Raw genomic sequence first — 114,186 nt, 5'->3', positions numbered from 1 at the left:
TGATCGGCCTGTCAGCTTGGCCGCGGCTCGGCGCGGGCGGGGTGCTGGCCGCTCTGGGCCGGGCCACCATGGCGATCTACCTGCTCCATGTCCTGTTCGTGGCCGGGGTGCGGATCGTGCTGGTGCGCGCCGGGCTGGCGGATCCGTTGCTGATCCTGCCGGTGCTGGTGGTGGCCGGGCTGGCCGGGCCGCTGCTGGTCCGCCACCTCGCGCGCGCCCTGGGCCTGGCCGGCCCGCTCGGCCTCGGGTGAACGGGATGGGCGCGCATTTCCAGCTCAACGGCAAGTTCCTTGCCGCGCCCCCCACCGGGGTTCACCGCGTCGCCGGCGAACTGGCCAATGCCCTGGCCGGTCTCATCGCCGCCGGCCATCCCGCCGCGCGCGGTCTTTCGCTCGAAGCGCTTGTCCCGCGCGATGGCCTGGCCCGCGCGAAGGCTCTGCGCCTGCCGGTGCGCGAACTCGCCCCGCTGGCCGGCATCCCCTGGGAGCAGTTGACCCTGCCGCTCGCCCACCGGGGCGAAGGGCGGGGCACCCTGCTCAACCTGTGCAACATCGGCCCGGTCCTCGCCCGCGATGCGGTGACCATGATCCACGATGTCCAGGTCCTGCTCTCGCCCGGCTCCTACACCGCCGCCTTTCGCGCCTGGTACCGGCTGGTCCAGCCCGCGCTCGCCCGCCGCCATCGCCTGCTGTTGACCGTGTCGGCCTATTCCCGGGCGCAGATCGTCGCCGCGGGCCTTGCCCCGCCCGAACGGATCGCCGTGGTCCCCAACGGGGTGGACCATGTGCTGGCCACCCCCGCCGATCCGGCGATCCTGGCGCGGCTTGACCTGAATTCGGGAACGGGCCTGGCTTCGGGAATGGGCCTGAATGCGGGCGGCTATGTCCTCGCCCTGGCCAATACCCAGGCCCACAAGAACGTGGGCCTGCTGCTTCGCGCCTTCGCCCGGCCCGAACTGGCGGACCTGAAGCTGGTCCTGTTCGGCGCTCAGGACCGTGCGGCCTTCGTCCGCGCCGGCCATCCGGTGCCCGCCAATGCCGTGTTCGCCGGCCGGACGAGCGATGGGGAACTGCGCGCGCTGATGGAACAGGCGCTGTGCCTGGCCTTCCCGTCGACCACGGAGGGCTTCGGCCTGCCGCCGCTGGAGGCCATGCTGCTGGGCTGCCCAGCGATCGTCGCGCCCTGCGGCGCCCTGCCGGAAGTCTGCGGCGGCGCCGCGCTCACCGCCCCGGAGGATGATCCGGCGGCCTGGGCCGGGCTGATCGCCGCCCTCGCGCGGGACAGCGCCCTGCGCGCGGCGCTGGCCCGGGCCGGCCGGCAGCGCGCCGCCGGGTTCACCTGGCAGCGTTCGGCGATCGTCCTTGCCGAAGTCCTTGGCTCGCTTCACTTGCGGGGCTGATCGCTGCCCTCGGGCATCGCGCGCGAATAGCATCCGAAGCGGAGCGGCTTGGCGCCGATCAAGGCGAGCTTCGGGTTAAATACGCAGGTCCGCAGGGCCAGTCCGGCCCGCCGGTTGAGGGAACCTGTCTCATATGCTGCGCCATTTCGCTCCCAAGCCCGCCCTGCTCGCGCGCCTTGCCGCCCCGCTACTTGCGGTCCCGCTTCTGGTTCCCGCGTTTGTGGCCATTTCCGGCTGCGCGCCCTCGGCCCTGGCCGAACGCCCGCCCGTCGGCACCTTCGCCTATCGCATCGGCCCGGGCGATCGCCTGCGGATCGCCACCTATGGGGAAGATCGGCTCACCGGTGAATTCACCGTCACCGCCCAGGGCGCCGTGGCTTTCCCCCTGCTGGGTGAAGTGGCCGCCGGCGGGCAAACCGTCCCGGAATTCACCGCCCTGCTCCAGCGCCGCCTTGCCAGCGAATATATGCGGAACCCGCAGGTTTCGGTGGAAATGGTCAACTTCCGTCCGGTCTACATCCTCGGCGAAGTCTCCCGCCCGGGCGAATTCCCCTATGGCGAACGGCTCAGTATCTATGCCCTGGTCGCCAAGGCCGGCGGCTTCACCTACCGCGCCAACCAGGGCTATGCCCTAATCCGCAGCGAGAACGAAACGGTCGAGCGCCCGGTGCGCCTGTCCAGCGCCACAGCGGTGCAGCCGGGCGATACCATCCGCATTCCCGAACGCACCTTCTGATCTGCGCGCCGGTCCACCTGCGTGGGGAGGCAGGGCGCGGGTTTCGGGCGCGGTCTGGGGCCAGTCCGGGCCAGTCCGGGCCAGTCCAGGCCAGTCCGGGGCGGTCCGGGGCGGTCCGGGGCCAGTCCGGGGCGGGGCCGGGGTCGGTCTGAGGTCGGTCCGGTGTCAATTCAGGGCCAGTCCGGGTTTGGGCAAGCCTGCCCGCCAGCGTGAGGCCCGGGTTGAAACGATCGCCAGCGCGACAGCGGGACTCGGGGCCACGATCCCACCGGCGCTTCGGTCGGGCGCCCGGGGATCCGCCCTGGCCGCCGGTTCAGGTCGGGGCGGGACAGACCCGAGGTCCCGGGTGCGTGAGGTCCAGTTCCGGGGGGGCAGGGCCGGGCTTGGGCGGCAAGTTCGGCGCCGGGGCGCGAGGCTGCGACCGAGGCTCGGGTCCGGCTGCGCGAGGCCGAGGGCCGGGGCGCGAGGGTCCGGCCCAGGCCCGATCCTGCCGCCCGCCAGCCTCGACCGACCTGGCCCTCTGATCGAGTTCGCCCCAGGCCTGGTCCGGGCCAGCCTGAAGTCTGATCCGAACCCGATCCGAACCTGATCGCGGCGCGACCCCGGTCCGGCCCGAACCCGGCTCCGGCTCGCTCCGGGGCGTGACCCCAGTCCGCCCCCGCCGCACAGCTCACTCCCCGCCCATGCCTGCCAGTCCTTCACTCCGGCGGTGGCCCGGCGGGGCGTGGTTTGCGCCACGGCGCCCTGCCGGGCGCGGCGCTGGCGTGGGCAGAAGTTCGGTCCGATTCGGCGCAGTGCCTGCGTAGCTATGTAGATGTCCGGGTTCATCATGCAGTGCAGCATTTGTTAGGGTTAACCGTGACTCCCGGCCCAGGCCCGGGATTGCCGAAAGGGAGGGGAGGGCCATGTTCCAAGCGAGCCAGCTTGATTATCGTGATGTGCCCGCCGCCTTCGCTGGCGCTTCTCGCCTTGCCAGCGCTCTTGTCGGGCCAATCATCGGCCCCGCCATCGGCCCCGCCATCGGCCCGTCTGCCAGCCCGTTTGTCGGCTGTGCCGGCGGCTCCGTTCCCGGCCCGTTCGGCGATCCGGCGCAGCCGCTGCCCGATGCCGTGCCGGGCACCTTTGCCACCCCGCGCGAGATCGCCCTGCCGCCGCTTGCCGCCAGCCGGACCGGCCAGGCCCGTCGCCCGGTCCTGGCCATGGCCGCGCCGATCCCGATCCGGCGCGGCTTCATCGGGTGGGAAGCCGCGCTCAAGCGCCTGTTCGATCTGGCCGCGGCCACGATCCTGCTCGCCCTGGTCCTGCCGCTGCTGGTGGCCGTGGCCGCCGCGCTGTGGGTCGATAGCCCGGGGCCGGTTCTGTTCGTCCAGCGCCGCTTGGGGCGCGATGGACGGCTGTTCGGCTGCATCAAGCTGCGGACCATGCGGGTCGATGCCGAGTCCCAGCTTGCCCGGGTCCTGGCCGCCTGCCCCCGCGCGCGCCGCGAATGGGAGATGGATCGCAAGCTGCGGAACGATCCGCGCGTGTCGCGGCTGGGGCGGCTGGTCCGCAAGCTCAGCCTCGATGAACTGCCCCAGCTGGCCAACGTGCTGGCCGGCGAGATGAGCATGGTTGGCCCGCGCCCGATCGTCCAGGCCGAGATTCCGCGCTACGGCGCCTTCCTGGCCGATTATTGCGCGGTCAAGCCGGGGATCACCGGGCTGTGGCAGGTCTCGGGCCGCAACGATGTCTCCTATGGCGAACGCGTCCAGCTCGATCGCCACTATTCGCGCCACGCCTCGGTCCTGCTCGATCTGCGAATTGTCCTGCGAACCATTCCCGCGGTGCTGCTGGCGCAGGGTTCCTACTGAGCGCTGGCGCCTGCGGGCAAGCGGCTCGGTTGGGCCGGCTCCAATCGCCGGCCCCACCTCGCCAGCCCCACCTCGCCGGCCATGCCCGAGGCCGCGCGCGGGCAATTGCCTCGCGGCCGCGCCCCGGGCATGATCATGGGTAAGCCGGCCGACCAGCCTCCAGCCCGCTTGCACACGAGGGATGCCGCCTGATGCACGTGGCCGTCTGTTCGATGAACAACCTGCACAACAGCCGCCCGGACGATCTGGCCCGGGCCGTGGAGGAACGCGGATTCGAATCGCTATGGATGGGCGAACATTCCCACCTTCCGGCCAGCGGCCGCGTTCGCCACTTCTCGGCCGACGGGGCCATCCCCGAAACCTACCGCTACATGGCTGATCTGATCGTTTCGGCCACGGCTGCCGCCATGGCCACGCGCACGCTCAAGGTCGGCTTCGGCGTCAGCCTCCCGCTGGAGCGCGATGTCTTCCACATGGCCAAGGCCGTAGCCACGCTGGACCGGTTGTCGGGCGGGCGGTTGCTGGTGGGGATAGGCCTGGGCTGGAACTGGGAAGAATTCGGCAACGTGGCGCTGATGCCGTGGAGCAAGCGCTATTCCGGCCTGCGCGAATGCGTGGCCGCGCTGCGGACCTTGTGGCGCGACGAGGTCAGCAGCTTCCAGGGCGAATGGTACAGGTTCGACGCGGTGTGGAGCTATCCCAAGCCGCTCCAGCAGCCCTGGCCGCCGCTCCATGTCGGGATGACCGGGCCGACCGGGATCGCCCATGCCGCCGAATGGGGCGATGCCTGGCTCCCGCTCGATTCCGGCGACGAGGATTTCGGTCTCAAGTTGGCCCGCTTTCACGCCGCCCTGCGCGAACGCGGGCGTGACCCGGCCAGGGTGCCGGTTTCCGTGGTGTCGCCCTGGGGCGCCAGGCTCGATCAGTTCAAGCGCTACCGCGACCTCGGGATTACCCGCGCCATGCTGACGGGCATTCCCCCCGGAGGGCTGGAGCCGGCGCTGCGCTTCCTCGATCAGCACGCCGATTGGGCGGCGCAACTGGCCTAGAACGAGGGGCAGGGCGGCCGCCCGGCCGTTCACCCCGCCCGGCGGTATTCGTCAGCAATCCCGGCCACGATGGCGCTTGCCGGGGCCACCGCGCGCACCCCCGAAACCGAATGGCCGGCCGACCAGATGTCGCGCCAGCGGCGCGCGCCGCTGGCCTCGGCGCCGAAGATCTTGCGCGTGTCGCCCGTGGTCACCGTTTCGTCGAGATGGTCGGGGTCGAGGCCCGCCGCCACGATCGAGGGGCGCAGCATATTGCTGGCAAGGCCGGTGAAGGCGCGCGTGGTCATCACGTCGTCCAGCTCGCAGTCCACCAGCATCTGGCGGTATTCCGGCCCTGACAGACTTTCCTCTGCCGCGATGAAGCGGGTACCCATGTAGCCAAGGTCGGCGCCCAGCACTTCGGCGGCGCGCAGGCTGGCGCCATCGCTGAGGCCGCCGGCGACCACGATCGGCCCGTCCCAGAAGCCGCGAACCGCGCGCACGAAGGCGAAGGGATTGGCCCAGCCGGTCTGTCCGCCGGCCCCGGCCGTCAGCAGCACCAGCCCATCGGCGCCCGCGGCGATGGCCTTGCGGGCATGGGCCAGGCTGGCCACGTCGGCAAAGACCTTGCAGCCGATCGCATGGAGCGGCGCGATCACCGGCGCCGGCGAGCCGACCGAGGTGATGACCAGTTCCACCCGGTGGCGCACCAGCATGGCGAGATCGCCTTCCAGCCGGGCCTGGCGGATGATCAGGTTGGGGCAGACCGGGCCGCCCCGCGCCATGCCATCCGGCCCGCGCGTGGCCGCCATCATCTGGGCCAGCCAGGCGTCGAGTTCGTCCAGCGTGCGGCAGTTGGAGGTGGGAAAGGCGCCGATGATCCCGGCGCGGCTGGCCGCGATCACCAGGTCCGGGCCGGACACGCGGAACATCGGGGCCGCAACCAGCGGCAGGGCCAGCCGTTCGCCCAGGGCACCCAAGCGGATGGAGGCGATGGTCATGCCTGTTCGTCCTTCAGAATCTGGCGCAATTGCGCCTTGGCCACCTTGGCATCAAGGATGCGCGGCAGTTCATCGACCAGCCGGATCGCGCGCGGCCGCTTGAAATCGGCCAGGCGCTGGGTGCAGTCGGCCATGATCCGCTCGGCGAGGTCGGCCCCGGCCGTGGCGGCGGGAATGACGAAGGCCACCGGCACCTCGCCGCGCATCGGATCCGGCCCGCCAACCACGGCGACATCGGCCACCCCGGCCACGGCGCGGATCACCGCTTCGACTTCGGAGGCCGAAACATTCTCGCCGCCCACCTTGAGCATATCCTTGAGGCGATCGGCAAAGACCATCGCGCCATCCTCGCGCAGGCGCAGGTTGTCGCCGGTCCTGAAGAAGCCATCGGCTGTGAAGGCATCGCGGGTAGCCTGCGGATCTCCAAGGTAGCAGGCGAACAGCGACAGGCCGCGAATGCCCTTCACCTGCAATTCGCCGCTTTCGCCTGGTCCGGCCAGTTGCCCGTCGGCCCTGACCAGGCGCACTTCGTATTCCGGCGCCGGCCGGCCGATCGAGCCTTCGTCCAGCACCGACAGCGGATCGTTGAGCACCGGATGGGTGATCAGCTCGGTCATCCCGTGGGCGCCGAACGAGGGGATGTTGAACAGGTGATCGGGGTTGCTCATGCTCATGCCGCCGGCATTGAAGCGAAAATGGTGCCTGGTCGGAGGCGGCTGGGTGGCGAGCGCGCGGGCCATGAACAGGCCAAGCTGCCCCCAGGTGCAGCGGTTGCGTTCAACCACCGCCCAGAACCGCGAGGCCGAGAACTTCGGCTGCACCACCACCGAGGCGCCCACCCAGATCGAGCCCAGCACCTGCCAGGCCAGCGCGACCGTGTGGAACAGCGGATTGGTGATGCTGGACACGTCATCGGGCCGAAGCTGCATATGCCGCGCATTCACCATCGCGCCCCACAGGCCATTGGCATGGGTCCACAGCACGGCCTTGGGGCGCGAGGTCGTGCCCGAGGTGAACTGTACCGCGAAGGGATGGGCCGGGCCAAAATGGCCCTGAGGCGCCTCGCTCCCGGCCAGCAGGCTGTCATCGCCCGGCGAGGTGACCGCGATCCAGCCCACCTGCGGCGCATGGCCGCGCGCCATCTCGGCGAACCAGGGCTGGGTGATGATCCCCACCGCCTGGCACTTTTGGGCATAGAAGGCGAATTCCTCGCCCACGCAGCGGGTGTTGGTCGATACCGCGACCGCCCCGATCTCGGCACAGGCCAGCCAGGCGAGCACCGATTCGGGTGAATTGTCGAGATGGAGGATCACCGCCTCCCCCGCCTTCACCCCGCGCAAGAGCAACCCCTGGGCCATGCGCCGCACGTCGTGGTGAGCCTCGGCATAGGTCCAGGTGCGGCGCTCGCCCTCGAAAGGTTCCCAGGTCAGGAACGGGCGATCGGCGTGCTTGGCGACCACCCCGCGCATCAGCCCGGGAACGTCCATGGCAATGAAGGGGTGAAACGGCGGCAGGACGCAGCCATGGTCGATCGTCATGCAATCCTCCCCCGGGGCCGGGAATGCACCGCCCGGTTGGCCCGGCGGCGTTCACCGGCCGACCATGGCCGGGATCGGGCCGACAATTCAACCTTCATCGCAACCCGCGCCGCCCGGCAGCCCTGCCTGTCGTGGCGGGGATGGCCGGGGCCGGCGCCCGCCACCTTGCCTCTGGCTAGCGGAAGGCGCGGGCGAACTGGTCGGACAGGGGCTTGAACAGGTAGCTCATCAGGGTCCGCGAGCCGGTCTGGATGAAGGCTTCGGCCGGCATCCCCGGGCGCAGCTTGAGATCGCCCAGCTTGCGAAGCTCGCCCGGGAGGACTTCAACTTCCACCGTGTAGAAGGCGAAGCCGCGCTGCTGGTCCACCGTGCGGTCGGCGCCGATCTTGGTGAGGCGGCCTTCCAGTTCGGGCGTGGTGCGCGAATTGAAAGCCGAGAAGCGGATCATCACCTGCTGGCCGGCAGTGAGCTGGTCAACGTCGGCCGGAGTGACCCGCGCGGTGACGACATAGGGATCGCGGTCGGGCACGATCTCCATGATCGTCTCGCCGGCCGGCACCACGCCGCCGATCGTGGTGAAGGCCAGCTTGTCGACCACGCCGGCATAGGGGGCGCGGATCAGGTTGCGCTCGTTGGCATCCTGGGCGACGACATTGTTCTGCTTCAGCTCGATCAGCTTGGTCTGGACCTGGGCCAGTTCGGCCCCGGCCTGGGCGCGGGCGTTTTCGGCGATCACGAACATCTGCTGGCGCAGTTCGGCCACCTTGGAGCCAAGCTGCGAGGCCTGGGCCTCGGCCGAGGCGACCGAGCCGCCCAGGCCGACGGCGGCGCGGGCCAGCTCGTTGCGGCGCTGGAGGGTGGTGTAGCGCTTCTCCCAGAGCTCGTCGTTGGCTTTCCGCTCTTCCGCGATGAGGGCGGCCTGTTCGCGGTAGACGTCGGCCTGGACACGGTAATTGCCCGCAGCCTTGCCGGCCTGGGCGATCTGGGCCTGGATCGCGGCGGTCTGCCCGGCCACGGTTTGCCGGTCTAGCGTGAAGATGCGGCGCTCCTCCAAGATGGCGCGGGCCACCAGCGGCTCGGCCTGGCGGGCGACGAGATCGGCCGGAAAGTCGATTCCGCCAAGGGAATCGCGTTCGGCCCTGAGGCGCGCCTCGCGGGCGCGCAACTGGTCGATCGATTCCACCGTCATCGCCGCGCTGGCGGCCGAGACATTGGTATCGAGCCGCATCAGGAGCTGGCCGGCCTGGACCCGCGCGCCGTTGCTCACCGGGATTTCCGCGATCACCCCGCCGCGCGGGTGGGCGATCTTCTTGACGTGGCTGGCCACCGCAACCTCGCCGCTGGCGATCACCGCGCCCGAGATCGGGATCAGCGCCAGAGGCGCGCCCAGCCCCAGGACCAGGGCGGCGAGGATGATCCGCGACCGGCGCATCGTGCGGTAGAGCACGATCTCCTGGCGGGGGCGGGAATAGTCCGGAAGGGCGAGGATCTTGCTCATGCGGTCGCTTCGTTGGCAGCGCGGACGGGACTGGCCGGCGCGGTGGGGACGCGGACGTTGATCGTGCCAGACGGCGGGCCGGCGGGAGCGGTGCCGGCGGCTCCGGCAGGAGGCGCGCCGGCCGGCTGGGGCTGACCCGGGGCCGGGGCCGGGGCCGGGGCGCCGGTCAGGCGGGGCAGGACCTCGGCCTTGGGACCGAAGGCGCGCACCACCCCGTTGTCGAGCCACAGCAGCTTGTCGATCTCGGCCAATGCGCTGGGCCGGTGGGCGACGATGATCACGATCGCCCCGCGCGCCCGCGCCCGGGCAATGGCCTGGTTGAGCGCGAGGTCGCCATTGGCGTCGAGGTTGGAATTCGGCTCGTCGAGCACGACCAGGAAGGGATCGCGGAACAATGCGCGGGCAAGCGCGATGCGCTGGCGCTGCCCGGCCGAAAGGTTGCGCCCGCCCGGGCCAAGCACGGTATCGTAGCCCTGCGGCATATGGACGATGAGATCGTGGACCCCGGCCTGCTCGGCCGCGGCGACCACTTCCTCGCTGGTGGCCTCGGGATCGAAGCGGGCGATGTTCTGGGCCACGCTGCCATCGAACAGTTCGACGTCCTGCGGCAGGTAGCCGATGAACTGGCCGGCAAGATCCGGGTCCCACTGGTCAAGCGCGGCGCCATCGAGGCGGACCGCGCCGCGGATCGGATCGAGCACGCCGACCAGCGCGCGCACCAGCGAGCTCTTGCCCGAGCCGCTCGCCCCGACCACCGCCAGGGTTTCCCCGGTGGCCAGGCCGAACGAAACATCGCGGAACAGCAGGGTCTGCGTGCCGGGAACCACGGCCGACAGGGCTTCCACCACGAAGCCGTGCTGCGGGCGCGGCAGTTCGGTGCGGGCCACGGCCTCGGGGCTGGCGGCCAGCCGTTGGGCCAGCCGGTTCCAGGCCTGCCGCGCCGCGATCAGGGTGCGCCAATGGGCGATCGCGCTGTCGATCGGGCCGAGCGCGCGCGAGGACAGGATCGAGCTGGCGATGATCACCCCGCCCGATGCCTGGCCATCGATCACCAGCCAGGCGCCGGTGGCCAGGATCAACGACTGGAGCAACTGGCGGAAGGTGCGGCTGAAGGTTCGCATGGCGGAAAGCCGCTCGCCGGCGGCGTCGTTCACTTCGGAATGGTTTTCGCTCAGCCGCTGCCACCCGCCCTCGATCGCTTCGCGCATCCCCAGGGCGCGGACCACTTCGGCATTGCGGCGGCAGGCCTCGAGGAAGCCCGAGCGTTCGGCGCCGCTGCGGGTTCCGGCCTCGACCTGCGAGGTCGTCATCCGGTCGGTCCACATGGTGAGCGCGATGACCAGCGCGGCACCGATCACGCAGACCAGACCGAGGATCCAGTGGAAGGCGAACAGGACGCCCATGAACAACAGCATCCACGGCAGGTCGAGCACGGCCATCGGCGCGGGGCTGGCGAGGAAATTGCGAAGGAGATCGAGATCGCGCACCGGCTGGGCGGCATCGCGCCCGCCGCGGGTCAGCTCAGCTTCGAGCACGAGGCCGAACACCCGATCCGAAAGACTGCGCTCCAGCATATTGCCGGCAGCGCCGGAAATGCGGTGGCGCAGGTGATCGAGCGCGGCCTGGAAGCCGAAGGCGATGACCAGGAGGACCACCAGCCCGACCAGGCTGGGCACCGAATGGCTCGGCAGGACCTGGTCATAGACCATCAGCATGAAGATCGAGCCGGACAGCAGCAGCACGTTGAGCGCCGCGCTCATGCCCATGATCATGCCCAGAACCTGCCGTCCACCGGGCAGCGCGCTCAGCAGTTCGCCCGAGCGAGCCAGGCCGAACCAGCCGCGCCGGCCTGAATCCTGCCCAAGATACTGGTTCATCACTCCGGTTCCCCACTGCACCGTCAGAATGTGTCCGGTCCCTTGCGGGAGTGCCTCCGGATGCCTGCCCCTTAGCAAAGTAACCATGCCGTCGGGAGGGTCTTAGTATCCCTTGCGGACCTAAACGCCACGAACTTATTTTTTCCGGCCGGGCGAATTTTGCAAAATATGGCGTGGCGTGGCGAAGATCGGCGCGCGGTTTGTCGGTGCGCGTGGCGCCTGTGATCTGGCGGGCGGCGGGGCAACGGCGCGCCAATTGGGGCGCCCGTGCCGCGATTGGGCCACGGCCTGTGCGATCAATGCCAGGATCGCGAAAATCACGCAAGTAATTGCAATCCGGCGCTATTTTGGAAAACTTCAGCCCGGGGAACCGGGCGCCGGTTGTTCCAGGCTGCGGAGGGCAGGGCGCTGATCCGGGCGTGCAGCCGCTCCAGCCGCTCCAGCCGCTCCAGCCGCTCCAGTCGCTCCAGTTGCGCCAGGCGCGCCGGGGCCAGGGCCAGCGGGGGGGCAGGCGCTGTTCATCTCGGCGGCGCCCGCCGGGCCGAGCCCACCGGGTGGGCCGGCCGGCGGCAGGTGGCCCAGGCTGCCGATCGCCGCCAGCATCCGGTGGCGCACGGCGAACAGGGCGAGGCCGAAGGCGCCCGCCGCCGCTACCAGCCGCAGCAGGATGGCTCCGCTGCCGTGGTGCTGCGGGACCGCCCAGGCGAGCAGGGCCAGCACCCCGGCCACGGCGCCCACCGGCGGCGCCGCGGTGCGGACGAGGCCAAGCAAGGCCTCGCCATCGGCGCGCGACAGGCGCACGACCATGACCCAGTAGGTCAGGCTCATCGCGGTCGTCGCCAGGCCGACGGCCACGGCCACGGCGGTGGCGCCCAGCGGCGCAGTGGCGAGCGCAAGGGCGATCACGGCCACCGCGGTCAATCCCTGGACCTTGAGCATGGCCCGCTGCCGATCATGGCAGACCAGCACCGCGGTGGTCACCGCGTCAAGCAGGGAAAAGCCCCTGGCCACGCAGAACACCACCACCACCGGCACGGCCGCCACCCACTTTTCGCCCAGTGCGAAGGGCACCAGGTCGCGCGCGGTGAAGGCCAGGGTGACCAGCCCGGCCCAGGCCAGCGCGCCCACGCCCGAAAGCATGGTCAGCCAGCGGGTGCCGGTATCCTGGCCCCGGGCGTGGGCGGCGGAAAGGTTGGTCTGTGCGATCTTCTGGAGCGGCTGGCTGAACAGGTCGGTCAGCGCGGTGACGATCCGGCTGGCCGCGCGAAACAGCCCGGTCGCCGCCGGGGACAGCGAGATCCCCAGCACGAAATCGCCGCCATAGGTCGAGGTGAAGGTGAGGGCGATGGCGAGATAGCGCGCCCGCGACCAGCGCAGCACCGCCCCGGTCTCGCCCCGGCCCGAAAGGGTGGGGCGCTGGGCGGTCGCCGCGGCATAGAGCACGATCAGCACCAGGTGGCGGACATAGGCCTGGGCCACCAGGGCCGCCACGCTCCAGCCGCGCAGCAGCAGGATCACCGCCACCAGCGCCCCGGCGGTATCGCCGGCCAGCGTCGTGGCGTAATAGCGCCGCACCCGCACCGTGCGAAGCAGGATCGCCTCGTACCAGGCGGCGAGCGCCACGGGGAACAGGCTGGGGATCAGCAGGCCGAGGATCGTGCCGACCATCGGTTCGGCCAGGAACAGCCGGGCAGCCAGCCACACCGGCACCAGCGCCGCCGCCAGCACTACCGACTGGACGAGGTTGGCGGCCAGGCAGGCGCCCGCCAGTCCCGCGCGGGCCGGCATCTTCAGCAGGTATTCGTAAGGCCCCACGTAGAACAGCTGGCGGGCCACCACCAGCAGCAGCGAGCCCAGCGCATAGGCGCCGAATTCCGCCACCGAGAGCACCCGCGTGGCCACGATGGTCACGCCGAACAGCATGACCTGGACCAGCCCGCGGCTGGCGAAGCCCGCGGCTCCGCTCAATACGCCGGCGCGATGCGAAGGGTTGCCCACGCCTCAGAGCTCTAGGATGCGTTCGGGGTGGAGCGAGCCGCAGGCAAGGTCGGCCAGGGCCGAAAGGTTGCCGCGCAGCCGGCCGATCCGGTCCACATAGGGTTCCGGCCAGGCCGAACGCACCACGTTGGCCACCAGGTTGCGCGCCATCAGCCGCCAGGCCAGCCGGCGCGGGATGGTTTTCTTGCGGAGCAGGTAGACCGGGTTGGCGATCTGCGAATAGCCCAGCCGCAGCCCCGAGGTGCGCCCGCCCTTGGCGCCCAGGTGCACGCCGGCAAGCTGGTTGGTATGGATCAGCAGCCCCTTGGCGCCAAGGCGGTAGGAGAAATCGACATCCTCCTGCCAACCATAGAGCGGGAGCGCTTCGTCGAACCGGATATCCTCGGCCGCGGCCAGCCGCACGCTGAGGTTGCAGCCATAGAGCGCGGGCAGCCGCCGTTCGGCCACGGTTTCGCAGCGGCGGTGGCCTTCCACCAGGGCCACGGCGGCATCGAACGAGATCCCCGGGCTCTTGATGCCATCGGCCAGCAGCCGCGCGGTGGCCCCGACCAGTTCGGGCCGGGCGGAAAATTCGCGTTCGAGCACTTCGAGGTAATCGTTGGCCGGCACGAAATCATCGTCGAAGAAGGTCACCAGGTCTGCCCCGCCGGCCAGATGGGCCAGCCCGGCATTGCGCTGGCGCGGCAGCCCGCGCTCGGCCAGGATCAGTTCCACCGGCGCGCGCGCGGCCCCGGCACAGGCCGGGCCATCGGCGCCGGCAAGGTCCGACGAGGTGACCCCGACCAGGATCACCCGGTCCGCCCGGCGGCTCTGGCTGGCCAGCCGCGCCACGGTGCGGCGCAGAAGGTCGGCCCGGCCGGTCGTGGCGATGATGACGGCTATGTGCACGCGAAGTCCTGTTCCTTGATCGCCGGGCGCCAGCCGCCCCGGCCAGGCGCGCTCAGCCCGCATCACCGAGGATGAGCGTCGGCGCCTCTGCGCTTCCCTGATAGCCCCGGCGGCCCTGCGGCGCCCGCCGGGAAAGCGCCGAAACGGACCCGATCGCGCCCCGGCCAGCCTGCGGCGCGCGCGCCTGGCGAACCAGCGCGGCGGCGCGGCGCAGGCCCAGCGCGGTGCCCGCGATCAGCCCCCACAGCAGCCCCGGATCGGGCGAGGGCGCCGAAACCGCCGCCGGGACCAGCATGACCAGCGCGGCCCAGGAAGCGGCCTTGGCGACATCGGTCATCGGTTCGCCGCTGGCCCGCCAGGTGGCGCGTTCGAACGGGTGGAAGATGCGGCCAAGGTGGAGGAGGAAGGCCAGCATGGCGATCGCCCCGCCCGAGCCGAGGATCGCGGTGAACAGGCTGGACGAGCGGAACGAGCCGACCCCGATCCCCAGCCCCCACGAGGCGAGGAAGGCCTCAACCCCCTGCCGCGCCCAGAACATCCGGGCGAGGCCCGAGGCGGAATCGAGCTTGTCGGTGGTGGTCAACCGCAGCGTCCGGCCAAGCCAGGCGGCGAAGCTCTCGCTCTGCGCGACCAGGGCCAGGCCGCCAGCCAGGAAAACGAGGGCCACCCCGGCCAGCACCAGCGCCTTGCGCGCGGGCACGGCCCCGGCAAAATAGACCAGCCGCACGATCACCAGCAGCCCGTAACCGGCGAGGCCGACATAGGCGGTCGACGAGGTCGAGGCGACCAGCGTCACCAGCATGGCCAGGCTGGCGGGGCCGGACCAGCGCCGGTCCACGTTGCGGAGCCACAGCTCGGCCACGAACACGAACCAGGCAAAGCCGAACGAGACATAGAGCGAGGTTTCGGGCGAAATCCCGGTGATCCGCGCGAAGCCGCCGAACGATTGATCGAGCTGCATATAGATGCCGTTGCGAAGGAAGCCGGTCACCATGACCAGCGGCGTGTCGCGCACGGCCATGGCGAACCAGCCGATCGCGGCATGGGCCAGGGTGACGCCGCTCGCCAGCCGGGCCACCCGCACGGTCGCCCCGGCCTCGCTGGCGGCAACATGGGCGCAGACCGCCGCCGCAAGGGTCGCCAGTAGGTAGAACGAGGTGGTCACGTTCTGCGGGGAGAAATGCAGGGGGTGGGTTTCAAGGCCGGTGGGCGATCCGGTCGGCCGCAGGGGAACCACCTGCAACTCGCCGCTGAACAGGAACGGCAGGCTATAGGCTCCGGCGAAGCACCAGCCCACGAACAGCAGCAGCCAGCCATTGGCCGAAAGGCTTGCCGCGAACAGCCCGGTCCCGCGCCGGTCGGGCAGGACGCAGCGCAGGGCCAGCAGCCCGGTCGCCACCACGGCCGGCTGGACCGAGGTATTGCCCAGCGCGGTCAGCACCAGGCTGGCCGAACCGTTGAACAGCGAACAGCCCAGCACATAGGCCAGCATATCTTGCCGCGAACCCGAAAGGAGGATGATCAGCCCCAGGGCGAAGAAGACGAGGCCAAGCAGGGTCGGGGTCATGCGGCGTTGTCCTTGGCGATGGGAGGCAGGGCAGGGGAGGAAGGGGGCCGGCTGAAGCCACTTCGTCGTCCCGGACCTGATCCGGGACCGCTGGCCGATGGGCTATGGCGCCAGTTGGCGCGCGCGCCCGGTCCGCGCCGGAAGCCGCGTGGTTCCAGCGCCGCCTCGCCAGCAGGCCCGCCGCCCGCCCCGATCAACACGGCGCCGGCTCCGCTGTCGCGCCGCGCGCAATCCGCAGGCGATAGCGAAACCGCGCCGCCGGTCCGCCGGCCAGCGGCGAGAGCACCAGGTCGAGCCGTTCGCCCGCCACCAGCGCAGTCGTCAACGTGGCCTGCACCGGCCCGCGCGGCCCGACCGGCGCCCGCCACAAGGCCTGCCCACCGCGCACCAGCATGGCCTCGGCGCGCATTCCGGGGATGGTGGGGGCCAGGCACAGGCTTGCCGTGACCGGGGCCGGCCCGGAGCCTGTAGCTCCCGCCGGCGCGACATAGCGCACCACGGTGGCCAACCCCGGCGCCGTGCCGATCCCGCCGGGATTGGCGGCAAAGCCGGGCAGGGCGGGGTGGCCGAGATAGCTGGTCCAGTCCCAGTCCACCGGGGCAAGGGGGAGCAGGGTGCCATCGGCCCGCCGCGCGAACCAGGCCAGGCTCCCGCGCGCGCCGCCGATGGCCTCGCCGAAATCATGCAGGCTGTCGGCCAGCACTTCGGCCGGCCCGAAGCCGAGGGCGGGGGCTGAGCGGATCACCACCGGCACCTCGCTGATCCGCGCGGGCACAGGAACCGGGCTGCCGTCGGCGGCGAAGGCCCGCGCGCCGGGAGGCGCGAAAAGCGCGCGCGGCGCGCCCCACACGACATGAGCATCGCCGCTGTAACGCAGGTGCACCAGCATTGCATCGCCATGACCCACCCGCTGCGCCGGCCCCAGCGGGGCAAGCGCGCGCGCGGCGAAGGCAAAGGCCCGGCCCGCCGGCTTGCGCGTGCCGTCCAGCCGCTCCAGCCCCATGGTCGGGAAGCCCGGCTGGTCGGCCAGGGCATACCAGAAATGGTCCGCTACCCCGGCGCTTTCCATCAGCGCGGCGGATTTGAGATAGAAGGCCGGGGCGAGGGCGGGATCGGGGAAATCGCGGCTGAACTCGGTCGCCCAGATCGGCCGCACCCGTCCGGCCCGGCGCATGGCCTGGATCACCCGCCCAAGTTCGGCATCGAGGCCTTCCGGCTCGGCCCGGTAGGGGTGGACCGCGATCGCGTCGGCCCAGTCCAGCAGGCCGCCGGCGAACAGGCGGGCGAGGAAGCCGGTGGCAATGGTGTTGGTCGATCCGCCCAGCAGCACCAGCCCGGGATGGGCGGGCTTCACCGCCAGGTGCACGGCCTTGACCAGGCCCACGTGGGCGCGGGCGCGCAGGGCGGCGGCCGGCCCGGTCATCCCCTTGGCGCCATTGATCTCGTTGCCCACCTCGACCGCCACCACGCAGCGCGGCCAGCGATCGGCCAGCGCCCGGACATAGCGCGCGAAGGCGGCCTGCCCGGTGGGTGACCAGATGGTCTGCCCGCCATCGTAGAGCGGATTGCGCGGCTCCAGCCCGAGCAGCACGGTCATCCCCGCGGCGCAGGCCCGGCCCACATGGCCCGAATTCGCCTCGGTGAAGACCAGCTGCCCCGGCGCCAGCTCGACCTTGGCCCAATGGACCGAATCGCGGACCGTCACCGCGCCCATGGCCGCCGCATCGTCCATCAGCCGCGCCGGCCAACCCTGGCTGAAATGGGTGGTGACCCCGCTGCGGACCGCCGCCGGCGCAGTTCCGGCCCCGGCGGGCGGGTCGGCGAGGGACGGCGCGCCCGCCAGCCCCAGGGCCAGCCCCGCCGTCAGGCCAGGCCACGCCCGCCCGCGCCTCACAGCGCCCGCTCCACCACGGCGCGGAACGCGGTGTCGAACCGTTCGGGCGCGAAGTGGGCGGCCTGGGCCAGGGCATCGGCCGGATCGAAGGATGGCAGCCAGCGCTCAAGCGCCGCAACGCCCTCGATCACGGCCTGGGCGGTCTGTTCGGGGAAGAACAGGCCGGTGACGCCGGGGATGATCGAATCGGTCACGCCCCCCCGGCCGAAGGCCAGCACCGGCCGCCCGCTGGCATTGGCCTCCACCGGCACGATCCCGAAATCCTCGTGCGCGCTGAACACCAGCGCGCGGGCCGTGGCATAGGCCTGCTTCAGCCCGGCGAAGTCGAGCCGGCGGATGACCTGCACGCTGGGGCCGGCGCGGCCGGCCATTTCGACGTGGAGCGGCCCATCGCCCACCATCAGCAGCGGTAGGCCCAGCCGGTTGAAGGCTTCGAGCACGATCTCGGGCCGCTTGTAGGCGATCATCTGGCCAACCCACAGATAGCGCCCGGAAATCTCGGCGGCGGGGCGGAACTGGTCCACCGCGACGGGCGGGTGGACCACTTCGGCCTCGCGCCCCCAGGCCCGGGCCACGCGGCGACGGATGAAGCTGGAATTGGCCACCAGCCGGTCCACCCGCGCGGCCGAGGCGGCGTCCCAGGTCCGCAGGTAATGGAACGCCCAGGGCATCAGCCAGCGGGTGAGGCCGCCGGCCGAGGCGCGATAATCGTGATAATGGTCCCACAGGTAGCGCATCGGCGAATGGACATAGGCCACGTGGGCCGCATCGGGCCGGGCGATCACCCCCTTGGCCGGCCCGCTCTCGCTGCTGAGCACGAGATCGTAGGCCGAAAGGTCGAACTGTTCGAGCGCCAGTGGCATCAGCGGCAGGTACTTCTGGTAGTGCCGCCGCGCCCCCGGCAGTCGGCCGACGAAGCTGGTCTGCACCGGCCGGGCGCGGATCGCGGCGGAAACAGCCTCGGGCGCATAGACATGGGTGAAGATATCGGCCCCGGGGTAGAGGTGGAGCATCCGTTCCAGCACCCGCTCGCCCCCGCGCATCCCCACCAGCCAGTAATGGACCAGCGCGGTGCGCGGGGCGCTGAAGGCGCTTCGATCGCGGATCACCGCCGGAGCGCCCACCCGGCAACGATCCGCGCGCCCGGCTGGTGCCCCGGCATCCCCGGCGGCCCCGGCTACCAGATAGTCCCCCCAAGCCTGCGCCGCGCCGCGCGGAACCGCGCCGGTTTCCGCCATGCCGCAAGCGGGGGCGGCCGGATCGGCAGCTGCCGGATCGGAGTGGGAGGGCATGGTCATCGTCCGGGCCGGGCCAGCGCCGCCGCTCAGGCCGCGTAGTACTTCTTGTAGCTGTTGTAATAGGTGCTGGCGTCGCCCCCGCCGAACTTGGCCTGCTTTCTCATGTCCATGCGGTTGAGGGTGATCCCGATATCGCCGATCGCGTGGAGCGGCAGCAGGCGCAGCGCCGCCTTGACCGCGGCGTCCGAGGTCTTGCGCCACAGCGCGGTGACCACGACATTGTCGGCCAGGGCCAGCAGCTCGCGCGTTTCGGCGATCGGCAGGACCGGCGCGGTATCCAGCACGATCAGGCCGAAATGCTCGCGCAGGGCGCCGATCATGCGGTGGAAATTGCCGCGTTCGAGCAGGCGTTCGCCTTCGGGGAAATGGGTGGTGATCGGCAGGATCATCGCCTCGGTCAGCGGGTCCTTGACCATGGCATCGCCCAGCTTGATCCCGTCGCGCATCATCTCGCGCAGGCCCGGCCTACCCTCGTCCGCCGCCAGCAGGGCCGAAAGGCCGCGCTGGACCGTGTCGCAATCGATCAGGATCACCTGTTCGCCCGCCAGCGCCGCCGACCGGGCGAGGGAGAGGGCCAGCGAGGTCTTGCCTTCATCGGGCAGGGCCGAACTGACGGCGATGACCTGGTTGCGATCGCGGTTGCCCTGGCGGCTGGCGGCCAGGATGCCGCGGATTGCCTCGGCATAGGCCGAGCCGGGATGGGAGGCGAGGCTCTCGGCCGGGGTGGTGCCGTGGAGGCCCACCGAGCCGAGCAGCGGCACCCCGCCCAGATAGCGCAGGCCGATCCGGTTCTCCACGTCCTCGCCGGTGGTGAGGCCGGGAAAGGCGCTTTCCGCCGCGATCGCCCCGGCCCCGCCCAGCAGGACGCCGATGACCAGCCCCAGCGCGAGGTTGAGCGCCAGGTTCGGGCTGACCGGGCCGCGCGGGGCCTGGGCCTTGCCGAGCAGCCGGCTCTCCGCCCGTTCGATCCCGGTTTGCCCCAGCACTTCCTTGTAGCGGGCGAGGTAGCTTTCATAGAGCGCCTGCGAGGCCTGGGCCTTGCGGGTGAGATCATCGAGGCCAACCAGCGCCTTGTTGTCGGAGGCCAGCTTGCCGCGCGCGGCGGCCAGCCCCGCCTGGAGCGCGCCGACTTGGCTGCCGGTGGCCGCGGCATTGGCGACCAGCCCCGCGCTGGCCCCGGCCCGCGCCCGGCCGCTTTCGGCGGCGATCTGGCTGTCCAGCTCGGCCAGTTGCTGGCGCGCGGTGACCAGATCGGGGTGATTTTCCAGATAGCGCGAGGCCAGTTCCGCCACCCGCACGCCCAGCGTGGCGCGCTGGGCGCGCAAGGCCTGGACCAGCGGCGAATTGACCGCCGCGGCCTCGCCCGCGCTGCCCGCCGCGCCGGCCCGGCCCCGGTCCACCGCCGCGGCCGAGCGGGCCATGGCGAGCTGGGCGGCATAGGCGCCGGTTTCCTGTTCGGCGAGCGCGGTGGCCTGGGCGCTCAGCAGGTTGTGGCCGACGCGGAATTCCTGGACGGCCTGGAAATCGGCCTGCGCCTGGCGACGCAGTTCCTCGATCCGGGAGGACAGGACCTTGAGCGCCTTTTCGTTTTCCGCGCGCTTCGCATTGGCCCCGCTGGCGGTATAGGCCTCGGCGAAGGCATTGGCGATCCGCGCGGCCCGCCCCGCATCGGGATCGGTATAGGAAATGCGGATGGCATAGGCATTGTCGAGCCGGGCGGCATCGATGCGGGCGAGCAGGGCATCGATCACCATCCGCCGCCGCGCCGGGCCGCCGACAGGCTCCTGCGCCGGGGCCAGGCCGAGGCCCGCGCGCAGCCGCCCGCCCAGCCCGCCGCGGCCGATCGCGGCGAGGAAGGCCTGGTCCTGTTCAAGCCGCAGGGCATCGGCCACGCGCCCGGCCAGATCGCGCGAGCCGATCACCTTGGTTTCCGTGTCGATCTCCTCGGCCCGGGGCGGCGCGGTGAGCGAGGGATCGGCCGGGCGGCCATCGGGCACGATCTGCGTCCGGTCACGGTTCATCACCACGTCGGCGCTGGCCTGGTAGAGCCGGGGCATCAGCATGGTGACGTTGACCGCCACCAGCAGGCACAGCGCGATGACCATGACGAACAAGCTCAGCCGCCGCCGGAACAGAGCGACGAGATAGCGCAGGTCCACCCCGTCGCCATCGGGCTGGGGCAGGACGCTGGCCGGCAGGCGCGCGCCTTCGAGCACGGCCGGCAGGTTGGGGGCAAGGTAGCGATCGGGGAGGTTGGTGGTCGCCATGGCACTCACATCGAAAAGCGCAGCCACAAACCGCCTTCGACGGCGTGGCCCTGGCGCGGGAGGAACGAGGAAGCGGACCGGCGATCGCGGACCCGCGCGGAAAGACCGAGCATCAGGTGGCGGTTGGCGGCATATTGCGCCTCCAGCCCCACGGTGTCGGAGCGGATGGCCGGCGCGGATCCAGCGCCAACTCCGGCGCCACCCCCAACTCCGGCGGTGCCCAGATCGCGATAGCGTTCCACCGCGTGGCTGCCCGACAGGATGAGGTTGAGATTGCGGCGCGCTTCATACAACGCCTTGAAGCTGAGCTGGTCCACCTCCACCCCGGCGGCGGCGGGCAGGGGCGAGTTCACCACGTCGCGCCGGCTGGCGAGGACGAAGGTGACCAGCGGGGTGGCATACCATTCGGCCCGCGCCCGCCAGGCCAGCGCCCGATAATCGCGCAGGGCCGGGGAGCGATAGGCGCGCCACTGGTAGCCGGCGGCCAGTTCGACCATGATCAGGCGGCTGGCCTCGCCCTTCAGGCCAACCACAGCCTCGCCGGCGCGGGCCGTGCGATCAGGCGCGGGGGCAGGCGCGGCGGCGGGGTGAAGGCTGCGGATCGCGCGCCAGGTGCCTTGCGCGAACAGCACCCGCCCGCCGCCGAGCGAGCGATCCACCCGCAAGGTGGCGGTGATCGCCCGGTCGTCGCGGAAGGCCTGGGCGAGCGGCGCCGCGCCAGCCTGGACCACCGGGAGATAGTGCGCGCGCGCCAGATCTGCGGAGGCGGTCAGCCGGGTGCGGCCCAGTTCGGCCCGTGCCTCCACCCCGGCCTCCACCTGGTCGACCAGCACCACGCCGCCATTGGCCGCATTGGCCCCGGCCGCTTCATAGGGTGGCTCCAGCCTGCGGGCGGTGGCCGCGTTCAGCGCGACGAGCAGCCCCCGGCCCACCGGCATGGCGCCCCGCGCGGCCAAGGCCCAGGTATCGGCATCGTAGCCGGTAAGCCGGGCATAGCGCGACAGGACGGCCCGGGCATCGACCATCAGCCGCGCCGGCCCGACCGGGCCGGTGGCCAGCAGCGCCGGGGCAAGGGTGGCCGAAATGTCGCCGCGCCCCTGGGCCGAGCGGTTGAACACGTTGCTGCTCGCCTCGGCGCGCAGGGTGAGCGAGGGCGAAAGGTGGAAGGAGCCCAGGTCCACCCCCGGCGGGGTATAGCCGGGGATCTGCCGGGCGCCGGCCACGTCGTCACGCATGAGGGCGCCGGTGGGTGCCGCCGTGAAGGGATCGCGCGGGGCGGACTGGGCGATGGGCGGCTGGACGGCCGTCGTCTGGTTGGCTGTCGCCCGATCGGTCGGCGTGGGATGGGCCGGCGATTGGGCATGAGGATCTGCCGTGGCGGGCATTCCCGAGGACCGGACCGCCCAAGGCCGGACTGGCTGGGCTGGCACCGGCTGGGCCTGGAGCGCCGGACTGGCCAGCGCCGGCGCGGCGGCCAGGGCCAGCCCCAGCAGCCCCTGTGGCGCGGCCAGCCCGGCGCGCCGCGCGGCGGGCCTTGCCGCGCGGTGGCGGCTCATGGGGCAGGGGGGGCGAAGCGGTTCCACGGCGTGGTTGGTCTCTTTGCTGGAAGTTGCGATGAACAGTGCGCCGCATCCGGCGATGAACCGGCGCGCTGGCCTGAAGTGAAAAACCCCTGGGTGGAGCAACCGGCCCGAATTGGCCGCTGCCCCGCGAAATTACGCCGGTGGCCCGAACTGCAATCCTTCTTTCCGGGCCGCGGATCGGCCGGGTGATGGAATTACGGTCAAGCCAGACCGCCGTATTTCACCGGATAAGCTTGCGCGATTCCGCCCGCCGAGGGAACGGGGGGGACCCCTCAACTATATCCGGTTCGGAGTGATCTTCGCGGGCCGCGAACGGCCCGGCCGATCAGGCGCCGGCGTCCAGCCGGGCCAGCCGGTCGCGCAGGAATTCGGCGAAGACCTGGGCCGCCGGGGGCACGCGCCGGCCGCGAGGATGGACCGCGTAGATGCCGACATCGGCGGAACCTTCCCATTCCGGAAGGATGCGGACGAGCCGGCCATCGGCCAGGGCATCGCCCACGTCCCACAGCGAGCGCAGGGCCACGCCCACGCCGCCCAGCGCCAGCTCGCGGATGAGCTCGCTTGAATTGGTCCGCACGCAGCTTGGTCCGGCCAGTTCCGCGTTGCGGCTGCCAGCGGCAAGCCGCCAGGGCAACTGGCCATCGGCGGCGATCAGGCGGTGGCGGGCCAGCTCGGCCACGCTCTGCGGCGCGCCATGCGCGGCGCAATAGGCCGGCGCGGCGCACAGCACGCGGCGGTTGTCGGCCAGACGCCGGGCGATGAATTCGCCGCCCGGCGCCGTGGCAATGCGGATCGCCACGTGGACCTGCCGGGCGAGCAGGTCGACATATTCGTCCGACAGGTCGATCTCGAGCTGGACCTCGGGATAGAGTGCGAGAAATTCCGGCAGGTGCGGCGCGATGTGCAGGCGCCCGAACGAGGTCGGCGCGGTCACCCGCAGTCGTCCGGCCGGACTGCGCCCGGCCTTGTGAAGGCGCGCCTCGATGTCGCCGATACGGACAAGGATTTCCGCAACTTCGCGGTGCAGTTCGGCGCCGGCCTCGGTCAGGGCGATTCGCCGGGTGGTGCGGTGGAGCAACTGCGTGCCCAGCCGGTCCTCCAGTCGCGCCAGCCGCTTCGACACCATCGCGGGCGAAATGCCGAGGCTGCGCGCGGCGGCCGATAGACTGCCCTCGGCCACCACCCTGGCAAACAGGGCATAGTTCGCGTCCATCGCCATTCGTTCCTGACAGGAAAAGGTGCTTGATCATCTTAGCGTATGGATCGCGCAATGGCGATGGCCTAGCACCTGCGCCAAATTGGTGGAGATTCCCGATGTCGCAGTTCCCGCAGACCGCCATGGTCGCCCGCGCCGACCTCCAGGTCGCCGAGGTGCTTGCCCGCTTTGTCGAGGAGCAGGTCCTGCCCGGCACCGGGATCGAGGCCGGTGCCTTCTGGCAAGGCACGGCTGCGCTGTTGGCGCGGCTTGCCCCGCAAAACCGCGCGCTCCTCGCCAAGCGCGACGACCTCCAGGCCAGGATCGATGCCTGGTACCAGGCCCGCGCCGGCCAGCCGCTCGATGCCAGGGCCCGGGCCGAGCACATCGCCTTCCTGCGCGAGATTGGCTACCTCGCCCCCGAGCCGGCGCCCTTCGCGGTCGATCCCGCCCAGGTCGATCCCGAGATCGCCACCCTGGCCGGCCCGCAGCTGGTCGTCCCCATCCTCAACGCCCGCTTCCTGCTCAATGCCGCCAATGCCCGCTGGGGCAGCCTTTACGATGCGCTCTACGGCACCGATGCCCTGCCCGGCGAAGCGGCGCCCGGCGGCTACGATCCGGTGCGCGGCGGCCAGGTGATCGCCTGGGTCCGCCAGTTCCTCGATTTCACGGTGCCCCTTGCCGCCGGCTCCTGGGCCGATTGGGACGGCAAGGGGCCGGACCTGGCCGATCCCGCCCAACTGGTCGGCCGCAGCGGCGACAATCTCCTGCTGCGCCATCATGGCCTGCACATCGAGATCGTGATCGACCGCGCCCATCCCATCGGCAGGGACGATCCGGCCGGCGTGGCCGACGTGATCCTCGAATCCGCGGTTACCACCATCGCCGATCTCGAGGATTCGATCGCCGCGGTCGATGCGGAGGACAAGGTCGCCGCCTATGCCAACTGGCTGGGCCTGATGCGCGGCACGCTGGAGGCCAGGTTCGCCAAGGGCGGCCGCGCGCTCACCCGCCGCCTCAACCCCGATCGCCGCTACACCGCGCCCGATGGCTCGGACCTGGTCCTGCCCGGCCGCTCGATGATGTTCGTCCGCAATGTCGGCCACCTGATGACCACGCCGGCGGTGCTGCTGGCCGATGGCGGCGAGGCGCCCGAGGGCATTCTCGACGGGATCATCACCTCGCTGATCGGCCTGCATGACATCAAGCGCCTGGGCGCCTTGGCCAACAGCCGCGCCGGCTCGATCTATATCGTCAAGCCCAAGATGCACGGGCCGGACGAGGCCGCCTTCGCCAACACCCTGTTCGATGCCATCGAAGACCTGCTCGGCCTTGCCCGCCACACCATCAAGATCGGCGTGATGGACGAGGAGCGCCGCACTTCGGCCAATCTTGCCGCCTGCATCCACGCCGTGCGCCACCGCATCGTCTTCATCAACACCGGCTTCCTCGATCGCACGGGTGACGAGATGCACACCGCGATGCGCGCCGGGCCGATGATCCGCAAGAATGCCATGAAGAACTCCGACTGGATCAAGGCCTACGAGGATCGCAACGTCCAGATCGGCCTTGCCTGCGGGCTGGATGGCCGCGCCCAGATCGGCAAGGGGATGTGGGCCATGCCTGATCGGATGGCCGATATGCTCGAACAGAAGGTGGGCCACCCGCTCACTGGCGCCAGCACCGCCTGGGTGCCCAGCCCCACCGCCGCCACGCTCCACGCCACCCACTACCACCAGGTCGACGTCGCCCGCCGCCGGGACGAACGCCGCGCCGAACCGATCGCCCCGCTCGATGCGCTCCTCACCATCCCCGTCGCCCAGGGCACCAACTGGTCGGACGAGGAACTGCAGGAGGAGCTCGACAACAACGCGCAAGGCATCCTCGGCTACGTGGTCCGCTGGATCGATCAGGGCGTCGGCTGTTCCAAGGTGCCCGACATCCACGACGTCGGCCTGATGGAAGACCGCGCCACCCTGCGGATTTCCTCGCAGCACATGGCCAACTGGCTGCTGCACGGGGTGGTCACGGCGCAGGAGGTCGATGCTGCCCTGCGCCGCATGGCAGCCAAGGTCGATGCCCAGAACGCCGGCGATCCGCTCTACCAGCCGATGGCTCCCAACCCGGAGGCCAGCCTCGCCTTCCAGGCCGCCCGAGCCCTGGTGTTCGAAGGCGTGCACCAGCCCAGCGGCTATACCGAACCCCTGCTCCACGCCTTCCGCCTCAAGCGCAAGGCCCAGGGCTGAACCCCCGGCCGCCCCTCCCCGCCGGGGAGGGGCGCGCGCCACAACACCCACGGCGCGAACCCGTCCCACCCCGCCATGGACAAGCGCACGAAAAGGCCTGACAAGTGCGCGATGCGGTCACTCGGGAGAGGTGGCCGGGAGACCATGCCCGCAGCACCGCGATAACCTCGTAACCGTCATCACAAGAACCAGCACGGGAGGGAGACATGATCCGCAAGGCAGGACTGGCCATGGCGCTGTCCATTCTGGCCATGGCCGGCATGGTCATACCCGGCCCGGCCATGGCGCGCACCGGCCGACCGGCGCCTTCCGTGCCAGGCGACATCGCGCCGATCCTCGCGGCCGAGGCCCGGCGCGAGGCCGGGATGAACGCCAACGATGCCGAGGCGATCGGCCGGCTGTTGTCGACCGATCTGGTCTATATCCACGCCAATGGCCTGGCCGAAGGCCGCGAGGCCTATCTTGCCCGCCTGCGCCTGGCCACTGGCCGCTACCGCGACCTCGTGGTCACCGGCTTTACCGCGAGGCGCGATGGCCGGATCGCCATCAGCCAGGGCGACGTGCGCTTCGTCCGCGAGGACACCGGCCTGCCCCCGGTCGCCGTGCACGCCCATTTCCTCGCCGTCTGGCGCAACGAAAGCGGCACCTGGCGCCTGCTGGCCTATGCCTCGCCGCCGCTGCCCTGAGGGCGGCGGATCATCGCCACCATTTCCGCTCCGCATTTCCGCAGGCGGTAGCCTTGCCGCCGCAGGTCGATGTGACTCATAGGATGTGGCGCCCGCCATCGCCCCGCTGGATATGCCGTTTGCATGGACATCCAGAAAGTCGTCGGCAACAATCTGCGAACCCTTCGAACCCTGCGGGGCTGGTCGCAGGAAGAGTTCGCCGAACGGTCCGGAATCCACCGCACCTATATCAGCGGGGTTGAGCGCGGCCTCCGCAACCCCACGGTGACCGTGCTTGCCGCCCTGGCCCGTGCCCTCGACATCGCGCCTGCCGGCTTGCTGGAGGGGGCGCGGTGAGCGCCGTCTTCTCCAGCAGGCAGCAGCTTGACCAGATTTGCCTGATCCTGTCGCGCTACATCCGGCTGCCGGTTTCGACCGACACCATACCCGGCGCATTCCTCGAGGCCGTTCTCGCGCACGTTCGCGGAGCCCTGCGTTTGAACACCTATGACTATGTCGATATCCATCGGCCGCAAGAGCGCGTGGGCTGGTCGATCAAATCCACGCTTGCCGCCACTCCGGTGACGTGGAAACGGGCCAAGCTGCCCAACCAGGCGCAACTCATTGCCGCTTCCGAACAGTCGGATGAGGGGCTCCAGGCCCTGGGCGACGCGATCATCTCGTTCTGCAATGCCCACGCGCACGCCAGCCTCGCCCGGTATGGGCTGGACGAGATCGGGTATGCCCGGCTGATCGTGCATCGCACAGGGGATGTGACCTACTTCGAACGCAAGCTGTGTGATCGCGCCAATCCCGACATCTTCTCGCCTCGGGATTTTGAGTGGCAGTGGTCGTCGCCGAAGAAGACAGTCAGGAAAGAGCAGCTTCCGGCCCTGCATGGTCGTCACCGCGAGACCGGAAAGAAGTGGTGGGCCTGGCACGGCCGTGGCGAAAATCAGCTACACTTCAACGGCGATTCGACCTGGTGGCCCGCCAGGGATGATCCTCATGCGATCAGCTTCAGGTTCCCCGCCGAGGACGAGAAGATTTCGTTCGAACGCCTGACCGAGGTGCTCGAGGCGCTTTGAGCCGCCAACTGTCGCAGCAGGTCCTCGACCACCCGTTGCGCCAGCAGCGGCGGGACCGCATTGCCAAGCTGGCCCGCCTGCTGCGTAAAGCTGCCGACGAATTCGAAGCTGTCAGGGAATCCCTGAATGCGGGCGATCTCGCGGATGGTGAGCGTCCGCACGTCCACCGGATGGCCGAATCGGCCCGAACCGGGATGGAAGACCCATCGGGTGATGGTTGGCGCGACCATGTCCTTGGTCAGCCGCCCGTAGGCGCCGCTATAGCCGCCCTTGACCTGAAGATGCTTCGGCAGGTCCGCGTGCCCTTGACCCGGACCGATCGACGCCAGGCGTTCATACTGCGTGGGTTGCAGGGGCCGGGCGACATGATTCTTCACGCTGCCGCCGGCATTCCTGACCAGCTTCTGATACGCGGAGAACGGTGCCGTCGCATAATTCGTGACGGCCTGGCCCTCTCCGTGCCGAACCGGGGGCAAATCCCCGATAGCATCCCAGACTGACACGTGACCTTGCTCGCCGGTCAGCGGCAGCGCGCTCTTGCTGGGGAGGTGGGTAGGATGCGGGACGCGCAGGGCCACGCCTTCGCGGTCCGCCAGGAAAAAGGCCCTGCGCCGCCTTTGGGGCACCCCGTAGTCCGCCGCATTCAGAACGGCGTGGGTGACCGAGTAGCCCGCCGCCTCAAGCCGGTGGACCACTTCCGAAGTGTATTGCCCTCCGAAGCCGTTCTTCATTTCCGCCACGTTTTCCATGAGGACCAGCTTGGGCCTGAGGTGCTCGCAGTAGTCCAGGAATCGCTTTACCAGCAGATTTTTGGGATCCTCGAGATAGCGGTACTTGCGCGGCACGTTCTTCGAGAATCCCTGGCACGGCGGGCCTCCCGCCAGCAAGGTCAGTTCCGCCGGCTCGATGCCGATGCGCTTGCCAAACTCGGCCGGACTGAAGTCGAGCACGTTTTCGTTCAGCGCGAGGGTCTCGGGAAAGTTGTGTTTGAACGACGCGAGGAACTTGGCCTCGATGTCGATGCCGGCCACAATCTCGAAGCCTGCCGATGCAAGGCCTGTCGATATGCCACCGGCGCCACAGAACAGGTCAACGGCCTTCATATTCGCCATGTCCATGAGGCTCATAGGGTTCAGCGGCCGTCCATTGGCTATCGAGACGGCGCGCTCTCGCGGAGTGCGGCCGGTCGCAGGGGGAAGTCTTGCCCCTTCATGATGGGTGTTCGAAGGGATGGCAACGTGTCGAGCGGCCGGTGTCCCCCGGTCGGCGCGACGGGCGGCATCGTCACTGCGGGGGGGGGGGAGTCAATTTTTGGCCCATGAACCCTGTCGACTTCATCCCGAAACGGGAAGATGCGAGGCTAAAAGTCGCGCCGAATCAAGCGCTGACCCCACTGCCCGCCAAAAACTTTGTTCCGCGCTTGTTCTGCTGGAACAAAGCGAATACACAGACTGCATGGTTGACCTTCCCGGTCAGCGCCAACTAGGCAAGGGGACGAACGATGGCTGCTCAGTTGAAGCTCATCCAGGAAGGCAAGGAAAAAGACAGCATGGACCGCCAGAAGGCGCTTGAAGCCGCGCTCGCCCAGATCGATCGCGCCTTCGGCAAGGGCTCTGCGATGAAACTCGGCTCGAAGGAGACGATGCAGGTGGAGGCGATCTCCACCGGCTCGCTCGGGCTCGATATCGCGCTCGGCGTCGGCGGCCTGCCGCGCGGCCGGGTGATCGAGGTCTATGGCCCGGAAAGCTCGGGGAAAACCACGCTCGCGCTGCACGTCATCGCCGAAGCGCAGAAGGGCGGCGGCACCGCGGCCTTCATCGATGCCGAACACGCGCTCGATCCGGTCTATGCCAGGAAGCTGGGCGTCAACATTGATGAACTGATCGTCTCGCAGCCCGATACCGGCGAACAGGCGCTGGAAATCGTCGATACCCTGGTGCGCTCCAACGCGATCGACGTGCTGGTGGTCGATTCGGTCGCCGCGCTGGTCCCCCGCGCCGAGATCGAGGGCGAGATGGGCGATAGCCACGTCGGCCTCCAGGCCCGCCTGATGAGCCAGTCGCTACGCAAGCTGACCGGCTCGATCAGCCGCTCGCGCTGCATGGTGATCTTCATCAACCAGCTCCGCATGAAGATCGGCGTGATGTACGGCAACCCGGAAACCACCACCGGCGGCAATGCCCTCAAGTTCTACGCCTCGGTCCGCCTCGACATCCGCCGCACCGGCCAGATCAAGGACCGTGACGAGATCGTCGGCAACGCCACCCGCGTGAAGGTGGTCAAGAACAAGGTTGCCCCGCCGTTCAAGCAGGTCGAATTCGACATCATGTATGGCGAGGGCATTTCCAAGATCGGCGAAATCCTCGATCTCGGCGTCAAGGCCGGCATCGTGGAAAAGTCGGGCGCCTGGTTCTCCTATGATTCGATCCGCATCGGCCAGGGCCGCGAGAACGCGAAGACCTACCTGCGGGAAAACCCTGAGCTTTGCGCCCGTCTCGAAGCCGCCATCCGCGGCAAGACCGACGGCCTGGCCGAGGAAATGATGGCCGGCCCCGATTCGGACGACGAGGGCTGAGCGAACGGCGCTGCCCGGCCCCTGCTGTCTGACCAGCCGGGGCCGGGGCCGGGGCCGGGGCCGGGGCGGCGGGCTTCGGCCCGCACCGCTTGTTCTCGCAGGCAGCGCGGACTAGGTTCTGCCCATGACCGAAGTGTTTGAATGGCAAGGGGAGGTTGGCCGCAAATGGGCCAGGCTCCACGCGCTGACCGACCGGGCCTTCGCCGGGCTGACCCAGCAACTGCTCGAACGGCTGGAGCGCACGGCGGGGCAGGCGATCCTCGATATCGGCTGCGGGGCGGGCGAACTGTCCCTTGCCCTGTCGCGGCTCAGGCCCGGTGCGCGGATCGTGGGGGTCGATGTCTCGGCCGACCTGGTCGCCGCCGCGCGGCACCGCGCCGGGGATCGACCCGCGCTTTCCTTCATCGAGGCCGATGCCGCCACCTGGACGCCGGATGATTTCCGGCCCGATCTTCTGGTCTCCCGCCACGGGGTGATGTTCTTTCCCCAGCCCGTCGCCGCCTTTGCCCACCTGCGCGAAATCGCCGCGCCCGGCGCCGCCATGGCCTTCACCTGTTTTCGTGACCGCCGGCTCAATCCCTGGGCAAGCGAACTGGCCGCCCTGTTGCCGCCCGACCTTGCAACTCCGGCCGATCCGCTGGCCCCCGGCCCCTTCGCCTTCGCCGACGATCGCTACGTCGCGGCCATCCTGGGCGATGCGGGCTGGCGCGAGGTGCGCTTCGAGCCGCTCGACTTCGCCTATGTCGCGGGAATGGGCAGTGATCCGGTTGCCGATGCCCGCGAGTTCCTCGGCCAGATCGGCCCGGCCGCGCCGATCCTCGCGCAATTGCGCGGTTCACCCGCCGAGGCCGCCTTCGAGGCGCGGTTCATGGAATGGATCGCGGACTATGCGAGCGACGGCCTTGTTGCCTTCCCGGGCGCTGCCTGGCTGGTCAGCGCCCGCCGCGCCTGAGCCGCCCTGACCGCCACCGGCAGCGGTGCCCGGGCGCGTTCGGGCTGCCCTTGCGGTGCCGCGCAGCCAATCCTGCCGCAATTGCCGCGCGTTCCGGCTTGTCGCCCGCGCGGCTCTGCCCTATCGGCACCGGCATGAGCTCGACCAACGAAATCCGCCGGTCCTTCCTCGAATACTTCGGCTCGAACGGGCACGAAGTCGTGCCGTCGGCGCCGCTTGTTCCGTACAACGACCCGACGTTGATGTTCACCAATGCGGGCATGGTCCCGTTCAAGAACGTCTTCACGGGCCTGGAAACGCGGGCAACCCCGCGCGCGACTTCGTCGCAGAAGTGCGTCCGCGCCGGCGGCAAACACAATGACCTCGACAATGTCGGCTATACCGCCCGGCATCATACCTTCTTCGAAATGCTGGGGAATTTTTCCTTCGGTGACTATTTCAAGGAACAGGCGATCACCCACGCCTGGACCTTGCTGACGAAGGAATGGGGCCTGCCCAAGGACAAGCTCCTGGCCACGGTCTATCACACCGACGACGAAGCCTTCGACCTGTGGCGCAAGATCGCCGGCCTGCCGGAAGACAGGATCATCCGCATCGCCACGAAGGACAATTTCTGGGCGATGGGCGATGAAGGCCCCTGTGGGCCGTGCTCGGAAATCTTCTTCGATCACGGTCCCGGGATTGCCGGCGGCCCGCCCGGTTCGCCTGACGAGGACGGCGACCGCTTCATCGAGATTTGGAATCTCGTATTCATGCAGTTCGAGCAGAGCGCGGGCGAGATCGTCGGTGAACTGCCCAGGCCCTCGATCGACACCGGCATGGGGCTGGAACGCATCGCCGCCGTGCTTCAGGGCCAGCATGACAACTATGATACCGACACCTTCCGTGCGCTGATCGCCGCTTCCGAATCGCTCACCGGCGTGAAGGCCGCAGGCGAACATACCGCCAGCCACCGGGTGATCGCCGATCACTTGCGCTCGACCTCGTTCCTGCTGGCCGATGGCGTACTGCCGTCGAACGAGGGGCGCGGCTACGTGCTGCGCCGGATCATGCGCCGGGCCATGCGTCACGCCCATCTGCTGGGCGCCAGGGAGCCCCTGATGCACCGGCTGGTCGGTGCGCTGGTTACCGAGATGGGCCAGGCCTATCCGGAGCTTGGCCGCGCCCAGCCGCTGATCGAGGAAACCCTCCAGCGCGAGGAAGTCCAGTTCCGCCGCACCCTGGCGAACGGCCTCAAGCTGCTCGACGAGGCCACAGCCGGGCTGGGTTCGGGCAGCGAACTGCCCGGCGAGACCGCGTTCAAGCTCTACGATACCTTCGGCTTTCCCTACGATCTCACCGAGGATGCCCTGCGCGCGCGCGGGATCGGTGTGGACCGCGCCGGCTTCGACGAGGCCATGGGCCGGCAGAAGGCCGCCGCCCGGGCGGCGTGGAAGGGATCGGGCGAGGCCGCGGCCGGCGAGGTCTGGTTCGACATCGCCGAGCGCGTGGGGGCGACCGAGTTCACCGGCTACACCGCCACCACCGGCGAGGCACAGGTCGTCGCCCTGGTCAGGGACGGCGCCGAGGTCGATCGCGCCGGGGCCGGCGACTCGGTTACCGTTATCGTCAACCAGACCCCGTTCTATGGCGAAAGCGGCGGGCAGACCGGTGACGCCGGGCGTATCAGCGGCGGCAATGGCCTCGGCATCGCCGTGGCCGATACCGCCAAGCCGCTCGGCCGGCTCCATGCCCACGCGGGCACGGTGGAAAGCGGCACGATCAGGGTGGGCGACGTGGTGCGCCTCGATATCGACGTGGCGCGGCGCGATGCGATCCGTGCCAACCATTCGGCCACGCACCTGCTGCACGAAGCCCTGCGCGGCCGGCTTGGCGCTCATGTGACCCAGAAGGGCTCGATGGTCGCCCCCGACCGCCTGCGCTTCGACTATTCGCATCCCACCGCGCTCGGCGCCGACGATATTGCCGCGATCGAAGCCGAGGTGAACGCCGAAATCCGCGCCAACGAGGCCGTGGTCACCCGGTTGATGACCCCGGACGATGCGATCGAGGCCGGGGCCATGGCCCTGTTCGGAGAGAAGTACGGCGACGAGGTTCGCGTCCTTTCGATGGGCCGGGCGAGGGACGGCAAGGCCTATTCGGTCGAGCTGTGCGGCGGCACCCACGTGCGCGCCACCGGCGATATCGGCCTGTTCCGGATCGTGAGCGAAAGCGCGGTTTCATCGGGGGTGCGCCGCATCGAGGCGCTGACCGGCGAAGGCGCGCGCCAGTGGCTGGTGGGCCGCGAGGACGCGCTCAAGCAGACCGCGAGCCTCCTGCGCGCCACGCCCGACGAGGTGGAAGCCCGCGTTGCCGCCCTGCTCGACGAACGCCGCAAGCTGGAGCGCGAACTGGCCGAGGCCAAAAAGGCGCTGGCGCTAGGCGGCTCGGGCGGGGCTGCCCCGGCGGCTGACGAGGACGTGGGCGGGGTGATGTTCTCCGGCCAGGTGCTGGACGGGCTGGACCCGAAAGACCTGCGCGGCCTGCTCGACCAGGCCAAGCAGCGGCTCGGTTCGGGCGTGGCGGTGATCGTGGCGGTGAACGAGGGCAAGGCCAGCATCGCGGCGGCCGTGACCGAGGACCTCGCCGGCAAGGTCAGCGCTGTCGACCTGGTTCGCGCCGGGGTCGAGGCGCTGGGCGGCAAGGGCGGCGGCGGTCGTCCCGACATGGCCCAGGGCGGCGGACCGGACGGCAGCAAGGCGGGCGAGGCGATCGCCGCGGTCAAGGCAGTGCTGGCCGGATAGTTCTTGTTCCACTTGCGTGGGCCGGTGCCGCACCCGTTTCAGTGGAACTGAAACAGCCATCAATGCCGGGTGCGCGGACCTCCCTGGTGTTCGGATTCGCTGCCGCGCGGCAGGTCGCCCTCGGCCATGGTCGCGTCGGTGCGTTGCGGGCGCTTGATCCGGCCCTTGTCCTCGCCGGTCTGGCGGGCGGGGTTCTTGGCCGCGTCGCTCTGGTGCGGATCGTGGGTGCGCTTGGCATCGTCGGTCATGGCAGTCCTCCTGAAATTCCCGAACCCGTTCAGCCGGGCATCCGTTCCCGCAGGTGTGCGCTTTTCAGCTTGGGTTTTTCCGGCAGGTCGCCCTCGTCCATGATCTGCTGGCGGAACAGGTCGCGCTTTTCGTGGATCGAGGCGATGACGAAGCCCATCGGCACGCCCAGATCGACCAGCACGGCTTCCGAAAGCTGGAGCGAGCTTTCCAGCGTTTCGGGCACGGCATGGGTGGCTCCGGCGCGATAGAGCTGGCCGGCGTGGGCGGCATCGCGGGCGCGGGCGATGATCGGCACCTGCGCGTGGTCCTTGCGGATGCGGCGGACCAGGCGAAGCACGCCTTGTGGATCGTCCATGGTGAGGATCACCGCGCTGGCCCGGTCGATCCCGAGGCGGGCGAGCTGGCCCGGGCGGGCGGCATCGCCGAACTGGGCAACATAGCCATCCTGCCGGGCGGACATGATCAGATCGGCATCGGCATCGACCGCGAGATAGGGTTGCTGGTGCTGATCGAGCATATCGGCCACCAGCCGCCCCACGCGGCCGAAGCCGATGATCAGGGCGCGCGGCCCTTCGCCCTCGGCGGGCGGGCGCAGGGTGCCGCGATCGACCCGGCGCGCGGCCCAGCGGCCTACCAGGGCCATGATCGGGGTGACGGTGAGGCCGAGCGCGGTCACCGTCTGCCAGAACTGCGCCACCTCGGTGGTGAGCAGGCCGGCGGCCGAGGCGGCGGTCAGCACGATCAAGGTGGTTTCGGAAGGGCTGGCCAGTAGCAACCCGGCTTCGGCCGAGGTGCCCCGCCGCGCGCCCGACAGCCGCAGCATCAGCGCGGTGACCACGGCCTTGCCGACGAAGACCAGCGCGAGCGCTGAAAGGATCGCGGCGAGATCGGCCCAGATCCGGCCGAGGTCGAGCTGCATCCCCACCGTGATCAGGAAGACCCCGAGGGCCAGCCCCTTGAACGGTTCGGTCATCACCTCGACCTCGCCGTGGTATTCAGTCTCGGCGATCAGCAGCCCGGCAATCAGCGCGCCGACGATCGGCGAGAGGCCGGCGGCCGACGTGGCCAGGGCGGCGACGATCACCACCACCAGGCTGGCCGAGAGGAACAGTTCCGGGCTCTTGGTGCGCGCGGCATGGGCGAAGAGGGTGGGCAGCAGCAGGCGCCCGGCGACCAGCAGGCCCGCAATCGCCAGCGCGCCGAGGCCAAGGGTGGCGAGGATGCCGTCGCCGCCGGCGCCGGTGCCGCCAAGCGCGCCGAGCAGGAAGATGATCGGCACCAGGGCGATGTCCTCGAACAACAGCATCGAGAGCGCGGCGCGGCCCACCGGGGTGCGCGCGTCGGTGATTTTGAGGACCAGCGCGGTGGACGACAGGGCCAGCGCCAGGCCGAGCGCCAGCGCGGTCGGCCAGGCCTGTCCGCCCAGCGCCAGGCCCGCGCCGATCAGCGCGGCGCTGCCGGCCAGCTCCGCCGCGCCCACCCCGAACACCTCGCGCCGCATGGCCCACAGGCGGGCGAACGAGAGTTCGAGGCCCACCGAGAACAGCAGCAGGATGATCCCGAACTCGGCGAAGGGGGCAAGGGCGCCCGGATCGGAGATGGTCACGTGCCACAGCCAGGGATGCTCGGCGACGCGCGCGCCGAGGCCGTGCGGGCCGACCAGCAGTCCGACGAGGATGAAGCCGATCACCGGGGTGATGCGGAAGCGGGCGAATACGGGAATGACGATCCCCGCCGCGCCCAGGATCACCAGGGCATCGGACAGGGCGGGGGAATGGAAATCGGCAGCCATGCGGAGAGGTTAGGGGAGGCTCGGCGGCTTGTCACGGTGGCGGGCGCTTCCCCGGTCGGCCTGGCGGGGCCGGTCAGGTGCCCAACGAAAAAGGCGCCGGAGCAATGCCCCGGCGCCTTCCTGTTCATCCGTGATCCGAAGATCAGGCCTTGGCCATCTCGGTTTCGAGATTGTCGACGATGGCCTGGAAGAAGCCCTCAGTCGTCAGCCAGTTCTGGTCCGGGCCGATCAGCAGGGCGAGGTCCTTGGTCATCTTGCCGCTTTCGACGGTCTCGATGCAGACCCGCTCCAGCGTTTCGGCAAACTTCACCACGTCGGGCGTGTTGTCGAACTTGCCGCGATACATCAGGCCGCGGGTCCAGGCGAAGATCGAGGCGATCGGGTTGGTGCTGGTCGCCTTGCCCTGCTGGTGCATCCGGTAGTGGCGGGTCACGGTGCCGTGGGCGGCTTCGGCTTCCACGGTCTTGCCATCGGGCGAGAGCAGGACCGAGGTCATCAGGCCGAGCGAACCGAACCCTTGCGCCACGGTGTCGGACTGGACGTCGCCGTCGTAGTTCTTGCAGGCCCAGACGAACTTGCCCGACCACTTGAGCGCCGAGGCGACCATGTCGTCGATCAGGCGGTGCTCGTAGGTGATGCCGGCGGCATCGAACTGCGCCTTGAACTCGTTCTGGTAGACCTCTTCGAACAGGTCCTTGAAGCGCCCGTCATAGGCCTTCATGATCGTGTTCTTGGTGGACAGGTACAGCGGCCAGCCGAGATTGAGCGAGTAGTTCATCGAGGCGCGGGCGAAATCGCGGATCGAATCGTCAAGGTTGTACATCGCCATGGCGACGCCGGCCGAGGGGAAGTCGAACACGTCGAGATCGAGCTTCTCGCCATTGTCGCCGTCGAACACCAGGCGCAGCTTGCCGGGGCCAGGGATCAGGGTGTCGGTGGCGCGATACTGGTCGCCGAAGGCGTGGCGCCCGATCACGATCGGATCGGTCCAGCCCGGGACCAGCCGGGGCACGTTCGAGATCACGATCGGCTCGCGGAAGACCACGCCGCCCAGGATGTTGCGGATCGTGCCGTTGGGCGACTTCCACATCTTCTTGAGGCTGAATTCCTCGACGCGGGCTTCGTCCGGGGTGATCGTCGCGCACTTCACGGCGATGCCATACTGCTTGGTGGCATTGGCCGAATCGATGGTGACCTGGTCGTTGGTCGCATCGCGGTTCTCGATCGAGAGATCGTAATACTTCAGGTCCACATCGAGGTAGGGCAGGATCAGCTTCTCGCGGATCCACTGCCAGATGATGCGGGTCATTTCATCGCCGTCCATTTCGACGATGGGATTCGCTACCTTGATCTTGGCCATTGCCGTCCTTCCCGGGGAGAGTGTTCCGCCGGGGTCCATAGGCAGTCAAACCCCGGCGGGCAAGCGGTGGCCGACGCCGGGACGATGGATTCGCGCCGGCACCGCCGCGCAACCAATTCCGGCCCCCGGCATTGAAGGCGCGAAGGAGCCTTCGCCATGAGCCGTCACACAGTCGCCATCATCGTGGGCAGCCTGCGGGCGGCCAGCATCAACCGCAAGGTGGCGCGCTCGCTCTGCGCCTTTTCCGCCGACAAGCTTGCCTGCACCATCGTCGAGATCGGCGATCTTGCGCCCTACAGCCAGGACTATGACGAGGCCTCGCCCGAGCCCTATGTCCGCTTCCGCCAGGCGGTTGCCGCAGCCGACGGGGTATTGTTCTGCACGCCCGAATACAACCGCGGCGTGCCCGGCGTGCTCAAGAACGCGATCGACGTCGGCTCGCGCCCCTATGGGCAGAGCGTGTGGGACAGGAAGCCGGCCGCCATCGTCAGCGCCTCGCCCGGCGCGATCGGCGGGTTCGGGGCCAACCACCAGTTGCGCCAGGCCTGCGTGTTCCTCAATATGCCGATGATGCAGCAGCCCGAGGCCTATCTCGGCCACGTCACCGACGACAGCTTCGATGCATCTGGCTGCCTGAAGGATGGCCCGCTCAAGGACACGGTGATGCGCCTCACCGCGGCCTATGCCGATTGGGTCGACATGATCGTGCGCTCCCGCCGCCTGATTGCCGAGGATGCCGCGCACGGCGGGTGAGCCGTGCGCGGCATCTGCCTCAGCCGAGCTGGCCCAGCACCAGTCCGCCGGCGGCGGCGAGGCCGATCACCGCGATCACGTTCCACCGCAGGCGGAAGACGAGCAGGCCCGCCACCACGGCGAGGACCAGCGCCCGCCAATCGAGGCTGGCCGGATCGGGCAGGAGCAGCCGCAAGGGACCGGCCTCGACCGTCGCCACCCGCGCGAACAGAACGTGGAGGGCAAACCACAGCGAGAGGTTGCCGATCACGCCGACGATCGCGGCGGTGAGCGTGGCGAGCCCGCCCTTCAGCCGGCGGGCGTGTTCGAGCCGCTCGATCCACGGGGCGAGCGCAAAGACCCACAGGAAGCAGGGCGCGAAGGTCACCCAGGTGGTGATCGCGGCGCCCAGCAGCCCGGCGGTGAGCGGGGTGAACGGGGCGGGCGCGCGGAAGGCGGCAAGATAGCCGACGAACTGGGTCACCATGATCAGCGGACCGGGGGTGGTTTCGGCCAGGCCCAAACCATCGGCCATCTCGCCCGCGCCCAGCCAGCCGTGGGTTTGCACCGCGGCCTGGGCCATGTAGGCCAGCACCGCATAGGCGCCGCCGAAGCTGACCACGGCCAGCCGCGCGAAGAAGCTGCCGATCTCCCACAGCACGTGGCTCTGGCCCAGGGTGAAAAACACCAGAACCAGCGGCGCGGACCAGAATAGCCCGCCAACCGCGATGGCCCTGATGGTCGCGCCCCAGGGCCGGGGCGCAAGCGCGCTGGCCGGGGCCATCGGTCCCAGCGCCAGCCAGGCGGGGCGCCGCGCGGCGATCACGGTCCCCAGCGCCAGCGCGCCAAGCACGACCACCGGGAACGGCAGGTTGAACACGAACAGGGCCAGCAGGGCGACCACGGCAACGGCGCGCTTGAAGGCGGTGTTGAGCGCCCGTCTGGCCACCCGCAGCAAGGCCTGGACGACCACCGCCAGCACCGCGGCCTTGATCCCCAGGAACAGCGCGGCAAACCAGCCGAGCTTCGCGGCAAAGCCATAGAGCATCGACAGCGCCAGCATGACCAGCGCGCCCGGCACCACGAACAGCAGGCCCGAGGCCAGCCCGCCCTTGAGACCATGGAGTTTCCAGCCGATCCAGATCGCCAGTTGCTGGGCTTCGGGGCCGGGCAGCAGGTGGCAGAAGTTGAGCGCGTGGAGATACTGCTCTTCGCTGACCCAGCCGCGCTCTTCCACCAGTTCGCGGTGCATCAGGGCGATCTGCCCGGCGGGGCCGCCGAAGCTGAGGCAGCCGATCCGCGTCGAAACGCGCACGAGTTCGGCGAAGGTGGGGCTGGGAGTGGTCGAGGAGGAGGGAGTGGGCTCGGTCACGGTTCACGCCTTACCATCCGCGCGCAGGCGGACAATGAGGCAACGCTTGGGCCGGAAAGCCTGTTCGGCCGGAAAGCCTGTTCGGGAGGTTGCTGTGCCCCGATGTGGTGCTGGCTATCAGCCTGTTCTCGGCTTGCCAAGGGGCGCGGGCGCGGGGTGTGGCAGCGGGCGGCGCCAATCGGCCCGTGTGGCGGCGGGCGGCTCGCCGGCGGTGATCAGCTGGGCAAGCAGGCGCTGGCCCTGCGGCCAGTCGCCCAAGCCGCTGCGTGCGTTGACGTGGCCCACTTCGCCCAGGTCGGCAAAGCGGCTGCCCCAGTCGCGCGCCAGGGCAATGGCGCTGCGCGGGGAGCAGAAGGGATCGTTGCGGCTGGCGGCGAGGATCGAGGGGAAGGGCAGTTCGCCGCGCGGGCAGGCGGAAAAGCGCGCCAGTCGGGGATCGAGGCCGGGCCGGTCGACATCGGGCGGGGCGACCAGCAGCGCGCCGACCACCCCGCAGTCCGGCCCCGGTCGCTCGTATTCGGCCCACCAGGCGACGGTCAGGCAGCCCAGGCTGTGGGCCACCAGCACCACCGGCCGATCGGCGTGATGGATCGCGAGGTTGAGCTTGTTCACCCAGGTGTTGCGGTGGGGATCGTCCCACAGGCCCAGTTCGACCCGGGCGGCATCGGGAAGGGCCGCTTCCCAGCGGCTTTGCCAATGGTCGGGGCCGCTGTCGTTCAGGCCGGGGATGAGCAGGACTAGCGGGGGGCGGTCGGGGCGCGGCGGCGGGGTCAGGTGGCGGGCCATGGGCTGGTCTTCCGTGGAAGGATGATCACTCGCCGGTCGACTCGGTCTGCGTTCCGGCCCGGCCTCGATAAACTCAATCTAAATAGTAGACAATAGTTGCGCGATGAACGGTGCCGCAATTGCCGCCCAGTCGCCGCCCCGCCGCCCCGCCGCCACCCCGCCGCCGCCGGGCCGCCTCAGTGCATCGTGCGGCCCCCATCGGCGGCATAGGTCGCGCCGGTGATGTAGGATCCCATGTCGCTCAGCAGGAAGGCGATGAGGCCGGCGACCTCGATCGGCTCGGCGGCCCGGCGCAGCGGATAGTTGGCGAGGAAGGCGGTGCTCGCGTTCGGATCGTCAAGGATGAAGGCGTTCATCGGCGTGCGGACGAAACCCGGGCACACGCTGTTGACCCGGATCTTCGGCGCGAATTCCATGGCCAGCGCGCGGGTCAGCCCCATCAGCCCGGCCTTTGAGGCGGCATAGGCCGAGCCGCCCGGCCCGGTCGGCCGCAGCCCCACGCCCGAGGCGATGTTGACCACCGAAGCCCCGGTGCTTTCCAGCAGCCATGGCAGGGCGGCCTGGACGATCAGGAACGGGGCGGTGAGGTTGATCCCCAGCATCAGGTTCCACTCGGCGATGGTCATCTCGCGGGTGGGCGATGTGCGGCCGAGGCCCGCGCTGTTGACGATCCCGTCTATTCCGCCAAGCCGCTCGGCCAGGGCGGCGATGGCCGGGGGAATCGCGTCGGACCGGGCCAGGTCCAGCGTCACGGCATGGCCACCGGTCAGCCGGGCGACTTGCTCCACACCCTCGGGATTGACATCGATCAGCCCCACCATGGCGCCGCGTTCCGCCACGAATTCGGCGACTGCGCGCCCGATGCCCGAGGCTGCCCCCGTCACCACGATCCTGCGCCCGGTGAAGTCGAATTCCGACTTGTGATCCATTGTCAGGTTCCTCCCGCTCATCTCAGACCGTCGCCACCGGCGTCACCGGCGAGCCCACCGCGCCGGGCAGGCGCAGGGGCGGCGCGGTCAGGAAGCACGCCGAGCGCCCCTCTTTGAGCAGCCAGCGCGAAAGCTCGCCGGTCCGCCACATTTCGCCAAGGTGGATCCCCAGCTTGAACAGGCACAGGTCATGGAGCGGGGCCATCGAGTGATCGCACCCGGCCGAGCAATCGGCAAAGCCGAAGCCTTCCACGCCGATATTGTCGGCACAGATGGCGATGAGGCCGCAGTCGCGCACCCAGTCCCGCAGGGCCGGATCGCGCCCGTCGAGCACGGCGCCGACCTGGTCCATCGCGCGCGGATCGGCCTCGCCCCTGGCGGCGATCAGGGCATCGTCGAAGCCGGTGTGGAGGAGCAGGAAATCGCCTTCGCGCACAACGCAGCCCTGGTCGGCCATGGCCCGCTGGAGGTCGGCATGGCCGACCCACGTGCGCCCCGGCCCGAAGGCCTCGACCAGGCTGACCACCACCGCGCGGCCCTGGACGCCTGCCGTGGCGAGATTCTCGATGCCCAGCGCGCGGGCCACCGGCGGCTGGTCGCCCTCCGGCGCGATGATCGCCTCGCCGGCGCGGTAGCCGTTGTAGTAGACGATCTCCTCGATGCCATCATCGTCGGCATCGAAGCGCATCCCCATGTGGGCCAGCGAATCCCACTGGGTGGAATATTGGGTGCACAGGATCACCCCGTCGTCGCAGACCACCCCGCGCGGATTGTCGGTGCCGAAGCCGATCGGCAGGTTGTACATCGCCTGGCCGTCGTGGCTGGTTGTGGCGAACAGGCGGGGCGGGCGGCGGAACTCGGTGCCCTTGCCCCAGCCGGGCAGGTCAAGCGGGAGGCTGAGGGTGAAGGCCAGCCCCTCGCGGATCTCGGCGGCCCCGGCCAGCCGGCGCTCCGGGGTGAGCAGGTTCATCCGGCCGATCTGGTCGTCCGCGCCGAAATCGCCCCAGTTGGCGCCTTCCGGCCGCCGCTTCCATCGCCGCCCGCTGTCCATCCCGCTGCTCTCCCGCGCTTGTCGTTGCGGACGAGGATAGCGCAGCCCGGCGCCAAGTCCACGCGGCGATCCCGCAGGCAAAGCGGTGCGGGGGCGGGGCGCAACAAAAAACCCCGGCGAACCTTGCGGTTGCCGGGGCTTTTTGAATGGTGGGCGTAGGAAGGATTGAACTTCCGACCCCTGCGATGTCAACACAGTGCTCTACCACTGAGCTATACGCCCTTAGCATCCAAAAACGGCTGAAATCCGTGCTCTTCGAAGCTCGTCGTTGCCGTTATACCGGCTCGCTCATGATAGCAACATCGGACTCAGTGTGATTCTTTTGTGACCCGGTCTCTGGGCCATCGGGAGGGCCAAAGATTGAGTAGGCTATCTCGCTTAGCTCTCCGAAGGCTTCTGAGGGCAGCCGATCCCAAAAGTCAGGAGCGGTCAGAAACTCAATGAGCTTTTGCATGTCTTTGGACCTCAGGTCGGGCGAGAGGTAGGACTCAAGGGAGCCCTTACTAAGGATGTAGATGCCCTTTTGCTTCTGCCCATTTAGGAACTGTGAGAGTTCCGCCTTTTGTTCGTCCCTCAGGGCTTTCGGCAAGGAGCGACGCTGAGCTTTAATGTATTCCCATATCGAACTGGCTTGACCCCAGTGCCCAGTTGTCATGGCAGATTCGATGGCATTCACCAGAGAATCGCCATCAACGCTTCCACCGTCTTCTATGACTTTCTCTTTGATCTTCTTCGTATTCGTCTTGAGAAGACCCCTTAGGCTATCCGTGCCAACCTGCTCAATATAATCCAAGTCGGCTATGGTGACGAACGGTACTGCACTTGCGTGAAGAACGCTCTCGTAGGCTGGGAACAGGCCCTTTCCGCCAACGCTGACTACTTCGTAAACGACGCTGGGGTTTGGGATTAAGTGCTTGAAAATGGCTTCAAAAAACACCCTGTCCGAAAGGCCCTCAACAAGAATAACAAGGTCGGCGAAGAATATGCGCTCGTTGTTATGGCTATTAACAATGCTCAACAGGTGCTTGCCGTTAGGCAGGGACGACGTATCCAGCCGAACGATATGGCTGCTTTGATCTTCTGAATAAACCCTTGATACGTAATTAATGGAACTTGGCGACACAAAAGTCGGCGAATGGGTTGCAAAGAGGAACTGGTTCCCTGTCTCGTTAGCGAGGTTCTCAAATAGAGCTAACAATATCGATTGCCAACGAGGATGAAGATGCAGTTCTGGCTCATCGATCAGAATAAAGGCATCCCTGACATTGAGGGCGTAAATAGTGAATAGATAAGTTAATAGCTCTCTTTCGCCAGAAGAAGCTCTTCCTATGTAGAATTTAGATCCTTGCTTACTTAGTTGTATGTCGTAGGCGTTCTTGTTGTCGTTCGTGCATATTAAATCCCATTCATATCCAAGGTTCTTTAGGGCCTTAGTGAGTTTCACCAAATTAGGCTCAGACTTGAATACGGATGCGGCATCACCTTTGTCTTTTCCAAGCAATTTTCTGTGCCGTTGTGCCATTCTGCCTATAGCAACCTGCACCAATGAGAACTGCGTCCGTGACGTTGCTATATCGCTGTGCCGCTTTTGTTCGTAAGCGTTATAACCAGCGAGTTCGATGCTCGAAGTGAGGGGGTTGGCCGAACGATTGATAGGGAGATAAATCATAGGTGTAGACAGTGAGCTTAGCTCGAACTCGTCCCGAAGCTGGCTATCGGTCTCGTATATTTTTAGGAATTGGTGGAAATGTATGGCCGCGTCTTTGTCCTGCTGGGGATAAACAAGAGCATTGTCACGCAGAGTGTATACAAACCTCTGTCCCGCTTTGAGGGCCGACAAATCCCAGTCTTCGGTTAACTGATATTGTAGGTTGGCATAGCGATATTTCGCCATGTCCATCAATTTATATGCATCAGTCTTGAGAGAAGTCATGGCTTTGATATCGCTCTCTGACGTCTCTACTTCGATTTCAATAACCTGTGGATCATTAGGTCGGGCGCTGTGCTTTTCTAATATGAGTTGGTTCAATGCATCGTTGTGGCGGAATTCATAACGCTCGACCTGCTCCGGCGATGGGGTGTGCACCGCATGCATCGATGCAAATAGGTGCTTTCGCAGCATGATGACCGCTGCGTCCAACAGGTTGGTCTTGCCGCTACCGTTCGGCCCTATGAGGATGCTGATATCACCCTCTGAATGGAAGTCGGTGCGGTCTTTGAAGCTCCGAACATTGTCTAGCGTTAGGCGGCGTATGTGCATGGGCGCGACGTTAGCCGCTTAGCCGTTAACATCGCAAGGGCGGCGGCTCGTCGTTGTTGGGTATACCTATCAGAGACATTCATTGAGACATGATTGAATGTCTCATTAGGGTTGCGAATCGGCTTATGAGACGATATTAAGTCTTGGTCTAGAGGCTATTGAGACAAGGTGTCGTTATGCTGATCGGTTATGCAAGGGTAAGCTCATCGGGCCAGTCGCTTGAGGTTCAGCTTGACGCATTGCGCGCTGCTGGTTGCGATAAGGTCTTTCAGGAGAAGAAGAGCGGCGCCAGCGCGGACGGTCGGCTAGCCCTTGCCGACGCCATCGATTTCGTTCGGGAAGGTGATACCCTTGTCATCACGCGCCTAGATCGGCTGGCACGTTCATCGGTAGACCTGCACAACATCATCGCCCGGCTAAATGCGAAGGGCGTAAAATTTCGGTGCCTTCAACAAGCCGGGGTCGATACGGATAGCGGCATGGGCAAGCTGGTGCTGGCAATTCTTGGTGCTGTTGCCGAGTTCGAAACCGATATCCGTAAGGAGCGCCAGAAAGAGGGTATTGAGAAGGCCAAGGCAAGGGGCGTTTACAAGGGACGCAAGCCTTCGGTCGATATTAACGCCATCCAAACCCTGAAAGATGAAGGCATCGGCCCTAGCGAGATTGCTAAGCGATTGGGTATCGGTCGGGCCAGTGTCTACCGGGCCCTAGCTGCGGCGTCATAAATATCTGAAAAAGCCTCATATGAGCCGCTACAGCGCGAATAGAGGGGTCGGATAGGCGAAGGCAGCCTTGCCCTTCACAATCGCCTCTATGGCGAAATTTTCAATCAGCCAGTGTTCGCTATATAATTGGAAGTCCTACTAGATTTACGATTGCAGCTAGTCTTGTCGATTCTGACGACACCCCCAATTTACCCTAAGGTCACACAATGAAGCAGGGCCAGGAATCCTCCTATGCCTGCCTTTGGTGCTGAGGCCAGCGAAGAGGGGCGGCTGGAATGTTGGGGTAGCCGATGTCTGCAATCGGAATCAAAAAGGGGCGCCGCAGCGCCCCCCTTGCTTTGCTTTCAGAGCAGCTTGGTGACTTCGGCACCTGCCAAGGCCACGATGTAATCCGTGCCGATGATCAGCAGAATGTAACCAAGGGATCGGCACGCATTGATCAGGTCCGACTCCTCAATCGCCCGAAGGGCTCGGTTGCGATCAACACGACCTACGCCGCCCGCCTTGAAGTTGGTGCTTCCAAACAGTTCATTTAGCATTTGATTCTTAGGTATAGTAATAGTCATTATATCTCCATATGATGTTTTCAACCGATGCGCTCTGCATCGGTCATCGATCTATACATGAGGGAATTATTGAGTCAACTTCTAGTAATTTAGACGATTATGGGTCTATTTGTGAGCGACTTATACTAATATTATGCACCTTGTTTCTGGCCGTCCCCTTGCGTCAATTTGATGAGTTTGCCATGACGTTGAGGCAGCCAGGAAAACTCCGGCTGTGGGGCGTGGAATCCCCTTTGTTGCGTAGCTCGGTCGAGTTTTCTCGCCTGGGTGACCGCTGCGTATGTCCAAGGCCTCGCGCCCAAAGGTGGCGGTGCCCCGGGCTACGCACGGGGATTCCAACACCCGGCTTCGGCTGGGTAATGCCTCCAAACCGTAGGGGGGCATATGGCAAGCATCACCGGTGCGGTTGCGAAGTTAATGGGGCCAATAGCCGGACCCGAACAGGCGGGCATCAGGGTCGCAGTTGCTGCCGCTATATTGGTGGCTGGCGCTGGGTCGGCCGGCGCCGACGAGCTTTCTTCTCAAACGGAGGGGAAGCTTCTCGCCGCTTGCATCAAGCAAGCTGCAGCAGACAATCCGGGCCCAGACTTCACCAAAAAGTATGCGGCCGTAGAGGAATGCCAGAAGGCTCACCCCTATACGTATGACAAGGCATCAAGTGCGGTGCCACCGTTCACTGAACCGGATCAAAATGCGATGCGCTCGGCGGCTGAGCGATATGTCAGATCAATGCTTGTTGATCCAGACTCCGCAAAGTTCGAGTGGCCATATGGCTTTGTGAATAGTTCGTGGAAGAGGCTGTTTGGCAAGCCAATCGTTGGTTACATAACTTGCGGTAAGTTAAATTCGAAAAACAGAATGGGTGGGTATGCCGGTCAGAGTTGGTTTGTCGTGGTAATGGACGGGCAATCCGTATCTTTTGCTGACATCGGGAGTTCATCTGGAACCGGGTTTGATCTGGTCGGCGGAGCTTGTGAGAAATCCGTCACTCGATTCCCCCCGCCGACGTATTCGGACGTTGCTCATGTGGAAGGTGATACGGGTGACGCGACTAAGTCTATTGTGGATCAACTTGTTAAACTCGATGATCTAAGAAAAGACGGAGTCATAACAGAGGAAGAATTTTCTAGAATGAAAGCGACTTTGATGGGCCGGTAGTCACAGTCCTTTGCAAATTTTCCACTTATTCGCCTTGCCGAGCGTCACGCGGCCACTTTCAGCCCTAGGTCACCCGTAATAGGCAAATGCTTCCAAATGCGCACTGCGGGCAAATTTCGGCATATACTCCGCGCATCGGCAGCTACATACCCGTTCGGTAGTAGCGCCCCTGAAACTGCGCAGGGTTTCCTCGACCGTTGCCTTGCGCAGTTTCAACAGCCAATTGCTAGGACGTAGACTCATTACGCGGCACACCAGATGCGGGCGCAGATGAGTTTGACGGCGGCAAGATAGTTTTCGGGACACTTGTCGTAACGGGTGGCGATGCCCCGGAAGTGCTTGATGCGGCTGAAGAAGCGTTCGACCAGATTGCGCTGGCGGTAGAGCCAGCCCGAGAAGGGGAAACGCTGCTTGCGGTTGGAACGCGATGGGATGTTGGCCCAGGCACTCTTGGCTGCGGCGGCTTCGCGGATGGCGTTGCTGTCGTAGCCCTTGTCGGCCAGCAGTGTGGCACCTTCGGGCATGGCATCAAGCAGAGCTTCGGCTTCTTGGCTGTCGTGGACCTGACCGCCAGTCAGGCGCAGTGCGACGGGACGACCGTCAGCGTCAACAAGGGCATGGATTTTGCTCGTGAGGCCGCCTCGGGAACGTCCCATGCCGCGATCTCCGCCCCCCCCTTTTTACCCGTCGCACCGTGCTGGTGAACGCGGACGCAGGTAGAGTCGATCATCACGATTTCGCCATCGAAAGCAGCGGAAACCGCTGAAAGTAGCCGGTCCCACACCCCGGCTTTGCGCCAGCGCACGAACCGATTGTAGCAGGTCGTCGGGGGACCATAGCGCTCCGGCACTTCTGCCCATGGTGAGCCGGTGCGGAACCGCCAGAGAATACCATTCAAGACCCGCCGGTCATCGACGCGGGGGACACCGCGAGGCTTGTTCGGTAGCAGCGGCCCGATAATCGACCATTCCCCATCCGTAAGTTCGTATCGCCGCCGTGCCATCAAGCCTCCATCGCAATGGAGTGCCTGAATCACGCAAACCGACAAACCTCAAGACCGCTTATGAGTTTACGTCCTAGTTTCCGGTCATGGAATTTTGGCTGCAGAGTAGCGCACCAGCCGATGCCCTACTTTTTTTATACCGTTCTCCTTCATGAATGCGATCACAGCTGGCCGCGTCCACATGCGCTTGAGGTACTCGGAGTCCTTACCGCCACACGCAAGGTAAAGCTCCTTGAGGTTGATCGATATCGGGCTGGCCTCGAATAGCCGGGCCATTGTTTCGAGCATAAGGCGTTCCTTCGGCAATGGGGGCTTAGGAACCGGCTCCCAATCGATGATGATGCAACCGGGCATTGCCTTGGCAATAAGGGGTGCGCGGTGCGCCCGGTCAGCGGTGATCAGGTAGATTGTGGCTGCACCGGCTACGCCGTCCTTAATATTACGGACGTTCGAACGACACGCGGCCTGATAAACATGGTGGACGAACTCGCCGTCGCCAACCAGCTTAACGCCTCGCTGGTCAAGATTGGTGAGCTTGCCGACCGCCGCCGCATACAGGGCTTCGTTAGCCGTCTGCCCATAGTGCAAGCTACCGACGATCACGACGTTCTTGATTGTGCGGAAATCGTTCCGGCCAAGGTGCAAACCCCAGTGTAGGAAATTAACCGGCGCAGGATTAGTCAGCATGGGGATCAACTCGGACTCGATGCAAAATCCCGGCTGGCCCTCATAGCCGGGCTGTTTCATCGGATGGATCACCAGCCACTCTTCATCGGGCTTGCTGTTGATAGTGGCCGCAATCACGCCCACAATCTTGGCACGATCCTTGGCATTGCCCCGAAGGGTGGTCTTGTTGGCCCCCTTGCTCCACCAGTTGAACGTAACGTGCGAGTAGTCAGCGGCAACAGCGGGTAAAAACACTACATTGCCCGACCGTTCCGCCCATAGCTGGTAGGGGTAACGTGCCCGCGCCGAAGCTACCCTGTTCGAGCATCCGCCGCCGTGCTTGTTCATGGGTAACAAACAGCACCCGCGCCTGATCGGCTTTGCCTCGCCCTAGCCCCAGCTTGGCATAGTTCCGATCCGGTGAAAGACAGGCGTAATCGGCCTTCTCCAAGCCGCACCCGCTGACATAGGTGTCAATCTCTTCCAGCGTCGGCAGCATGATGATCGCGCTGCCACCCTCCTCGAAACCGCGATCCTTCCAATCCCGGATAAAGGCTTGAACGCTGGTAGACTTCCCCGACCCGCAAGCAGCAGGAAGGATATAGAAGCAGGGCTTACAGGTTCCCGTAAGACTCTCTTTCATAACCCTTTTTAGAACCGAGAATGGATTCTCGGTTTTTAACTCCGGGAATATGGATGAGGAATAGGTTGAACAGGTATAGAATTCATAGTCAAAACCAAAATCAGAATAAAAATAATCATTAAGCATTTAAATCAATATCCTTCTCCGTTTGAAAACCAGACACCCATTCCCTTATAGAAGGGTGCCGGTTTTTCATTGGAGGCAGGGATATACAACGGAAGATATCATGAGAAAACAGTCAGTAATTTTTTACTGGTATGGTATACTTAATTCGTATTGTTACTTAATTTTTAAACCCATAAAGCTGATTTTATTTCTGTTTTTTCGAATTGTTTCAGATAAATATCCAATCCTATCTGCGGAACCTAAAAAGCCGCAGGCATTTCCCGGACCAGAAGGGTGGTCTTGACCCTTGAAGACCATCAAGATAAACCCGGATCGGAAGCAAGTCCTATATTTATCTAAGTTTAGATAAATTTAGGTTATGGGTTGAGATAAATATTAATATATTTTTAAAACATCTTAATTAAGTTCAAAAATTAACATCGATCCCGAAGCGTTATGACGCAAAAGTGCGGGTTAGATATATGAATCAAGGGGTGGGAAAGGCTCGATAATCAGCAATCCGGCACAGGAAGCTTGATCGTCACACAAAGCCTAAACTCCAACCTCTTGCTCCCATGATCGACCTGCCAACTTCCGAGCTAAGTCTGCCGGTCGTAAATGAGTATAGCGAAACAGCATCCTAGGATCCCGGTGACCGCTAATAACCGCAAGCTCGACGGTGCTAAGACCCATTTCAGCGAAACGGCTAATCGCCTCATGGCGTAGGTCGTGGAATCGGAAATCAATCAGGCTTGATCGCCGTTGAACTCGTTTCCATGCCAGCTTGAACGCATTGATGGTAATGGGAAACAGCCTGTCGTCCGCTCCTTGTTCTCCCTTTCTGCATTCCATTGACCTGATAATTTTAATCGCAGCATCGGTGAGGGGGATGACACGCGATTGCCCGGTTTTTGTCACCGGGATGAACGCAGTTCGCCGATGTAGATCGATAGCTGACCAACGTAGGTCTAGAACCTCTTGTCTGCGTAAGCTGGTGTGGATTGCTAGCCGGACGGCTGGGGCGACGAATGGATTCCGATTGCTGGCTAATGCTCTTTCCAGCTTTCCTAATTCCCCTCCTTCCAAGCGCCTGTCTCGGGCATTACCGATCACTGGTAAGCTGACTTTCTTGAGCGGGTTAATTGACAGCGGCAAACCCCACTCGCGCATGGCAACATCGAACAGGTGATGCAGGAGGCCGAGTTCCCGGCGCACAGTTCCAGCTTTTACACTGGCCAGCCTTTCGTTGCGGTATTCCGCTAAGTGGCCCGGCTTTAGGTCACGAATTGCTAATGCGCATATGGGATGCCGTTGGAGTTTGCGAAGGCGTTTGGATTCTGAATCCTTGCTTCGCTTCCGTGGGGTCACCTCAAGCAGGTAACGATCTAGGAGGCTGTTCAGGGTTTCGGTCTTAAGCGCGTGATCGCAGACTGGAAGATTGCCCCTATCGATTTCGGCTTCCTGATCCCGCGCCCATACCTCCGCTTCGGATTTGGATCGGAAGGTTCTGGACCTAGGTGCATAGCCCTTGCGTCTGACCTGCACGGACCAGCCGGTCTTCCGTTTGGTGATTGTCGCCATTCATAAGCTCGCTGTGACAAATTTGTGTTGCGAGCTTCGTTCGGCCCATCCTCATGTTGACGGCGCACCATGAGGATGTCCCCCGAAGGGGAGGATTTCAGCCGTTTTCTGTTAGGAGGCGAATGGTGGGCGTAGGAAGGATTGAACTTCCGACCCCTGCGATGTCAACACAGTGCTCTACCACTGAGCTATACGCCCGATCCATTCGAACCGCCCGGCCTCTCGGCTGGGCAGGAGGGCGCCTTTAACGAGGCACTTGGGGCAAATCAAGGCGATTTTGTCGGGGGTGGCGGCGCGTCCGGTTTTTCCCGTCGCACCGGCCGGTTCAGATCTGAAGGGAATCGGGCGCGCTGAAGATTCGGTCCACTTCGAGCACCAGGTCCTTGAGGTGAAAGGGCTTGGACAGAACCTTGGCCTGGGGCGCCTCGCGGCTGGCCTTGAGCGTGACGGCGGCAAAGCCGGTGATGAACATCACCTTGGTCTGCGGGCTCATCTCGGCGCAGCGCTGGGCCAGTTCGATGCCGTCCATCTCGGGCATGACGATGTCCGAGAGCAGGAGGTCGAAGTGCTCGGACTGGAGCAGGGGCAGGGCGGCGGTGCCGCGATCGACCGCGGCAACCGAATAGCCTGCATTTTCAAGCGCCCGGGCCAGGTAGGTCCGCATCGCGTCTTCGTCTTCGGCAAGGAGAATGCGGATCATCTATGGGCCTGTTCGCGGGAATTCGGGCACGGCCGATCGGGCATCGACCGGGCGAATCTCCTAGGCTGCAACCTGTTAAGAAATCGTCGTTCCGGCCTGCCGTGTCAGGCTTTGACATGGGCCGCGGGGCGGTCCAGCCTGAAGCCATGCCGCTCGAGCCGCCTGACCGGGATTCGCTGTTCCTGCCCGATCTTGGCGGCGCCACCGCCAGTGGCGGCGCGATCCCGGGCCTGGCGAACGAGCCGGCCTGGGTTCTGGCCGCGCGCGAGCCTTCGGCGATCCCGGTGCTGATCGCGGTTCCCCACGCCGGGCGGGTCTATCCGCCGGGGGTGGAGGAGCACCTGCGAAGCCCGGCCCAGGCCGCCCAGCGTCTGGAAGACCGGCTGGTGGACCGGCTGGGCGAGGCCGTGGCCGCGGCGACCGGCGCGGCCCTGCTGGTGGCCCGCGCGCCGCGGGCGATGATCGATCTCAACCGCGCCCCCGACGATGTCGACTGGTCGATGTTCACGCGCGAGCCGGACGAGGCGGAGCGCTTGCCGGGCGGGCCGGGTGGCCGGGCCGGCGGCGGGCTGGGGCTGGTCCCGCGCCGCCTGCCGGGCATCGGGGAACTGTGGAAGCGGCCGCAGCGGCGGGCCGAGCTGGAGGCGCGGCTGGCGCAGATCCACCGGCCCTATCACGCCGAGCTTGCCAGCCAGCTCGCCCGTTTGCGTGAACGCTGGGGGACCGCCTTGCTGCTCGACCTGCATTCGATGCCGCCGATGGCCGCGCGCGGCGGGATGCCCGCGCCCGAATTCGTGGTGGGCGACCGGTTCGGTGCGAGCTGCGCGGGGACCCTCACCGCGCTGGCCTTCGCCTGGTTTGCCCGGGGCGGACGCCTGGCGGCGCACAACCGGCCCTATGCCGGGGGCTACTCGCTCGATTGCCATGCCGACCCGCGCGGCGGGGTCCACGCCTTCCAGATCGAGATCGCGCGATCGTCCTATCTCGATTCGCACCTGATGGAACCGGGCGCCGGGTTTGCCGCCGTGGCCGATCACCTGGCCGGGCTGGTCCGGGCGCTCGCGGCCGAACTGGCGGCCATGGGGCAGATGACCCGAAGCCGGGGCCGGGCCGCCGACGGATGGGCGCAAGCCGCGGAATAGCGTGGTTTTCCCCGGTTCCGGCAGTCGCCTTCGGCGCCGGCGCAAGCAGCCCATAAAAAACCACCTCGTGCAATTGCACGAGGTGGCCAAGGTTCAGGGAGGAGGTGCAACAAGTGCACCAACCCGACTGGGCCATGAGGGAAGCGCCAGTCAGGCAGTTTCCATATAGTACGGATGGTGAAAAATTTCAACCGCAAAGGCGCGCACCCGGCGCGGCGGTTTGGCCGGGAGGGGGCGGGCGGTGGCCCATTCCCGCCGCCAGCCCGGTGGTTCCGCCCCCCGCGCGGCGCTCAGGCCCGAGCGCGGGGGCGGAACCTCGGTTCAGGCCGCCGGCGCGGGGACCGGACCCTTGCCCTGCTGGACCTGGCGGCCGAAGATTTCGCGAATCAGGTCGAGCGAGAACAGGTGGGCATAGATCAGCGGAAGCAGGCCGCTCTGGTTCCAGCCGCGCAGGACATCACCGCGCACTTCGCGCAGGGCTTCCTGGTTGATCATCTGGAAGCCGCGATAGACGAAGGGCTGTTCGCTACCCTCCTGCTGGATCGCCACTTCGCCGTCCATCAGCAGCTTGTGCTTGGCCAGGTCCTCGACGAAGGCCTGGGTCCGCATCCCGGCCTGCTCGAACTGCTCGCAGAAGCCGAGCAGGGCCTTGGTGTTGTCGCTCGGCTGGTCACCGTCGAACAGGGCCGCGCCTTCCGCGAATTCGCCGACCAGGTCACTCGTCGGGTCGAAGCACAGCGACAGCTCGTCGCTATCGGGCGCCAACTTGGCGAGGAGGAAGGGATAGCGGCGGACATAGGCCGGGATGTAGATGTTGTCGGTCACCTTGCCTTCGGCGTCGACGAACACGTTCACGCCTTCGTTCAGGCCCATCAGCGCCAGCGGCACCGGGTTTTCGCCCGAGGAGAAGATGATCGGGAAATGGCGCGCGGCGGCGGGGAATTCCTCGACCGTCAGCGGCACGGCGTGGAAGCCGGCGAGCCAGGGCGCGCGGTCGGTGGTCCGGGTGCGCCAGGCGGTGTGATCGCGGCTGTTGAGCGGCATCAGGTCCTGGTAGAAAAGCGGCAGGCTTGCTTGCGGCGCGCTGGCCATTGGTCACTCTCCGGTTGGGCGCGCCGGGGCGGGCCGAAAATGGGATTGGCCCGGGGCTGCCGGGCGGGCCGCATCCTCTAGGCGCTGGGCGAATTCGGCGCAAGTCCGGGGCCGGACGCCGCCTCGCCAGCCCTGCCGCCAGCCCTTTCGGCCCGCACCAGCTTGCCCGGATTGAGCAGCCCCTTGGGATCGAGCGCCTGCTTGATCCGGCGCAGCAGGGCGAGGGCGACCGGGTCCCCAAGCCGCTCCAGCTCGCCCAGCTTGAGCTGGCCGATCCCGTGCTCGGCCGAAATCGAACCGCCCCAGGCGGTGACCATGTCATTGACCTGGGCGCTGATTTTCTTGCCCGGCCCCTCCTGCCAGGCGACCCCTTCCACTCCCGGCGGGGCGATCACGTGGAAGTGCACGTTGCCATCGCCCAGGTGGCCGAAGGCAACGGCTTCCACTCCGGGGAAGGCTGCTTCAATCGCGGGGGCGGCATGGTCGATGAAATCGGCCATCCGTTCGACCGGGACCGAGATGTCGTGCTGGACCGCCGGTCCCTTGGCGCGCTCGGCCGGGGCGACCGAATCGCGCAGGGTCCAGAAGGCCTCGGCCTGGCTTTCATTGGCCGAGAATGCCGCGTCCTCGACCAGCCGGGCCGCGAAGGCGGCAGTCATCGCTTCCTCGACCGTCGGGCGCAGGGCCGCGGCGCCGGCGGCATCGGCCGTGGCTTCGATCAGCACGTGCCAGGCATGATCTCCGGCCAGCGGCGCGCGGGCGGCCGGCAGGTAGGCAAGAACGGCGGCCAGGCTCGCATGGGGCATGATCTCGAAGCCTTCGAGCGCCGGGCCGAGCGCCTGCTCGCAATGCAGCAGCAATTGCCGCGCCACCTGGACCGAAGGCACCGCGCACCACACCGCGATCCGCTCGGCCACGGCCGGCACCAGCGCCAGGGTGGCGGCGGTGATGATCCCCAGCGTGCCTTCCGAGCCGATCAGCAATTGCTTGAGGTCGAACCCGCGGTTGTCCTTCTTGAGCGGGGTCAGCGCGCTGAACAGGCTGCCGTCGGCGAGCACCGCCTCGATCCCCAGCACCAAGGCTCGCATCGAGCCGTGGCGCAGCACCTGGGTGCCGCCGGCATTGGTGGAAATCAGTCCGCCGACCGTGGCCGAGCCCTTGCCGCCCAGGGTGAGCGGGAAGCGCAGGCCGGCCGCATCGGCGGCATGGTGGAGATTTTCGAGGATCATGCCGGCCTCGCAGGTGATCCGCCGGGCCTCGCGGTCAAGCTGGCGCACTGCGTCCATCCGTCGCAGCGACAGCAGCAGCGCGCCGCCCGAGGCATCGGGCGTGGCGCCGCCGCACATCCCCGAATTGCCGCCCTGGGGCACGATCGGCACCCCATGGTCGGCGCACAGCCGCACCAGCGCGGCGACTTCGGCGGTCGAGCCGGGCGAGGCGAGGGCCAGGGCGCGCCCGGTGAAGCGCCCGCGCCAGTCGGTCAGCCAGGGGGCGACGAGGTCGGGATCGCTGGTGAGGCCGCGCGGACCCAGCAGGGCCGTCGCGGCGGCGAGAAATGCGGTGCGGTCAGGCTCGGCGCTCATGGGCCGGCGCTATGCCACAGGCCTGCGCCGGTCACCAGTCGCCCAAGCGGCGCTTGGCAAGCGCGCAAGGCCCGCTAGGGTGCAAGTTAAGCGAGTGTTCAACCGGTTCGGGTAATGCCATGGCGATGATGAGGCGGAGCGCGATCGATCCGCGCCCCCTGGCTGGAGGCCTGACCCGACGATGAACCCGTTGCTTGGCCTGATTGCACCGGCGCTGGCCGTGCTGCCGGTCGTGCTGTCGGGCGGCGGCGAGGAGGCCGGTCCGCGGACCGCGGGGGCCGGCGATGGTGTCGCCGCCGAACTCGCGCCGGTCGAGCCGCCGGTCGCTGAACCCCGCTCCGGCGAGCCTGGCGCCTGGCGTTCCTTCGCGCAGGCCGAGCGATCGCTGCGCGAGGGTGAGCCGGCCCGGCAGGTGCGGATCGAGCAGCGGGTGATCATCCGCATTGCGCCTGGCGCCGTTCGCGGCCCGGCCCTCGATCCGCGCCGGGGGCTGTTCTCGCCGTTTCCGCCCGAAGCGCGCGCACCCCGCACGATCGAGCGCAAGATCGCGCAGTGCCTCCCGGTCAGCGCGATCGCCGGGGTCCAGCCCGATGGCAGCCGCCTGCTCCTGTTCATGCGCGACCAGCGGATCGTCAGCGCCACGCTCGACCAGGGCTGCCGCGCGCGTGACTATTATTCCGGCTTCCTGATCGAGCGCACGGTCGATGGAATGCTCTGCGCCGGGCGCGACAAGCTGCTTTCGCGCTCGGGGGCGAACTGCGGGATGAGCCGGCTGCGCCAGGTCGTCGTGCTGGGCGACGATGACGACGAATAGCCCTTGCGGCTACCGGCCGATGGCCCGGGTGGCGATTTTCTTGACTTTGCGGCCCGTCTGCGCCTAGGGGCCGTCAGTCCCGCCGCAGCCTCTGGCCGACGGGCCGGCCGGACGGCCTCGCTTGCGGGAAACCGCGGGTCCATCTTCCGGCATCTTCCTGCCTGACCGGACCAACGAAAACTATGACCTTCGCCGACCTCGGCCTCTCTCCCGAATTGCTCAAAGCCGTGGAAACGTCCGGCTATACGGAGCCCACCGCGATCCAGGCCCAGGCGATTCCGCCCGTGCTGATGATGAAGGACATCATCGGCATTGCCCAGACCGGCACCGGCAAGACCGCCAGCTTCGTCCTGCCGATGATCGACATCCTGGCCCACGGCCGGCGCCGCGCCCTCATGCCGCGCTCGCTGATCCTCGAACCCACGCGCGAACTGGCCGCCCAGGTTGCCGAGAACTTCGAGAAGTACGGCAAGAACCACGATCTCAGGATGGCCCTGCTGATCGGCGGCGTGCAGATGGGCGACCAGATCAAGGCGCTGCAGGAAGGCGTCGACGTGCTGATCGCCACGCCGGGCCGCCTGATGGACCTGTTCGAGCGCGGCAAGATCCTGCTCACCGGCTGCGATCTCCTCGTGATCGACGAGGCGGACCGGATGCTCGACATGGGCTTCATCCCTGATATCGAGACGATCTGCTCCAAGCTGCCGGCCACCCGCCAGACCCTGCTGTTCTCGGCCACCATGCCGCCGCCGATCAAGAAGCTGGCCGATCGCTTCCTGACCAACCCCAAGTACATCGAGGTGGCGCGGCCCGCTTCCAACAACACCAACATCGCCCAGCACAAGGTGAAGGTGGACACGCGTCGCAAGCGCGAGCTGCTGCGCCAGTTGCTGCGGAGCGACAACGTCAACACCGCGATCGTCTTCTGCAACCGCAAGACCACGGTGCGTGAACTGGCCAAGAGCCTCAAGGCCGATGGCTTCTCCGCCGGCGAGATCCATGGTGACATGGATCAGTCCTCGCGCATCGCCGAACTTGACCGCTTCAAGGCCGGCGACATCAACATCCTCGTCGCTTCCGACGTCGCCGCCCGCGGGCTCGACGTGAAGGGCGTGAGCCACGTGTTCAACTACGACACGCCGTGGCACCCGGATGACTATGTCCACCGCATCGGCCGCACCGGGCGTGCCGGCGCCAGTGGCCGGGCCTTCACCTTCGTGTCGCCCGAGGATGCCGAGGCCATCGCCAATGTGGAGAAGCTGACCGGCAGCGCCATCCCCTCGTTCACCTATGCGCCCGAAGCTGCCGAGCCCGCGGAATCCCGCCGCTCCAGCCGCTCACGCGACGAGGATCGTGACGGCGAGCGCGGCGGTGAGCGCGAGGAGAGGCCTAGCCGCGCCCGCAGACCGCGCGAGGACCGTCCCGAGCGCGCCGAGCCGGCCGAACGCGCCGCCCGCGAGGACCGTCCCCGCCGCGAGGAACGGCCGCGCGATGTTCGGCGTGACGAGCGCCCCCGCGAGGATCGCCCCCGCGACGAGCGTCGCCCGCGCCGCTTCGAACCGGCCGAGCCGCCCAGCGCGCCGGGCGAATGGAACGGGCCGGTGCCGGGATTCCTTAACGTTTCGGCGCTTTAACCGCCGATGGCGAAACGGCTGCTTGCGACAGGGGAATGACTGTCGCAAGACGCTCGCCAGGCAGGGCGGCCAGCCGGTCGCCGCGCGCGGAAGGACACGCATGACCATGACCTGCGGCACCAAGGCCAGACGCGCCGCATGACCGGGCTGCTGGCCATTCCCGCCGCCATGATGCTGGCCAGCGCCGCCCCCCAGGCCGCGCCGGCGCCAGTGCCATCGACCGCGCCCGCCGCCCCCGCTGCCGCCGAACCGGCCCAGACAGCACCGGCCACATCGGCAACCGCGCCAACACCCGTGCCGGCCCCCGCCGCGCCCGGCGAAATCGTCGTTTCCGCGCGTCACGCCACCAAGGAAGACCCGCTCGCCGGCCTCAATGCCAAGAGCTACGAGGCGATCCAGGCGGTCGACAATGCCGTGGTCGGCCCGGTGGCCCATGGCTACCAGAAGGGTGTCCCCGGCCCGGTCCGTTCGGGCCTCAGGAATGTCCTTCGCAATCTCGACGAGCCGGTTTCCGCGGTAAACTATCTGCTGCAACTGAAGCCCGGCCGCGCGGTGAAGTCGCTTGCCCGCTTCACCGTCAACACCACCTTCGGCGTGGCCGGACTGGTCGACGTGGCGAAGACGAAGCCGTTCAACCTGCCCTACCGGCCCAACGGCTTCGCCAACACCTTCGCCTGCTGGGGCATCGGCAACGGCCCCTATTTCTTCGTGCCGCTCGCCGGCCCGATCACCCTGCGCGATCTCGCCGGCCTGCTGCTCGACCGGGCGGCCGTGCCCTTCGCCGTCGGCAAGCCGTTCAACAAGCCTTACTATGCGCTCCCCGCCGGGGTGATCGACAGCCTCAACGACCGGATCGAGATGGACGGCCAGCTTCAGCGCCTGCGCGAGGAAAGCCCCGATCCCTACGTGGCGACGCGCGACCTCTACCTCAAGCAGCGCCGCGCCGAAGTGGGCGCCATCTGCCCCAGCCATGGCGATGCCAAGCCCGATCCGAACCTGCCCCCGCGCGTGGGCAAGGGCGTGGATTGAGGGGCGGGAAGAAAGGCAGTATTGCCCTCTGGCATCCGTCGCCCCGTGTCAGGCACGGGGCGACGTTCCAGGTGTTGGAGGCCCGGCCCCGGCTGCTCACCAGCGGCGCCTCAGGCCGACCGAACGAAACTGTCGATCACCCGCTTGTGGCCGGCCTCGTCGAAGTCAATCTCCAGCTTGTTGCCTTCCTGCGCCGCGATGGTGCCGGTGCCGAACTTCTCGTGGAACACCCGGTCGCCCACCTTCAGGTCGAGCCGGGGCTTGGCCGCGAAGCTGGCCGCGCTGCGGGTGCTTTGCGCCACCCGGCGCGGCGCCGGATCGAACGGGGCCGCCGCCGCCCGCTGCCAGCCCGGCCCGCGCGTCGCCGTGCGCGCAGGCTGCTCGCGGGCGACATGGGCGAAGGGATCGTCGCGCTCCGACCATTGCGCCCGCCACAGCGAGGCGCCGCCCGAAAGCGTGGTCTCGCTGGCGAGGTGCTCCTCGGGGATTTCCGCGATGAACCGACTGGGGATCGCAGAGGTCCACTGGCCATAGATCCGCCGGTTGGCGGCATGAAGGATCGTGCAGCGTCGCCGCGCCCTGGTGATTGCCACGTAGGCAAGGCGCCGCTCCTCCTCCAGCGCGGATAGCCCGCCCTCGTCGAGCGCGCGCTGGCTGGGAAACACCCCTTCCTCCCAGCCGACCAGGAACACCTGGTCGAATTCCAGCCCCTTGGCGGCGTGGATGGTCATGATTGTGACCTTCTCGGTCTCGTCGTTCGCATCGTTGTCCATCACCAGGCTGACGTGTTCGAGGAAATCGCCCAGCGTCTCGTAGTCCTCCATGGCACGGGCCAGCTCGGTCAGGTTCTCCAGCCGCCCGGCAGCCTCGGCGCTGCGTTCGGCCTGGAGCATGGCGGTATAGCCGCTCTCGTCGAGCACCACGCGCACCAGTTCGGCCGGAGCCAGCCGCCCGGCCTCCTCGCGCCACCGGGCAAAGTCGCGCACAAGCGCGAGCAGGGTGCCCCGGGCGCGGGCCGGCAATTCGTCGGTATCGCAGATATCCAGCGCGGCGCGCAGCAGCGGGACGGCGTTGGCCCGGGCATGGCGGTGGATCTTTTCCAGCGCCTTGTCGCCCAGCCCCCGCTTGGGCGTGTTGACGATCCGCTCGAAGGCGAGGTCGTCGGAACCTTGCGCGATCAGCCGAAGGTAGGCCAGGGCATCGCGCACTTCCGCCCGCTCGTAGAAGCGGAAGCCCCCGACGATGCGATAGGCAAGGCCGATCTGGATGAAGCGGTCTTCCAGCTCGCGGGTCTGGAACTGCGCGCGCACGAGGATCGCCGTGCGATCGAGCCGAGCGCCCTCCCGCTCAAGTCGCTCGATCTCCTCGCCCACCCGGCGGGCTTCCTCCGGCCCGTCCCACACGCCGATCACCCGCACCTTGTCTCCGGCATGAGCCTCGGTCCACAGGGTCTTGCCGAGCCGCTCGGAATTTGCGCCGATCAGGCCCGAGGCGGCGGCCAGGATCTGCGGGGTGGAGCGGTAGTTCTGCTCCAGCCGGATCACCTTGGCGCCGGGAAAATCCTTTTCGAACTTGAGGATATTGGCCACTTCCGCGCCGCGCCAGGAATAGATCGACTGGTCGTCGTCGCCCACCACGCAGATGTTCTGCCGGCCTTGCGCCAGGAGCCGCAGCCACAGGTACTGGACCTGGTTGGTATCCTGGTATTCGTCCACCATGATGTACTTGAACCTTGCGCGGTAAGCCTCGAGAATCTCGCGGTTGGCGCGCAGCACGTTGAGCATATGGAGCAGCAGGTCGCCGAAGTCGCAGGCGTTCAGCGCCTTCAGCCGGTCCTGGTAAAGCTGGTAGAAGCGCTGGCCCTTGCCATTGGCATAGGCCTCGTTCTCCGCCGCATCGAGATCGCCGGGATTGAGCCCGCGGTTCTTCCACCGGTCGATGCAGCTGGCCAGCTGGCGGGGCGGCCAGCGCTTGTCGTCCACGCCCTCGGCCTGGATCAACTGCTTGAGCAGGCGCAACTGGTCGTCGGTATCGATGATCGTGTAATTGCTTTGCAGCCCCACCAGTTCGGCGTGCCGGCGCAGCATCCTGGCGGCGATCGCGTGGAACGTGCCCAGCCATGGGATGATGGAATTCTGGCCCTCCACCGCCGGTCCGATCAGCTCGCCCACGCGTTCGCGCATTTCGCGCGCGGCCTTGTTGGTGAAGGTGACGCAAAGGATCTCGCTCGGCCAGGCCCGGCGCGACATGACCAGCCAGCCCAGCCGCGCGGTGAGTGCCGCGGTCTTGCCGGTGCCGGCACCCGCCAGCATCAGCACCGGCCCTTCGGTGGCGAGCACGGCCTCGCGCTGGGGCGCGTTCAGGCGCTCCAGCCATTCGGGGGCGGCGGCGGGGGCGGGCAGGTGCGCGGCGAGGTCGGCGGGGAGGGGATCGTCAGGCAGGGACATCCGTGAACAGTTAGGGAACATTGGCCGCGGCGGCAAGCGCCATGCGGCCACGGTGGCTGGGGCGCCGTCGATCGCGCCGGGGCGCCCGGCCGCCGCGCGGACAGGAACCCATTGGCCACGGCGGAGTCTTTCTGGGCGACTGCCCGCGCAGGCGGGCGCCTCAGGAGAATCCCGATGCGACAAGCCCTTGCCGGCGGAACGCTGGTTCTCGCCGCCCTTGCCGTCCCGCTCGCCGCCCAGCCTGGTGCCGGCAACATGAATTCCATGCCGCGCCAGGTGGTGCCGGTCCCTGCGGATTCGCCGGCGGCCGCCGCCTTGCCGCCAACCACGCCGACCACGGTGAACAACACCCTGCCGCCACCGCCCGTCGCCGCGCTGAACAAGGCCTACCCGGTCTGCGCCCAAGGCATGACCGACAATTGCCAGAACCCGGGCGAGGGCGGGGCGCCGCCGCGAAGCCGGCCGGCCAAGGCCCGGCATCATCACCGCACCCACTGATCTCGGCCAAGCGGGGCGGGGCTTATGGGGGCGGGTTCCTTGACAGCCGGGCGGGGCTGGGCAACCCACCTGCCCCATGCACGCCCCCGCACCCCATCCCGTCCGCGCTCATGCGCGCGTCCTGACCGCCGCGCTGGTCGGCACCGCGGTCGAGTTCTATGACTTCTACATCTATGCCACGGCGGCGGCGCTGGTCTTCGGGCCGCTGTTCTTTCCCGCCGCCAGCGCCGCGGCGCAGACCATGTTCGCCTTCATGAGCTTTGGCGTCGCCTTCGTGGCGCGACCCATCGGGGCGATTGCCTTCGGCCACTTCGGTGACCGGATCGGGCGCAAGGCCACGTTGGTGGCCTCGCTGATGCTGATGGGCGGCTCCACCCTGGCGATCGCCTTCCTGCCGACTTACGCCATGGTCGGCTGGGTGGCGCCGGCGCTGCTGTGCCTGATGCGGTTCGGGCAGGGCTTCGGCCTTGGCGGCGAATGGGGCGGGGCGGCGCTGCTCGCGGTGGAAAATGCCCCCAGGGGCTGGGAAGCGCGGTTCGGCGCGGCTCCGCAGCTTGGCGCCCCGGTGGGGTTCCTTGCCGCCAACGGCCTGTTCCTGGTGCTGGGCGCCGTGCTTTCGGAAGGCGAATTCGCGGCCTGGGGCTGGCGCATTCCGTTCCTTGCCAGCGCGGTCCTGGTCGGCGTGGGGCTGTGGGTGCGCCTGCGGATCGGCGAGACCGCCGCCTTCCGCGAAGCCCTGGCCCACGAAGCCCCGGTGCCGGTGCCGCTGGCGCGCCTGCTCGCGCATCATGGCGGGGCCGTTCTGGCGGGCAGCGCGGGCGTGGTGGCCTGCTTTGCGATCTTCTATCTCGCCACCGCCTTCGCGCTGGCCCAGGGCGCGGGACCGCTGGGCTATGCCCGCGAGAGTTTCCTTGGCGTGCAACTGGGGGCCAACCTGTTCCTCGCCCTCGGCATCCTCGCGGCGGCTGCCCATGCCGACCGGACCAGCCCGCGCCGCACCCTGGCGATCGGCGCCAGCCTGGCCGTGGCCATCGGCATCCTGTTTGGCGGCGGCCTCGCCAGTGGTTCGCTGCTCCTCGTGTTCCTGACCCTGGCGGTGTCGCTGTTCGTGATGGGGCTGTGCTATGGTCCGCTCGGAGCCTGGCTGCCCACGCTCTATCCGCCGCTGGTGCGCTATTCGGGGATTTCGGTGGCCTTCAACCTTGGCGGGATCATCGGCGGGGCACTGACCCCGCTGGTTGCCCAGGCCATGGCCGGAGCCGGGGAGGTCCACTTCGTCGGCCTGCTGATCTCGGCTGCGGGCGCGCTCACCCTGGCAGGCCTTGCCGCGGCGCGGCCGCATCGCGGTTGATTTAGCGCAACTATATGGTTCGCATGGGAAAAGACTCATGCCCGGCGGTTACTGGGAGAATCTGCCGAACAGACCAGTAAGTTTTGTCGGGTTGTTCGGTCCGGAACGGGACATGGCGGGCCTTGTCCGCAGGTTACGATTCGCTTTTCAAGACAAGCTCTGGTATTTATCATCGTCTCCAGTTCCACCGCAGCGCTTGCGCCGTGGGTCGGGAATTGGCGTTAAGGATGATTGGGCGAACTCTCAGATGATCGTGCGTGCAGGTTTCCGCGAAGCGTCATTCCCCGGCTGGCGGTTGGCGGCCGGGCGGATCGTCGCCTGGCTCGGCGCGGCCCTGTTTCTGGGGCTGGTTTGCGCGATGCCGGCCCATGCCGCGCGCCGCGCCGCGCTGATCATCGGCAATTCCGCCTATGTGAACGCCTCGGCGCTTGCCAACACCGTTGGCGATGCCCGCCGGGTGGCCCAGGCCGCGCAGCAGGCCGGCTTCTCGGTCACGCTCGCCACCGATCTTACCAAGGATGGTTTCAATCAGGCCCTGCGCCAGTTCCGCGACCAGGCGGATGGTGCCGAGGTGGCGATGGTCTACTATGCCGGACACGGGATCGAGGGCGGGGGCAAGAACTGGCTCCTGCCGGTTGACGTGAAGCTAACCGATCCACGCGATCTCAGCCTTGAGGCGCTCGAACTCAACACGATCCTCTCCACGCTCGAGGGTGCCCGCCTGCGGATCGTCGCGCTCGATGCCTGCCGCGAGAATCCCTTCGGCAATTCCTGGCGGTCCGGCACCCGCGCGGTGAGCCAGGGTCTTGCCGAAACCGAGATCGATGGCGCGCTGGTGCTCTACGCCGCGGCCGGTGGCCAGCTCGCGCTCGATACCGCCGGCGATGGCGCCGGTTCGCCCTTCGCCGAAGCCCTGGCCCGCCACCTGCCCGAGCCGGGCCTGTCGATCCACCGCCTCGGTCCCACCATCCGCGACGATGTCAAGGAGATGACCGGGGGCAAGCAGACCCCGTGGATGAGCGTGAGCATCGGCTCCGAGGATCTGGCCCTCGTGCCCCGGCCCGTGGCCCCGACGCCGGTGGCGCCTGCGCCTGCGCCTGCGCCGGTCGCTGCTCCCCCTTCCGCCGGCCTCGCCATGAACGAGGCCATGCTCTGGGCCGGGGTCGATCTGGCCGGCACCGTGGAAAGCTATGAAGGTTATCTCAACGCCTTCCCCCAGGGCCAGTTCGCCAATCTCGCCCGGATCAAGCTGGATCGCCTGCGTGCGGCGCCCGCTGCGGCCCCGGCTCCTGTCCCGGCAGCGCCCGCCGCCCCCGTGCAGGCCTATGCCGCCCCGGCGCCCGCTCCCGCCTACAGCGCGCCGGCTCCGGCCTATGCCGCCCCGGCACCCGCTTACACTGCACCGGCTCCCGCAGCGCCTCCCGCGCCTGCGCCGCAGTTCGCCCAGGCTCCGGCGCAGACTTTTGCGCCTGCCGCCGCGCCAGCCGTGCCCGCGCCCACCCCCGCACCCTATGTCGCTCCGGCTCCGGCTCCGGCCCTGGCGGCGCCGGAGCCGCGCCCCGCCGTTCCGGCGCCAACTCCGGCGCCCACGCAGGATCTGGCCTGGGCGCCCGCCCCGGCGGCCGCGCCGCCAGCCGCGCCAGTCAAGGGCGGCATCGTCGGCGCCTTGCGGAGCGTCGCCGATCTCGCGCGGACCGGAATTGATCGCCTGCGCGGCAAGTCCGACGCTGCGGGCAGCCAGCCTGCCGCTCCCGCCGAGCAGCCGGCTCAGGCTCCGGCCCTGGCCCCGACCCCGGCCGCCGCCCCCGTTTCCGCCTCGACCCAGCAGTTCGTTGCCGCGCCCGCCGCCTCGGCGCCCGCCACCGGTACGGTCACCCAGCTTGGCGTCCTCCACAATCCGCGCGATGGCCAGCCGCTCCCGGCGATCCCCGCCGCGCCGCGCCTGTCGACCGCGGGCTATCCCACCTGCCGCGAAAGCTACCAGGGCATTCCCGGTCCGCTCGAGAAGATCGCCGCGATCAATTCGTGCATCGTCGAACTCGGCCGATTCTCGGAAACCGTGCTCAACGGCTTCGCCAAGGCCATGATCGTCCACCAGGACGAGATTTCGCGCCTTTATAGCGACCGCGTGGGCGGGAAGCCCGAATATACCCCGGAAAGCCAGAACTGGTTCTATTCCGAGGTCATGAAGGAACACGCGGCCTCGAATCCGGGCGGATTCAACTATGGGGATCACCTGGCCGCCAAGCGCCGGTTCGACGATGACATCGCCTATCTGCGCGATCGCTACTGCTTCTGGTCCGGCACCTGCGGCGGCTATTCGCCGCCGCCCGGAGTGGGCGTCGCCGGCCAGGCTCCGGCCAGGCCGGGTGGGCGCTGATCGGCAGGGCCGGGCGCATGATTTTGTATTCAGGCAAGTTCTAGACGGGGCGATGGTATGTTTGAAGTCACGCTGAAAGTTCTCCGCGGAGGAACCCTGCTGGGCGCGCCGCTGCTGGCAGGCGCCATGCTGCTGGCCCAGGCTGCTCAGGCCGCCCCGGCCCATGACGTGCGCCCCTACAGCGCCGATGATGCCAATGTGCTGCTGAACACGCCGATCGATGGCCCGGCGCCTAGCCAGGCCAGTTGCGGACCGCGCGAGATCCTGCTCGACGATGGCACCTGCGCGGCCACCCGGGCGTTCTCGATCGCCAAGATGGGCACCCCGGCTCCCGCCGCCCAGCTGACCACGCGCCCGGCCAGCCCGCCGCGCGCCCAGCTTGCGCCCGGCAAGGCCCGGTCCGCCGTCTCCGCGCCGCGCGCCGCCGCGCGCGCACCCGGCCGGCAGGACGTGCCGCTCCAGTTCGCCATGGGGTCGACCGAACTCACCCCCCAGTCGAAGGCCAATCTCGTCACCCTGGCCAAGGCGCTGGCCGCCCCGCAGCACCGCGCCAAGCGGGTCCGCATCGTCGGCCATACCGATCGCAGCGGCCGCCGCGAAACCAACCTGGCGCTATCGCAGCGCCGGGCCGATGCCGCCGCCGAATTCCTCGCGGGTCAGGGAGTCGATCGCGCCCGCATCGATACCCTGGGCGTCGCCGATACGGTGATGATCGAAGGCGTTTCGCCGTTCGACGGCCGCCAGCGCCGGGTGGAGATTACCCGCAGCCAGTAAGGCGATCGAGGGGGCAGGGCGCGGCGCTAGGCGGCGGCAAGCCGCAGCAGCGTTAGCCGCGCCTTGCCCACCCGGCGTTCGGCCACGCTATCCAGGCCGCGCAGCCTGGGTTCCTCGTCGGCGGCCGTTTCCAGGCTGATCCAGGTCGCCGGGCCGATCCAGCCCAGCCGGACCAGCTTGTCGAGCGCAACTGCCCCGGCGCCGGTGTGATAGGGCGGGTCAAGCAGAACCAGGTCGAGCGGCTGCTTGGGCTGGCCCAGCGAGAGCACCGAGGAGGCCCGCACGTCGGCCTGGGCCTGGGCCTTGAGATTGGCGAGATTGGCCCGGATCGCGCGGATCGCCGCCGGATCCTGCTCCACGAACAGGCAGCTGGCCGCCCCGCGTGACAGCGCCTCCAGCCCCAGCGCGCCCGAGCCTGCGAACAGGTCGGCCACGGCCAGCCCGTCGAAGCTGCCGAGGCGGCTCAACAGCATCGAGAACAGGGTCTCGCGGGTGCGGTCGGCGGTCGGGCGGGTGGTGTCGCCCTCGGGGGCAGACAGCTTGCGCCCGCGCCACTGGCCGGAAATGATCCTGAGGCTCACGCCACGATCCTCACGGCCGGCGCCCTTGCGACTTGCCGCCCGGGCGCGGGGGCTTGCCACCCGGCTTGCCACCGCCACCACTACCGCCACCGGGCCTGCCCCCACCGCCGGGCTTGCGCGGGCCATCGCTGCGGCGGTTCCGGTCAGGCTTGCCGGCCGCCTCGGAGCGGCTGGAATAGAGCGTTTCGCGGCTGCCCGACGCGGATCGGGCGGGGCGCTGGCCCGGCTCGCCCCGGGCGCGGCGACCGGTCGGCGCGGCAAGCGGCGCGGCGCCGTCGCCATGGGCCGCCGGAGAGGCGCGGCGCGAACCGGGCGCGGGTGCCCGGCGGTCGCCGCCCCGTTCGCTACCCCGATCGCCGCCTCGTTCGACCCCGCGTTCGCCGCCACGGGGGGGCGCCGGGCGGGCTGGCCGTTCGCCACCAGGCTTGGCGCTGCGCGGGCCACCACGCGGGCCGCCGCCCCGGCCTCCCTGCGGCGCCGCGCGCTCAGGCTCGGTCTTGCCCTGGGCCGGCTGGCGCGGCGCGGGCGCCTCCATCGGCGGCGCGAACACCGGGGCCAGCGCCTTGCCGCCGCCCAGCAGGGCCTTGCGGAACCGCTCGACTACCGCCTGCGGCACTTCCCAGGCGCTCCCGCGCGGCAGGTCGCCTAGGTGGAACGGGCCATAGGCGGTGCGAAGCAGGCGGCTGACTTCCAGCCCGAGGAATTCCAGCACGCGGCGAACCTCGCGGTTCTTGCCTTCGGCCAGAGTCAGCTCGATCCACTGGTTACGGCCCGTGCGCCGCTCCATGTTGGCATCGATCGCGCCATAGCGGATATCGCCGATCTGGACGCCCTCGATCAGGTCTTCCAGCCGGCTCTGGGTGATGTCGCCGAAGGTCCGCGCGCGATAGGTGCGTGGCACGCCCGAGGCCGGCAGCTCCAGCGCCCGCTTCAGCTCGCCATCGTTGGTCAGCAGCAGCAGGCCTTCGGTGTTGAGATCGAGCCGGCCCACCGGCATCACCCGCGGGGTTCCCTGGGGCAGGGCGTTTCTGAGAGCGGCGTAGATCGTAGGCTTGCCGTTGGGATCGCGCTCGGCGGTGATCAGGCCGCTGGGCTTGTGGAACAGGAACAGCCGGGTCGCCTCGGGCGCGCGCACCGGGCGCCCGTCCACCGTGATTCCCCTGAGATCGGGCAGGACCGTCGCCGGGGTGGTCACCACCTCGTCGTTCAGGCGCACGCGTCCTTCGGCGATCAGCCGCTCCACCTCGCGCCGACTGGCCACGCCCGCCCGGGCGAGCAACTTGGCGATTCGTTCGCCAGTCCGGGCGCCGGTCGGGTCGGTGGGGGAGTCGGTCATGGCGGCGCTGTAGCCGCGTGGCCGTCATGCGTCAAAAAGCGGGGGAGGCGAGCGGGCCGGCACTGGCCATGGCGCGCAAGGCGCTACATAATCCCGGCTGGACCAACCTCCGTTCGTGTCGAGCCAAGTCGAGACACGTTGCGCGAGGTGTCTCGACTGCGCTCGACACGAACGGCCAGAGGGGCGGGCCATATTCGCGAAAGGGAAACCCATGGCCACCACTGCCAAGCCGGCGCGGCCCAAGGGGCTGGCGGTGCTGCGGATCGCCCTGCAATCGCGCAAGTCGGCCACCATGCTGGCTTTCGGCTTCGCCTCGGGCCTGCCCTATGCCCTCTTGATCGGCACGCTCAACGCGTGGCTGGGCGAAGTGGGGGTGAAGCTCGCCACGATCGGCGTGCTCTCGTGGATCGGCCTGTCCTATTCGTTCAAGTTCCTGTGGTCGCCGCTGGTGGACCGGCTGCCCTTGCCCGGGCTGGAGCGGCTGGGGCGGCGCAAGAGCTGGATCTTCCTGTGCCAGGCCGTGCTGGTCCTGGCCTTCGCCGGCCTCGCGCTCACCGATCCCGCCCATGCCATCGGCACTTTCGCCCTGTTCGCCTTCCTTGCCGCCCTGGCTTCCGCCACGCAGGATGTCGCGGTCGATGCCTGGCGGATCGACGTGGCCGACGAACAGGCGCCGGTGGAACTGCTGAGCGCGATCTACCAGTTCGGCTACCGCATCGCCTCGATTGTCGGCGGGGCACTGGCGCTGGTCCTGGCCGCGCGGATGAGCTGGGCCTCGGTCTACCTCGTGATGGGCGGTCTCTTGCTGCTGGTGGCCTTCATCACCCTGCGCGCGCCCGATACGCCGCGCCCGGAAAGCGCCACCCTGCACCGCGAACTGGCCGAACCCGGCGCGCTCACCCCTGCGGCGCGCGGGATCGCGCTGGCCGTGGTCGGGATCAGCTGGGCCTGGGCGATCGGCACGATCGTGGTGTTCATGATCTCGATGCTGGCCCCGGCCGATCCGGCGGCGCCCCTGCCCTCGGTGGGCGATTTCACGCGGGCTTATGGCCCGTGGATCATCGCCGCCACGGTCGGCGTGCCCTTGCTGACGGCGGCAGTCACCAACTGGATGAAGGCCCACGCTCGCTCGGTCCTGACCGCGCCCGAAACCGCCGTGTCCGGCCTGCGGACCGCGGCCAACCACCTTTATGTCGCACTGGTCTCGCCGCTCGCCGAACTGTCGGCGCGGCTGGGCTGGGGGGTGCTGGTGGTGATCGGCATGATCCTCACCTACACCCTGTGCTACAATATCTGGTCGAGCTTCGCCTTCCCGTTCTATCTCGATTTCCTGAAGTATTCGAAGGACGAGGTGGCCTTCGCCTCCAAGGTCTTCGGCATCTTCATGACCATGCTGGGGATCAGCCTGGGCGGCTTCCTGTTCGCCCGGCTCGGCCGGATGCCCACGATCCTGATCGGCGCGGTGCTGCCGATCCTCGGCAATTTCGCCTATGCCGACCTGGCCGAGGGTGCGCCGCACATCGATGCCCTGGGGGCGGCGATCGGGCTGAAAACCCTGTTCGGCCTGTTCGGCTTCGATGAACGGATGATCCGCCTGCTGCTGGCGATCTCCTTCGAGAACGTCTCTACCGGCATCGCCGGCGCGGCCTTCGTCGCCTATCTTTCCGGCATCGTCAGCCGCAATTACACGGCGGTGCAATATGCCCTGCTCTCCTCGCTCACCTTCCTGATCGGTTCGCTGGGACGTGGCATCGCGGGCGAGGCCTTCGATACCTATGGCTATGCCACGGTCTTCCGCTGGACCGCGGCGGCGGGGCTGGTGGCGGTGCTGTTCGTGCTGTTGGAATGGGCGCGGGTGCGGCGCGAATTGTCCGCTCGTCCTGAGGAGCCTTGAAGCCGTTAGGCTGAACGGCGTCTCGAAGGATCAGTCCGGCAACTGCCGGTTCAGCCTGAGCACTTCGCCGGCCAGGTAAAGCGAGCCGGCGATCAGCACGTCGCCTTCGGGGGGCAGGGCGGCAAGGGCACTGGCCACGTCGGCAAAGGCGCGCACCGGCAGCTTGGTGAAGGGCGCGAAGTCCTCCGGCGCGTGGGCCTCGTGGCCGGGCGCGGGGACGATGGCCACACTGGCCAGCCTGTCGGCCAGCGGCACGAGAATGGCCGAAGGGTCCTTGCTGGCCAGCATTCCCATGATCAGGTGCAACCGCTGTCCGGCAAAGAACCGCCCCAGCGCCGCCCCGGCATCGGGATTGTGCCCGCCATCGAGCCAGACCGCGCGGCCGGGCGCCAGCGCGGTCAGCGGCCCTTCGTCCAGCCGCTGCAACCGCGCCGGCCAGCGCGCGGACCGCAACCCTTCGGCCATCGCCTCGGCGCTGACCGGGAGGCGGGACTGGTGGCGCAGCATGGCAAGGGCCAGCCCGGCATTGTCCACCTGGTGCGCGCCGGGCAGGGCGGGAAGCGGCAGGGCCAGCCGGCCGGCGCGATCGCTGTAGACCAGGCCATCGCCGTCTTGCGCCACGTCCCAGTCCACCCCGCGCACCAGCAGGGGCGCCCCGGCCTTCCCGGCGACGGCGCGGACCACCTCGGCCACCGCCGGCGGATAGGCCTGGGTAACCAGCGGCGCCCCCGGCTTGGCGATGCAGGCCTTTTCGAACCCGATCCGGGCCAGCGGCTCGGCCGGGACCCCTTCTTCCGGGCGCAGCAGGAAGGCCTCGTGGTCGATCCCTAGCGAGGCGATGCCGCAGACCAGCGGGGCGGGGATCACGTTGGTCGCATCGAAGCGCCCGCCCAAGCCCACCTCGATCACGCAGGCATCCGCCGGGGTCCGGCTGAAGGTCAGGAACAGGGCGGCGGTGGTGACTTCGAAAAAGCTGGGCGCAAGGTCGGCGCAGGCGTCGAGCACTTCGGCCAGGAGGTCGGCCAGCGCGTCGTCGCCGATCAGCTCTCCGGCCATGCGGATGCGTTCGTTGTAGCGGACCAGATGCGGCTTGGTTGCAGCGTGGATGCAATAGCCTTGCGCCTCCAGCATTGCGCGCAGGAAGGCGCAGGTCGATCCCTTGCCGTTGGTGCCCGCCACGTGGAACACCGGCGGCAGCCGCGTCTCGGGATGGCCCAGCCGCGCGCACAGGTCGCCGATCGTCTCCAGTCCGAAGCGCCCCTGCGGCAGGGTCAGCGCGGCCAGCCGGTCAAGCTGGGCCTGGACCCGGGGATCATCGGAAGTGGCGAAGTCCTTCATGGCGCAAGCCCCTCCCGCGTCCGGGAGGGGGGTGTGGTCACGCCGCCTTGGCGGGCTGGAGGTAGCCCAGCACCTGGGCCAGCGTGGCCTTGAGGTCGCGGCGGTGGACGACCATGTCGACCATGCCGTGCTCGGCCAGGTATTCGGCGCGCTGGAAGCCCTCGGGCAGCTTTTCGCGGATCGTGTCCTGGATCACCCGCTGGCCGGCAAAGCCGATCAGGCAGCCCGGCTCGGCGATCTGCACGTCGCCGAGCATGGCATAGCTGGCGGTCACGCCGCCGGTGGTCGGATCGGTCAGGATCACGATATAGGGCAGGCCGGCGCGGGCGAGGCGGCGGACGGCGACCGTGGTCTTGGGCATCTGCATCAGGCTGAGAATGCCCTCCTGCATCCGCGCGCCGCCGGCCGCCGTGCAGATCACATAGGGCGCCTTGGCCCGAATCGCGGCTTCGGCGCCCACCACGAAGGCTTCGCCCACGGCCATGCCCATCGACCCGCCGAGAAACGCGAAATCCTGCACGCCCAGCACCACTGCATGGCCATCGACCGCGCCGTGCGCGTTGGTCAGGGCATCGGGATGGGGATTGGCGGCACGGGCGGCCTTGAGCCGGTCGGGATACTTGCGCGAATCGCGGAACTTGAGCGGGTCTTCCTTGACCCTGGGGGTCGGCAGGACGGTGAAGCCGGGATCAAGCAACTGGCCGAACCGCTCGTCCGTCTTCACCCGGCCGTGGTGATCGCACAGCGGGCAGACCGAGAGGTTGGCCTCATAGTCCTTGGTGAACAGCATTTCCTTGCATGAAGGGCACCTGATCCACAGATTGTCGGGCGTGTCGCGCTTCGGGGTGAAGGGCAGCGCATTGCGAACGCGGGTAATCCAGCTCATGCTGGCTCCTTACGCGATTGGTGGACGGCTTGCGAGAGGGCCGTGGTGAGTTCGCGCACCGGGCCGGCGGCGTTTTCCCCATGGCTGGCAACCAGATCGACCAGGGCCGAGCCGACGACCACGCCATCGGCCACCTGGGCGATGGCCGCGGCCTGTTCGGGCGTGCGTACGCCGAAGCCCACCGCGACGGGGATCGTGGCCGAGGCCTTGAGCCGCGCGACGGCTTCCTCGATCGAGGTCTGCGCGGCCTGCTGCAAGCCGGTGATCCCGGCGACCGAGACATAGTAGAGGAAGCCGGACGAGCCATCGAGCACGGCGGGCAGCCGGGCGGCATCGGTGGTCGGCGTGGCGAGGCGGATCAGCGCCACGCCTGCATCGCGCAGGGCCGGGCCGAGTTCGGCATCTTCCTCGGGCGGGATGTCGACGCAGATCACACCGTCGATCCCGGCCGCGACGCATTGCGCCGCGAACCAGGTCGAGCCACGGGTGATCATCGGGTTGGCATAGCCCATCAGGACCAGCGGCACGTGCGGGTGGCGGGCGCGAAAATCAGCGGCGATGCGGAAGATGTCCGCCGTGCGGGTGCCCGCGCCGAGGCTCCGCAGGTTAGCCGCCTGGATCGCCGGGCCATCGGCCATCGGATCGGTGAAGGGCATCCCCAGCTCGATCACGTCGGCCCCACCTTCAACCAGCGCATCGAGGATCGCGGCGGTGGCGGCGGGCGTGGGATCGCCGCCGGTAACGAAGGTGACGAGGGCCGGATGGCCCTTGGCGAAGGCGGCGGAGAGGCGGCTTTCGGCGGGGCGGGTCACAGCGAAACCCCCAGGTGTTCGGCCACCGAGAAGATGTCCTTGTCGCCCCGGCCGCACAGGTTGGCGAGGATGATGGTGTCTTCCGGCAGGGTGGGCGCAACCCTGGCGACGGCCGCGATGGCGTGGCTGGGTTCGAGCGCGGGAATGATCCCTTCGGTGCGGCACAGGAGTTGGAAGGCGTCGAGCGCCTCCTTGTCGGTCGCCGAGGTATATTCGACCCGGCCCACTTCCTTCAGCCAGGCGTGTTCCGGGCCGATGCCCGGATAGTCCAAGCCAGCGCTGATCGAGTGGCCTTCGACGATTTGCCCGTCCTCATCCTGCAACAGGTAGGTCTTGTTGCCATGAAGCACGCCCGGGCGCCCCCCGGCGAGGCTGGCGGCGTGTTCCTTGTCGAGCCCGTGGCCCGCCGCCTCGACGCCAAGCATCCGGACGCTGGCATCATCGAGGAACGGGTGGAACAGGCCGATCGCGTTGGAACCACCGCCGATCGCGGCGACCAGCAGGTCGGGCAGGCGGCCGGTGCGGCTCAGCATCTGCGCGCGCGCTTCCTTGCCGATCACGCTCTGGAAATCGCGGACCAGCTCGGGATAGGGGTGCGGGCCGGCGGCGGTGCCGATGATGTAGAAGGTATCGTGCACGTTGGCGACCCAATCGCGCAGCGCCTCGTTCATCGCGTCCTTGAGGGTGGCGGCGCCGGCGGTGACGGGCACCACCTGTGCGCCCAGCAGCTTCATCCGGAACACGTTGGGCGCCTGGCGGGCAACGTCGGTGGCGCCCATGTAGACCACGCAAGGCAGGCCGAAGCGGGCGCAGACCGTGGCCGTGGCGACGCCGTGCTGGCCCGCGCCGGTCTCGGCTATGATCCGGGTCTTGCCCATCCGCATGGCGAGCAGGATCTGGCCGATGCAGTTGTTGATCTTGTGCGCGCCGGTGTGGTTGAGCTCGTCGCGCTTGAACCAGACCTGCGCGCCCATTCCAGCCGGGGCACCCTTGCGGAGTTCCTCGGTGAGGCGCGGGGCGAAATAGAGAGGGCTGGGCCGCCCGACATAGTGTTCGAGCAGGTCGTCGAATTCGGCCTGGAAGGCCGGATCGGCTTTGGCCTTGCGATATTCGCGTTCGAGCTCGAGGATCAGCGGCATCAGCGTTTCGGCGACATAGCGACCGCCGAACTGGCCGAAGTGGCCGCGCTCGTCAGGCTGGTTCCGGAAGCTGTTGGGGGTCTGGACGGTCATCCGATGCGCTTGGCAGAGGGCATCGCGAATGTCCAGATTCCCCCTTTGGGCAGGCGGGGCCGGGCCAGCCTGCCCAAAGGGCAGCCTGAGGGGGATTGGGAATAGTTGCAGATGAATCTAGCGTTGCCGCGTTGCAACAGGTGGTGTGCAAATGCGGCAAGCGACTGATGTTGTTCATTGCGGCGACAGAATCCAGCCCGTACCCGGGCCTCCGCTCTCGTCAGAAAGAGCAACCGGCACTGTCTGGCCTTCGGGCAGGATCAGGCCGGACTTTGAACTCAGGAGTACTACCATGCGCAAGATCATCCTCCCCGTCCTCGCCTCGCTCGCCCTTGCGACCCCGGCCCTCGCCAACGAAGCTCGCGTCGAAGCGCGTGGCGGCGTCTACTGGCTGCCGGGCAACAGCGAAGCCACCGCCGGCGTTGCCGCGGGCTACGACTACGACCTCGGCTCGACCGCCTTCGTCGGCGCCGAACTGTCGGCCGACAAGATCCTGACCTCGGGCACCAAGGTCGCCTATGGCTTCACCGGCCGCGCTGGCGCCAAGCTTGCCGCCACCAAGCTGTTCGTCGCTGGCGGCTACACCACCGAACCCTGCACCGGCTGCGAGGGTGCCTGGCACGCCGGCGCCGGCGCCGAGCTGCCGCTGATGGGCAAGGTCTACGGCAAGGTCGAGTACCGCCACTTCTTCGTCGACAACTTCGCGGATTCGGATTCGCTCGTTGCCGGCGTCGGCATCAAGTTCTGATCGCTTCCGCGACAGCTTGAACAGGGAAGGGGCGGCCGGCGACGGTCGCCCCTTTTCGCATGGGCGCCGGGATAACCGGCGTTCCCGGTGCCTCGCCGGTTCAGGCCGCGCGGGCGGCCGCGCAGAAGGCGGCGACCAGCCCGGCGTCCTTCACGCCCGGCGCGCTTTCCACGCCCGACGAGGTATCGACCAGCGGGGCGCCGGTCAGCCGCACGGCCTCGGCGACATTGGCGGGGTTGAGCCCGCCGGCCAGCCCCCAGGGCGCGCGGGCCTTCCAACCGGCGAGCAGCGACCAGTCAAACGCCAGCCCCATGCCGCCGGGCAAGGTGCCTTTCGGCGTCTTGGCATCGAACAGGATCAGGTCAACCGCCCCGACCCAGGCGGCGGCGCGCGCCACATCCGCCGCGCTGGCGACGGGAACGGCCTTCCACACCGGCAGGCCGTGGCGGGCGCGCAGCTGGGCGGCGCGCTCGGGGCTTTCCTCGCCATGGAGCTGGAGCACGTCGAGCCGGGCGGCGGCGACCGCTTCGGCGATCATGGCATCATCGGCATCGACGAACAGGCCGACCCGCGACACGTGGCCTTCGGTGCGGGCGGCGAGGGCGGGCGCATCGCGCAAGGGAACATGGCGCGGGCTTTTCGCGAAGAACACGAAGCCGACATGATCGGCCCGCGCGGCGATCACCGCGTCGAGGATGGCGGGCGTGGTCACGCCGCAGATCTTGATGGCGGGAGCGGGCATGGGCCGGCCTTAGCCGAGGTTGGGAAGGCGCGGAAGGGCCGCGGGCCGCACCGGTTCACGCGGAGGCGCGGAGTCGCGGAGAAGGGAAGAAAATCTGTTCGCGCAGAGGCGCAGAGAGGAGTTTGCGCCTTTGCGCGAAGCGGCTTTCAAGCCTCCAAGGCTACAGGGCTTGAAGGCGGCTTCGCCGCCAACACCGGGTCCTCTGCGCCTCCGCGCCTCCGCGTGAAACCCCGCTTACGGCACCAGCTCGAACTGCACCGTGACGGCGACGCTCAGTTGCAGTTCGCCGGCCTGGACCGGGGGCGCGGCGGCGACGCTGTCGGCCATGGCCATGCGGTACATCACCGGCTGGGGCGGCGACCAGCCGCCGCTTTCGCTGATCGAGAGCACGCGGTTGACGCGCAGCCCGGCGGCGCGGGCATAGAGCTCGGCCCGGGCGCGGGCCTTCTGCATGGCGGTGGTGCGCGCCGCATCGAGCAGGGGATCGGGGTTTTCCACCTCGAACGACGGCCCGTTGACCTGGTTGGCCCCGGCGGTGACGAGGGTATCGATCACCTTGCCGAAATCCTTGAGATTGCGCTGGCGCACACTGACCGTGTTGTTGGCCTGGTAGCCCACGATGCGCGGGCTGGGCGGATCGATCGTGCCATCGGGCAGGCTGCGCTGTGGCGCATAGACCGGGTTGAGCGAGAGGTTGCTGGTCTGGATGTCCTTGTCGGCAATCCCGGCGCGCTTGAGCGCGGCGATGACGCGGCCCATGTCGGCCGAATTGGCGGCGAGGGCTTCCGACGCGGTCTTGCCCTGGCTGACCACGCCGGCGCTGAAGCTGGCGATATCGGGTGCGCGGGTGATCTTGCCATCGGCGGACACGGTGAGCAGCGTGCCCCCCACGGCGAGGACCGGGGCCGGACCGGACTGGGCCGAGGCGGCGAGGGGGAGCGCCCCGGCAAGGGCGGCTGCGGTTGCGGCGAGCAACAGGCGGGAACGCTTCATCGTGGGTTTCTCCCGGTTCGTCTGGCCTTGGTGTGGGGCCAACAGGATTGCGCGGCGATGAACCGGCCGCCAGCGCCGCCTAGAGCGTGGCCTCGATCGCGCGGGCGGCGGCGACGGGATCCTCGGCGCGGGCGATCGGGCGGCCGATGACGAGGACGCTGGCCCCGGCATCGCGGGCGCTGCGCGGGGTGACCACGCGCTTCTGGTCGGCAAGGTGGCCGGCTTCGGCCGGGCGCAGGCCGGGGACGACGAGATAGCCGTTCTTCCAGCGCCGATGGACTTCGCCCACTTCGTGGCCCGAGCAGACGATCCCATCGAGTCCGGCTTCCTGGGCAAGATCGGCCAGGCGCAGAACCTGGTCGTGCGGGGTGCCGCCGACGCCCGTGGCGGCGAGGTCCGCGTCATCGAGGCTGGTGAGCACGGTGACCGCGACGACCTTGCAATGATCGCCCGCGGCGGCCTTGGCATCTTCCAGCATGGCCCGCCCGCCCGCGGCATGGACCGTGACGATCGCCGGCTGGAGGACGTGGATCGCCTGCATCGCGCCGGCGACCGTGTTGGGAATGTCGTGGAGCTTGAGATCGAGGAAGATCGGCAGGCCGACCTTGGCCAGTTCGTGGACCCCGTGGTGGCCGTGGGCGCAGAAGAATTCGAGCCCGAGCTTGAGGCCGCCGACATGGCCCTTCACCTTCTGGGCAAGCGCAACGGCGGCATCGAGGCGGGGCAGGTCAAGCGCGAGGTAGATCGGGTTCATGCAGGCTCCGGCAGATCAATCGCCGGCAGCGGCGGTTGCGGGGGGCGTTTCCCCGGATTGCCGGGCGGCGTCAAGCTGGGTGATGGTGAGCGCGGCGGTGGGCTGGCGGCTGGCCGCTTCAAGCGCGGAAATGCGCCGCTTCAGGCGCCAGCGGCCGGCGATATGGACCAGCCAGGTGGGCAGCCAGCCGACCAGGAACGCGATGACCACCAGGAACGGCAGCCGGGTTTCCCACAGCAGGCCTTCCCAGATCTTCACCACGATCTTGCCTTCGGCGGTGACCGCCGTGGCCCAGTTGTTGAGCGAAAACAGGATCAGGGCGATGATCAGCACCACCCATGTGATCGTGCGGACTATCCGCATCGCCCCGCCTCCTTTTCCTGCACGATTGCAGCCGGACGCGATGCTAGGGCGGTTTGGCGCCGAAGGGAAGGGCGGGGCGCGCGCGCTTGGCCCTTCCCCGCGGCGTCGAGGTCAGAATTCCGACCAGTCGTCCATGGCGAGCGCGGCATTGCCCTGGGTCGGGGCCGGAACCGCCACGGGCGCGCGGCGGCCGGGCGCGGGCGCCGGGGCCGGGCGCGGGGTCCTGGAAGCCCGGGTGCCGGCCGCGGCATCGAGGGTAAACTCGCGCACGACCTGCGAGAGGCGCTCCGCTTCGCGGGCAAGCGATTGCGAGGCGGCGGTCGTTTCCTCGGCGAGGGCGGCGTTCTGCTGGGTGGTGCGATCGATCTCGCTGACTGCGCTGGCCGCCTGTTCGATGGCGCTGGCCTGTTCCTCGCTGGTGACCGCGATGCCCTCGATCATCGTGGCCAGATCGCCGGCGCGCGCGACGATCCGATCGAGCGAATCGCGGGTTCTCCCGACCACGCTGACCCCCTGTTCTACCTCGCGGCCGCTGTCCGCGATCAGTTCGGAAATTTCGCGGGCGGCCCCGGCGGCGCGTTCGGCAAGGCTGCGGACCTCGTTGGCAACCACGGCGAAGCCGCGCCCTGCCTCGCCCGCGCGGGCGGCCTCGACCCCGGCGTTGAGCGCCAGCAGGTTGGTCTGGAAGGAGATGCCGTCGATGATCTGGATGATCGAGCGCATCTTCTCGCTCGACTGGGCGATGCCTTCCATCGCATTGACCGCGTCCTGCATCAGCACGCCGCTGTCGATCGCTTCCTTGCGGGTTTCCTGGGCCGTTCCGGTAGCGGTGACCGTGGCACTGCGGGTGCCGGCGACCGAGGCCTTGAGCTGGTTGACCGTGGTGGCGGTCTCTTCCAGCGCGGCGGCCTGGCGTTCGGTGCGGCGGGCGAGGTCTTCCGAGGCGCTGGCGATCTGGACCGCGCCGGTGCCGACCGTGCCCGAGGCGCTGGCAACTTCGCCGACCTGGCTGGCCCGGGCGCCGATGGCCTCGTTGAAATCGGCGCGCAGGCCTTCGTATTCGGGCGGGAAGGGCTGGTTGACCCGATGGGTCAGATCGCCCGACTTGAGTGCGCCGAGCGCCTGGCCGAGCGCGCCGGTGACGGCCTTCTGTGCGGCCATGCCGGCCTCGGCCTCGCGGCGGGTGCGTTCGGTGATCGAGGTCTTGATCCCGGCGAGGGCGCGGGCGATCTCGCCCAGCTCGTCCTGACGGTCGATGCCGGGCACGGCGATGTCGATCTCGCCGGTGGCCATGCGGTCCATCGTGGCGCACAGGGTGGACAGCGGCAGGGTGAGGCGGCGGCGGAAGACCACGAACACGCCGCCGACCAGCACGGCCGCGACGAGGCCGAGGACCAGGGCGGTGCGTTCGAGCACGGCGAGGCTTTCGGCAGTATCGCGGTTGCGGTCGTGGGCGAGCTGCTCGTTGTAGTCGAGCGCCTTGGCCAGTTCGTCGTGCAGGACCTTGCCGGGCGCCTTGATCTGGTCGTTGAACAGGGTCATCGCCTCGGCGGCCGACCAGACCCGGTTCGAGGTGGTCAGCGGGACGATGACCGCGCGGATGCCCTCCCAGTTGGCCTTGATCTGCTGGAGCTGGGCACGTTCGCGATCATCCGAGATCAACTGGTCATAGTCGTGCAGGCGCTTGTCGACATCGGCGATGCCATCGGCAAGGTCGGTCCTGGCGACATCCATGTCGGCCAGATCCTGTTCGATCAGGCGCCGCGCGGTGCGGACCCGGGACTGTTCGATCGCCGCCGACATTTCGCCCAGGTGGCTGAGCGAGGGCACGCTGTTCTGGTCGACATAGTCGAACGAATCGGAGGCGCGCTTGAGGCCGAAGACCCCCAGGGCAAGCGCGAGGGCGACAAGGGCGCCGAGGGCGAAGACCCCCACGGCGACAATGGTGCGGATCCGCAAGGAGGCTGGCATGGGAACGACCTTTTGTTTTTGACGATAACAAAAGGTTGGTTAGCAGCGCCGCCTTGGGCTGGGCTTGCCGGGGTACCTGGGGTTTATCCCTAGAGGTGCCGGGGCCGGTGGAAAGGTCGTCGGCCGGTGGCAGCCCCCGCCCGCACCAGCCGGCCCGGACCGGCCGCTCAGAAGTTGTCCTTGGCCGCGCGCAGGGCCGCGAAGGTCGCCACCGGATCGCCGAGCCTCGCGCCGCGATCGGTCCAGAGCGCCTGGAGAGCCGGATCGTCGGCGCGCAGGAAGGGGTTGGCGGCCAGTTCGCGCGCGAGCGTGGTGGGCACGGTCGGCTGGCCCTGCTCGCGGCGCTGGAAGACCTCGGCGGCATAGGCGGCCAGCGCGGCGTTGTCGGGATCGGCGTGGAGCGCGAAACGGGCGTTGGAGGCGGTATATTCGTGCGCGCAGTAGATCAGGGTCTGCGGCGGGAGCGCCTTGAGCCGGGCAAGGCTGTGCCAGAACTGCGGGGGCGTGCCCTCGAACATCCGGCCGCAGCCGAGCGCGAACAGGGCATCGCCGACGAAGGCCACGCGGGCATCGGCGAGGTGATAGGCGATGTGGCCGTCGGTGTGGCCGCCGACCGCGATCACGTCGGCCTCGAAGGCGCCGAGGCACACCACGTCGCCATCGTGAACCAGCTTGTCCACCGCCTCGATCTTCGCGGCATCGCCGGCGGGGGCATGGATGGTGCAGCCCGTGGCGGCCTTGATCGCGGCATTGCCGCCGGCGTGATCGGGGTGCCAGTGGGTGTTCCAGATCTGGGTGATCTGCCAGCCCCTGTGCGAAGCCTCGCGCAGGTAGGCCTCGGCGTCCGGCGTGTCGATCGCGGCCGTTTCGCCGCTGGCGGGATCGTGGACGAGGAACCCGTAATTGTCGGACAGGCAGGGGAACTGGTGGACTTCGAGCATGGATGCAAACCTCCGGCGCTCGTGGTCTTAACGCGAGGCGCGGTGGATTGCTCCGGGAATTTTCTGGGCCGCCGCCCGACCGTCCTCGCTGCAGCCTTCCGCATCGTCCGCGCCCCTGCGCGAAGCGAGAACGGAAAAGCCCGCCCGGATCGCTCCGGACGGGCTTTTCATGAGCCGTTGGGCTGCGAAGGAGATCAGTCCTTCTTGGCCTTCAGCGCGGCGCCGAGGATGTCGCCCAGCGAAGCGCCGGCATCCGAGGAACCGTACTGCTCGACCGCTTCCTTCTCCTCGTGGAGCTGGCGGGCCTTGATCGAGAAGTTCGGCTTCTTCGAGCGATCGAAGCCGGTAACCATGGCGTCGATCTTCTGGCCGACCTGGAAGCGGTCCGGACGCTGCTCGTCGCGGTCGCGGCCGAGGTCCGAACGCTTGATGAAGCCGGTGGCACCATCTTCGCCGGCCTGGACTTCGAGGCCGCCATCGCGGACTTCGAGGACCGTGACGGTGACGACTTCGCCGCGACGCAGCGAGCCGGCCGAGGCGGCAGCGCCAGCAGCCGACGGCGCGCCCTTTTCGAGCTGCTTCATGCCGAGGCTGATGCGCTCCTTCTCGACATCGACGTCAAGCACGACGGCCGAGACCTGCTCACCCTTGCGGTGCAGCGCCAGCGCGTCCTCGCCCGAGATGCCCCAGGCGATGTCCGACATATGGACCATGCCGTCGACGTCGCCATCGAGGCCGATGAACAGGCCGAACTCGGTGGCGTTCTTGACTTCGCCCTCGACGGTGGAACCGACCGGGTGCTTCTCGGCGAAGGCTTCCCAGGGGTTCTGGATCGCCTGCTTGAGACCCAGGCTGATGCGGCGCTTGTCGGAATCGACCTCGAGCACCAGCACGTCGACTTCCTGCGAAGTGCTGACGATCTTGCCGGGGTGGACGTTCTTCTTGGTCCAGGACATTTCCGAAACGTGGACCAGGCCTTCGATGCCCGGCTCCAGTTCGACGAAGGCGCCGTATTCGGTGATGTTGGTGACGGTGCCCTTGAGCTTGGCGCCGACCGGGTACTTGGCGGCCACGCCATCCCACGGATCGCTTTCCAGCTGCTTCATGCCGAGGCTGATGCGCTGGGTATCCTGGTTGATGCGGACGATCTGCACCTTCACTTCGTCACCGATGTTGATGACTTCCGAGGGGTGGTTGACGCGCTTGTAGCTCATGTCGGTGACATGGAGCAGGCCATCGATGCCGCCCAGGTCCACGAAGGCGCCGTAGTCGGTGATGTTCTTGACCGTGCCGACAATGATCTGGCCTTCGGCGAGGTTCTGGATCAGGCCCGAACGCTGTTCGGCGCGGGTTTCTTCCAGCACGGCGCGGCGGCTGACGACGATGTTGCCGCGGCGGCGGTCCATCTTGAGGATCTGGAACGGCTGCGGAATGTCCATCAGCGGGGTGACGTCGCGCACGGGGCGGATGTCGACCTGGCTGCCGGGCAGGAAGGCCACGGCGCCGCTGAGATCGACCGTGAAGCCGCCCTTGACGCGGCCGAAGATCACGCCCTCGACGCGCTTGCCTTCGCCGAACTCGTTCTCGAGCTTGTCCCAGGCGGCTTCGCGGCGGGCGCGGTCGCGGCTGAGCATGGCTTCGCCGTCGGCGTTCTCGACGCGATCGACGTAGACTTCGACTTCATCGCCGACCGAAAGGCCGTGCGGCTGGCCGGGCATGGCGAATTCGCGCAGGGCAACGCGGCCCTCGCTCTTCAGGCCCACGTCGATGACGGCCTTGTCGTTCTCGATGGCGGTAACAGTGCCCTTGACCACGCGGCCTTCGAAGCCGCCGCTGGCGGCGCCGCCGAGCGTTTCGTCAAGGAGAGCCGCGAAATCGTCGCGGGTGGGGTTAGCCGTAGAGGCCATAGGTTGGAGTTCCTGGTCTATCGATGTTTCCGGCCAGGCGGTTTGTCCGCCGGTCTTTCTCCGCCGTGGCACCATTGCCGTGGCGGGCCAAAAGGGCCGAACCTGCCACGGGGGCCGAATGCCCGCGCGGCATCCCGCCGCCCGGAGTCGACCGGCAGGACCGGCGGCGCTTAGGCCCGCACCGGCGCAAAAGCAAGGGAAATGGGGCGAAGCGGGCGCCGCCCGCCCTGATCCCCGGCCCCCTTCGGCGGGTGGCCATCAGCGGGTCGGGCGATAGCCGGGTTTTCGCAGGGTGAGCATATAGGCGGACAGGTCGCGGATCGCGCCGTGCTGGACGGTGAAATCCATCGCCGCCGGGTAGTTGTGGGCATCGGCGAGGAAGGCAGCGAAGGTCCTGGCGGTGAGGCCTTCGCGGTTGGCCACGTCGTCCCACGGGGGCGCCTCGGGGTTGGGCGAGGTGCCGTTGGCGGTGATCGCGTGACATCCGGTGCAATGGGCCTGGGCAAAGGCGAGGCCGCGCGTGGCGGCGGCCGAGAGCTGGGCCGGGCGGGGCTTTGCCGCGAGCGGGGCGCCGCCGGTGCAGGCGAGGGCTGCGGCGGCGGCGATCAGGATGGCAGGGCGAACGGCGGAAAACTTGGGCATGGCTCGTCTGTTAGCGGGCCGGGGCGGGCTTGGCCATGTTGCTTCGCCGGGGGCTGGCGGCATGGTGCGGGCTATTCCAGGCCGGCCCAGTCCTTCACCGCCGGGTGGCTGCGGCCATAATCCACCAGGCAGCGCATGAAGCGGGGATGGAATTCGAGCGGGTGGTCGCGGGCCTGGTCGATCGCCTTCCATTCGGGGCAGGTCCGCTCCTCCGGTTCGGCCGGGGTGAGGCCGCTGCGGGCGCGGTGCTCGGCAAAGCCCTGGGGGCCGAGTTCCATCCGGGCGAAGCGCGGGGCATAGCCGTGCCCGGCGCCGACCGCGTTGGCCCACCACACCGAGGCGACATAGGACTGGTTGATCAGGACCGAGAGCGAGCGGAAGGCCAGGGCATCGAAGCGCCACTTGGTTTTGGCCGCGGCGCAAGGGGCAAGCAGGCACTGGGGCGCGACCTTGAGCGTGCCGTTGACGAGGAGGAACAGGTTGGCGGGCGATGGGTCTCGGGTGGCCTGGCGGGCCAGCGCCCGGTCGAGCGGGCCGAGGAAGACCCCGAAGCGCGCGCCGCCATCGATGAACGGCTTGCCGTCGATGAACACCGGCGCGGCGGCCATGGGCACCGAGGAGGAGGCGAGCAGGGCTTCGACGTAGCAGTTCTTCCAGGCGCGGGCGGTTTCGCCGTCGCCCTGCTCGGTCGCCGCGACCCAGTTCTGCGCTAGCTTGCCGAGGTTGAAGACCAGGAGATCGCCGCTGTCCATCTCGACCGCACCGACCAGCAGGAGCCGGCCCGGGCCATCGGGGGCGGGAACGCTTTCGGCGGCGATTGCGCGCAGGCGGGCGGGGGTGAGCAGGCCGTGCAGCTTTTCGCGCAGCGGCTGGAGCGTGGCGAGCGTGCCGCGCCGGGCCAGCGAGAGGGCGCCGCGCACCGGGTGTTCATCCAGTCCGCGCGAGACCAGCGGGTGGAGCAGGTCGGCTTCCTTGGCGATCTGGTAGGCATCGACGTTGACCTGCGGCTCGTCGATGAAGGCGAAGCTGGCCTGGAGACTGCCGGTGGAGATGCCGCTGACCACGCGGAAGCGCGGGAGGCTGCCGGACTTTCGCAGCGCGGCCCATTGCGAGAGGAAGCCGGCGCCGAACGCGCCATCCTCGCTGCCACCAGACAGCAGCAGCATCGAGCGGGAGACGGGCCTGTTGCGCGCGGTTTCGCCGGGGAGCGCCGCTGAGGCATAGGCGCGGTCCAGCTCGGCATCGAGGCCGGCGGCGAGGGATTCGGGAAGCGAGGCGCCCGGTTCGAGCGAGAGCCGCCAGGCCTGGGGCGCGGCGGTGCAGCGGATCGCGGGGGTGCCCGCCGTCTGCACCGGCGCAATCGCACAGGCGGCAAGCGCCCAGCACAACAGCAGCGGCAGGATGCGGTGCAGGATCATCGGCTTGCCCCCCCGGTGAGTGATTCCCCGAAGGGCGAGGCCTAGCGGGCGCGGCGCGCCTCGACCAGCGCGATCGCGGCGGCGATCGAGGCTTCGGCGCAGAGGTCGGAATTGTCGAGCACGGCGGCATCGGGCGCGGCGACCAGCGGGGCGGCGGCGCGGCTGCGATCGCGCTCGTCGCGCGCCGCGAGGTCGGCCTCGATCTCGTCGAGCGTGACCGGCGCCCCGCGCGCCTGCATTTCGAGGAAGCGGCGCTCGGCGCGGGCCTTGACGCTGGCGGTGACGAACAGCTTGGCCACAGCTTCCGGCGCGATCACCGTGCCGATGTCGCGCCCGTCGAGCACGGCGCCGCCGGCCTGGGTGGCGAAGGCGCGCTGGCGCTCGAACAGCGCCTGGCGCACCGCCGGGTGGACCGAGACCCGGCTGGCGAGGCCGCCGGTTTCTTCCGAGCGCAGGTCGGGGTTCTCCAGCAGGGCGTCGGCAAAGGTGGTGGCGGCCAGCGCATCGTCGGGATCGTCGGGATTGCCGCCGACCTTGGCGCACTGGTGGCCGACCGCGCGATAGAGCAGGCCGGTGTCGAGATGGGGCAGGCCATAGTGGCGGGCCAGCGCGCGGGCGATGGTGCCCTTGCCCGAGGCGGTCGGCCCATCGACAGCGATGACCAGGGGCGCGATGGTCATGCGCCGGCCCTTGCGCGCCACGCCTTGGCCAGCCCCCAGATGGCGATGGCCGCCCAGAAGAATTCCAGCACGAGGCTGGCCGGGTTGAGGTTCACCAGCAGCGACACGGTGAGCAGGCCCGCGCCGGCAAGGTTGACCCCGTGGAGGACGAAGGGATTGGCCGCCTTGGCATGGGTCGAATAGGCATAGGCAAAGATGATGCAGGCCATGCCGGCAAAGCCGCAGGCATTGGCCAGCGTTTCGTTCAGGTGCAGGATCATGCGCGCGCGGTCCCGCTCGCCAGCCCGTCGAGCAGGCTCTCGAACACCGGGAAGGAGGTGGCGATGGGGCGGGTATCGTCCACCTCCACGCCGCCCTTGCTGGCGAGGCCCGCGACGGCCAGCGACATGGCGATGCGGTGATCGAGGTGCGTGGCGATGGCGGCACCTTCGGGCGTGCCGGGCAGCGGTTCGCCGCCGGTGCCGTCGATCATCAGGCCGTCTTCGGTTTCGGTGACCCGGGCGCCCGCCAGTTCCAGCGCTGCGTGCATGACGGCCAGGCGGTCGGATTCCTTGACCCGCAGTTCCTCGAGGCCCGTGGTGACCGTGCGGCCCTTGGCGAGGGCGGCGGCGACGAACAGGATCGGGAACTCGTCGACCATGCTGGGGACCACGGCCGGATCGACCGCGATGCCGGTGAGCGCGGAATGGCGCACGTGGAGATCGGCAACCGGTTCGCCGCCCACTTCGCGCCGGTCCAGTTCCTCGATGTGGCCGCCCATGGCGCGCAGCACGTCGAACAGGGCGGCGCGGGTGGGGTTGAGGCCCACGTTCTCGATCACCAGGTCGGAGCCCGGCACGATCAGCGCGGCGACCACGAAGAAGGCGGCGGACGAGGGATCGCCGGGAACGGTGATCCGGCGGCCGGTCAGCTCGGCCTCGCCGTGGAGGCGGATGATTCGGGTGCCGTCGGCTTCGCGTTCGACTTCAAGCCTGGCCCCGAAGCCCTTGAGCATCCGTTCGGAATGATCGCGGGTGGGGATCGGCTCGATCACCGTGGTTATGCCCGGCGTGTTGAGCCCGGCAAGCAGGACCGCGCTCTTTACCTGGGCGCTGGCGACCGGCAGGCGGTAGGTGATCGGCACCGCGGGCGCCGCGCCGCGCATCATCAGCGGCAGGGTCTGGCTGCCATTGGCACCGGGCGACGGCGTGAATTCGGCGCCCATCAGCGAGAGCGGTTCGATCACCCGGCCCATCGGCCGCTTCGACAGGCTGGCATCGCCAACAAAGGTGGCGGTGATCGCGTGGCTGGCGACGAGGCCCATCAGGAGGCGGGTGGACGTGCCCGAATTGCCCATGTCGAGCGCGGCCTGCGGCTGGAGCAGGCCGCCCACGCCGACCCCGTGGATCACCCAGTCGCCATTGTCCTCGCGCACGACGCTGGCACCCATCGCCCGCATGGCGCCGGCGGTGGAGAGCACGTCCTCGCCCTCGAGCAGGCCGGACACGCGGGTTTCGCCCAGCGCCAGCGCGCCGAGCATGATCGAGCGGTGGCTGATCGACTTGTCGCCCGGAACGCGGATGCGGCCCGTGAGCGGCCCCATGGCGCGAAACCGGCGCGGGCGCATCTGGGCGGGGTCGGTGTGGCTCACGGCGGGGCTTTCAGTTGGGCAGGTGGGGCGGGCGTATAAAAGCGCGCGGCTTTTGACAGCGCCGGCCCGCTATGGCAAGGCGCGCGCCCGGTGGATGCCGTGGCGCTTGCAATTCGCGCCGCTCCTTCCCATCACGACAACGGTTTTTTGTGGTCTGCCCCTGTCGGGCGGGCCAAGACGAGGAATGACAATGGTCAAGCCTGAGTGGGGCGCCAAGCATGGTTGCCCGAAGTGCGGCACCCGTTTCTACGACCTGGGCAAGGATGACCCGGTCACCTGCATCGAATGCGGCTATGGCTGGCATCCCGAGCCGGTGCTCAAGTCGAAGCAGCCGATGCCCTATGAAGAAGTCCAGAAGAAGCCCGAGGTGGCCGACGTCGACCTGGCCGACGAGGATCTCGACATCGACGAGGACGGCGACAGCCCGGACAACGACGTTGACCTTGGTGGCGACGACGATCTCGGCGTGGGCGTCGACAGCGATGGCGAGCCGGACGAGGTCTGAGCAAATTTTTGCGAAATTACCCGTTGCCAAGTCGGCCAAGCGCTTCTAGAGGAGCGCTCCCGGCGGCAAGCCGGGGCCGGAAAGTCCTCCCAGGGCTGGACGGCAGATGAATGGCAAGGGGCCTTAGCTCAGCTGGGAGAGCGCCTGCATGGCATGCAGGAGGTCAGCGGTTCGATCCCGCTAGGCTCCACCATTCCTTTGGATTTCGCCCAAGAGCGATACGCTGGCTGACGAGGTTTCGTCCGCCGGCGTTTTTCGCTTGAAGGTTCTGGCAGCTCGCTGGCCGTCGAGGTTTCGACCGCCGGCGGTTTTGGCGTTTTTTCGGCTTCGCGGCCGGATAGGAGCAGGCGACTGATGTTCGACACCTTGTCCGACCGTCTCGGCACAGTGTTCGACAAGCTGCGTGGGCGCGGTGCGCTCAAGGAGCAGGATGTCCGCGATGCCATGCGCGAGGTGCGGATCGCCCTGCTCGAGGCCGACGTGGCCCTGCCGGTGGTTCGCCGCTTCATCGACGATGTGACCGAAAAGGCGGTTGGCCAGTCGGTCCTGAAGTCGGTCACGCCCGGCCAGCAGGTCGTCAAGATCGTCAACGACGCGCTGGTCGAGATGCTCGGCGGTGACGAGACCATGGGTCTCGATCTCCAGGCCGCGCCGCCGGTGGTGATCATGATGGTCGGCCTCCAGGGCTCGGGCAAGACCACGACCACGGCCAAGTTGGCCAAGCTGCTCAAGGAAAAGAACGGCAAGAAGCCGATGATGGCGTCGCTCGACGTCAACCGGCCGGCCGCGCAGGAGCAGCTCAGGGTGCTGGGCGAGCAGGTTGGCGTGGCGACCCTGCCGATCATCGCCGGGCAGGCTCCGGCCGATATCGCCACCCGCGCGCTCAATGCCGCGAAGCTCCAGGCGGTCGACGTCCTGCTGCTCGATACCGCCGGCCGGCTCCACGTCGACCAGCAGCTGATGGACGAGATGAAGGCGGTTGCCGCCATTTCCTCGCCCAAGGAAGTCTTGCTGGTCGTTGATTCGCTGACCGGCCAGGATGCGGTCAACGTCGCCCAGTCCTTCGGCGGGCAGATCGACCTTACCGGCGTGGTGCTGACCCGGATGGATGGCGATGCGCGCGGCGGCGCGGCGCTGTCGATGCGCGCGGTCACCGGCAAGCCGATCAAGTTCGCCGGCACCGGCGAGAAGATGGACGCGATCGAGCCGTTCCATCCCGGCCGCGTAGCCAGCCGCATCCTCGGCATGGGCGATATCGTCTCGATCGTCGAGAAGGCCGCCGCGACGATCCAGGCGGAAGACGCCGAGCGCATGGCCCAGCGCATGGCCAAGGGTCAGTTCGACATGAACGACCTCAGGATGCAGCTCAAGCAGATGCAGAACATGGGCGGCCTCGGCGCGCTCGCCGGCATGATGCCGGGCATGAAGAAGGCCAAGGCGGCGATGGCGGCCTCGGGCATGAACGACAAGACCCTGCTCCACATGGACGCGATCATCGGTTCGATGACCCCCAAGGAGCGCGCCCGCCCTGATCTCCTCAACGCCAAGCGCAAGATCCGCGTCGCCAAGGGCTCCGGCACCCAGGTGCAGGACGTCAACAAGATCCTGAAGATGCATCAGGAGATGGAACGGGCGATGAAGCAGATCAGGAAGATGGGCGGGCTCAAGGGGCTGGCCGCGATGTTCGGCAAGGGTGGCATGGATGCCGCCATGCCGGGCCTTGGGGCACAAGGGCTGGGTGGCGGCGCCGGCGGGGCGGGTCTGCCGGGCCTGCCGGGCATGGGCAATATGCCGGCCAACCTGGGCGACCTGCTCAAGCGCAAGTGATTTTACGGTTTTTGTTTTGATTTCAGTACTTCAGGAAAGGTATTTCATATGTCGGTTTCCCTGCGTCTGTCGCGTGGCGGTTCGAAGAAGCGCCCCTATTACAAGATCGTCGTCGCCAACAGCCGCGCCCCGCGCGACGGCAAGTACCTGGAGCAGGTCGGCACCTACAACCCGCTGCTCGCCAAGGACGATGCGGGCCGCGTGCGCCTGGTCGAAGATCGCGTGAACTACTGGCTCGGCGTCGGCGCCCAGCCGACCGACCGTGTTGCCCGGATGCTCGACAAGGCCGGGATCAAGGAACGCGCCGCCACCAACAACCCCAACAAGGCCGAGCCGGGCAAGAAGGCCAAGGAACGCGCCGAGGAAAAGGCCACCAAGGCTGCCGAGGCTGCTGAGGCCGCCGCTGCCGCCGCCGCCGCTCCGGCCGTGGAAGAAGCCCCGGCCGCCGAGGAAGCCACTGCCGAGGCTCCCGCCGAAGTGGCTGCCGACGAGCAGGCCGAGGGCTGATTTCCCATGGCTGACAAACCCGTCACCCTCGCCGTCGTTGCCGGCGCGCACGGGGTGACGGGCGAGGTTCGCCTGAAACTGTTCGGGGAAGGCGTGGCGTCGCTGAAGCGATACCGCGCCTTCAACGATTCTGCCCTTACGGTGCAGAAGCTCAAGGACGACGGCAAGGGCGGCGCTGTCGCCCGCTTCGCCGAGGTGACCGACCGCAACGGGGCCGAAGCCTTGCGCGGCACCTTGCTGACCGTGAAGCGCTCGGAAATGCCGCCGCTTGAACCGGGCGAATATTACCACGCCGACCTGATCGGGCTGGACTGCGTGAGTACCACCGGCGAATCGCTCGGCACCTGCGTGGCGGTGGAGAACTACGGAGCGGGCGACGTGCTGGAGATCAGGCGTGATACAGGCAAGACCTTCATGGTCCCGATGCGGCCCGAGGTCGTGCCCAAGTGGAGCGAGCAGATCGTCATTGAAGCGGCCTGGGCGGAGTAGTATATACGTTGCGTATATACGGAGGCCGGCATGGGTCAGGAATACACCGCCAAGAGCTTCAAGTCGGGCAACTCGGTCGCGATCAGAGTTCCCGCCGGACTTGGCGTCGAGCCTGACCGGGAATGGCTGGCCGAGTGGGTGAACGGCGAATTGCATCTTAAGGCAAAGCCACCGGCGAAGCGCAAGATCGACATCAGCGGGTTTGCCGGGAAGGCTCCGGGAATCAAGCTCGCTCCGCGCGAAGATTTCGAGGAGCGGCCGAGTACGATTGCGGCGCGCAAGGCTGAAGGTCTTTCGTGATCCGCTATCTTATCGATGCCAATTCGGCGGTCTACGCGATGGACCTCGGCTACGATGTACTCAAGGCGCGGATCGCTGATTGTGACGCGGGCGCGCTGGCAATATCGGTAATCAGCTACGCCGAGGTTGCCTATGGCACCTACGTCGGCAAGCCGCCGGAGCCGGAAGTACTGGAAGCCTTTATCGCGGAGATCCCGCTGGTTCCCTTCGACGAAGCCGCCGCGCGGGAATATGCCAGGCTGTCGTTCAAGCGGGCGCGGTTTGACCGGCTGCTGGCCGCCCATGCGCTGAGCATCGGGGCGACGGTGGTGACGAACAACGAGGGTGATTTTGCCGATGTGCCGGGTTTGATGATTGAGAACTGGACGGTTTGATGGAGGGCGATTTGCCTTCTCAGTTTGTCTCAGCGGTGGAACCTTGGCTGGACGCACTGGTGGCTATGATCTTGATTGTCCCTGCGGTTGCGATGTTCACGCTCACCTACACGAAAGCAATTGAAGCACCGGCTAGGCGAGTTGCGATACTTGCAGCCCTACCTTCCTCAGTTTTCGGGGGCGTAGTGGGCGCATGGGTCTTGTCCGTTGCGTTCCTCGGATACGGCGCATTGTTCTGTGGGAACGACTGCGCTTGGCAGCAGGGGCCTGCATTCTCGCGCGGGTTGGTTATTGGAACCGCGTTCGGGGCGGGGGCTGGTGCCATCCTTGGATTGATCGTGGGAGTTCTTGCTGGGAACATCGGGTCGCACGTCGCGCACAAGATCGCTGTAATGATTGATACAGACGGGTACAAATGACCTTCCACGCCACAGTTCTCACCCTCTACCCCGAGATGTTTCCCGGGCCGCTCGGCGTCAGCCTTGCCGGCCGTGCGCGGGAGGCGGGGGCTTGGGATCTGGAGGCGGTGCAGATCCGCGATTTCGCGGCGGACAAGCATCGGACGGTGGACGATACGCCGGCTGGCGGCGGGGCCGGGATGGTGCTGCGGGCCGATGTGCTCGCCAGGGCGATTGATTTTGCGCGCGCGGCCACCGAAACCCGCATCCGTTCGTCTCGAGCGCAGTCGAGAGTCGGTGAGCCGGGTGTCTCGACTGCGCTCGACACGAACGGGGAAGGGATGGCTTCGTCGATCCCTGTCATTGCCATGACGCCGCGCGGCAAGCCGCTGACCCAGGCGCGGGTGCGGGAGCTGGCTTCAGGCCCCGGCGTGATCGTCCTGTGCGGGCGGTTCGAGGGGTTTGACGAGCGGATTTTTGCGGGGCGGGGCGTGGAAGAGGTGTCGGTGGGGGACATTGTCCTCTCCGGCGGGGAGCCGGCGGCCTTGATGTTGCTCGATGCTTGCATTCGGCTGCTTCCCGGCGTAATGGGCGCCCCTTCCAGCGGGACCGAAGAGTCGTTCGAGAACGGCCTTTTGGAATATCCGCATTTCACCCGGCCTGCCGAGTGGGAAGGGCGCACGATCCCCGAAGTGCTGCGATCGGGGGATCATGCGAAGATCGCGGCCTGGCGCAAAAGCCAGTCCGAGATCGATACACGGTTACGCAGGCCGGATCTTTGGGAGCGCCATGAGGGCGCTCGGGTCCAGTCTGCCTCTGGCGCGCGGCGAAAAATGAAGGACTTGGACCAGTGAACCTGATCCAGCAGATCGAGGCCGAGGAAATTGCCAAGGCCGGCAAGGATATCCCGACGTTCCGCCCGGGCGACACCGTTCGCGTCGGCGTGAAGGTCATCGAAGGCGATCGCACCCGCGTTCAGGCCTACGAAGGCGTGTGCATCGCGCGTTCGAACCGCGGCTTCAACTCCAACTTCACCGTTCGCAAGATGTCGTTCGGCGAGGGCGTTGAGCGCGTGTTCCCGCTGTATTCGCCCAACATCGATTCGATTACCGTGGTTCGCCGCGGCGTCGTGCGTCGCGCCAAGCTCTACTACCTGCGCGGCCGCACCGGCAAACGCGCGCGTATTGCGGAACGCCGCGACACTCGGTCGGAAGGCTGAGGCGCCAGGAGGGCAAAGCCCCCCGCCGGTTACGGAACCAAACACCGTAAAGGGCGCCCTGGCACCGGCCGGGGCGCCCTTTTGCTTATTTCTCGATCATTTTGCGCCGGAAAGGCCCGGCGCGCAGGAGTGAAACCATGGGTTACCGCGTAGTTGTCGTGGGTGCGACGGGGAACGTCGGCCGCGAGATGCTCAACATCCTGGCCGAGCGCGCCTTCCCGATCGACGAGATCGCCGCCGTTGCCTCGCCGCGTTCGACCGGCACCGAGATCGAGTTCGGCGAGACCGGGCAGATGCTCAAGGTGAAGAACATCGAGCACTTCGATTTCACCGGCTGGGACATCGCCCTGTTCGCCGCCGGCTCCGGTCCGACCAAGATCTATGCCCCCAAGGCCGCCTCGCAGGGCTGCGTGGTGATCGACAATTCGTCGCTCTACCGCATGGACCCGGACGTGCCGCTGGTGGTGCCCGAGGTGAACCCCGAGGCGATCGACGGCTACACCGCGCGAAACATCATCGCCAATCCCAACTGCTCGACCGCGCAGATGGTGGTGGCGCTCAAGCCCCTCCACGACAAGGCGACGATCCGCCGCGTGGTCGTTTCGACCTACCAGTCGGTCTCGGGCGCCGGCAAGGACGGCATGGACGAGCTGTTCGAGCAGAGCCGCGCCATCTTCGTGGGTGACCAGGTGGAGCCGAAGAAGTTCACCAAGCAGATCGCCTTCAACGTGATCCCCCACATCGATGTCTTCCTTGATGACGGCTACACCAAGGAAGAGTGGAAGATGGTCGCCGAGACCAAGAAAATCCTTGATCCCAAGATCAAGCTGACCGCGACCTGCGTGCGCGTGCCGGTGTTCATCGGCCACTCCGAGGCGATCAACATCGAGTTCGAGAACGAGATCACCGCCGCCGAGGCCCAGGACGTGCTGCGCGAGGCGCCGGGCATCATGCTCGTCGACAAGCGCGAGGACGGCGGATACGTGACCCCGGTGGAATGCGTGGGCGACTTTGCCACCTACGTCTCGCGCGTGCGCGAGGACATCACCGTGGAGAACGGCCTGGCGCTGTGGTGCGTTTCGGACAACCTCCGGAAGGGCGCGGCGCTCAATGCGGTGCAGATCGCCGAACTGCTGGGCCGGCGCCACCTCAAGAAGGGCTGAGGTCGCTCGCCTGAGCCTCGCTATGACGACGAAAACGGCCGGGTTGCAAGGCGCAGCCCGGCCGTTTTCGTGCCGGCCCGTGCCCGATATCGGGTAAATCTACCAAGCTGATAGAGATTCTTTATTGCGGCGGATCGGGCTTGCCGGTTAGGCAGGGGGCGTTCGGGACGCGTCGGCGCGCCGCAGGGGAATTTCTATGCTTGCCCATTTCGACTGGTTGCACGGCGTGGCCGGGCTCTTCGTGGGAACCCTCGTGGGGATCACCGGCGTGGGCGGCGGGTCGCTGATGACCCCGATCCTGGTGCTGCTGTTCGGCGTGAGCCCGCAGACCGCGGTGGGCACCGACCTGCTGTTCGCCGCCCTCACCAAGACGGCCGGCACCGCCACCCACGGCTGGCGCGCGACGATCGAGTGGAAAGTGGTGCGCCGCCTCGCCACCGGCAGCGTTCCCGCCGCGATCCTCACCCTGCTGGTGCTGAGCCAGGTCGGCAAGTTCGGCAAGGACAGCAGCGACCTGATCAAGGTCTTCCTCGGCTGGATGCTGATCCTCACCTCGATCGCCACCCTGCTCCAGAAGCAGCTGGCCGTCTTCGCCAAGCGCCAGGAGCGGCGCGACGAGGACGAGCAGCGCTGGCCCACGGTGATCCTCGGCGCGGTGATCGGCATTGCCGTCACTGTCTCCTCGGTCGGCGCGGGCGCGATCGGGGTGACCGCGCTGCTGATGCTCTACCCGGCCTTGCGCGTCTCGCGGATCGTGGGCAGCGACATCGCCCATGCCGTGCCGCTGACCATGGTGGCGGGCTTTGGCCACTGGCTGATCGGCGGCGTGGACTTCATGCTGCTGGGCAACCTCCTGATCGGCTCGATCCCGGGCGTGATCATCGGCAGCCTGCTGTCCTCGCGCGCGCCCGACAAATTGCTGCGACCGGCCCTGGCGGCGGTGCTACTGTTCTCGGGCTTCAAACTGCTGAGCTGAGGACCGGCGTGCACGCGACGACCCAATTCCTGCCCTCGTTCGATGGCGCCGAGCTGGCCGTTCACCGGCTGGGACCAGTGGAGGGCGGGCGCCCGCTTCTGCTGCTCCACGGCCTGTTTTCCAGCGCCGAGATCAACTGGATCAAATATGGCACGGCCGCGCGGCTGGCCGAGGCGGGCTTTGCCTGCATCATGCCGGACCTGCGCGCCCACGGGCAGAGCGCGGCCCCGCATGACGCGGCGGCCTATCCGCCCGACGTGCTGGTGCGCGACCTGGTGGCGCTGGTGGGCGGCCTGGGGCTGACCGACTATGACCTGGGTGGCTTCTCGCTGGGCGCGCGCACGGCGCTGGGGGGCGTGATTTCGGGCGGCCTCGCGCCGCGCCGGCTGGTGCTGGGCGGCATGGGCCTGGGCGGGTTGCGCGGCTGGAGCGGGCGGCTCGATTTCTTCCTCGACGTGATCGACCGGTTCGGCACGATCGGCCGCGAGGATCCGGCCTATATGTCGCAGAACTTCCTGCGCTCGACCAAGGTGGACCGGGTGGCGGCGCGGCTGCTGCTCGAATGCCTGGGGCGCGGCGCGGCGGTGGCGGCGGCCAGGGATTTTGCCGGCGTGACCATGCCGACCCTGCTGGTCTGCGGGACCGACGACCATGACAATGGCTCGGCGCAGGATCTGGCCTCGGCCCTGCCGGACGGGCGCTATGCGCCGATCCCGGGCAATCACATGACCTCGGTGACCAAGCCGGAACTCGCCGCGGCGATCGCGGGGTTCCTGCGGGGCTGAACCTGCGGCCGGGTCAGCGGAATGGTGGTTCGTTGAACGCGCGCAGCTTGCGCGAGTGGAGGCGGCTGCCTTCGGCGCGGAGCAATTCACAGGTGAGCACGCCGATCTTGAGGTGGGCGGCGATGGCTTCCTCGTAGAAGCGGTTGGCTTGCCCCGGCAGCTTGATCTCGCCATGCAGCGGCTTGTCGGACACGCACAGCAGGGTGCCGTAGGGGACGCGGAAGCGATAGCCCTGGGCGGCGATGGTGGCGCTTTCCATGTCGATGCCCACGGCGCGGCTGAGCGAGAGGCGGCGGGCCGACAAAGTGTAGCGCAGCTCCCAGTTGCGATCGTCGGTGGTGACGACCGTCCCGGTCCGCATCCGCTTCTTCAGGCTGGCGCCACTGTCACCGCTAACCAGTTCTGCGGCGCGGGCGAGCGCGACCTGGACTTCGGCGATGGCCGGGACCGGGATTTCCGGCGGGAGCACGTCATCGAGCACGTGATCGTCGCGCAGATAGGCGTGGGCCAGGACATAGTCGCCGATCCGCTGCGTATCGCGCAGGCCGCCGCAGTGGCCGATCATCAGCCAGGCCTCGGGGCGCAGGACCGCGAGGTGATCGCAGATGGTCTTGGCGTTGGACGGGCCGACGCCGATGTTGACCAGGGTGATGCCGCCGCGATCCGGGGCGATCAGGTGATAGGCGGGCATCTGGTGGCGACGCCAGGCGGTGTCGGACAGGCGGGCGCGGGCATTGGCGAGCGGGGCATCGAGATAGAGCCCGCCGGCGCCCGACAGGGCGGTGTAGTGCCCGCCCGCCTCATCCCCCAGCTGTTCGCCCGCCCAGTCCACGAATTCATCGACGTAGCGGTGGTAGTTGGTGAACAGGATGAAGCGCTGGAAATGCTCGGGCGCGGTGCCGGTGTAGTGGGCGAGGCGGGCGAGGCTGAAATCGGTCCGCAAGGCATCGAACAGGGCCAGCGGCAGGGCGCGCGCCGTGGCGGGTGATCCGGGGAATGGCTCGATCCCGTCGGCCAGTTCGTCGCCGATCATGGCCAGTTCGGTGGCGGGGAAGTGGCGGGCGAGATCGAGCGGGGTCACGTCGCCCAGGCCGCCGCTGGCATCGATCACATAGGGGAAGGGGATTTCCTGGGTTGAACGGACAACTTCGAGGCGGATCGCATAGTCGTCGGCCAGGAGGGCGAGCTGTTCGGCCAGGTAGTCGGCGAAGAGCGCCGGGCGGGTGACGGTGCAGGCATAGGTCCCGGCGCGCGACAGGCGGCCGAAGGCGCGGGCTAGGTCGGGGCGGGTTTCCCGGCCCGCATAGTGGAGCCGGAGTTCGGGATAGCACCAGGCCTGGGTAGCGCGGCGATCGGCCGGGGGCGGGGTGCCGTTCTCGACGAAGGCGGCGATATCGGCGCGCAGGGTGGCGACGGCCTCGTCGTAGAGGCGGGTGAGCTGGGCGACGATCGCTTGCGGGTCGGGCATTGCCGGCAGGGTAGCGGGGACCGGGGGCAAAGCAATGGCGCGGATGGGGGAGGGCTGGGTTCGGGCCGATTGGCCATGAAGGGAGAAGGGGTATTCGCGCAAAGGCGCGAACCTCTTTCCTGCTCCGCGCTTGCGCGCTGGGCAAAAGAAAAACCCCCCGCTCCCGTCGGAGCGAGGGGTTTCCCGTTCCCTTGCGGGAATGGCTGTTACGCCTCGGCGGTGCCTTCGGCCTGCTCGTCGAGCAGTTCGGCCGGGATCTCGCCGGGTTCGGCGTTCGGATCGTAGGCCTCGGTGAAGCCCGAGGTTTCCGTTTCGAACATCGCGTCGATGACGTTGACGCCCTGGGCCTGAAGCGCGGCTTCATCGGGCGAACGGGCGACGTTCACCTTGATGCCGACGGCCACTTCCGGGTGCAGCGCGACGCGCACGTCGAACACGCCGATGGTCTTGATCGGGCGTTCGAGCACGATCATGGCCTTCGAGAGCTTGGCGCCTTCGGCGTTCAGCGCATCGACGATGTCGCGCACCGAAACCGAGCCATAGAGCTGGCCGGCGTTCGACGCGGCGCGGATGAGGACGACCTGCTGGCCTTCGACGTCCTTGGAGTGGACTTCGGCGTCGGCGCGGCGGGCGGCGTTATCGGCCTCGATGCGGGCGCGGTTGGCTTCGAAGACCTTCCGGTTGGCATCGTTGGCGCGCAGCGCCTTCTTGTTGGGCAGCAGGAAATTGCGGGCGTAGCCGTCCTTGACGGTGACCACGTCGCCGATCGTGCCGAGCTTCTCGATGCGTTCGAGGAGGATGATCTGCATGGGACTATCCCTCCTTACTTGACGAGGTAGGGCAGCAGGCCGATGTGCCGGGCGCGCTTGATCGCCTGGCTCAGCTCACGCTGCTTCTTGGCCGAAACCGCGGTGATGCGGGAAGGCACGATCTTGCCACGTTCGGACATGAAGCCCTGAAGCAGGCGCACGTCCTTGTAGTCGATCTTGGGCGCGTTCTTGCCCGAGAACGGGCAGGACTTGCGGCGGCGGAAAAACGGACGAGCCATGGATCAAGCCTCCTCGCGGTCGCGGCGACGGGTGCGCTCGCGATCGTTCTTTCGCATCTGGACGGACGGGCCGCCCTCATGCTCGTCGACGCGCACGGTCATGTAGCGCAGCACGTCTTCGTTGATCTGGGTCTGGCGCTCCAGCTCGGCGACGACGCCGGCGGGGGCTTCCACGTTCAGCAGCACGAAATGCGCCTTGCGGTTGCGCTTGATCTTGTAGGCGAGGCCCTTGAGACCCCAGGTTTCGGTCTTGGTGACCTTGCCGCCATTGGATTCGACGATTTCCGTCGCGGTGGCGGCGAGCGTGTCAACCTGTGACTGGCTCAGATCCTGGCGAGCCAGGAACACGTGCTCGTAAAGCGGCACGGCAGCTTCCTTATCTATCCTAACCGATCGCTGGCTGATCCGCGGGATTGCGGGGCCCCTCCGGCTTTCTTCGTTGCTTGCGCGAATCCGCATGGGGTGCCGCGCAAGTGGCGCCCATTAGCGCAATGCCGGGCAATTGCAAGCACCGCGCGGGAAGGCCGTGGCCGGCGATTGGCCGAAGCATAGGGACATTGCCCGAGGCGCGGCTTAAGCCGATGCACAGGGGCGCAGGGCGATGCCTGTGGCATGACGGGACGCAGCCTTCACCTGACCGAGCCGATGATCGGCCGCCGCCGCGATGCGCGGTTGCGGGTGGAGCTGACCGCCCGGCTGATCACGCTGGACGGGACGATCCGCGCGGTGCTGGCCGACCTGGCCCGGTGGGGCGCCCGCCTGGCCGCGCCCGACGCCGCGATCAGGCCCGGGCAGGACGCGGTCCTCGCCTGGGACCGGTTCGAGGCCTTCGGCACGGTGGTGTGGTGTGGGGATGGCTACTTGGGCATGACCTTCGACGATCCCCTGGCGCCCGCGGTACTGGTGGCCACGCGGATGGCGCAGGATGCCCGGGCCATGCCGCTGGAGCGCCAGTTGCAGCGCGAGGCCGCCCAAGCCTTCGTCAACCCGCGCTACAAGCTGTGATGCCGGCCTGATCGGCGCCTGATCGGCGCCTGATCCGGCCCCGGCTCAATCGTCGTGGAAGACGTAGAGGCGCAGCTCGAAACTGGCGCGCGGCGACGGGTTGACCGCCGCGGTGTCGTGGAACGCGGTGTGCATACAGCCCTGCGGACGGGCCGGATCGTCCATGTAATTGCGGAACAGGACTACCTCATCGGGCTGCATATTCGAGAAATAGTACCACTTCAGGTTCGGATTGTAGAGCGAGACGAGGTGCTTGATCTCGGTCCCGGAGGCCACCAGCCCCGGCTCGAGCACGTTGACGATCAGCCAGTCGGCCGGGTCGTTCGTGCGCTGGTCGCAGAAGGCGAGCGGCCAGTCCTGCGGCGGCGGGGTCAGCGCGCGCCAGGCATTGATGTTTTCGAACCACTTGTGGCGATCGACGATCGCATCGCCCAGGTTCTTGCGGATGTAGACCCGGGCGTTTTCCCGCTCACGATCCTGGTGGGCGTGGCCGGCGGCCGGGGCGCGCTTGTCATCCACGGTATCGCGGTAGACCCAGGAGCCGGGGAAGCTTTCCGCCTCGACCCCGCCGGTGCGTTCGAGCACAAGATCGCGCAGCAGCGGAATGTAGATGCCCTTGATCCATTCCTCATCATCCCAGCGCGGAGCGGTGACGGGCACCTTGTGCAGCTCGAACCCCTCGCGGGCGAGCGTGGGCGGTTCGGGCAGGTCGCGCGCGTCGAACATCGGGACTTCATGGGCGGTGAGCTGGAGCGTGCGCCAATCCGGCCGGAAATTGCTGAAGGCATAGTCCGTCCGCCGATCGCGGGCGAAATTGAGCTTGGCCATCAGGCGCGGCGCTATTTCTGCGGCAAGCATTCGACACGCCCTTCCTGCTATCCGGCGGACCCGAACAACCGGCCCGGCCTGTCCGGCGACCAGGCGCCGATCATCTTGCGGGCATCCTACTACGATCCCGCGCCCGGGTGCAAAGCCGGATGGCGCCGGGCGTTGCGACATCGTGCCTGCGGGATTGCCCGGGGCAGCCGGGCGCCAACCTACACGGCGGCCAGCAGGTTCCGGGCGAACAGGGTCAGGGTATCGTCGCGCGCGCCCATGATCACCACCCGGTCGCCGGCGCGGGCGAGGACGGCGATTTCCCTGGCCACATCGTCGCGGCCGGACCGGTGCGTGGCATGGCCGCCCGCGGCATTGACCAGTTCGACGATCCGTTCGCTGCCGACCGAGCGATCGACCGTGCCGCCGAAATAGACCGGATCGCACAGGAACAGGCGATCGTCCGGGCCGAGCATCCGGGCGAAGGTTTGCGCGAGTTCCGCGCCCATCTGCCGCAAGGGGCCATAGCCGTGGGGCTGGAAGAAGGCGATGACCCGGCCCGGATGGGCCTTCAGCGTGGCGAGGGTGGCGGCGACCTTGTCGGGGTTGTGGCCGAAATCGTCGATCACGGTGACGCCGCCCGGGCTGGTGCCGACGATCTCGAACCGGCGCGCCAGGCCCGCGAAGCTGCCCAGCGCGGCCACGGCCTCGGCCACCGGCACCCCGGCGGCGCTGGCGGCGGCCAGCGCGGCGAGGGCATTGGCGAGATTGTGGCGGCCGGGAACCTGGAGGGCGAGGGCGTGGGCGGTGCCGTCGCGCCGGTCGTGCACGGTGGCGCGGATCGCGGTGGGTTCTTCCACGATGCCCGACACGCCGAGATCGGCCCCGGGCGCGGCAAGGGCGAAGGTGACCGTGCGGGGCGCGCGCGGGGCGAGCGCGGCGACGTCGGCATCGTCGAGGTTGAGCGCGGTGCAGGCGGAGCGGGCCAGAAAATCGCCAAACAGCACGCGCAGTTCATCGAGGCTCTTGTGATCGAGGCTGACATTGCCGAGCACGGCCACGGTGGGATTGTAGAGCGCGATCGAGCCGTCGCTCTCGTCCACTTCAGAGACGAAGACCTCGCCGCCGCCAACTCGCGCGGAGGCGAAGGGCGCATCGGGGGCCACGAAGTTCTTCATCACCGCGCCGTTCATGATCGTGGGATCGCGGCCGGCCCGGGTGAGGATCCAGCCGATCATGCCGGTGACGGTGGACTTGCCGCTGGTCCCCGCGACCCCGATCGACAGCGGGGCGGCATTGAACAGGGTGGCGAGCAGCTCAGCCCGGCTCATCCGCGGGCAGCCCAGTTTCTTGGCGCGGACCACTTCGGGGACGCTGTCCTCCACCGCCGCCGAGGCGACGAGGGTTTGCGCCGGGCTGGCGATGCCGCTGCCGTCCTGCGGGACCAGGGTGAAGCCGAGTCGTTCGAGCCAGGCGAACTTTTCGGGCGTCCGGCCCTGGTCATGGCTGCGGTCCGATCCGGCGACCTCGGCGCCCTGTCCGCGCAGGATCAGGGCGAGCGGCAGCATCCCCGAGCCGCCGATGCCGCAGAAGAACCAGGGGTGGGCGGTGAGCGTGGTCGCGTTGGTCATCGGGGCCACGCGGTATGCTGCCTTTGCCCGGATCGCAACTGGTGGTTAGAAGGGCGGCCATGATCCGCGTCGCCATCTGTGCACCGTCCACCCCGTTTGCCCGCGAGGATGCCGCGCGGGTGCTGGCACTGGCCGCCGAGGTTCCCGGGGTGGAGCTGCATTTCCACGAGCAGAGCTTTGCGGTGGACGGGCATTTCGCCGGCAGCGACGCGGTGCGGCTGGCGGCCTTCCTCGAATGCGCCAATGATCCCGCCTTCGATGCGGTGTGGTTCGCGCGCGGGGGCTATGGGGCGAACCGGATCGCGCAGGATGCGGTGGCGCGGCTGGACCACGTGGCCGGGCGCAAGGCCTGGCTTGGCTATTCCGACGGCGGCTACCTGCTGGCGGCGCTCTATCGCGCGCGGATCGGCCGGCCAGTCCACGCGCCGATGCCGACCGACATTCGCCGCGCGGGCGGCGAGGACGCGGTGCGGCGCTCGCTCGGCTGGCTGGCAGGGGACCGTTCGGGCGAGGAGCCGACGCTCGATGGCAGGCACCCGGCGGTGGCCTTCAACCTGACCACCCTGGCCATGCTGGGCGGAACGCCGCTGATGCCGGGGCTGGCGGGACACGTGGTGATGGTCGAGGAGGTTTCCGAATACCTCTATGCGGTGGACCGCCTGTTCTTCCATGCCAGCGCACACCTGGGCGGGATCGCCGGCCTGAAGCTCGGGCGGGTGAGCGAGGTACCGGACAATGACCGGCCATTTGGCGCGGATGCGGGGGAAATCGCGCGGTTCTGGTGCGCGCGGCACGATATTCCCTTCCTGGGGCAAGCCGACATCGGGCACGATGCTGCCAACAGGATCGTGCCGTTCGGGCTTGCCAGTGCCGGGCGCGATTCCTAAGGCCGCGGCCAATCGGGTTTTTACACAAGACAGAGGCACTCACGATGCGCGCTTTCGTTTTTCCGGGGCAGGGCAGCCAGAAGGTCGGCATGGGCGTGGACCTGGCCGAGGCCAGCGCGGCGGCGCGCGAGGTGTTCGAAGAGGTCGACGATGCGCTCGGCCAGAAGCTGTTCCAGATCATGAAGGCCGGGCCGGACGACGCGCTGACCCTGACCGAGAATGCCCAGCCGGCGATCATGGCCAATGCCATGGCCGTGCTGCGGGTGCTGGAGAAGGAATGCGGCCTGGTGCTGGCCGACAAGGCGGATTTCGTCGCCGGGCACAGCCTGGGCGAATATACCGCGCTGTGCGCCTCGGGCGCCTTCAGCCTTGCCGATACCGCCCGGCTCCTCAAGCTGCGCGGGCAGGCGATGCAGGCGGCGGTGCCGGTGGGGCTGGGCGCCATGGCCGCCCTGCTGGGCGCCGACATCGAGAAGGCCACCGCGCTGGCGGAAGCTGCCGCCGAGGGGCAGGTCTGCACCGTCGCCAATGACAACGATCCGACCCAGGTGGTCATTTCCGGCCACCGCGAGGCGATCGAGCGGGCGGTGGCGCTGGTCAAGGACTTCGGGATCAAGCGCGGGATGCTGCTGCCGGTTTCGGCGCCGTTCCATTGCTCGCTGATGCAGCCGGCCGCCGATGCGATGGCGCAGGCGCTCGGCAAGTGCCCTCCGGGCGCGCTCCGGGTGCCGGTCTTCGCCAATGTGACCGCCGCCGTGGCAAGCGACCCGGCCGAGGTCCAGCGCCTGCTGGTCGAACAGGTGACCGGCCGCGTGCGCTGGCGCGAGAGCGCGATCGCCATGCGCGATGCGGGCGTGGAGCGCTTCGTGGAACTGGGCGGCAAGGTGCTCGCCCCGATGATCACCCGCAGCGCCGGGCCGGACATGGCGGTCACCAGCGTGGTGACCATGGCCGATATCGAGGACCTGGCGAAGAGCCTGTAAAGGGAGTTTACGGTAATGTTCGATCTTCATGGCATGACCGCCCTGGTTACCGGCGCTTCGGGCGGGATCGGGTCCTCGATTGCGCGGGCGCTGGCCTCGCAGGGGGCGCGGCTGGCGATTTCGGGGTCCAATGCCCAGAAGCTGCGCGCCTTCCGCGACGAACTGGACGAGCATACCCCGCAGCACCTGCAGGAGGTCGATCACGTGGCGATTGCCTGCGATCTTTCGGACGCCGAGCAGGTCGAGAAGCTGGTGCCGGCCGCGGTCGATTCGCTGGGCAAGCTCGACATTCTCGTCAACAATGCCGGGATCACCCGCGACGGCCTGATCATGCGGATGAAGGACGAGGACTGGGACGCGGTCATCAAGGTCAACCTCGAGGCCGCCTTCCGGCTGATGCGTAGCGCCGCCAAGCCGATGATGAAGGCCCGTTTCGGGCGGATCATCACGATCACCTCGGTGGTGGGAACCACCGGCAATCCGGGGCAGGCGAACTATGCCGCGGCCAAGGGCGGCCTCGTCGCCATGTCGAAAAGCCTCGGGCAGGAGCTGGCCAGCCGCAACATCACTGTCAACTGCGTGGCCCCCGGCTTCATCCGCACCGCGATGACCGACGTCCTGCCCGATGCCCAGAAGGAGGCGCTCAACGCGCGCATCCCGATGGGCCGGATGGGCGAGGGCGAGGATATCGGCGCGGCCGTGGCCTATCTCGCCAGCCGGGAAGCGGGCTACGTGACCGGACAGACGCTCCACGTGAACGGCGGCATGGCGATGATCTGATGATGGCTGGCGGGAATGCCGGGCAAGTGCCGGTTTCCCGCCATTTATCCCCAGTTCGCGTCCGTTAACCGCGCTTGCCGCTTGCCGCCGGCACCGCCCTCGTTAAGACAGGCAGTCCGATTTCTTGACGACGGACCGATTCCGCTTGCGCGGACGGCCCAGGGGGACATGAGAGCGACATGAAGGCTACCATCGAACGCGCGACGCTGCTCAAGTGCCTGTCGCACGTCCAGTCCGTCGTCGAGCGCCGCAACACGATCCCCATCCTGTCGAACGTGCTGATCGATGCCTCGGCCGCCGGCGCGGTGCGGCTGATGGCCACCGACCTCGATCTCCAGGTGATCGAGACCATGAGCGCGGTCTCGGTGGAAGTGCCCGGCGCGATCACCGTTTCGGCCCACCTCCTGTTCGACATCGCCCGCAAGCTGCCCGATGGCGCGCAGGTCAGCCTGGAAACGGCCGACAACCGGATGACGGTCAAGGCCGGGCGCAGCCGCTTCTCGCTGCCCACCCTCCCGCGCGACGATTTCCCCGTGATCGTGGAAGGCGACCTGCCGACCTCGTTCGAGATCCCGGCGCGCCTGCTGGCCGAGCTGATCGATCGCACGCGCTTTGCCATCTCCACGGAAGAAACGCGCTATTACCTCAACGGCATCTTCTTCCACGTGACGGAAGACGAGCTGAAGGCCGCTTCCACCGATGGTCACCGCCTGGCCTGCTACACCATTGCCCGGCCCGACGGCGCCGAGGGGATGCCCGATGTGATCGTGCCGCGCAAATGCGTGGCCGAACTTCGCAAGCTGCTGGAAGAGGCACTCGATACCAACGTGGAGGTCGATCTTTCCGCCTCGAAGGTGCGCTTCACGCTGGGCGGCGAAAACGGCGTGGTCCTCACCAGCAAGCTGATCGACGGCACCTTCCCCGATTACAACCGGGTGATCCCCACCGGCAACGACAAGCTGCTGCGGATCGATCCGCGCTCGTTCTACGAAGGCGTGGACCGCGTGGCGACCATCGCCACCGAAAAGACCCGCGCGGTCAAGATCGCGCTGGATAATGACCGCGTGACCCTGTCGGTGACCTCGCCCGACAATGGCACGGCCGCCGAGGAACTGGCCGCCGACTTCAAGTCGGAAGGCTTCGAGATCGGCTTCAACGCCAATTATCTCAAGGACATCCTCAGCCAGATCGATGGCGACAATGTGGAACTGCACCTGGCCGATGCCGGCGCCCCCACGCTGATCCGCCAGGGCGAAAAGGCCGCCGCGCTCTATGTGCTGATGCCGATGCGGGTGTGATCGGGCGCCAGCCCGGCACCTCCCCTCCCACGCGCCTCGTCCAGACCCGTCGCGCTCAGGCCAGCCGCGCCCAGCCCGTCGCGCCCAGACTCGTCATGCCAGCGCAGGCTGGCATCTTTCGCGTCCTTGCGGCACGGCTTCTGTCAGTGCCAGGCTCCGTTGGCCTGCCTGACCGGCAGAGATGCCGGCCTGCGCTGGCATGACGACGTGTGGACCGGGCCGGGCAGTCAGGTCCGCCGGTCTCACTCCTTCCCCGCCGCCCGGATCATCCCGGCCAGATCGACGAATTTCTCGCGCGGGGCGCCTTCGCGGGCGCGCTCGGCTTCGGCGGCCTCGATCTTCTTCCAGTCGCGGAAGCGCACGACCTTGAGGGCGCGGGCTTCGGCGAGGGCATCGAAGCCGTCGCAGCCGGGCTTGGCGGATTCGCGGGGCTGGTCCTGGGCGATGAGATCGATCACGCCGAAGCCGTCGGGGCGGTTGGTGCCGATCGTGCCCGAGGGGCCGCGCCGCGCCCAACCGACGCAGTAGAGGCCGGGCAGGATGCGCCCTTCGTCGTTGGCGAAGCGGCCGGCGCTTTCCTCGAACGGCACGCCGGCGATCGGCGAGGTCTGGTAGCCGATGCAGCAGACCACCAGGCCCGCCGGGATCACGTAGCTTTCGCCCGTGGCCACGGCCCGGCCGCCTTCGAGCCGGGTGCGTTCGACCTCGACGCCGGTGACCCGGCCATTGTCGCCCAGGATGGCGCGGGGAGCGGCGAAGAAATCGAACGCGATCTCCACGGCCATGTCCTGGCGCACGCTTTCCGGGATCGCGGCAAAGGAGCGCAGGTGATTGACCGACTTGCGCTGGCCCGGTTCGAGCAGCGCATCCTCGCCCTCCTCGGGAAGGTCGGCCGGATCGACGCGCGGGCAGGCGCGCTCCAGATGGCCCAGTTCGCCCAGTTCCTTCGGCGTCATCGCGATCTGGTGAGGGCCGCGCCGGCCGAGCAGGACGATCCGCTCGATCCGCGAGGCGGCCAGCCGGTCAAGCGCATGGCCGACGATGTCGCTGCCGGCGAATTCGGCCGGGGTCTTGGCGAGGATGCGCGCGACATCGAGCGCGACGTTGCCATTGCCGATCACCACCGCCGTGGAACCCGACAGATCGGGATCGAGCGCGGCGAACTGGGGGTGGCCATTGTACCAGCCGACGAAGGCGGCGCTGCCGAAGACATTGCCCAGATCCTCGCCGGGCAGGCCGAGTGGCTTGTCGTGCGGGGCGCCGGTGGCGAGGATCACCGCGTCGTAGAGATTCTGCAGCTCGGCCACGGAGACGTCCGGCCCGACCGTGACATTGCCGATGAAGCGCACGTTCTCCGACAGCGCGACGGTTTCGTAGCGTTTGGCCACCGCCTTGATCGACTGGTGATCGGGTGCGACCCCGGTGCGGATCAGGCCGTAGGGCACGGGGAGCTGGTCGAACACGTCGACCATGACCTCCTCGCTCCAGCGCTTGAGCGCCGCTTCGGCCGTATAATATCCCGCCGGCCCGGAGCCGATGATCGCCAGGTATCGCACGCGCCTCTCCCGAGTCTGCCCGCCTTCGGGCCGTGGCTGTCAGGCAATCGTCAAATCGCCTCGCGCGCAAGGTAAATCATCGTTGGCGGCGCGGCGGATTTAACGCTTTGGCAAGCCCGCACGGGGCAGATGGGCCGATGCTGCGAGATCCGGTCCCGTCCCTGTCCCAAGCCCCGGAGGCCGAGCTGCGCGCGCAGCCCGCGCCGGCGGCCGGGCGGGCCGGCGCGGCCCGGGAAGGCATGGGGCGGGCCAGCACGGCGCGGGTGCGGGGCCGCCGGTTCATCGCCCGCTACGCGATTCCGCTGGAATGGTGGATGATGGCGCCGATCATGCTGGCCGCCTTCGTGATCCATGCCTGGGCCTCGTGGTCGCTGCCGCCGGTCAGCAGCGGGATCGCCGCGCTCGGCTCGGCGATCCTCGCGCTCGGCGCGCCGCTGGCCGTGCGCTACGAGCGCGGGCACCGCGACGATCCGGTGCGGCGCTGGGTGGCGGTGGGCACGGTGGTGATCGCGCCTATGTTCCTGTTTGGCCTGGCCATGTCGGAGTGGATCGCCGCCGGGATCGGCCGGGGCTGGCAGACTGGCCCCGCCGCGCTGGTGATGATCGGGATGCTGGCCGGCGTGCTCTGTTCGGGCCGCCTGCCGACCATGGTGGCGGCCTTGCTGGCCCTGTGGTTCGCCCATGCGCTCGTCACGCTTGAGCCGGCGACGATGCTGGCCCTGGTGATCGGCACCGGGACCGGGGTCTACATCTCGTTCCGGCAGAGGGAGCTCAACCGCAAGGCCCAGCACCGGCAGGAAGCGGTCGAGCGCGCCCAGCAGCGCGCCGAGCTGATCCTGTCGGACTACGAATCGACGCGCCAGGGCTGGTTCTGGGAAACCGACCGGCGCGGCCTGATCACCTATGTTTCGCGCACGATCGGCGAAGTGGTCGGCGCGAGCGAGAGCGAGCTGGTCGGCCGGCCGTTCCACGACCTGTTCCTCGACGAGGGCGCCAGCGGCGAGAGCGAGCGCACGCTGCACTTCCACCTCAATGCCCGGTCCTCGTTCCAGGACCTGCGCCTGCGCGCGGCCACGGCCGATGGCGAGGAGCGGTGGTGGTCGGTCAACGGCCTGCCGGTCTATGACGATTTCGACAATTTCCAGGGCTTCCGCGGCTCGGGCAGCGACCTGACCGAACGCAAGCGTCACGAGGAGCAGGCCACGCGCCTGGCCCATTATGATTCGCTCACCGGCCTCGCCAACCGGCTCCAGATGTCGAAGTCGCTGGAGAAGATCCTCAACGCGCGAACGGCGGAAAACCGCACCTGCGCGGTGCTGCTGCTCGATCTCGACCGGTTCAAGCAGGTCAACGATACCCTGGGCCATCCGGCTGGAGATGCCCTGTTGCGCCAGGTCGCCCAGCGGCTGGAACGGGTGGTGGAAAGCCCCGGCCGGGTTGGCCGGCTGGGCGGCGACGAGTTCCAGGTGATCGTTCCGGGCCGGTCCACCCGCACGGCCCTGGCCAATCGGGCCGAGCGGATCATCATGGCCCTGTCCGAGCCCTACCTGATCGACGGCCACCGGGTGGTCATCGGCGTTTCGGTGGGGATCGCCATCGCGCCCGACGACGGGGTTACCAGCGAGGCGATCATCCGCAATGCCGATCTCGCGCTCTATGCCGCCAAGGATGGCGGGCGCGGGCGCCATCACTTCTATGCGCCCGATCTCCACACCGATGCCCAGGAGCGCCGCCAGCTCGAGCAGGACTTGCGCGATGCGCTGGCCGCCGGCGGGCTGGAGCTGTTCTACCAGCCGGTGGTCCACACCGCCTCGGAAAAGATCGCCGGGTTCGAGGCGCTGCTGCGCTGGAACCATCCGACGCGCGGCTGGCTGAGCCCGGCCAAGTTCGTGCCGATCGCCGAGGATGCCGGGATCATCGCCCAGATCGGCGAATGGGCGCTGCGGACCGCCTGCCTGGACCTGGCCCGCTGGCCGGACAGCGTGCGGGTCGCGGTCAATGTCTCGCCGCTGCAATTCGCCAATCCGGCGCTTCCCGCGATCGTCACCAGCGCGCTCGCCTCGGCCGGGGTGGCGGCCGAGCGGCTGGAGCTGGAGATCACCGAGAGCGTGTTCCTCAACGACGACGAGGGCACCGATGCGATGTTCGCGGCCCTGAAGCGGCTGGGGGTGCGCCTGGCGCTCGACGATTTCGGCACCGGCTATTCCTCGCTCGGCTATCTGAAGAAGGCACCGTTCGACAAGATCAAGATCGACCAGTCGTTCGTGCGCGGAGCCTGCGAGAAGGGCAGTTGCAACGGCGCGATCATTGCCGCCATTGTCCGCCTGGCCGAGGCACTGGGCATGGAGACGACCGCGGAAGGGGTCGAGACGCTCGACGAGCTGGACCTGGTGCGCTCGCTGGGGTGCAGCCATGTCCAGGGCTATATCTACGACAAGCCGCTCGACGCCGGGCAGGCCCATGCCCGCCTCGCCGACGGGGTGGGCGTGATTGCGCGCGGCCCACGTTCGTCGCGGTCCAATCGCCGCACCGTGCTGCGCCGGGTCCAGCTCGATCACGACGGGCACAGCTACGAGGCGACCGTGCGGAATATGTCGTCCACCGGCGCCCTGGTGGAGGGGTTGTGGAACGTGCCGGAGGGCACGGTCTTCGTGGTCCGCCTTGCCGACGGCCTCACCGTGCGGGCGACCGCGCGGTGGTGCGAGGACGATCGGGTGGGCATCGAGTTCGCCGAACGCGTCAACCTCGAGGACAGCGTTCGCGTGGCGGCCAGTCCCGCCCGCCTGGCGGTTCCCGGAGCCAGCCTGGCCCATACCCGCCGCTTCGGCTGAACACGCCCGGCGGAGCGCCGGCGGGCGCCTTATCAATTCGTTCACTTCAATCGATGTAGGAAGCGGATAGCGGGGCAGCGATGACCCCCACGGGGGCAAGGCAGGGGCATTCGGGGCAGTGGTCAGGCGGTTGGGCGAAATGTGGCGAGGGCAGGGCGGGCAAGGCTCGACCGGTCGCGGCGATGCGCCCAGCCTCGATCACCAGGCGCTGCTGCTGCTGCGCGACTTCGAGCAATCGGGCCAGGGCTGGTTCTGGTCGACCGACGCGACCGGCGCGCTCACCTACATTTCAGACAGCGTGGTGGAGGCGATGGGCGCCCGGCGGGCCGACCTGATCGGCGTGGCCTTTCACACCCTGTTCGCGCTGGAGCGCGACGAGGGCGAGGACAGCGCCCGCACGCTGCCGCTGATCTTCAGCGCCAACAAGAGTTTCTCCGAGCTGCCGGTGCGGGCCTCGAACGGCAAGGCCGACATCGCCTGGACCATCACCGGGCGCCCCCAGTTTGATGCCCAGCGCCGGTTCACCGGCTATCGCGGCAACGGGGTGGAGGCGACCGAGCGCCTGCGAAGCCAGCGCGACGCGAGCCGGCTGGCGATGTACGATTCGCTCACGGGCCTCGCCAACCGCCACCGCATGGGCCAGCGGCTGGTCGCCACGCTCAAGGCCTATGCCGCCACGCAGCGCCCCTGCGCGGTGATGATGATCGACCTCGACCGGTTCAAGCAGGTCAACGACACCCTCGGCCACCCCGCCGGCGACGAGCTGCTCAAGCAGGTTGCCCAGCGCTTGCAGAGCGTGTGCGAAAAGGGGGTTGAGATCGGCCGCCTGGGTGGCGACGAGTTCCAGGTGATGCTGCCCGATGTCGAGGATCGCGGGCGGCTGGGCGAGCTGGCCAAGCGGATCATCGCGATCGTTTCGCAGCCCTACCAGATCGAAGGGAGCCGCTGCGTGATCGGCGCTTCGGTCGGCATCGCGGTGGCACCCTACGATGGCCTGACCAGCGATGAGCTGGTGCGCGGCGCTGACCTGGCGCTCTATGCGGCCAAGGGTGGCGGGCGCGGCCAGTTCCGGTTCTATTCGAGCGAGTTGCATGAAACCGCCGAGCAGCGCCGCCGCCTGGAAGAAGACCTGCGCGACGCGCTGGGCCAGGACCAGATCCGCATGGCCTACCAGCCGCTGGTTTCGGCCACGACCGACACGGTGATCGGGGTCGAGGCGCTGATGCGCTGGGAACACCCGGAATTCGGCGACATTTCGCCAACCACGTTCATCCCGATCGCCGAGGAATCCGACCTGGTGATCGCGCTGGGCGAATGGGCGATGCGCCAGGCCTGTGCCGAGGCGATGACCTGGCCGGGCAACATCCGGGTGGCGGTCAACGTCAGCCCGGCCCAGTTTGCCCATCCCAATTTCATCACCAACGTCACCCAGTCGCTGGCGCAGACCGGCATCCAGCCCGACCGGCTGGAGATCGAGCTGACCGAGAGCATCTTCGTCAACGACAGCGAGAGCACCGAGCGGACTTTCGCCGCGATCAAGCGGCTGGGGGTGCGCCTGGCGCTCGACGATTTCGGCACCGGCTATTCCTCACTCGGCTATCTCAAGCACGCGCCGTTCGACAAGATCAAGATCGACAAGGGCTTCATTCACGAAGTCACCGTGCCGGGCAGCCGCAATCCGGCGATCATCACCGCGATCGTCAGCCTCGCCCGCGCGCTGAACATGGTGACCACGGCCGAAGGCATCGAAACCCGCGACGAACTGGCGCTGATGCGCGAGCTGGGGGTCGACCAGATCCAGGGCTACATCTATTCCAAGGCCCGCGCCGGCGCCGAGGTTTCCGAGGCGCTCGCCTCGGGCGACTGGGTGATCGAGCCGGAAGGCCCGGCCAAGCAGCGCGCCGAACGGCGCACCGTCCTCCGCAAGATCGGGGTGATCCACGAGGATCACCGCTACGAGGTGATGATGCGGAACATCTCGCGCACGGGTGCGGCGATCGAGGGGCTGATCAACGTGCCGGTCGACACCCAGTTCGTGGTCGATTTCGGCGAGGGGCAACTGGTCGTCGCCGCGGTGCGCCGCTCGGAGGAGACCGTGCAGGGGCTCGAGTTCGAGACACCGCTCGTCGACGATGGCGCCGGCGGGCTGTGCACCCGCCACCGGGTCGCGCCCTATGTCCTGGCGGCGATGGGAATGCCGGCGGTGGGCGCCAGCAGCGGGCCGGTGGTCGCGCTCAACAAGGGCAGCCAGATCAACCTGCCGCGCTTCGGCACGGCCGATATCTCCCGCACCGTCCGCGCCGCCTGACCACGGCCGGGATGCGCGGGCCAAACCGGCGGATGACAGGGGGGCGCCGCGCTGCTAACGGCGCGGGATGACCGACCTGGCCCGTATCCGCAATTTCAGCATCATTGCCCATATCGACCACGGTAAGAGCACCCTGGCCGACCGCCTGATCCAGTTCACCGGCGGGCTGACCGAGCGTGAGATGAGCGCGCAGGTCCTTGATAACATGGATATCGAGAAGGAGCGCGGGATCACCATCAAGGCGCAGACCGTGCGCCTGAACTATACCGCCAAGGACGGGCTCGCCTATGAGCTCAACCTGATGGACACGCCGGGCCACGTCGATTTCGCCTACGAGGTTTCCCGCAGCCTCGCCGCCTGCGAGGGCGCGCTGCTGGTGGTCGATGCCGCGCAAGGGGTGGAAGCCCAGACGCTCGCCAACGTCTACCAGTCGATCGAGCATGATCACGAAATCGTGCCGGTGATCAACAAGATCGATCTGCCCGCGGCCGAGCCGGAAAAGGTCAAGGCCGAGATCGAGGAAATCATCGGGCTCGATGCCAGCCAGGCCGTGCTCACCAGCGCCAAGAGCGGGATCGGCATCGCCGAGGTGCTCGAGGCGGTGGTCACCCGCATCCCCCCGCCCAGGGGCGATGCGGCCGCCCCGCTCAAGGCCATGCTGGTGGATAGCTGGTATGATCCCTACCTCGGCGTGGTGATCCTGGTGCGGGTGCTTGACGGCACGATCCGCAAGGGTCTCCAGGTCAAGTTCATGGCCGGCGGGACCGAGCACCTGATCGACCGGGTGGGCTGCTTCACGCCCAAGCGGATCGACCTGCCGGAGCTTGGTCCCGGCGAGATCGGCTTCATCACCGCCCAGATCAAGGAGGTGGCCCAGGCCAAGGTTGGCGATACGATCACCACGGTGAAGAACGGCGCCAAGGAGGCCTGCGAGGGCTTCAAGGAAGTCCAGCCGGTCGTCTTCTGTGGCCTGTTCCCGGTGGATGCCGCCGATTTCGAGAAGCTGCGCGAATCGATCGCGCGGCTGCGGCTGAACGATGCGAGCTTCAGCTTCGAGATGGAGAGCAGCGCCGCGCTCGGCTTCGGCTTCCGCTGCGGCTTCCTCGGGCTGCTGCACCTCGAGATCATCCAGGAACGACTCACCCGCGAATACGACCTCGATCTCATCACCACCTCGCCCAGCGTGGTCTATCGCATCCAGCTGCGCGCCAGCCGCAATGACGATGCGCGCGAGATCATGCTCCACAATCCGGCCGACTATCCCGATCCCAGCCGGATCGAGCAGATCGACGAGCCGTGGATCAAGGCGACGATCTACACGCCGGACGAATATCTCGGCTCGATCCTCAAGCTGTGCCAGGACCGGCGCGGGGTGCAGACCGGCCTCACCTATGTGGGCGGGCGCGCCCAGGTGCAGTATGAACTGCCACTCAACGAAGTGGTGTTCGATTTCTACGACCGCCTGAAGTCGATCAGCCGCGGCTATGCCAGCTTCGACTACGAGCAGATCGGCCTGCGCGAGGGCGATCTCGTCAAGATGAGCATTCTCGTCAACAACGAGCCGGTCGATGCGCTGTCGATGATTGTCCATCGCGGCGTGGCCGAGGAGCGCGGGCGCCATATGTGCGAACGCCTGAAGGACCTGATCCCGCGCCACCTGTTCAAGATCCCGATCCAGGCGGCGATCGGCGGCAAGGTCATCGCCCGCGAGACCATCGCGGCGCTTCGCAAGGACGTGACCGCCAAGTGCTATGGCGGCGATATCACCCGCAAGAAGAAGCTGCTGGAAAAGCAGAAGAAGGGCAAGGCGCGGATG

Annotated in this window: 99 protein-coding genes and 3 tRNA genes (2 of these 102 running past the window's edge); 45 read left to right on the top strand and 57 right to left on the bottom strand. The window is 67.9% G+C overall.

Features of this window, described 5'->3' with window-relative positions:
- The 5 genes from ACFOD9_RS04500 to ACFOD9_RS04480 form a co-directional block, all read left to right on the top strand.
- A protein-coding gene (locus ACFOD9_RS04500) for an acyltransferase family protein (RefSeq protein ID WP_379508889.1) crosses the window boundary here: on the top strand, positions 1–251 show its 3' portion. The gene continues 853 nt to the left of window position 1, outside the view; the window shows 251 of its 1,104 coding nt (coding positions 854–1,104); its start codon lies beyond the left edge, outside the window; its stop codon occupies positions 249–251.
- Positions 252–256: 5 nt separating this feature from the next.
- Positions 257–1,399, top strand: a complete 1,143-nt coding sequence (locus tag ACFOD9_RS04495) for a glycosyltransferase family 4 protein (RefSeq protein ID WP_379508888.1) — start codon at positions 257–259, stop codon at positions 1,397–1,399.
- A gap of 133 nt (positions 1,400–1,532) precedes the next feature.
- Positions 1,533–2,135 (top strand): polysaccharide biosynthesis/export family protein, encoded by a 603-nt coding sequence (locus tag ACFOD9_RS04490; RefSeq protein ID WP_379508887.1) that lies wholly within the window; start codon positions 1,533–1,535, stop codon positions 2,133–2,135.
- Between the two features lie 905 nt (positions 2,136–3,040).
- Positions 3,041–3,985 (top strand): sugar transferase, encoded by a 945-nt coding sequence (locus tag ACFOD9_RS04485; protein ID WP_379508886.1) that lies wholly within the window; start codon positions 3,041–3,043, stop codon positions 3,983–3,985.
- Positions 3,986–4,176: 191 nt separating this feature from the next.
- The gene (locus ACFOD9_RS04480; protein ID WP_379508885.1) at positions 4,177–5,034 is read left to right on the top strand and encodes a TIGR03619 family F420-dependent LLM class oxidoreductase; all 858 of its coding nucleotides are present in this window, start codon (positions 4,177–4,179) and stop codon (positions 5,032–5,034) included.
- Positions 5,035–5,063: 29 nt separating this feature from the next.
- On the opposite strand, the gene ACFOD9_RS04475 is transcribed toward ACFOD9_RS04480, so the two are convergent.
- From ACFOD9_RS04475 to ACFOD9_RS04420, 12 genes are all read right to left on the bottom strand, one after another.
- Positions 5,064–6,014: an NAD(P)H-dependent flavin oxidoreductase gene (locus ACFOD9_RS04475; protein WP_379508884.1), complete on the bottom strand. Its 951-nt coding sequence runs from the start codon at positions 6,012–6,014 to the stop codon at positions 5,064–5,066.
- Positions 6,011–7,552 carry an AMP-binding protein gene (locus ACFOD9_RS04470; RefSeq protein WP_379508883.1) on the bottom strand — a complete coding sequence of 514 codons (1,542 nt, stop codon included), beginning with the start codon at positions 7,550–7,552 and terminating at the stop codon, positions 6,011–6,013. The genes ACFOD9_RS04475 and ACFOD9_RS04470 overlap by 4 nt, the downstream gene beginning before the upstream one ends.
- A 175-nt stretch (positions 7,553–7,727) precedes the next feature.
- Positions 7,728–9,050 (bottom strand): HlyD family type I secretion periplasmic adaptor subunit, encoded by a 1,323-nt coding sequence (locus ACFOD9_RS04465; protein WP_379508882.1) that lies wholly within the window; start codon positions 9,048–9,050, stop codon positions 7,728–7,730.
- Complete coding sequence (locus ACFOD9_RS04460) at positions 9,047–10,927, bottom strand: type I secretion system permease/ATPase (protein WP_379508881.1); 1,881 nt, start codon at positions 10,925–10,927, stop codon at positions 9,047–9,049. The genes ACFOD9_RS04465 and ACFOD9_RS04460 overlap by 4 nt, the downstream gene beginning before the upstream one ends.
- 357 nt (positions 10,928–11,284) lie before the next feature.
- Positions 11,285–12,895: an oligosaccharide flippase family protein gene (locus tag ACFOD9_RS04455; RefSeq protein WP_379508880.1), complete on the bottom strand. Its 1,611-nt coding sequence runs from the start codon at positions 12,893–12,895 to the stop codon at positions 11,285–11,287.
- A 33-nt stretch (positions 12,896–12,928) separates the two neighbouring features.
- Positions 12,929–13,813 carry a glycosyltransferase family 2 protein gene (locus ACFOD9_RS04450; RefSeq protein ID WP_379508879.1) on the bottom strand — a complete coding sequence of 295 codons (885 nt, stop codon included), beginning with the start codon at positions 13,811–13,813 and terminating at the stop codon, positions 12,929–12,931.
- 52 nt (positions 13,814–13,865) lie between these two features.
- The gene (locus tag ACFOD9_RS04445) at positions 13,866–15,380 is read right to left on the bottom strand and encodes a hypothetical protein (RefSeq protein ID WP_379508878.1); all 1,515 of its coding nucleotides are present in this window, start codon (positions 15,378–15,380) and stop codon (positions 13,866–13,868) included.
- A gap of 193 nt (positions 15,381–15,573) precedes the next feature.
- Positions 15,574–17,274, bottom strand: coding sequence for a hypothetical protein (locus ACFOD9_RS04440; RefSeq protein ID WP_379508877.1), 1,701 nt, complete (start codon positions 17,272–17,274; stop codon positions 15,574–15,576).
- On the bottom strand, positions 17,271–18,317 hold the full coding sequence (locus tag ACFOD9_RS04435; protein WP_379509009.1) for a glycosyltransferase: 1,047 nt from the start codon (positions 18,315–18,317) through the stop codon (positions 17,271–17,273). Before ACFOD9_RS04435 ends, ACFOD9_RS04440 begins: the two co-directional genes overlap by 4 nt.
- Before the next feature lie 281 nt (positions 18,318–18,598).
- A complete protein-coding gene (locus tag ACFOD9_RS04430; RefSeq protein ID WP_379508876.1) occupies positions 18,599–20,839 on the bottom strand; it encodes a GumC family protein in 2,241 nt (746 codons plus the stop codon).
- A 5-nt stretch (positions 20,840–20,844) separates the two neighbouring features.
- Positions 20,845–22,395 (bottom strand): outer membrane beta-barrel protein, encoded by a 1,551-nt coding sequence (locus ACFOD9_RS04425; RefSeq protein WP_379508875.1) that lies wholly within the window; start codon positions 22,393–22,395, stop codon positions 20,845–20,847.
- A 352-nt stretch (positions 22,396–22,747) separates the two neighbouring features.
- Complete coding sequence (locus ACFOD9_RS04420; RefSeq protein WP_379508874.1) at positions 22,748–23,635, bottom strand: LysR family transcriptional regulator; 888 nt, start codon at positions 23,633–23,635, stop codon at positions 22,748–22,750.
- Between the two features lie 125 nt (positions 23,636–23,760).
- Between ACFOD9_RS04420 and ACFOD9_RS04415 the strand changes: the two genes are divergently transcribed.
- The 4 genes from ACFOD9_RS04415 (at position 23,761) to ACFOD9_RS04400 (ending at position 27,616) form a co-directional block, all read left to right on the top strand.
- Positions 23,761–25,863, top strand: coding sequence for a malate synthase G (locus ACFOD9_RS04415; protein ID WP_379509008.1), 2,103 nt, complete (start codon positions 23,761–23,763; stop codon positions 25,861–25,863).
- A gap of 206 nt (positions 25,864–26,069) precedes the next feature.
- Positions 26,070–26,549 (top strand): nuclear transport factor 2 family protein, encoded by a 480-nt coding sequence (locus tag ACFOD9_RS04410; RefSeq protein WP_379508873.1) that lies wholly within the window; start codon positions 26,070–26,072, stop codon positions 26,547–26,549.
- Positions 26,550–26,672: 123 nt separating this feature from the next.
- Positions 26,673–26,885, top strand: coding sequence for a helix-turn-helix domain-containing protein (locus tag ACFOD9_RS04405; RefSeq protein ID WP_379508872.1), 213 nt, complete (start codon positions 26,673–26,675; stop codon positions 26,883–26,885).
- The gene (locus ACFOD9_RS04400; protein ID WP_379508871.1) at positions 26,882–27,616 is read left to right on the top strand and encodes a hypothetical protein; all 735 of its coding nucleotides are present in this window, start codon (positions 26,882–26,884) and stop codon (positions 27,614–27,616) included. The genes ACFOD9_RS04405 and ACFOD9_RS04400 overlap by 4 nt, the downstream gene beginning before the upstream one ends.
- Here ACFOD9_RS04400 and ACFOD9_RS04395 read toward each other — a convergent pair.
- Positions 27,535–28,734 (bottom strand): DNA cytosine methyltransferase, encoded by a 1,200-nt coding sequence (locus ACFOD9_RS04395; RefSeq protein WP_379508870.1) that lies wholly within the window; start codon positions 28,732–28,734, stop codon positions 27,535–27,537. The two genes, ACFOD9_RS04400 and ACFOD9_RS04395, sit on opposite strands and share 82 nt — an antisense overlap.
- Before the next feature lie 383 nt (positions 28,735–29,117).
- On the opposite strand from ACFOD9_RS04395, the gene recA reads away from it, so the two are divergent.
- The 3 genes from recA to alaS all read left to right on the top strand — a co-directional run bounded on the left by recA (position 29,118) and on the right by alaS (position 33,926).
- The gene (gene recA / locus ACFOD9_RS04390; protein ID WP_379508869.1) at positions 29,118–30,191 is read left to right on the top strand and encodes a recombinase RecA; all 1,074 of its coding nucleotides are present in this window, start codon (positions 29,118–29,120) and stop codon (positions 30,189–30,191) included.
- A 124-nt stretch (positions 30,192–30,315) separates the two neighbouring features.
- Positions 30,316–31,143 carry a class I SAM-dependent methyltransferase gene (locus tag ACFOD9_RS04385; protein WP_379508868.1) on the top strand — a complete coding sequence of 276 codons (828 nt, stop codon included), beginning with the start codon at positions 30,316–30,318 and terminating at the stop codon, positions 31,141–31,143.
- A 134-nt stretch (positions 31,144–31,277) separates the two neighbouring features.
- Complete coding sequence (alaS, locus tag ACFOD9_RS04380; protein WP_379508867.1) at positions 31,278–33,926, top strand: alanine--tRNA ligase; 2,649 nt, start codon at positions 31,278–31,280, stop codon at positions 33,924–33,926.
- 59 nt (positions 33,927–33,985) lie between these two features.
- Here the strand turns inward: alaS and ACFOD9_RS04375 are convergent, their stop codons facing one another.
- From ACFOD9_RS04375 to ACFOD9_RS04365, 3 genes are all read right to left on the bottom strand, one after another.
- Positions 33,986–34,174, bottom strand: coding sequence for a hypothetical protein (locus ACFOD9_RS04375; protein WP_379508866.1), 189 nt, complete (start codon positions 34,172–34,174; stop codon positions 33,986–33,988).
- A gap of 29 nt (positions 34,175–34,203) precedes the next feature.
- Positions 34,204–35,967: a cation:proton antiporter domain-containing protein gene (locus tag ACFOD9_RS04370; RefSeq protein ID WP_379508865.1), complete on the bottom strand. Its 1,764-nt coding sequence runs from the start codon at positions 35,965–35,967 to the stop codon at positions 34,204–34,206.
- A gap of 142 nt (positions 35,968–36,109) precedes the next feature.
- Entirely contained in the window at positions 36,110–37,327 is a 1,218-nt protein-coding gene (locus tag ACFOD9_RS04365; protein ID WP_379508864.1) for an NADP-dependent isocitrate dehydrogenase, read from the bottom strand.
- Between the two features lie 156 nt (positions 37,328–37,483).
- On the opposite strand from ACFOD9_RS04365, the gene ACFOD9_RS04360 reads away from it, so the two are divergent.
- Entirely contained in the window at positions 37,484–38,080 is a 597-nt protein-coding gene (locus tag ACFOD9_RS04360; RefSeq protein WP_379508863.1) for an NADPH-dependent FMN reductase, read from the top strand.
- 19 nt (positions 38,081–38,099) lie between these two features.
- On the opposite strand, the gene chrA is transcribed toward ACFOD9_RS04360, so the two are convergent.
- The 6 genes from chrA to ACFOD9_RS04330 form a co-directional block, all read right to left on the bottom strand.
- Positions 38,100–39,431, bottom strand: coding sequence for a chromate efflux transporter (gene chrA / locus ACFOD9_RS04355; RefSeq protein ID WP_379508862.1), 1,332 nt, complete (start codon positions 39,429–39,431; stop codon positions 38,100–38,102).
- A 117-nt stretch (positions 39,432–39,548) separates the two neighbouring features.
- Entirely contained in the window at positions 39,549–40,217 is a 669-nt protein-coding gene (locus tag ACFOD9_RS04350) for an RBBP9/YdeN family alpha/beta hydrolase (protein WP_379508861.1), read from the bottom strand.
- 176 nt (positions 40,218–40,393) lie between these two features.
- Positions 40,394–41,146 carry an SDR family NAD(P)-dependent oxidoreductase gene (locus ACFOD9_RS04345; RefSeq protein ID WP_379508860.1) on the bottom strand — a complete coding sequence of 251 codons (753 nt, stop codon included), beginning with the start codon at positions 41,144–41,146 and terminating at the stop codon, positions 40,394–40,396.
- Between the two features lie 22 nt (positions 41,147–41,168).
- The gene (locus tag ACFOD9_RS04340; RefSeq protein ID WP_379508859.1) at positions 41,169–42,197 is read right to left on the bottom strand and encodes a cyclase family protein; all 1,029 of its coding nucleotides are present in this window, start codon (positions 42,195–42,197) and stop codon (positions 41,169–41,171) included.
- Positions 42,198–42,344: 147 nt separating this feature from the next.
- Positions 42,345–42,419 (bottom strand) — tRNA-Val (locus ACFOD9_RS04335).
- Between the two features lie 52 nt (positions 42,420–42,471).
- Positions 42,472–44,457, bottom strand: coding sequence for an AAA family ATPase (locus ACFOD9_RS04330; protein WP_379508858.1), 1,986 nt, complete (start codon positions 44,455–44,457; stop codon positions 42,472–42,474).
- A gap of 176 nt (positions 44,458–44,633) precedes the next feature.
- On the opposite strand from ACFOD9_RS04330, the gene ACFOD9_RS04325 reads away from it, so the two are divergent.
- Positions 44,634–45,182 carry a recombinase family protein gene (locus tag ACFOD9_RS04325; RefSeq protein ID WP_379508857.1) on the top strand — a complete coding sequence of 183 codons (549 nt, stop codon included), beginning with the start codon at positions 44,634–44,636 and terminating at the stop codon, positions 45,180–45,182.
- Positions 45,183–45,526: 344 nt separating this feature from the next.
- Here the strand turns inward: ACFOD9_RS04325 and ACFOD9_RS04320 are convergent, their stop codons facing one another.
- Entirely contained in the window at positions 45,527–45,748 is a 222-nt protein-coding gene (locus ACFOD9_RS04320; RefSeq protein ID WP_379508856.1) for a hypothetical protein, read from the bottom strand.
- Between the two features lie 384 nt (positions 45,749–46,132).
- Between ACFOD9_RS04320 and ACFOD9_RS04315 the strand changes: the two genes are divergently transcribed.
- Positions 46,133–46,906, top strand: a complete 774-nt coding sequence (locus ACFOD9_RS04315; protein ID WP_379508855.1) for an SHOCT domain-containing protein — start codon at positions 46,133–46,135, stop codon at positions 46,904–46,906.
- A gap of 242 nt (positions 46,907–47,148) precedes the next feature.
- Here ACFOD9_RS04315 and ACFOD9_RS04310 read toward each other — a convergent pair.
- From ACFOD9_RS04310 to cpdR, 6 genes are all read right to left on the bottom strand, one after another.
- Positions 47,149–47,909 (bottom strand): IS5 family transposase gene (locus ACFOD9_RS04310; RefSeq protein WP_379508854.1). Its coding sequence is split into 2 segments (ribosomal slippage): positions 47,149–47,573 and positions 47,573–47,909, totalling 762 coding nucleotides; the frame shifts between segments, so codons are not numbered across the junction.
- A gap of 84 nt (positions 47,910–47,993) precedes the next feature.
- Positions 47,994–48,830 (bottom strand): hypothetical protein, encoded by an 837-nt coding sequence (locus ACFOD9_RS04305; protein ID WP_379508853.1) that lies wholly within the window; start codon positions 48,828–48,830, stop codon positions 47,994–47,996.
- Positions 48,805–49,344 carry a hypothetical protein gene (locus ACFOD9_RS04300; protein ID WP_379508852.1) on the bottom strand — a complete coding sequence of 180 codons (540 nt, stop codon included), beginning with the start codon at positions 49,342–49,344 and terminating at the stop codon, positions 48,805–48,807. The genes ACFOD9_RS04305 and ACFOD9_RS04300 overlap by 26 nt, the downstream gene beginning before the upstream one ends.
- Before the next feature lie 531 nt (positions 49,345–49,875).
- On the bottom strand, positions 49,876–50,904 hold the full coding sequence (locus ACFOD9_RS04295) for an integrase (protein ID WP_379508851.1): 1,029 nt from the start codon (positions 50,902–50,904) through the stop codon (positions 49,876–49,878).
- A gap of 123 nt (positions 50,905–51,027) precedes the next feature.
- Positions 51,028–51,102, bottom strand: a tRNA-Val gene (locus tag ACFOD9_RS04290).
- Between the two features lie 127 nt (positions 51,103–51,229).
- Positions 51,230–51,604, bottom strand: coding sequence for a cell cycle two-component system response regulator CpdR (gene cpdR, locus ACFOD9_RS04285; RefSeq protein ID WP_379508850.1), 375 nt, complete (start codon positions 51,602–51,604; stop codon positions 51,230–51,232).
- Between the two features lie 146 nt (positions 51,605–51,750).
- Here cpdR and ACFOD9_RS04280 point away from each other — a divergent pair, with 146 nt between their 5' ends.
- On the top strand, positions 51,751–52,746 hold the full coding sequence (locus ACFOD9_RS04280; RefSeq protein WP_379508849.1) for an N-formylglutamate amidohydrolase: 996 nt from the start codon (positions 51,751–51,753) through the stop codon (positions 52,744–52,746).
- Between the two features lie 321 nt (positions 52,747–53,067).
- Here the strand turns inward: ACFOD9_RS04280 and ACFOD9_RS04275 are convergent, their stop codons facing one another.
- Complete coding sequence (locus ACFOD9_RS04275; protein ID WP_379508848.1) at positions 53,068–53,838, bottom strand: SapC family protein; 771 nt, start codon at positions 53,836–53,838, stop codon at positions 53,068–53,070.
- 77 nt (positions 53,839–53,915) lie between these two features.
- Positions 53,916–55,421, bottom strand: coding sequence for an FAD-binding oxidoreductase (locus ACFOD9_RS04270; RefSeq protein ID WP_379508847.1), 1,506 nt, complete (start codon positions 55,419–55,421; stop codon positions 53,916–53,918).
- Positions 55,422–55,602: 181 nt separating this feature from the next.
- On the opposite strand from ACFOD9_RS04270, the gene ACFOD9_RS04265 reads away from it, so the two are divergent.
- The 3 genes from ACFOD9_RS04265 (at position 55,603) to ACFOD9_RS04255 (ending at position 58,898) form a co-directional block, all read left to right on the top strand.
- A complete protein-coding gene (locus ACFOD9_RS04265) occupies positions 55,603–56,235 on the top strand; it encodes a hypothetical protein (RefSeq protein WP_379508846.1) in 633 nt (210 codons plus the stop codon).
- 182 nt (positions 56,236–56,417) lie between these two features.
- Positions 56,418–57,869, top strand: coding sequence for a DEAD/DEAH box helicase (locus ACFOD9_RS04260; protein ID WP_379508845.1), 1,452 nt, complete (start codon positions 56,418–56,420; stop codon positions 57,867–57,869).
- Between the two features lie 138 nt (positions 57,870–58,007).
- Complete coding sequence (locus tag ACFOD9_RS04255) at positions 58,008–58,898, top strand: MlaA family lipoprotein (RefSeq protein ID WP_379508844.1); 891 nt, start codon at positions 58,008–58,010, stop codon at positions 58,896–58,898.
- A gap of 110 nt (positions 58,899–59,008) precedes the next feature.
- Here ACFOD9_RS04255 and ACFOD9_RS04250 read toward each other — a convergent pair whose 3' ends face one another.
- Positions 59,009–61,345 carry an ATP-dependent helicase gene (locus tag ACFOD9_RS04250; protein WP_379508843.1) on the bottom strand — a complete coding sequence of 779 codons (2,337 nt, stop codon included), beginning with the start codon at positions 61,343–61,345 and terminating at the stop codon, positions 59,009–59,011.
- Between the two features lie 174 nt (positions 61,346–61,519).
- On the opposite strand from ACFOD9_RS04250, the gene ACFOD9_RS04245 reads away from it, so the two are divergent.
- The 4 genes from ACFOD9_RS04245 (at position 61,520) to ACFOD9_RS04230 (ending at position 66,348) form a co-directional block, all read left to right on the top strand.
- The gene (locus ACFOD9_RS04245) at positions 61,520–61,843 is read left to right on the top strand and encodes a hypothetical protein (protein ID WP_379508842.1); all 324 of its coding nucleotides are present in this window, start codon (positions 61,520–61,522) and stop codon (positions 61,841–61,843) included.
- 76 nt (positions 61,844–61,919) lie between these two features.
- Positions 61,920–63,194: an MFS transporter gene (locus ACFOD9_RS04240; protein ID WP_379508841.1), complete on the top strand. Its 1,275-nt coding sequence runs from the start codon at positions 61,920–61,922 to the stop codon at positions 63,192–63,194.
- Positions 63,195–63,447: 253 nt separating this feature from the next.
- Positions 63,448–65,574 carry a caspase family protein gene (locus ACFOD9_RS04235; protein ID WP_379508840.1) on the top strand — a complete coding sequence of 709 codons (2,127 nt, stop codon included), beginning with the start codon at positions 63,448–63,450 and terminating at the stop codon, positions 65,572–65,574.
- Between the two features lie 57 nt (positions 65,575–65,631).
- Positions 65,632–66,348, top strand: coding sequence for an OmpA family protein (locus tag ACFOD9_RS04230; protein ID WP_379508839.1), 717 nt, complete (start codon positions 65,632–65,634; stop codon positions 66,346–66,348).
- Between the two features lie 26 nt (positions 66,349–66,374).
- Here the strand turns inward: ACFOD9_RS04230 and rsmD are convergent, their stop codons facing one another.
- A complete protein-coding gene (rsmD, locus tag ACFOD9_RS04225; RefSeq protein WP_379508838.1) occupies positions 66,375–66,929 on the bottom strand; it encodes a 16S rRNA (guanine(966)-N(2))-methyltransferase RsmD in 555 nt (184 codons plus the stop codon).
- Positions 66,930–66,939: 10 nt separating this feature from the next.
- Positions 66,940–68,265, bottom strand: a complete 1,326-nt coding sequence (locus ACFOD9_RS04220) for a pseudouridine synthase (protein ID WP_379508837.1) — start codon at positions 68,263–68,265, stop codon at positions 66,940–66,942.
- A gap of 211 nt (positions 68,266–68,476) precedes the next feature.
- Between ACFOD9_RS04220 and ACFOD9_RS04215 the strand changes: the two genes are divergently transcribed.
- Positions 68,477–70,159 (top strand): AmpG family muropeptide MFS transporter, encoded by a 1,683-nt coding sequence (locus tag ACFOD9_RS04215; RefSeq protein ID WP_379508836.1) that lies wholly within the window; start codon positions 68,477–68,479, stop codon positions 70,157–70,159.
- 30 nt (positions 70,160–70,189) lie between these two features.
- On the opposite strand, the gene ACFOD9_RS04210 is transcribed toward ACFOD9_RS04215, so the two are convergent.
- The 4 genes from ACFOD9_RS04210 to trpB are packed head-to-tail and all read right to left on the bottom strand — an operon-like array spanning position 70,190 to position 74,427.
- Positions 70,190–71,497 carry a bifunctional folylpolyglutamate synthase/dihydrofolate synthase gene (locus ACFOD9_RS04210; protein WP_379508835.1) on the bottom strand — a complete coding sequence of 436 codons (1,308 nt, stop codon included), beginning with the start codon at positions 71,495–71,497 and terminating at the stop codon, positions 70,190–70,192.
- 37 nt (positions 71,498–71,534) lie between these two features.
- A complete protein-coding gene (gene accD / locus ACFOD9_RS04205) occupies positions 71,535–72,383 on the bottom strand; it encodes an acetyl-CoA carboxylase, carboxyltransferase subunit beta (RefSeq protein ID WP_379508834.1) in 849 nt (282 codons plus the stop codon).
- Positions 72,380–73,195 (bottom strand): tryptophan synthase subunit alpha, encoded by an 816-nt coding sequence (gene trpA / locus ACFOD9_RS04200; RefSeq protein ID WP_379508833.1) that lies wholly within the window; start codon positions 73,193–73,195, stop codon positions 72,380–72,382. Before trpA ends, accD begins: the two co-directional genes overlap by 4 nt.
- Positions 73,192–74,427, bottom strand: a complete 1,236-nt coding sequence (gene trpB, locus ACFOD9_RS04195; protein ID WP_379508832.1) for a tryptophan synthase subunit beta — start codon at positions 74,425–74,427, stop codon at positions 73,192–73,194. Before trpB ends, trpA begins: the two co-directional genes overlap by 4 nt.
- 292 nt (positions 74,428–74,719) lie before the next feature.
- Here trpB and ACFOD9_RS04190 point away from each other — a divergent pair, with 292 nt between their 5' ends.
- Positions 74,720–75,175 carry an outer membrane protein gene (locus ACFOD9_RS04190; RefSeq protein ID WP_379508831.1) on the top strand — a complete coding sequence of 152 codons (456 nt, stop codon included), beginning with the start codon at positions 74,720–74,722 and terminating at the stop codon, positions 75,173–75,175.
- Positions 75,176–75,275: 100 nt separating this feature from the next.
- On the opposite strand, the gene ACFOD9_RS04185 is transcribed toward ACFOD9_RS04190, so the two are convergent.
- From ACFOD9_RS04185 to aroA, 12 genes are all read right to left on the bottom strand, one after another.
- The gene (locus tag ACFOD9_RS04185; protein WP_379508830.1) at positions 75,276–75,917 is read right to left on the bottom strand and encodes a phosphoribosylanthranilate isomerase; all 642 of its coding nucleotides are present in this window, start codon (positions 75,915–75,917) and stop codon (positions 75,276–75,278) included.
- Positions 75,918–76,151: 234 nt separating this feature from the next.
- The gene (locus ACFOD9_RS04180; RefSeq protein WP_379508829.1) at positions 76,152–76,910 is read right to left on the bottom strand and encodes an SIMPL domain-containing protein; all 759 of its coding nucleotides are present in this window, start codon (positions 76,908–76,910) and stop codon (positions 76,152–76,154) included.
- A gap of 79 nt (positions 76,911–76,989) precedes the next feature.
- The gene (gene pyrF / locus ACFOD9_RS04175) at positions 76,990–77,664 is read right to left on the bottom strand and encodes an orotidine-5'-phosphate decarboxylase (RefSeq protein ID WP_379508828.1); all 675 of its coding nucleotides are present in this window, start codon (positions 77,662–77,664) and stop codon (positions 76,990–76,992) included.
- 15 nt (positions 77,665–77,679) lie between these two features.
- Positions 77,680–78,027, bottom strand: coding sequence for a DUF1049 domain-containing protein (locus ACFOD9_RS04170; protein WP_379508827.1), 348 nt, complete (start codon positions 78,025–78,027; stop codon positions 77,680–77,682).
- Between the two features lie 111 nt (positions 78,028–78,138).
- Positions 78,139–79,998, bottom strand: a complete 1,860-nt coding sequence (locus tag ACFOD9_RS04165) for a methyl-accepting chemotaxis protein (RefSeq protein WP_379508826.1) — start codon at positions 79,996–79,998, stop codon at positions 78,139–78,141.
- Positions 79,999–80,165: 167 nt separating this feature from the next.
- Complete coding sequence (gloB, locus tag ACFOD9_RS04160) at positions 80,166–80,939, bottom strand: hydroxyacylglutathione hydrolase (RefSeq protein WP_379508825.1); 774 nt, start codon at positions 80,937–80,939, stop codon at positions 80,166–80,168.
- Positions 80,940–81,133: 194 nt separating this feature from the next.
- Positions 81,134–82,846, bottom strand: a complete 1,713-nt coding sequence (rpsA, locus tag ACFOD9_RS04155; RefSeq protein WP_379508824.1) for a 30S ribosomal protein S1 — start codon at positions 82,844–82,846, stop codon at positions 81,134–81,136.
- Positions 82,847–83,104: 258 nt separating this feature from the next.
- Positions 83,105–83,488, bottom strand: a complete 384-nt coding sequence (locus tag ACFOD9_RS04150; protein ID WP_379508823.1) for a c-type cytochrome — start codon at positions 83,486–83,488, stop codon at positions 83,105–83,107.
- Positions 83,489–83,559: 71 nt separating this feature from the next.
- A complete protein-coding gene (locus tag ACFOD9_RS04145) occupies positions 83,560–84,906 on the bottom strand; it encodes a patatin-like phospholipase family protein (RefSeq protein WP_379508822.1) in 1,347 nt (448 codons plus the stop codon).
- A 41-nt stretch (positions 84,907–84,947) separates the two neighbouring features.
- A complete protein-coding gene (gene cmk, locus ACFOD9_RS04140; RefSeq protein WP_379509007.1) occupies positions 84,948–85,571 on the bottom strand; it encodes a (d)CMP kinase in 624 nt (207 codons plus the stop codon).
- Positions 85,572–85,582: 11 nt separating this feature from the next.
- Positions 85,583–85,846 carry a CBU_0592 family membrane protein gene (locus ACFOD9_RS04135; protein ID WP_379508821.1) on the bottom strand — a complete coding sequence of 88 codons (264 nt, stop codon included), beginning with the start codon at positions 85,844–85,846 and terminating at the stop codon, positions 85,583–85,585.
- Positions 85,843–87,192: a 3-phosphoshikimate 1-carboxyvinyltransferase gene (gene aroA, locus ACFOD9_RS04130; protein WP_379509006.1), complete on the bottom strand. Its 1,350-nt coding sequence runs from the start codon at positions 87,190–87,192 to the stop codon at positions 85,843–85,845. The genes ACFOD9_RS04135 and aroA overlap by 4 nt, the downstream gene beginning before the upstream one ends.
- Before the next feature lie 214 nt (positions 87,193–87,406).
- On the opposite strand from aroA, the gene ACFOD9_RS04125 reads away from it, so the two are divergent.
- From ACFOD9_RS04125 to ACFOD9_RS04070, 12 genes are all read left to right on the top strand, one after another.
- A complete protein-coding gene (locus ACFOD9_RS04125; RefSeq protein WP_379508820.1) occupies positions 87,407–87,721 on the top strand; it encodes an FYDLN acid domain-containing protein in 315 nt (104 codons plus the stop codon).
- A gap of 117 nt (positions 87,722–87,838) precedes the next feature.
- A tRNA-Ala gene (locus ACFOD9_RS04120) sits at positions 87,839–87,914 on the top strand.
- 161 nt (positions 87,915–88,075) lie between these two features.
- Positions 88,076–89,548, top strand: a complete 1,473-nt coding sequence (gene ffh, locus ACFOD9_RS04115) for a signal recognition particle protein (protein ID WP_379508819.1) — start codon at positions 88,076–88,078, stop codon at positions 89,546–89,548.
- 48 nt (positions 89,549–89,596) lie between these two features.
- On the top strand, positions 89,597–90,055 hold the full coding sequence (gene rpsP / locus ACFOD9_RS04110; protein WP_379508818.1) for a 30S ribosomal protein S16: 459 nt from the start codon (positions 89,597–89,599) through the stop codon (positions 90,053–90,055).
- Between the two features lie 6 nt (positions 90,056–90,061).
- Positions 90,062–90,544 carry a ribosome maturation factor RimM gene (gene rimM / locus ACFOD9_RS04105; protein ID WP_379508817.1) on the top strand — a complete coding sequence of 161 codons (483 nt, stop codon included), beginning with the start codon at positions 90,062–90,064 and terminating at the stop codon, positions 90,542–90,544.
- A 30-nt stretch (positions 90,545–90,574) separates the two neighbouring features.
- Positions 90,575–90,844: a hypothetical protein gene (locus ACFOD9_RS04100; RefSeq protein WP_379508816.1), complete on the top strand. Its 270-nt coding sequence runs from the start codon at positions 90,575–90,577 to the stop codon at positions 90,842–90,844.
- Positions 90,841–91,218, top strand: a complete 378-nt coding sequence (locus ACFOD9_RS04095; RefSeq protein ID WP_379508815.1) for a type II toxin-antitoxin system VapC family toxin — start codon at positions 90,841–90,843, stop codon at positions 91,216–91,218. The genes ACFOD9_RS04100 and ACFOD9_RS04095 overlap by 4 nt, the downstream gene beginning before the upstream one ends.
- A 415-nt stretch (positions 91,219–91,633) precedes the next feature.
- Entirely contained in the window at positions 91,634–92,470 is an 837-nt protein-coding gene (gene trmD / locus ACFOD9_RS04090; RefSeq protein ID WP_379508814.1) for a tRNA (guanosine(37)-N1)-methyltransferase TrmD, read from the top strand.
- Positions 92,467–92,835, top strand: coding sequence for a 50S ribosomal protein L19 (rplS, locus tag ACFOD9_RS04085; protein ID WP_379508813.1), 369 nt, complete (start codon positions 92,467–92,469; stop codon positions 92,833–92,835). The genes trmD and rplS overlap by 4 nt, the downstream gene beginning before the upstream one ends.
- Before the next feature lie 137 nt (positions 92,836–92,972).
- Positions 92,973–93,998, top strand: coding sequence for an aspartate-semialdehyde dehydrogenase (locus ACFOD9_RS04080; protein ID WP_379508812.1), 1,026 nt, complete (start codon positions 92,973–92,975; stop codon positions 93,996–93,998).
- A gap of 196 nt (positions 93,999–94,194) precedes the next feature.
- On the top strand, positions 94,195–94,974 hold the full coding sequence (locus ACFOD9_RS04075) for a sulfite exporter TauE/SafE family protein (RefSeq protein ID WP_379508811.1): 780 nt from the start codon (positions 94,195–94,197) through the stop codon (positions 94,972–94,974).
- 8 nt (positions 94,975–94,982) lie between these two features.
- Complete coding sequence (locus ACFOD9_RS04070; RefSeq protein WP_379508810.1) at positions 94,983–95,759, top strand: alpha/beta fold hydrolase; 777 nt, start codon at positions 94,983–94,985, stop codon at positions 95,757–95,759.
- A gap of 13 nt (positions 95,760–95,772) precedes the next feature.
- Here the strand turns inward: ACFOD9_RS04070 and ACFOD9_RS04065 are convergent, their stop codons facing one another.
- The 4 genes from ACFOD9_RS04065 to rpsF form a co-directional block, all read right to left on the bottom strand.
- A complete protein-coding gene (locus ACFOD9_RS04065) occupies positions 95,773–97,227 on the bottom strand; it encodes an AMP nucleosidase (RefSeq protein ID WP_379508809.1) in 1,455 nt (484 codons plus the stop codon).
- A 206-nt stretch (positions 97,228–97,433) separates the two neighbouring features.
- Positions 97,434–98,036, bottom strand: a complete 603-nt coding sequence (gene rplI, locus ACFOD9_RS04060; RefSeq protein WP_379508808.1) for a 50S ribosomal protein L9 — start codon at positions 98,034–98,036, stop codon at positions 97,434–97,436.
- A gap of 14 nt (positions 98,037–98,050) precedes the next feature.
- Complete coding sequence (gene rpsR / locus ACFOD9_RS04055) at positions 98,051–98,275, bottom strand: 30S ribosomal protein S18 (RefSeq protein WP_379508807.1); 225 nt, start codon at positions 98,273–98,275, stop codon at positions 98,051–98,053.
- A gap of 3 nt (positions 98,276–98,278) precedes the next feature.
- Positions 98,279–98,641 carry a 30S ribosomal protein S6 gene (gene rpsF / locus ACFOD9_RS04050; RefSeq protein ID WP_379508806.1) on the bottom strand — a complete coding sequence of 121 codons (363 nt, stop codon included), beginning with the start codon at positions 98,639–98,641 and terminating at the stop codon, positions 98,279–98,281.
- Between the two features lie 246 nt (positions 98,642–98,887).
- On the opposite strand from rpsF, the gene ACFOD9_RS04045 reads away from it, so the two are divergent.
- Complete coding sequence (locus tag ACFOD9_RS04045) at positions 98,888–99,280, top strand: PilZ domain-containing protein (protein WP_379508805.1); 393 nt, start codon at positions 98,888–98,890, stop codon at positions 99,278–99,280.
- 45 nt (positions 99,281–99,325) lie between these two features.
- Here the strand turns inward: ACFOD9_RS04045 and ACFOD9_RS04040 are convergent, their stop codons facing one another.
- Together ACFOD9_RS04040 and ACFOD9_RS04035 are read right to left on the bottom strand one after the other, a co-directional pair.
- Positions 99,326–100,138 (bottom strand): CmcJ/NvfI family oxidoreductase, encoded by an 813-nt coding sequence (locus ACFOD9_RS04040; protein WP_379508804.1) that lies wholly within the window; start codon positions 100,136–100,138, stop codon positions 99,326–99,328.
- Positions 100,139–100,317: 179 nt separating this feature from the next.
- Positions 100,318–101,727, bottom strand: a complete 1,410-nt coding sequence (locus ACFOD9_RS04035; RefSeq protein WP_379508803.1) for a glutamate ligase domain-containing protein — start codon at positions 101,725–101,727, stop codon at positions 100,318–100,320.
- Positions 101,728–101,786: 59 nt separating this feature from the next.
- Between ACFOD9_RS04035 and ACFOD9_RS04030 the strand changes: the two genes are divergently transcribed.
- From ACFOD9_RS04030 to dnaN, 4 genes are all read left to right on the top strand, one after another.
- Positions 101,787–102,614, top strand: a complete 828-nt coding sequence (locus ACFOD9_RS04030) for an LD-carboxypeptidase (protein WP_379508802.1) — start codon at positions 101,787–101,789, stop codon at positions 102,612–102,614.
- 44 nt (positions 102,615–102,658) lie between these two features.
- Positions 102,659–103,597 carry an ACP S-malonyltransferase gene (fabD, locus tag ACFOD9_RS04025; RefSeq protein WP_379508801.1) on the top strand — a complete coding sequence of 313 codons (939 nt, stop codon included), beginning with the start codon at positions 102,659–102,661 and terminating at the stop codon, positions 103,595–103,597.
- 15 nt (positions 103,598–103,612) lie between these two features.
- A complete protein-coding gene (fabG, locus tag ACFOD9_RS04020; protein ID WP_379508800.1) occupies positions 103,613–104,377 on the top strand; it encodes a 3-oxoacyl-[acyl-carrier-protein] reductase in 765 nt (254 codons plus the stop codon).
- 179 nt (positions 104,378–104,556) lie between these two features.
- Positions 104,557–105,675 carry a DNA polymerase III subunit beta gene (gene dnaN / locus ACFOD9_RS04015; protein ID WP_379508799.1) on the top strand — a complete coding sequence of 373 codons (1,119 nt, stop codon included), beginning with the start codon at positions 104,557–104,559 and terminating at the stop codon, positions 105,673–105,675.
- Between the two features lie 242 nt (positions 105,676–105,917).
- Here the strand turns inward: dnaN and ACFOD9_RS04010 are convergent, their stop codons facing one another.
- A complete protein-coding gene (locus ACFOD9_RS04010) occupies positions 105,918–107,231 on the bottom strand; it encodes an FAD-dependent oxidoreductase (RefSeq protein ID WP_379508798.1) in 1,314 nt (437 codons plus the stop codon).
- Between the two features lie 137 nt (positions 107,232–107,368).
- Between ACFOD9_RS04010 and ACFOD9_RS04005 the strand changes: the two genes are divergently transcribed.
- The 3 genes from ACFOD9_RS04005 to lepA all read left to right on the top strand — a co-directional run.
- Complete coding sequence (locus ACFOD9_RS04005; RefSeq protein WP_379508797.1) at positions 107,369–110,062, top strand: EAL domain-containing protein; 2,694 nt, start codon at positions 107,369–107,371, stop codon at positions 110,060–110,062.
- Positions 110,063–110,201: 139 nt separating this feature from the next.
- Positions 110,202–112,370 (top strand): putative bifunctional diguanylate cyclase/phosphodiesterase, encoded by a 2,169-nt coding sequence (locus tag ACFOD9_RS04000; RefSeq protein WP_379508796.1) that lies wholly within the window; start codon positions 110,202–110,204, stop codon positions 112,368–112,370.
- Positions 112,371–112,437: 67 nt separating this feature from the next.
- Positions 112,438–114,186, top strand: partial view of a translation elongation factor 4 gene (gene lepA / locus ACFOD9_RS03995; protein ID WP_379508795.1) — the 5' portion only. Its footprint extends 69 nt past the window's final position; the window shows 1,749 of its 1,818 coding nt (coding positions 1–1,749); it begins with the start codon at positions 112,438–112,440; its stop codon lies off the right edge, out of view.

It is taken from the genome of Novosphingobium bradum, assembly GCF_042646485.1.
GTDB classification, from domain to species: domain Bacteria; phylum Pseudomonadota; class Alphaproteobacteria; order Sphingomonadales; family Sphingomonadaceae; genus Novosphingobium; species Novosphingobium bradum.
This window is presented reverse-complemented; position numbering and strand designations above follow the sequence as displayed.

Bases quoted from the DNA above. Each gene is read 5' to 3' on its own strand.
- trmD (WP_379508814.1), top strand. From the start codon at position 91,634: ATGACCTTCCACGCCACAGTTCTCACCCTCTACCCCGAGATGTTTCCC.
- ACFOD9_RS04430 (WP_379508876.1), bottom strand. From the start codon at position 20,839: ATGGCGACCACCAACCTCCCCGATCGCTACCTTGCCCCCAACCTGCCG.
- accD (WP_379508834.1), bottom strand. From the start codon at position 72,383: ATGAGCTGGATTACCCGCGTTCGCAATGCGCTGCCCTTCACCCCGAAG.
- ACFOD9_RS04315 (WP_379508855.1), top strand. From the start codon at position 46,133: ATGGCAAGCATCACCGGTGCGGTTGCGAAGTTAATGGGGCCAATAGCC.
- ACFOD9_RS04030 (WP_379508802.1), top strand. From the start codon at position 101,787: ATGATCCGCGTCGCCATCTGTGCACCGTCCACCCCGTTTGCCCGCGAG.
- ACFOD9_RS04240 (WP_379508841.1), top strand. From the start codon at position 61,920: ATGCACGCCCCCGCACCCCATCCCGTCCGCGCTCATGCGCGCGTCCTG.
- cpdR (WP_379508850.1), bottom strand. From the start codon at position 51,604: ATGATCCGCATTCTCCTTGCCGAAGACGAAGACGCGATGCGGACCTAC.
- ACFOD9_RS04410 (WP_379508873.1), top strand. From the start codon at position 26,070: ATGATCCGCAAGGCAGGACTGGCCATGGCGCTGTCCATTCTGGCCATG.
- ACFOD9_RS04360 (WP_379508863.1), top strand. From the start codon at position 37,484: ATGAGCCGTCACACAGTCGCCATCATCGTGGGCAGCCTGCGGGCGGCC.
- dnaN (WP_379508799.1), top strand. From the start codon at position 104,557: ATGAAGGCTACCATCGAACGCGCGACGCTGCTCAAGTGCCTGTCGCAC.
- alaS (WP_379508867.1), top strand. From the start codon at position 31,278: ATGAGCTCGACCAACGAAATCCGCCGGTCCTTCCTCGAATACTTCGGC.
- ACFOD9_RS04165 (WP_379508826.1), bottom strand. From the start codon at position 79,998: ATGCCAGCCTCCTTGCGGATCCGCACCATTGTCGCCGTGGGGGTCTTC.
- ACFOD9_RS04255 (WP_379508844.1), top strand. From the start codon at position 58,008: ATGACCGGGCTGCTGGCCATTCCCGCCGCCATGATGCTGGCCAGCGCC.
- ACFOD9_RS04405 (WP_379508872.1), top strand. From the start codon at position 26,673: ATGGACATCCAGAAAGTCGTCGGCAACAATCTGCGAACCCTTCGAACC.
- ACFOD9_RS04470 (WP_379508883.1), bottom strand. From the start codon at position 7,552: ATGACGATCGACCATGGCTGCGTCCTGCCGCCGTTTCACCCCTTCATT.
- ACFOD9_RS04145 (WP_379508822.1), bottom strand. From the start codon at position 84,906: ATGATCCTGCACCGCATCCTGCCGCTGCTGTTGTGCTGGGCGCTTGCC.
- ACFOD9_RS04425 (WP_379508875.1), bottom strand. From the start codon at position 22,395: ATGAGCCGCCACCGCGCGGCAAGGCCCGCCGCGCGGCGCGCCGGGCTG.
- ffh (WP_379508819.1), top strand. From the start codon at position 88,076: ATGTTCGACACCTTGTCCGACCGTCTCGGCACAGTGTTCGACAAGCTG.
- ACFOD9_RS04000 (WP_379508796.1), top strand. From the start codon at position 110,202: ATGTGGCGAGGGCAGGGCGGGCAAGGCTCGACCGGTCGCGGCGATGCG.
- ACFOD9_RS04485 (WP_379508886.1), top strand. From the start codon at position 3,041: ATGTTCCAAGCGAGCCAGCTTGATTATCGTGATGTGCCCGCCGCCTTC.
- ACFOD9_RS04350 (WP_379508861.1), bottom strand. From the start codon at position 40,217: ATGGCCCGCCACCTGACCCCGCCGCCGCGCCCCGACCGCCCCCCGCTA.
- ACFOD9_RS04295 (WP_379508851.1), bottom strand. From the start codon at position 50,904: ATGGCGACAATCACCAAACGGAAGACCGGCTGGTCCGTGCAGGTCAGA.
- ACFOD9_RS04385 (WP_379508868.1), top strand. From the start codon at position 30,316: ATGACCGAAGTGTTTGAATGGCAAGGGGAGGTTGGCCGCAAATGGGCC.
- ACFOD9_RS04370 (WP_379508865.1), bottom strand. From the start codon at position 35,967: ATGGCTGCCGATTTCCATTCCCCCGCCCTGTCCGATGCCCTGGTGATC.
- ACFOD9_RS04220 (WP_379508837.1), bottom strand. From the start codon at position 68,265: ATGACCGACTCCCCCACCGACCCGACCGGCGCCCGGACTGGCGAACGA.
- recA (WP_379508869.1), top strand. From the start codon at position 29,118: ATGGCTGCTCAGTTGAAGCTCATCCAGGAAGGCAAGGAAAAAGACAGC.
- ACFOD9_RS04190 (WP_379508831.1), top strand. From the start codon at position 74,720: ATGCGCAAGATCATCCTCCCCGTCCTCGCCTCGCTCGCCCTTGCGACC.
- ACFOD9_RS04460 (WP_379508881.1), bottom strand. From the start codon at position 10,927: ATGAACCAGTATCTTGGGCAGGATTCAGGCCGGCGCGGCTGGTTCGGC.
- ACFOD9_RS04280 (WP_379508849.1), top strand. From the start codon at position 51,751: ATGCCGCTCGAGCCGCCTGACCGGGATTCGCTGTTCCTGCCCGATCTT.
- pyrF (WP_379508828.1), bottom strand. From the start codon at position 77,664: ATGAACCCGATCTACCTCGCGCTTGACCTGCCCCGCCTCGATGCCGCC.
- ACFOD9_RS04230 (WP_379508839.1), top strand. From the start codon at position 65,632: ATGTTTGAAGTCACGCTGAAAGTTCTCCGCGGAGGAACCCTGCTGGGC.
- ACFOD9_RS04435 (WP_379509009.1), bottom strand. From the start codon at position 18,317: ATGCGCGGGGGCGAGCGGGTGCTGGAACGGATGCTCCACCTCTACCCC.
- ACFOD9_RS04035 (WP_379508803.1), bottom strand. From the start codon at position 101,727: ATGACCAACGCGACCACGCTCACCGCCCACCCCTGGTTCTTCTGCGGC.
- ACFOD9_RS04270 (WP_379508847.1), bottom strand. From the start codon at position 55,421: ATGAGCGCCGAGCCTGACCGCACCGCATTTCTCGCCGCCGCGACGGCC.
- ACFOD9_RS04465 (WP_379508882.1), bottom strand. From the start codon at position 9,050: ATGAGCAAGATCCTCGCCCTTCCGGACTATTCCCGCCCCCGCCAGGAG.
- ACFOD9_RS04365 (WP_379508864.1), bottom strand. From the start codon at position 37,327: ATGGCCAAGATCAAGGTAGCGAATCCCATCGTCGAAATGGACGGCGAT.
- ACFOD9_RS04420 (WP_379508874.1), bottom strand. From the start codon at position 23,635: ATGGACGCGAACTATGCCCTGTTTGCCAGGGTGGTGGCCGAGGGCAGT.
- ACFOD9_RS04260 (WP_379508845.1), top strand. From the start codon at position 56,418: ATGACCTTCGCCGACCTCGGCCTCTCTCCCGAATTGCTCAAAGCCGTG.
- ACFOD9_RS04320 (WP_379508856.1), bottom strand. From the start codon at position 45,748: ATGACTATTACTATACCTAAGAATCAAATGCTAAATGAACTGTTTGGA.
- ACFOD9_RS04245 (WP_379508842.1), top strand. From the start codon at position 61,520: ATGCGACAAGCCCTTGCCGGCGGAACGCTGGTTCTCGCCGCCCTTGCC.
- ACFOD9_RS04330 (WP_379508858.1), bottom strand. From the start codon at position 44,457: ATGCACATACGCCGCCTAACGCTAGACAATGTTCGGAGCTTCAAAGAC.
- ACFOD9_RS04475 (WP_379508884.1), bottom strand. From the start codon at position 6,014: ATGACCATCGCCTCCATCCGCTTGGGTGCCCTGGGCGAACGGCTGGCC.
- ACFOD9_RS04495 (WP_379508888.1), top strand. From the start codon at position 257: ATGGGCGCGCATTTCCAGCTCAACGGCAAGTTCCTTGCCGCGCCCCCC.
- ACFOD9_RS04445 (WP_379508878.1), bottom strand. From the start codon at position 15,380: ATGACCCCGACCCTGCTTGGCCTCGTCTTCTTCGCCCTGGGGCTGATC.
- ACFOD9_RS04265 (WP_379508846.1), top strand. From the start codon at position 55,603: ATGAACCCGTTGCTTGGCCTGATTGCACCGGCGCTGGCCGTGCTGCCG.
- ACFOD9_RS04125 (WP_379508820.1), top strand. From the start codon at position 87,407: ATGGTCAAGCCTGAGTGGGGCGCCAAGCATGGTTGCCCGAAGTGCGGC.
- ACFOD9_RS04075 (WP_379508811.1), top strand. From the start codon at position 94,195: ATGCTTGCCCATTTCGACTGGTTGCACGGCGTGGCCGGGCTCTTCGTG.
- ACFOD9_RS04415 (WP_379509008.1), top strand. From the start codon at position 23,761: ATGGTCGCCCGCGCCGACCTCCAGGTCGCCGAGGTGCTTGCCCGCTTT.
- ACFOD9_RS04180 (WP_379508829.1), bottom strand. From the start codon at position 76,910: ATGAAGCGTTCCCGCCTGTTGCTCGCCGCAACCGCAGCCGCCCTTGCC.
- rplI (WP_379508808.1), bottom strand. From the start codon at position 98,036: ATGCAGATCATCCTCCTCGAACGCATCGAGAAGCTCGGCACGATCGGC.
- ACFOD9_RS04135 (WP_379508821.1), bottom strand. From the start codon at position 85,846: ATGATCCTGCACCTGAACGAAACGCTGGCCAATGCCTGCGGCTTTGCC.
- ACFOD9_RS04300 (WP_379508852.1), bottom strand. From the start codon at position 49,344: ATGCTTAATGATTATTTTTATTCTGATTTTGGTTTTGACTATGAATTC.
- fabG (WP_379508800.1), top strand. From the start codon at position 103,613: ATGTTCGATCTTCATGGCATGACCGCCCTGGTTACCGGCGCTTCGGGC.
- ACFOD9_RS04480 (WP_379508885.1), top strand. From the start codon at position 4,177: ATGCACGTGGCCGTCTGTTCGATGAACAACCTGCACAACAGCCGCCCG.
- rimM (WP_379508817.1), top strand. From the start codon at position 90,062: ATGGCTGACAAACCCGTCACCCTCGCCGTCGTTGCCGGCGCGCACGGG.
- rpsA (WP_379508824.1), bottom strand. From the start codon at position 82,846: ATGGCCTCTACGGCTAACCCCACCCGCGACGATTTCGCGGCTCTCCTT.
- ACFOD9_RS04150 (WP_379508823.1), bottom strand. From the start codon at position 83,488: ATGCCCAAGTTTTCCGCCGTTCGCCCTGCCATCCTGATCGCCGCCGCC.
- ACFOD9_RS04100 (WP_379508816.1), top strand. From the start codon at position 90,575: ATGGGTCAGGAATACACCGCCAAGAGCTTCAAGTCGGGCAACTCGGTC.
- ACFOD9_RS04040 (WP_379508804.1), bottom strand. From the start codon at position 100,138: ATGCTTGCCGCAGAAATAGCGCCGCGCCTGATGGCCAAGCTCAATTTC.
- ACFOD9_RS04005 (WP_379508797.1), top strand. From the start codon at position 107,369: ATGCTGCGAGATCCGGTCCCGTCCCTGTCCCAAGCCCCGGAGGCCGAG.
- ACFOD9_RS04185 (WP_379508830.1), bottom strand. From the start codon at position 75,917: ATGCCCGCTCCCGCCATCAAGATCTGCGGCGTGACCACGCCCGCCATC.
- trpB (WP_379508832.1), bottom strand. From the start codon at position 74,427: ATGACCGTCCAGACCCCCAACAGCTTCCGGAACCAGCCTGACGAGCGC.
- ACFOD9_RS04045 (WP_379508805.1), top strand. From the start codon at position 98,888: ATGACGGGACGCAGCCTTCACCTGACCGAGCCGATGATCGGCCGCCGC.
- ACFOD9_RS04080 (WP_379508812.1), top strand. From the start codon at position 92,973: ATGGGTTACCGCGTAGTTGTCGTGGGTGCGACGGGGAACGTCGGCCGC.
- rpsP (WP_379508818.1), top strand. From the start codon at position 89,597: ATGTCGGTTTCCCTGCGTCTGTCGCGTGGCGGTTCGAAGAAGCGCCCC.
- fabD (WP_379508801.1), top strand. From the start codon at position 102,659: ATGCGCGCTTTCGTTTTTCCGGGGCAGGGCAGCCAGAAGGTCGGCATG.
- ACFOD9_RS04250 (WP_379508843.1), bottom strand. From the start codon at position 61,345: ATGTCCCTGCCTGACGATCCCCTCCCCGCCGACCTCGCCGCGCACCTG.
- ACFOD9_RS04375 (WP_379508866.1), bottom strand. From the start codon at position 34,174: ATGACCGACGATGCCAAGCGCACCCACGATCCGCACCAGAGCGACGCG.
- gloB (WP_379508825.1), bottom strand. From the start codon at position 80,939: ATGCTCGAAGTCCACCAGTTCCCCTGCCTGTCCGACAATTACGGGTTC.
- ACFOD9_RS04210 (WP_379508835.1), bottom strand. From the start codon at position 71,497: ATGAAGGACTTCGCCACTTCCGATGATCCCCGGGTCCAGGCCCAGCTT.
- ACFOD9_RS04490 (WP_379508887.1), top strand. From the start codon at position 1,533: ATGCTGCGCCATTTCGCTCCCAAGCCCGCCCTGCTCGCGCGCCTTGCC.
- aroA (WP_379509006.1), bottom strand. From the start codon at position 87,192: ATGCGCCCGCGCCGGTTTCGCGCCATGGGGCCGCTCACGGGCCGCATC.
- ACFOD9_RS04215 (WP_379508836.1), top strand. From the start codon at position 68,477: ATGGCCACCACTGCCAAGCCGGCGCGGCCCAAGGGGCTGGCGGTGCTG.
- ACFOD9_RS04275 (WP_379508848.1), bottom strand. From the start codon at position 53,838: ATGGCCAGCGCGCCGCAAGCAAGCCTGCCGCTTTTCTACCAGGACCTG.
- ACFOD9_RS04325 (WP_379508857.1), top strand. From the start codon at position 44,634: ATGCTGATCGGTTATGCAAGGGTAAGCTCATCGGGCCAGTCGCTTGAG.
- ACFOD9_RS04395 (WP_379508870.1), bottom strand. From the start codon at position 28,734: ATGGACATGGCGAATATGAAGGCCGTTGACCTGTTCTGTGGCGCCGGT.
- ACFOD9_RS04065 (WP_379508809.1), bottom strand. From the start codon at position 97,227: ATGCCCGACCCGCAAGCGATCGTCGCCCAGCTCACCCGCCTCTACGAC.
- ACFOD9_RS04345 (WP_379508860.1), bottom strand. From the start codon at position 41,146: ATGGATCACAAGTCGGAATTCGACTTCACCGGGCGCAGGATCGTGGTG.
- ACFOD9_RS04340 (WP_379508859.1), bottom strand. From the start codon at position 42,197: ATGGACAGCGGGCGGCGATGGAAGCGGCGGCCGGAAGGCGCCAACTGG.
- ACFOD9_RS04170 (WP_379508827.1), bottom strand. From the start codon at position 78,027: ATGCGGATAGTCCGCACGATCACATGGGTGGTGCTGATCATCGCCCTG.
- rpsR (WP_379508807.1), bottom strand. From the start codon at position 98,275: ATGGCTCGTCCGTTTTTCCGCCGCCGCAAGTCCTGCCCGTTCTCGGGC.